Consider the following 92,265-nt stretch of genomic DNA (forward strand, 5'->3'; position numbering starts at 1 on the left):
GTTGCCTCTCGGTGCGGTGAGCGCCACCAGCCGCAGTTCGCTGTGTACCGCGACGCTGGCAGTGTAATGGCCCATTGCAGCGAGCTGTTGCTCCGCCACGGGAAACGCCTGGAATGGCTGGCCGGGACGCTTGATTGCCAGCAGCTCGGCGCTCTCGTGAGCATCGCCCATGAACTGCTGGCCCGCGACAATGGTGCCATCGCTGGCGATGCCCATGTGCCGCACGCTGTTCATGGACTGCCTGAGCATTTCCTTGCTCAGCAGGGTGCCGTCGCGCTGCATCAACACCAGGCTGGGTTCCATGGCGTTAAGGTTCATCTCGACCCGGCTTTCGGCTTCGGTGCGGATGCCGCCGTTGGCGACCACCAGCGTTTCGCCATCGGGCATCCATGACACCTGATGCGGGCCGATGCCATGGGTAGAGATTTCCCCTGCATGCACCAGACGCTCACCTTCGAAACGATACACGCCCAACAGACCACGACCTGGATCGGTGGTGTCGTTTTCGGTCGCATACAGCCATTCGCCGCCGCTGTGAATGACGGCATGCCCATAGAAATGTCGATTCGGTTGCGAGGTGATGGTCTGCAACAGACGCCCATCGCGCAGGTCGATCAAATAGCTTTCGGTGCCGGGACGACGGGCCACGAACAACGCCAGATTCAGCGTCGGGTGATTGATGATGTCGTGGCAGCGCTGGCCAACTTTGGTCGCGAAGACCTGTTTGCCATCCAGTTGATAACCCACGGCGTAATGCTGCCCATCAGCATCGTCACGGGCTGACAGCAACAGCGGGTCTTTGCCTTTTTGGCGAAACAAAGTCCAGCCGCCCAAGGTGCAAGCACTGAGCAACAGACTTCCAAGGGCCAGAGCCTGGCGTCGCAACATCATCAAAACCTCTCGTTCAATCGCCGTCGTTGGCGTTGAAGCCCAGTTGAATACCCAGCGCCTTGGCCAGCTCGCCTTCGTGCAGGCGATGAACCACGTTGAGGCTGTCGTAAAACGCGTTGAGCTGCTGACGGCCTTCTTCGCTGGCCAGCAGATCGGCCAGGGGCGGCTTCAGCGCAGTCAGCAGTTTACGACTGGCAGCGTAGGCAGCGTCGATCTTGTCGGCCAGCGGTTTCTGCTCGGCGGGCAATAGACCGCGCAGGCCGTGATTTTCAACGCCAGTCCATACCGTTTCAGCGCTGATCAAGCTGGCTTCCAGACTGCTGAGCGACGACTTGCTGCGCCATGCATCAGCCTGAAAGGGTTGCGGCAAACCTTTGGTCTGACGACCCAGCGGGGTGCCGAGTTTTTTCTTCAGGCTGTCCAGGGCAGTGACTTGAACCCGCAACAGTTCAGCGATGGCTTCATGGGAGTCGGCATAGCGCTGGTTGGGGAATTTGCTCAGCTGGGCGAGCATGCCGTCATTGCTGTTCCAGCGACTGAGGATTTCTTCCGCCAGGGCTTTTTGACGTTCGCCAATTGCCATCAATAGCGGGCAGTAACGCGCTTTCTGCTCGGCGTTGGCCATGTCGATTTCGGCGTCGAACAGAATGTATTCGTAGGCCGACAGCCCTTGCACCACAACGCTGGATTTGGATAGCGCTTCGGCGCTGATTTGCGGCTGCGCGGTCACCAGTTGCTCGACCTGACGGCCGACCAGGTTTTTCTTGTCCGGCCAGAACTGCACCTGCCAGGAGCGGTTGCCCTCGGCCAGCGGGCCGATCAGCAAAGGCTGCAATTCGGCCCAGGTCTTCTGCGCGTGCAGGAAATCGGCGCGAGCAGTGGCCAGATCAGTTTTGCCCTGACAGAAGGCGAGGGCGCTGACCGCCAGTTGCCGATCCGCATCGACCCAGCGACTGTAAGTCGGCAGGATCACTTGCTTGGCGATGGACGCCGAAGTGACAGCCTGTGGATCGGCCGGTGCGCAGGCACCCAAAGCAAGAGCGGCAAGGCTGGTGAAGAGCAACTTGGGACGGAACATGTCCGGCTCCTTATTTTTAAATGAAAGAAGTCATAACGAATTCAGGAATGCCAGCAGCGCGGCGCGTTGCTCGGCATCGAATGCCAATACTTGTCGTTGCGCCGCCTGGGCTTCGCCGCCATGCCAGAGCACGGCTTCGAGCAGATTACGGGCGCGGCCATCATGCAGAAACTGGGTATGCCCGCTGACTGTTTGTGTCAGACCAATCCCCCATAGCGGTGGGGTTCGCCACTCGCGACCTGTAGCCTGAAACTCGGTGCGATTGTCAGCCAGTTCCTCGCCCATGTCGTGCAACAGCAAATCGCTGTAAGGACGAATGACCTGATCGGCCTGTTCCGGCTCGGCGGCATCATGGGCGGTCTTGAACTGCGGCGTGTGGCATTGCTGGCAGCCAGCTTTATAGAACAGATTCTTGCCAGCCAGCACCTGCGGAGTTTCAACATCGCGGCGGGCGGGCACGGCCAGGTTTCGCGTGTAAAACAGCACCAGGCGCAAAATGTTGTCGCTGACCTCGGGCTCGCCATCCGGCCCATTGCCGTTGGGTGCCGCAAGGCAGTCAGTTTGCGCGGGTGTGCAGTCATCAAACATTCTCAGGCGGGTGGTCAGGCCCATATCACCAGAGAACGCGTGAACGTTTTGTTGATTGAGGTTGGGTTGGCCAGCTTTCCAGCCGAACTTGCCCAGCGCTACTTTCTGCGCGACGTCATCCCAGACCCAGTTCGGCCGCCCGGAAATACCATTGCCGTCTGCATCGTCCGGATCGGCGTTGGCCAGAATCGCCGCATCGGGAATCGCCTCCAGCAACCCAAGGCCAATCATCGGCGGCGCGATACGCGCCGATGCGCGGGTTTCAGGATGCATCGGGCCATAACCCAACTGAGTGATGCTCAAGGTCGGTTTGCGCAATTCGACTTGCGTACCGTCGCGGAAATGTACCGGCAGCGGCTCATACTCGACGCGCACACGGCCTTCCGGCGCAACGCCGGGAATCGACATATCCTGCAACTGCCCGCCATAAGTCGGCTCGGGCAAAATGCCAGCGGTTTTGATCAGGTCTGCATGAGCCGGATCGTCGGCAATCGACAGGCGTACCAGCATCGACACAGCATTGCTGTCGCCGTTTTCGGGCGGATGGCCGCGGCCGTCCTTGATGTGGCAATTCTGGCAAGCATTGGTATTGAACAATGGCCCCAGGCCGTCCCGGGCCGTGGTGGTCGAGGGCGCAATCACCCAAGGGCTGCGAAAGAAGCTGTTGCCAACGCTGAAATCCAGCCGCCGCACAGGCGAAAGATTGGCCGAAGGCAGCGAAAACGCGTTGCGATCAGCCTTGTTCACCGTCGCCGCCCCACCCGACAACGCTTCCCCCGGCTCCGCCTGGGTAAAACGCGGGGCGTCATCGCACCCACTCAACGCCACGGCGACGAGCAGAGCAAGGATCGGACCAAGCGACGTAATCATAAACATCCTGCAACCAGCCCAAAATCGGGGCGTGCAAGCTTAACAGCCTCGTCCTTTTCGAATAAGAGGGATTATCGTTTACCTTGACCTGTCGCAACGTGTTGTTACGAATTTGCCCGCTTCTGGATTTCGACTTGCTGGACATCCCCGCAAGTTTTGTTCATCTCACAAAAGTGCTCAAACAAGCTCTTACCCTGCCGCAAACTCTTGCGCACCGCTTTGCTCTGTTCGATCAATTCAGCGCTGGGCTTTTGCCATTGCTCGGGCGGTAGAGGTTTGGACCAGTCCAGGACGCTTTTCGGAAAGCTGGTTTTTGGCAGGCGTTCGACCCAGGCGGCGATATGGCACGGCAGGGTCCAGCCGCTGCAAAACTGGATAAGGATGAAGCCGAACAGATAGGTTACGTACCAATGGTTTTCCCGATATGCCTGACGGCACAGGTGAAAATAGGCGACGGTGCCTTCTTCATATTCCTCGTTCATCGGCGGCGGCAGCGCGCTTAACCCTTCTTCCATCGGCACGGCAGGGTCCAACCGCTGCAGAACTGGATAAGGACGAAGCCGAACAGATAGGTCACGTACCAATGGTTTTCCCGATAAGCCTGACGACACAGCTGAAAATAGGCGACGGTGCCCTCTTCATATGCCTCGCTCATTGGCGGCGGCAGCGCGCTTAACCCTTCTTCCATGTAACTGCGAATGGCCTCCCATTCACTGACCGCCAACATCAGCGATGCCGTGGGCACGGTGATCCACACTACATCGCCACTTGCCGAGTCCCGCAGGCCAATCATCAGCGAGAAACTGTTATGGCTGCCGTATTGCGTAACAACCTTGCCGCTGCTGACGCAGGCAATGACTTCTTCCCAGGGAACGAAACGCGGCGGCTGGCCGCGTTTGGCGACGTAGGCTACTTCACGGCGTTGGCGGTTGAAGCGGATTGGTGGATAGTCAATCAAGCGATGAATTGTTCGAAGAAATAATCCACCGTTAAAAGTTGCCAGGCTCGCGATAAGAGCCCAAAGGAACCAGTTAGGAAAGATAAATGAGACAGCCGTTTCAATAAAGCCTTCACCATATATAAGTTGTTCCGCAATGCCTGTTCCGATGCCTATTGTGGCACGAAACGCGGCGGCTGGCCGCGCTTGGCAACGTAGGCGACTTCGCGGCGTTGGCGGTTGAAGCGGATTGGTGGATAGTCAATCAAACGATGAATTGTTCGAAGAAATAATCCACCATTAAAAGTTGCCAGGCTCGCGATAAGAGCCCAAAGGAACCAGTTAGGAAAGATAAATGAGACAGCCGTTTCAATAAAGCCTTCACCATATATAAGTTGTTCCGCAATGCCTGTTCCGATGCCTATTGCCAAGAAGAAACCGATAATCGCTATTAATGATCCAGTCGCACAGCGTACAGAAAATTCAATAGCGCTACTTTCCATTGCAAAATCTAAATGTACGTGGTTCGACTCTCTATTCGGGGCCTGCGAGCTGAGCGCCGCTACTCCTGTAGGAACAGGACGTGGTGATAAGTAGAAAACCTCCGTGCTTGCCCGGTGTTCGAGGTCGCCCGCCTGAGGAAGAACCATTGGGTCAGCTGAAATCATTAAGCATTGCTCGTGTAACTTGGATTTCTTCCAGGCTTTTTATAATAATTGGCGATGCTGCCGATACGGTTATAGGTTTGTTGGTGACGCTGTCAGGTGGAAGTGATACCCGAAAGTGAAGGTAGCCGCTATCTTTCCTCAAGTAGTTACCGGCGATTTCCGGTCTGAAAGCGAGACGGAGGTGGAGATTGGCTTGGGCACCTTGCCATTGCTCCGGTACTTCTAGCGCAATCGTAAGCGGTCGGCCAAAAACGACGCGAATCCCCAATGAAAGTGCTTTTCCTGCATCCCATTCATCTGGAGTTTTTTGCAATAAAGCAGTCCACCGAAGAGAGTTATCATTAAATGTTTCATTGGAAACTCCAGGCAATAAGAGATATAAAACGCGCACACCTTCTCCGTCTGTAGCTCGTCTCTGTATACCTTGGTCCGTTATCGAAGGTAGAAGTGAAGATTCGGCGAGCCTTTGCGAATGCGTTGGCCAATCCCAACCGTTAGTTTTCCGGCCCCAGCAGCAACCCAGCAACCATCTTTGCTGCTCATCGAGATTGTTAAAGTTGAATATTGCTTCTCCTCCGAGCTGCAATGCAGTGAAGAATAGGCCAGAGGGCGTTAGTGCGGTAGTGAACCGGAGAAAGCGCGCGCCTCTCGTAGCCCAAGCATTGCTCAACGCAAGCTGCTTTTGAGTTGAAAGCGCTTTTACATAGTCCTGACGTAACCCCCATCCTTCCAGCAGCGCTTTAGACGTAAGTCCCGCAGCGACTGCGGTTGCTCCCAAATCACCTGTTAATGCTGCCACAGCCCCTGCTTTTTCTCCCGCGGTACCCAAGTTGATAGCATTGCTCCACTTGCTCCAATTGTTCCAAGATGTACCGGCGGCGCCAATTAAGGCAGCAGGAGCAATAAATATTCCGAGGCCGAGCCCTAGCCGGCCCAGCCGTACCGCAAACAGCATTCCTCCGGGTGAAGTCTGGGCCGAAGCAGCTTGTAGCGCTTTATCAACCATCGCTAATTGCATCGTTTGATAAACGGATACTACGGCTGCTGTCATGGATGCTATCGAGCCGGCCCATATGATTCTTTCCTTTGTTGTTCGATTCCCTCTTGTATTAGTCCAAGCCTCCCAAGCCTCCCCCAGATTCCCCAACTGCAACCCAACCGCCAACAACGGAATCCATCCACTCTTAAACCCCGCCTTCCAGGCCCCGTCAGTGTCATAACCACCTGAAAACCCCGCCCGGAATCGACGAGTTTCCTCATACAACGCGCTCGATTGTTCCGACGTGAGATTCAATCGCACGCCGATGTAGCCAGTGGAAAATTTGCTGTTGGGGGAGATTCCGTCTTCCAGACGTCGCACTACCGCCGAGCGCTGGTTTCGCGTTTCCAGCAGTTCTTCGTTGATGCGCTGTTTCTCGACCGCTGCCTGATAACGCTGGTCTTCGCTGCGCATGCGACTGCGGGCGAGTTTGTCGTAGAGCTTGCGGTCGGTCTTGAGGTTTTCTTCGCGTTCGAGCAGTGCGCTGAGGCGGGTGAAGTTGTCCTTGAATTTCTGTACATCGGCTTCGCTGGCGATGCTCAGCGTGGCGCCTTGCTGTTGCAGGGCGACCAGTGTGCCCAGGCGTTGGGCGCGGTTGGTGTATTGCTGGAAATTCTGTAGGTGCTGGCGTAGCTCCGGGGTGTCGAGTTTGGCCTGCATTTCGACCAGCCATTCTTCCATGCGCAGGGCGATGGCCGGGATGTAGGTGGCGCTCACCGCTTGATGCAGGGAATGGGCCTCGCCTTCCAGGTGCAGGCTGCGGGTCCAGTGATTGCCCATGATGCGCTCGATCTCGGAGATCCGCGCCTGAGCACCGGCCATGTCGCTGGAGAAACCACGGGTATCGTTGAGCAGCTTGATCAGGTCGCCGGATTTTTTGCGCAGGAACTCCAGGTCAAGTCGTCCGTAGAACACTGGCAGCACGTAAAACGGGTACTCATGAAAGTAATCGCCCAGTTGCTCCAGCGCTTGATCGGTTCGACACAGATCGCGGATGCAATTGTGTTCCATGGCCAGTGCGTGGTTCTGCTGCGTGGCATCCAGCGGGTCGAAATACCAGGCGCTGCGATGGAATTCGCCTTGGGTGAACAGATGAAGTCGGTCTTCGGTGATCGCATCCAGACGTTCGGTCCAGCGTTTGAGGTGCAGGCGCTCGCGTTGCAGGTAGCGTTGCATTTCTTCATGGCGAACCAGATCGAAGATCCCTCGGGAACCGAGTCCGACGCCCTCCAGCGTGCCTTTGCTGCTGTCTTGCAGGGCATCGATTTCGTCTTTGAGGTCGGCATGCAGGGGTTCGCCCAGGTCATCGACCATTTGCGCGTATTTGGCATCCATTTCGCGTTTGGCGATGATTGTTTCCGGGCGCTGGCGAAGATCCCCGCCATGCTTTCCGGCCATCCACCCGCCCTGATTGGGCGTTACCTCGAAACCCTTGCTGTTCTCCCAGCGCCACTGATTTCGGGCGTTGATGTAGTCGTAAATGCTGGTGCGTTGTTCAGGTGTGGTTTTGCTGAAGAAGTCTGAATTGGCGGGCGTCTTCGGGGCATTTTTCTCGCCAATGGTCATCAGCGTGTCGATATAGCTGCCCACGACGTAGCGCATTTCATTGTTATGTTGCTGTGTCCAATGTTCGATCCAGTCGACGACTTTGTCCTGTTCTTCAGCAAGATCACGCATGATGCCGATGCTGTCTTCCAGCACCAGATACAAATGATTGAACTGGTACTGCGCGCTCAATGAGTCCTTCAACTGGCCGATGTGCGCTTCGCGAAACAGCGGTAGATGTTCCCAGACGTAATCCTGACTTTCTTCGGGGTGGGTGTCGGGCGTCAGGCAGTGTTCGGCGGGTTGTTCGGCCAGTTCAGCGAGGGACTGCTTGATCTGGTTTTCTACCCGAAGGTGCTTGCCGCCGTTCTCGCAGTCCGACGCGGCCAGATCCACGCGCTGCATGAAGTACAAGCGGTCGGGCTTGCTGCCAATCACTTTTGAGCACTTGGCGGCGGTCCATTGCAGTTCCGAATAAGCCACGTGCAAAACGCTGTTGCGGGGGAAAACCAGCGTTGCTTCGCCCACTGAGTGGCTGCGTATATCCCGGCTGACTTCGGCACCTTGCCAGAGCAGTTTTATCGGAACGCCGTTCTCCAGCCAGTACTCGTGCAGATAGCCGTTGGCCTCGTCGATCACATACAAGTAACCATCGCGAATCAGGCGCAGACCAATGGGGCGCTGCAAGTGTTTGTAAGGGGTGGCAGCCACATCGCTGACCAGCCGTTCGACGCGCCCGTAACGTACGGGCAGCAACTGGACTTTTTTGCCCATGAGCGGGCAAGTTCCGAGGCTGTCACGGGCGTCTTTGTGGCTGCCACTGCGGGCTTCCCAATAGGCGCGGTCTTTTTCCGGCAGGCGTTTGTCGGTCATGGTCGAGCTCCTGATAATTGCTTGTCTCGTTCAAGCGCCAGCAGGTTGGCTTTTTGCACTCGCTGCGAAGGTGTCAGCGGTGAGGTGGTGTAGAGCAGCGCGATGATGTCGGGATGCCCGGCGGCAGGCTGACTGTCGAGAAACTCTATGACGTTGGCGTAGTGCAGGATGTCGCTCTCACTGTGGAAACCCTGTTCATAGGCGGTGCTGGCCATCGCATGGAAGTAGGTGAAGCGTTCATGCGCGTTGAGCTGCGCCTGAAAGTCCGGAAAGTGTCGGCTCATGTGCCGTTCGAGTTTGAGGACCGTGTTGCGAAAGTTGACTTCATTCAGCGCGTCGATCTGCGCGGCGTTCAAGCGATAGAGCATCTTGTGATCAGCGATTGCCGGTTCACCCCGGCGTTGATGGTGGCGCCAGACTTGGTCGTAGGGGTCGACGGCGTAGACGTGCTCGACAGGGCCGAACAGCGCATTGTCGGTTTGCTGCGGATAAAGCTCGAACAGGGCATTGGCAACGGGCGGATCGGAGAGGTTGAGCAGCGTGGGTTTGCCGACCGGTTCATCGACTCTGATCAGCCAGCGCAGGTGATCGACGACAGGTTGCGGTTCGTCAGCACTGAATAGCAGCAGCCCCCAGATGTGCTCGGCGTTCTGCAGGAAAGCCTGCAACACCGGGTCATGGCAGTCTGCAAGCACCACCAGCACCGGCGAGACGTCCAGCAGTTCTTTAAAACGTGTGCCAATAAACAGCGGATGGCACTGGATGCCCGGATTCCACTGGTACAGCCGGGGCAGAAGATTGCCGGTTCGTACGGCGTTGAGCAGCAAGTAGCCGTTTTGCGACCAGGGCAGGTCAGTGGGGCCGGATCGGAGCTCGGTCATCAAGGGTCGCCTTGCACGGGGCATGGGGAAAAGGCGAATACTCAAGGGCGATGCAGGCTGCTTCAATAGGGCAAAGTGCGTTTGGGAAAGGCCTTACAACAGTTGCAGATGGATCGCTGCTCCAAGGTAAATAACAGGAAATCAGTCCATAAAAAAATGCCAGTCAGCAAGCCGACTGGCATTTCAGGTCACTGCTCAAGCGCTCAAATCAAGAGCGCTCAATCAGCGCAGATCAAAACTCGTGATCGGCGTTGTCCGGGTTCAGGTCGGTGATGCCCAGTTTGCCCGCAGCCTGTTCGATGGCGCCGGTCTGCTTGACCAGCGAAGCGATGGCGTCGCGCACGACTTGATTGCCTTCGGTGTTGCCGGCGGCGATCAGTTGGTCGAAGTGCTCGCCTTTGTTGGCGTGATCGACAATGGCTTGCAGTTTCGCTTGAGTGGCGTCCAGGTCGGCGCGCAGGGTGGCGTCGGTGGCTGGGTCGGCTTTCGCCACCAGCGACGACAGGCTTGGGCCGCTGATTTTGGTGCCGTCTACGCGGGTATATTCGCCCAGGTAAACGTTGCGGATGCCTTTGCCGTTGTAGAAGTGCGAGTTGTGGGTGTTGTCACTGAAGCAGTCATGCTCGTCTTCGCTGGAGTTGGCTTCCAGTGCCACCTTCATGCGCTCGCCGGCCAGTTCGCCCAGGGACAGGCTGCCCATGCCGAACAGCATTTTGCGCAGGCCGCTTTCGCCGGACTCTGCTTCCAGGGTGGCGCGATAGTTGTCGGCAACACCGGCTTTCCAGTTGTTGGACATTTCGGTCAGGTCGCTGACCAGCAGGGTGGTGACAGCCTTCAGGTACGCGCGACGACGGTCGTTGTGGCCGCCGGTGCCGCCAGCGCCTTCGATGTAGTCGGAGGCAGGACGCTCGCCGGCACCCGGACCGTTGCCGTGCAGATCCTGGCCCCAGAGCAGGAACTCGATGGCGTGGTAACCGGTGGCGACGTTGGCCTCGGAACCGCCCAGCTCATTGAGGCTGGCGAGTTTTTCAGCAGTGATGTCCTTGACGTCAACCTTGTCCTCGCCCACTTGAACTTCAGTGTTGGCGATGATGTTGGCGGTTGCACCCGGGTTGCCCAGTGCGTGCTGGTAATCCTTGGCCACGTAATCGATCAGGCCTTCGTCCAGGGGCCAGGCGTTAACCTGTCCTTCCCAGTCGTCGATGATGGTGTTGCCGAAGCGGAAGACTTCGCTCTGCATGTAAGGCACGCGTGCTGCAACCCAGGCGTCACGCGCAGCCTTGAGGGTTTTGTCATTTGGCGTGGCGAGGAAGTCGTTGACGGCGGTTTGCAGGGTCTTGGCGGTGGATTCCGCATCGCTGAACACGGCATAAACCATGTTGGCGTAGTTGGCGACCACGGCTTTGGCCGCAGCGTCGGTAGATTGTGCAGGAGCGGCAGGCGCAGTGGTGGCCGCAGCCGGTGCAGGCGCCGCAGCCGGCGCGGGAGCTGCTGGCGTAGCAGCAGGGGCTGGCGCGGCAGCTTTATCCTTGCCTTCGCCACAACCGGCGAGGGAGATAGCGATGGCCAGCAGACTAGCGGTTGCCAAAGGCATACGAATCATGACGAAATCCTGCGTCTAGAGGGTTCAAGGCGTCCGGCGCCCAAAAAAAAGCTGCAACATAATGCGAAAGATTTGCATTCGATGTAAAGGCAAATTGCCCGGTTCGGGAAATGTGGTCGTTGAGAGCTGTAACAAAGAGTTTCGGCTGTCTCAAATCAGTTGGAGCGAGGCTTGCCCGCGAAGGCGGTACTTCAGGCATGAAATTCTCGTGGAATTCCGGGCTCTTCGCGGGCAAGCCTCTCCAACGAAGTCGCTTTGAGTGGACGCTACGACACCTCCACATTGCTGCGTTGCGCCTGTTTCAGGTAAGCCAGCAGTTCGCGGGCGGGCAGGGGTTTGCTGTACAGATAGCCCTGACCTTCGTGGCAGCCTTCGGAAATGATGTACGCCTCCTGGGCGACAGTTTCCACGCCTTCGGCAATGACCTGCATGCCCAGACTTTTACCCAGCTGGATGATGGCGCGCACGATGGTGGCGTCATCGTCGTCATCGATAAGGTCCTGCACGAAGCTCTTGTCGATCTTGATCTTGTCCAGCGGCAGGCTTTTCAGGTAACTCAGGGAAGAATACCCGGTGCCGAAGTCATCGATGGCGATCAAGGCGCCCGAGCGACGCAGGCTCAGAAGGTGTTGGGCGGCGGTGCTGATGTCTTCCATCAGGCCGGTTTCGGTGACTTCCAGCTCCAGGCTGCGTGGCGGCAAACGGTAGATCTGCAGCAGATTATTGACCACACGGGGCAATTCGGAGTGGTGCAGTTGCACCGTGGACAGATTGACCGCCATGCGCAGTTCGGTGAAGCCCTGGTCATGCCATTCGCGCAACTGGCGACAGGCCTGATCCAGAACCCATTCGCCAATGGCGATGATCGTCCCGTTCTGCTCTGCCAGTGGAATGAACTGGTCGGGCGGGACCAGACCGTGTTCCGGGTGTTGCCAGCGGATCAGTGCTTCAACCCCGACCACGCGATGGTCGCGGTAGCTGATTTGCGGTTGATAAACCAGATACAGCTGATCGCGGGGCAAGGCTTCGCGCAGGTCTTTTTCCAGTTCCCGACGGCGACGCATTTCGCTGTCGACGCTGGCGATGTAGAACTGATAACGGTTGCGTGAGCGTGACTTGGCCAGGGTCATGGTCTGTTCGGCTTTTTGCAGCAGCTTCTCGGTGCTGTCGCCGTCTTCCGGGAACAGCGTGATGCCGATGGTTGCGCGCAGGCGGATTTCCTGGTCACCCAGGGCAAACGGCGCCTCCAGGTCATCGAGGATGTTCTGTGCCAGCTCGGCCGCTTCGTAAGGTTGTTCGATGTCGGCCTGGACCAGTGCGAACTGATCGCCACCCAGTCGAGCCAGCGCCCCCAGCCGACCGCTATGGCTGCGCAGTCGGTCAGCCAGCGCCAGCAGCAATTGGTCGCCGGTCTGATAGCTGAATTGTTCGTTGATGCCTTTGAAGTCGTCCAGGCCGACACAGATTACTGCCACCCGCCGCTGCAGACGGCCTGCGTCGACGAGGATCTTGTCCAGTTGCTGCTGCAATTGCTGACGGTTGGGCAGGCCGGTGAGAAAGTCGTATTGAGCCATGCGCAGCAAGCTGTTTTCGGCTTCGTGGCGCAGGTGGGTATTGCGCTCGATCGAAGCCAGCAGCTGGTTGGCGGTGTTGACCCAGATTCCCAGTTCGTTTTTCTCGTGCCCTTTAAGAAGGGGCAGCTGATTTTCACTGGGACGATCGGGGTTGATGCTGGTCAGGTGTTCGATGATTTTCGACAGTGGCTTGGTCAGCAACCAGTGATAAACCAGATACAGCACCAGGCCCATGGTCAGCGCGCGCAGGACGCCGGAAATGAAAATGATCACTGAATTGACGATGAAACCGTCGCCGTAGGTCGCGGTATCCAGGGTGATGCGCAGGTCGCCGTAATACTCGCTATACGGGCTCCGGCCGACCAGTTGGGTGGTAAAACTGCGTTCCTGGCCGAGAATCAGGTCGGTCAGCCAGCGGGTGGAGGAGGTCTTGAGCGGGCGTTCCCTCTCGGCCAGCAATGTTTCGTTGGGATGGCCGATGGATGCCATACGCACGGCGTTGTCCTGGAACAGGCCTTCGATGACCTGCATGCCCATTTCCCGGTCCAGGCTGTAGACCGCCTGGGTCGAAGGGTCGCGGAACATGCCCAGGATACGCTCGGCGTCGTTGGCGACCGCCTGGCTGGTCTTGTACGCGTCATACACAATCTGCGCGCAACTGAGCACGACGCCCACGATCAGCGCCGATAGCAGGACCACGCGCAGCAGTTTTACCGACAGGCTGTTTTTGAGTTCCAGCTTCAAATGGTCATTCCTTAATCCGTGTCGGGAGCGTGAACCTTCCTAACCATCAAAAACACAGTCGACGAGCCCAGACGCGAGCATCACCTGCAAATGACACGGTGCCACTAACTGCTTCCGTGCTACGGCTCGACTTGGCGGGCAAGGTCGGGCCATTCCCTGTGTCGGACGAAAACCTTTGAAACTTGAGCGGAGCATTGAAAAACCCAAGGAGATGATATTAGTCCGCTATCGCTTTCTGACAATACATAACTATGTGTTACAGACGAAAAAAAACCCGGCAATGCCGGGTTTTTTTATCTGGAGCTGAAATCAGGCTTTAAATGGCCCGTTTTCAAACTGCTCAGCCACGAAATTCCAGTTGACCAGGTTCCAGAACGCTTCTACGTATTTTGGACGCAGGTTGCGGTAGTCGATGTAATAAGCGTGTTCCCAGACGTCGCAGGTCAGCAGCGGAGTGTCGCCGCTGGTGAGCGGGTTGCCGGCGCCGATGGTGCTGGCCAGGGCCAGGGAACCGTCAGCTTTCTTGACCAGCCAGCCCCAACCGGAACCGAAGGTGCCGATGGACGTTTTGCTGAACTCTTCCTTGAACTTGTCGAACGAACCGAACGCAGCATTGATTGCGTCAGCCAGTGCGCCAGTAGGTTCGCCGCCAGCGTTAGCCGCCAGGCAGTTCCAGTAAAAGGTGTGGTTCCAGACCTGGGCGGCGTTGTTGAAGATGCCACCCGAAGACGTCTTGATGATTTCTTCCAGGGTCTTGCCTTCGAACTCGGTGCCTGGCACCAGGTTGTTCAGGTTTACGACATAGGTGTTGTGGTGCTTGTCGTGGTGATATTCCAGTGTCTCTGCGGAAATGTGCGGCACCAGAGCATCTTTGGCGTAGGGCAGCGGCGGCAATTCAAAAGCCATGGTTTATCTCCTAATCAGGTCAGTTGCGGTGAGCGCAAGGCCGATCACGGGCGGCCAGACAGAACATACGCCGGGGAGTTTGTACTCTTTGCGGCGCAGGGTCTGGATCATAGCACCGGGTCCGCGCCTTAACCACGCAACAACTGTGTGGGATAGAGGTTCCAGAGGCTTTGCGTTGTGCGCCTTATAAAATGACTGACGGCTCACGCAGTCTTGATCAGCTGCGCGGCGACACTGAACATCATGACTGCGACCAGCAGATCGAGTACTCGCCAGGTCGCCGGACGAGCCAGCCACGGAGCGAGCCACGCAGCGCCGATCGCCAGGGTGCTGAACCACAGCAACGAAGCGCTTGCAGCGCCCACAACGTAGGCGCCAGGAACACTTTGCTGTGCGCCGAGAGAACCGATAAGCAGGACCGTATCGAGATAGACATGAGGATTGAGCAAGGTTACCGCCAGCGCACTCAACAACACGGCTCGTCTTGAGCGCAGGCCGACCACTTCGCTTTGTTGCAGGCTTTGCCGCGAGCAGGCGCGGCGCAATGCCAGGCTGCCATAGCAAAGCAGAAACACCACGCCGCCCCAGCGCGCGACGGCCAGCACGGTGGGATTATGCGCCAGCACATTGGCCAGCCCGAAAACTCCGGCGGCAACCAGCAACGCATCGCAGACAATACACAGCATGGCCACAGGCAAGTGATGTTCCCGGCGCAGGCTTTGCGCCAATACAAATGCATTCTGGGTACCGATGGCCATGATCAGGCCAGCAGCGACCAGCAAGCCGTTCAAATAGCTTTGCCACATGGAACACGCTCCGCAATCAGATTCAGGTGGCGATTCTGGCGTTTGAACCTGTATAAGGAAAACCAATAATCCTGATCGCTCATTAGGAAAACTGATGTTTGATTATAAATTGCTCTCGGCGCTCGCTGCGGTCATCGAGCAGGCGGGCTTTGAACGGGCGGCGCAGGTGTTGAGCCTGTCGCAGTCTGCGGTTTCGCAACGCATCAAACTGCTGGAAGCGCGTGTTGGTCAGCCGGTGCTGGTCCGGGCGACGCCGCCGCGTCCGACGGAAATCGGTCGGCGACTGCTGAACCATGTGCAGCAGGTGCGTCTGCTTGAACGGGATTTGCAAAGCCAGGTGCCGGCGCTCGACGAGGAGGGCATGCCCGAGCGACTGCGCATCGCGATCAATGCCGACAGCCTGGCGACATGGTGGGCTCCGGCGGTGGGGGATTTTTGTGCCGAGCACCATCTGCTGCTGGATCTGGTCGTCGAGGATCAGGACGTCGGCCTCAAACGCATGCGTGCCGGAGACGTGGCGGCGTGCATCTGCGGCAGCGAACGCCCGGTGGCTGGCGCGCGTAGTCAGGTGCTGGGTGCCATGCGCTATCGTGCACTGGCCAGTCCTGAGTTTATCGCTCGGCATTTCCCGGCAGGTGTCACACCCGTCGGGTTGGCGCGTGCGCCGGCGCTGGTATTCGGCCCCGACGATTTTTTGCAGCATCGCTACCTGGCAGCGCTTGGGGTCGAGGGTGGATTCGAGCATCATTTATGCCCCTCGTCCGAAGGCTTCATTCGCATGACCGAGGTGGGCATGGGCTGGGGATTGGTGCCTCAGTTGCAGGTCCAGGACCAGCTGCAACGTGACGCGCTGGTGGAACTGGTGCCGGACAAGCCGGTTGATGTGCCGTTGTATTGGCATCACTGGCGCAACGGTGGACAGTTGTTGACGAAGTTGACCGAGCATCTGGCGCAACGGGCCGGGCAATGGCTGGTGCCGCTTGGGGCTGATTGAGCGTCAGTGGGTGCCTTGGTGAAACTACCTGGTCCCGCGTTTAGAAATGTGGCGGCATACACGTAAAACGAAATTCGATGGAGCGGTAAATGAAGATTCTGATCACCGGCGCAAGCGGCTTCATTGGCGGGCGTTTTGCGCGTTTCGCCCTGGAGCAGGGTTTTGACGTACGGGTCAATGGTCGTCGCGCCGCAGGTGTCGAACATCTGGTAAGGCGTGGTGCCGAGTTTGTGCAGGGCGATTTGATCGACCCGGAGCTGGTGCGCGAGCTGTGCCGTGACGTCGATGCCGTGGTGCATTGCGCCGGGGCGGTTGGCGTCTGGGGTCGCAAGCAGGATTTCGTCCAGGGCAATGTGCAGGTCACGGAAAACGTGGTTGAGGCCTGCTTGAAGCAACGTGTGCGCCGTTTGGTGCATTTGTCGTCGCCTTCGATCTATTTCGATGGCCGCTCGCACCTGGGCATCAAGGAAGAACAGGTGCCCAGGCGCTTCAACAATCATTACGCGGCGACCAAGTACCTGGCTGAGCAAAAGGTCTTCGGCGCTGAAGAGTTCGGCCTGGAGGTCATCGCCTTGCGGCCACGATTCGTGACAGGCGCGGGCGACACCAGTATTTTCCCGAGGCTGCTGAACATGCAGCGCAAAAACCGCTTGTCGATTATTGGCAACGGGCTGAATGTCGTGGACTTCACCAGCATGCAAAACCTCAATCAGGCCATGCTCAGCAGCCTGCTGGCGGGCAGCTCGGCCTTGGGCAAGGCCTACAACATCAGCAACGGAACGCCGGTTCCGGTGTGGGATGCGGTGAATTACGTGATGCGCCGCATGCAATTGCCGCAGGTCACACGTTATCGTTCCTACGGCCTGGCTTACGCCGCAGCTGCTATAAATGAGGGCGCATGCCTGCTTTGGCCCGGACGACCTGAACCGACGCTGTCGCGTGTGGCAATGCAGGCCATGAGCAAGGATTTCACCCTTGATATCAGTCGGGCCCGGCATTATCTGGACTATGAGCCGCAGGTCAGCCTTTGGGCCGCGCTGGACGAATTCTGCGACTGGTGGAAAGCGCAACAAAACATGTGAGCGCCGTAGTTGCCAATTGCAACGGTTATACTCCCCCGACTTTCAGGCTTAAAAAGCGGATTCACACAGGGTTCCTCATGCGTAACGATCCTTACGACGACGTCGATGACGTCCCGAACCTCAGCGCCAAGGACGATGATGACGACTTCGCGCCAACCAACGGCGCGCGTAAACGCACCACTGTCTATTCCCGCGACACGCCGGTGGTCAAGGTCAAGGCACCGAGCACCGGCCCGTTGTGGGCATTGGTTGGTGCGCTGTTCATCGCCTTTTGCGGGCTGGGCTGGTGGAGTTTTCAGCAGATTTCCCTGATGGAACAGCAGTTGGTCGCGACTCAGGAAAGCTTCGCCCGAATCAGCGAGGAAGCGGCGGGGCGTCTGCAGGATATTTCCGGCAAAGTGGTCGCCACCGAGTCTGTGGTGGTCGACGGCGTTGCGCTCAAGCAGCGGATCAAATTGCTTGAAGATCAACTGGCCGATCAGGACAAGCAGCAGGAAGGCGTGACGGGCCAGCAATCTGCGCTGGAAAAACGCCTGGAACAGATGACGGCACAAACCGCCCAGCAACAGAGCGCCAATACCCAGCTGGGAGAACAACTCAAAGCCGTGACCACCGAACTGGCGTCGCTCAAGGCCGCCATGCCTGACCCGAAAGCCGGCCAGGGCGATCAGGAAAAAATCGACGCTCAGCTCAAGAGTCTGAACGCCGATGTGGCTGCGCTGAAGAAACAGGGCAATCCAGCGGCCGCCATCGAGCGCCTGGAACAGGATTTGATCGTCCTCAAGAGCGAACAGGAAAATCGTCCGGCTCCCTCGGCAGGCGGCAATACTGCTGAGTTCGACAGTTTCCGTGCCCAGGTCACTCGCAATATCAATACCCTGACGGCGCAGATTCAGACCCTGTCCCAGCAGTTGAATGCCCGCAGGTAATTGTTGATCTGATACGGGGCTGGCAGGCGATTTCGCCGTGTTGTTGACGCGGCGCTGTCTTCCAGCGAACGCCTCGCTCCAACGAGCATTTCAATTCGATGGGACGAGTCCCCTCCTGCCGGCTGACGGCTTCTGCTTTTTTCCGCCGTGAATAACTAAATATCGCGCTGCGTGGCGAACACCTTTGTAATCTGTGTTCCAGGCACTGCAACGACGGATCGACTACTTGCCATCCGTTGGCCTGTTATTAAAGGCTCACCAGAGTCACTTTCATGGATGAAAGGAAATTAAATCGTGAATACGCTTGATGAAAAAACCAGCTATACCGACGAAATCGATGCCGCTGCAGGTACAGGCTCGAAGAGTCCAGTTTCGAATCTGAAGGCACCCGCACCAAAGAATTCTGTTGTAACCGGCACCCAACCACCCAAGCCGAAGCCACCCAAGGCTAAACCGGTCCCCACCAAGCCGACCCCGCCGGCCAAACCGGTGAAGTCCGTGGTCGTACCGCCCAAGCCCGCGAAACCAATCCCTTCAAAGCCCGTGCCAGTTCCGTCCAAACCAGCGCGCCCGGCGAATGCCAGCTCGCTTCCCCCGGTCTCGCTACCAGAGAAACCGGCGCGTCGCAGCAAACTGGAGAGTTTTGAATCACTGTTCAGCATTGCCGCCAACGCTGCTTCGGCTGCGGTTTCAATTCGGGATCTGGCCAGTGGCGGGAGAACGACTCGGCTGGAAGACGGCACCGTCGTCAATCACGAGGTTTCCACTGTCACTTTGCCGGACGGTCAGGAGGTTGATATGAATGACAAGACAGTTACTCATGCAGACGGCTCAAAAGAAGCGGCTAACGGCGATATCACTTATCCCGATGGCAGGAAGTATATTGCCGCGCAAAAAGTCATGTGCCATGTAGATGGCAGCTTTGAATATGAGGACGGCACGCTGGCCGACAAGGACGGCAACTACATTGGTATGCGGTCTGAAAAATAAACAAACGTTACTTGTCTCGTTCATAAAAAAACCGGGCTGATCAAGCCCGGTTTTTTAGTTTGCGACTGAATCAGCAGCCCTTACAGCGCGGGATAGTCGATATAGCCCACTGGTCCTTTGGCGTAGAAGGTTTCCGGATGCGCCGCGTTCAGCTCTGCATCCAGCTTCAAGCGCGCCGGCAGGTCCGGGTTGGCGATGAAGGGCACACCGAAGGCAACAGCGTCGGCCGAGCCATTGGCCAGCCAGGCGTTGGCGGTTTCCTTGGTAAATTTTTCGTTGGCGATGTACGCGCCGCCGAAGGCTTTTTTCAGCTGTGGACCAATGCTGTCGCCTGCTTCGCGTTCCCGGGCACAGATGAAGGCGATGCCGCGCTTGCCCATTTCGGTGGCCACATAGCTGAAGGTTTCACTCAGGTTGTCGTCGCCCATGTCATGCAGGTCGGCACGCGGCGAAAGGTGCAGGCCGACACGACCGGCGCCCCAGATTTCGATGGCCGCATCGACCACTTCAATCATCAGCCGCGCACGGTTTTCCACGGAGCCGCCATATTGGTCGGTACGCTGGTTGGTGCTGGTCTGCAGAAACTGGTCGAGCAGGTAGCCGTTGGCGCCGTGGATTTCCACGCCGTCAAAACCGGCAGCCTTGGCGTTTTCCGCACCGACCCGATAGGCGTCCACGACGTCGGCGATTTCTTCCAGTTCAAGGGCGCGCGGTGTCACGTAATCCGCCAATGGGCGAACCAGGCTGACGTGGCCTTCAGGCTTGACGGCGCTTGGCGCGACCGGGGCTTCGTCGTTGAGGTACGAAGGGTGGGAAATCCGCCCGACGTGCCACAGTTGCAGCACGATCTTGCCGCCAGCGCCGTGCACGGCTTTGGTGATGTTGCTCCAGCCGCGAACCTGATCGTTGGACCAGATGCCCGGAGTGTCCGGATAACCGACGCCCATTGGCGTGATCGACGTCGCTTCGCTGATGATCAGGCCCGCCGAAGCGCGCTGAACGTAGTATTCGGCCATCATCGCGTTAGGCACGCGGCCTTCGTCGGCGCGGCAGCGAGTCAGCGGCGCCATGATGATGCGGTTGGACAGTTGCAGATCACCCAGGGTGATCGGGTCAAAGATAGTCGTCATGGTTCAAACCTCTTGAATGATCAAATGATTAGTTGGTAGCCGGAGCCAGATCGGGATTGGCGGTCTGGCGGAAAGTAATCAGGGTGACGATCAGCGCCAGCACGGCCAGCAACGCGGCGGCCAGTGGCACGCGGGTCAGGCCAAGGCCGTGGGCGATGACGCTGCCGCCGATCCATGCGCCCAGGGCGTTGCCGACGTTGAAGGCGCCGATGTTCAGGGTCGAGACCAGATTCGGTGCCGCCTTGCCGTAAGTCACCACGTTGATCTGCAAGGCAGGCACGGCGGCAAAGGCGGCGGTGGCCCAGAGGAACAGGGTGATTTCGGTAGGGATCAGCGCCACGCTGGTCCAGCTCAGTACGGTGGAGATCACGGCCATGGCAATGAACACACCGATCAGTGTCGCGGCCAGACGCTTGTCAGCCAGCTTGCCGCCGATGACGTTGCCGACAGTCAGGCCCAGGCCGATCAGCAGCAGGGTCCAGGTCACGCCTTTTGGCGAGATGCCGGTGACTTCGCCCAGCAGCGGCGCGATGTAGGTGAACAGGGTGAACATCGAGGCGGAGAACAGCGCCGTCATGCTCAGCGACAGCCAGATGCCGGCACCTCTCAGGGCGCCCAGCTCGGCGCGCATGTCGAGTTTTTCTTCGTCGCGTTTGGTCGGCAAGTAACGGATCAGGCCGATCAGCGCGATCACGCCGATGACAGTCACGGCCCAGAAGGTCGAGCGCCAGCCTGCGTATTGGCCCAAAGCCGTACCCAGCGGAACGCCAAGCACGTTGGCCAGGGTCAAACCGGTGAACATCAACGCCACAGCGGAGGCGCGACGGTTGGCCGGAACCAGCCCCGCAGCCACCACCGAACCGATACCAAAGAATGCACCGTGGCACAACGCTGTGATTACCCGGGCAAACATCAGCACGTTGTAGTCGCTGGCAATTGCGCAGAGCAGGTTGCCGATGATGAAGATGCCCATCAGCGTGACCAGTGCAGCCTTGCGCGGCAGCTTGGCGGTGGCCATGGCCATGAACGGCGCACCAATCGCTACGCCCAGGGCATAACCGGTTACCAGCCAACCGGCACCGGGGATCGAAACGCCCAGGTCACTCGCCACGTCAGGCAGCAGGCCCATGATGACGAACTCGGTGGTGCCGATGGCGAAAGCGCTCAAGGCCAGAATTAACAGTGAAAGAGGCACGAGGCGTCTCCTGATTGAAGAATATTGGGGCGGCGGATCAGGACGGCTTTTTCAGTTCCAGCAGCAGTGCGTCGATGAAGGCCTGGATGACCTCTTCGTTGCGTCTGAAGAAGTGCCATTGGCCGACTTTCTTGCTGCTGATCAGGCCGGCGCGTTGCAGCGTCGCCAGGTGGGCAGAAATCGTGGACTGCGAAAGGCCCGCGCGTTGGTCAATCTGACCGGCGCAGACACCGTTTTCCGTGGAGTGCTCCTGATCGGGAAAGCAGGTGAGGGGATCTTTGAGCCACACCAGGATTTCACGGCGAACAGGGTGAGCCAGGGCTTTTATTATTTCGTCGAGGTCGATAGGCATTTCGTTCTCAATATGGGTATAGCGCTATATCGCGATGGAGCGAACTTTATATTGGTATTTCGCGATATACAAATATGATTTTCTGCTGAGGAGTGCGTAAAACGCTATATCGGGTTATAACGATATTTGCCTGTCAGGCGTTTGCAGGCGTACGCTGGCGGCATGAATTACCTCGCTCATCTGCACCTCGGCGGCCAGCGCCCGCCGCAATTGCTCGGCAGCCTGTATGGCGATTTCGTCAAAGGGCCTTTGGCTGGGCGCTTTTCCGACGAGCTGGCCGACGCCATCCAGTTGCATCGCAGCATTGATGCCTTCACCGACAGCCATCCGCTGGTCAAAGACGCGATTGCGCGTTTTCCCGCCGCACGACGGCGTTATGCGGGGATCATCCTTGACGTGTTTTTCGACCATTGCCTGGCTCGGGACTGGCTGCTCTACGCCGATATGCCGCTGGAGACGTTCACGCGCAAGGTGTATGGCGTGCTCGCCGCCGAGCCGGAACTGCCCGGCAGCCTGGCGCTGATTGCGCCGCGCATGGCCGCGCAGGACTGGTTGAGTTCGTATCGGGATTTTGCCGTGGTGGAACAAGTGCTGGCGGGAATTTCCCGGCGTTTGTCACGACCGCAAGGGCTGGCGGGCGCCATGCAGGAACTGCAGGCGCTGTACCAGCCGTTGAGCGCGGACTTCGCTGAGTTTTATCCAGTGCTGCAGCGTTTCTCTCAAGCCGCTCTGGCTGGACGGGACACTTCGGTCGGTTGAGCGATCTCGCCGAATAACGCAACTTGAACGGCCTGCTGGGCTTGAAAGGCCAGCGCCGCACGTTCCTGGCCGAGCGTGGCGATTGGCTTGAGCAACTGGATATGCACGTCACCTTGTTCGTTGGCGAACAAGCGGCGCAGGTGGGAAAGCAGATCGTCATCGCCAATGAATGGCGCGATAGGGTCGGGTTTGCCATTGCGCGAATAGTGAATCGCCACCGGTTGCAACGGCACGCCCGTATCGATGGCGCTGGACATCAGGCGGCCATGAAAGGTGCGCAGGCTGCGGCCGTCGGTGGTGGTGCCTTCCGGGAAGATCATCAGTGCATTGTTCGTTTGCAGGTGATTGCTCATCTGTCGCTGGATCAAACGGCTGTCACCCGAACCCCGGCGAATGAACAGCGTGCCGGCTTTCAGCGCCAGCCAGCCGGCCACCGGCCAGGTGCGCACCTCGGCCTTGGACAGGAATGACAGCGGGGCGAGCATGCCCAGCAGCGGAATGTCGGTCCATGACACGTGGTTGCTGACCCACAACATCGGCTGACGCGGCAGCTCGCCGCTCACGGTGACGCGAAACGGCAGGGCGTTGGTCAGGCGCGCCATGAACCAGCGGCTCCAGCGTTGGCGGCGGGCCATGGAGTTGCCGATCCGCAAGCGCTCCATCAAGGAAAACGCGCCGGCAATTGTCAGGCCCAGGGCAATGACCAGCAAGACTCTGGCCACTCGCGCATACCCGCGCGTGCGGCTCATTAGACTGCTGCCTTGAAGTGACGGGCGTAGCGCGGGCAGAGTTCGTCGCGCTTGAGCAGGATGAATACGTCGGCCACCTGGAAATCTTCGTCCCAGCACGGCTCGCCGCAGATTTTTGCACCCAGGCGCATGTAGGCCTTGAGCAGCGGCGGCATTTCGCAGATCACGTTGCTCGGCAGATCCAGAGAAGGCAGCGGATTTTTCGGCTCGGCGCGCAGGTTTTCAGTACACAGGTAGCGTTCGCGCAGGCGCTGCATGATGGCGTGGGCCTGAATGCCGCCGTCCTGCATCGGGATGCTCGCGCAACCCATCAGGTAGCTGTAAGCGCCTTCGTTGAGAATCTCGGCCAGTTCGCTCCACAGCACCGCGATGGTGCCGCCGTTGCGGTAGGCAGGATCGACGCAGGTGCGACCCAGTTCCAGGATCGGGCCTTGCAGATGACTCAGGCCGTGCAGGCTGAACTCTTCTTCGCTGTAGAAACGGCCCAACGTATTGGCCGCTTTGTGATCGAGCAGGCGAGTGGTGGCGACCAGCTTGCCGGTGCTCAAGTCACGAACGCCGATGTGCGAGCAATGCACATCGTAGTCGTCCATATCCAGGCCCAATTCCGCGCCTTTGAGTTTGGCGTTGAATTCGCCGCTGAACACACTGAAACGCAGGGCCTGTGCTTCCTGCAAGGCTTTGCTGCCGATCAGGCGTTCGGCCTGAAGGCGGCGGTCGTTAGCGGTGTCGCGAATACGAGCGATCTGGGTCATGCGAAATCTCCGTGAGCCAGCCCTGCAAGTGCGGGCGATGGGCTGAAATGGCCAAGCGCTTTGCTGTACTTATGCAGGCTAGGCAGACGCCGTGTCATGACCATGACGCTTTGGTGATGGTTGTGTGACGGGGCCGGAATGCCGTATCTGTTGGCGCGCGGTTACCCGTGAATCGGTCGTAGGAGCGACTTTAGTCGCGAAGGCATCAATCGCCCTCCCGGCTAAAGCCGGTCCTACAGCAAACCTCCTACGGGGATTTGCCACCCCCGCGTTCTGTCATGAAGCGCTGCTACAGTTGCCGGACTCTGCAAAAGGTCGGTCCCATGCCTCGTCGGCTGCGCTGTTTATTCATGCTGCTGTTCGCCAGCATTCATGCTGTGTCAGCCAACGCCGAAAACTGGCCGGCGGAGCATTGGTCGGTCAATCCCGCTCCCGCAACTGCGGCGCTTGAGACGCTGGAAAACTATGCGTTCCCGGCCCGCGACGAGACCGGGCGCAACGGTGTACGCACTGACGCTCTGCTGGTTATCCGTAACGGCCAGGTGGTCTATGAACGTTACGCAGGCGAGACCACGGCGGCCACGCCGCACCTGACCTGGTCGATCAGCAAAAGCGTGATGGCAACTGTGCTGGGCGTGGCGTTCGGCGAAGGACGCTTTGCGCTGGATGATCCAGTAGCGAAGTTTTATCCGCCTATGACGGTCCATCCCGATATCAAACTGCGTGACTTGCTGCACTGGGCTTCCGGTCTGGACTGGCAGGAAGACTACGAATACGCGCCACTCAATTCATCGGTGGTCGCCATGCTCTACACCCGAGGGCGCGGTGATATGGCGCGCTTTGCCGCCGAGCATCAGCGTGGGCAAATGCCGGGGATTTCATTTCTGTATTCCAGCGGCGACAGCAATCTGCTCTCAGCTGCGCTGAAAACCATGGTCGGCGCGCAGGCTTACGCGGATTACCCCTGGTCCGCACTCTTCGAACCGCTGGGCATTCGCAGTGCTGCCTGGGAAACCGATGGCGTTGGCACTTTCGTGGGCTCGTCCTACGCCTACATGACCGCCCGAGACCTGGCGCGCATCGGCTTGCTGATGCAGCGCAAAGGTCGCTGGCATGATCGACAATTGCTGCCCGGGGCCTGGGTGAATTTCGTACTGATACCGTTCACTGGACTGAACGTAAACCCCGGCGCTGAAATCCCCGGCGGGCAATGGTGGCTCAACCGCACACTGGACGGCGCGAACGGGCCCTGGCCGGACGCGCCGCCCGATACGTTCGCAGCCTTGGGGCATTGGGGGCAGGCGTTGTATGTGATGCCCAGCGCCGGGTTGGTGATCGTGCGTTACGCCGATGATCGCGATGGCAGTTATGACCACAATCATCTGCTCAAGCTTGCCCTGGCGGCCTTCCGCAAAAAGGACGGCCAATGATGACGCGCCGACATTTCATCCGCCGCCGCCCCTTCAGCAGCCTGCTGCTGTTGATCCTGTTCGCCGTGGCCGTGCTGGTCTGGCAAAACCGCGTCGCCCTGCATGCATTCCCCGGCATCATCAGCGCCTACACCGCCAAAGAGTATTGCTCCTGTCGCTACGTCGTGCTTAATTCCGCCGACTATTGCCGCGTCTACGTCAGACAGTACGTACCCAGTACGTTGACCGACGACGCAGCCAACAAACGAGTGACCGCCAGCGGCCTCGGCCGTAGCAGCGTCGCCGCCTGGCAGGGCGAGCGCCAGGGCTGTCGGCTGGTGCCGCAGACACCTTGATGACCCGTGCTGCGAACATAGCGGTTTGCCAGCTGTCAGACAGGCGGTAAGGTTGCTTCCTCAATGCGCATCTGGAGTTTGCATGCACACCACCACCCGCCTGCTGCTGGCCTTTTTGGCCGTGCTCGCGCTTCCCGCTCAGGCGAACTGGTATCTGGATAACGAGTCGTCGCGCTTGTCGTTCACGTCCACGAAAAATGCCGACACCGCTGAAGTGCATCGCTTCCTCACTTTGCACGGCAAAGTCGATCCCAAAGGCGTGGCCGAGCTGGAAGTCGAGCTGGAGTCGGTGAGTACCGGCATTGCCCTGCGCGATGAGCGTATTCGCGACGCGCTGTTTGAAGTCGACAAATTCCCTGCCGCGCGCATCAACGCGAAGTTGAATCTGCAGCCGATCAACGACCTGGCGCCGGGCGCGCAGCTGGAATTGCGCTTGCCGTTGACCGTCCAGCTGCATGGCAAAACTCACAGTTACAACGCCGAGCTGCTCGCCACGCGCCTTGATCAACGGCGCTTTCAGGTCGTGACCCTTGAGCCGCTGGTCATGCATGCCCAGGACTTCGATCTGGTGCCCGGCCTCAAGACCTTGCGCAGCGTGGCTGGATTATCAGCCATCAGCCTGTCGGTCCCCGTTGGCGCTGTTCTGATTTTCACGGCTCGCTGATGGCCGGGGCGATCTTTCCTTGGCGCAAGGACAACCAATTCAAATTGCTGATCGACGGTCCGGCGTTCTTTCCACGCATGATTGCCGCCATCGATGGCGCGCAGCAGCAAGTGGAACTGGAGCTCTACCTCGTGGAGGCGGGCGGCTGTGCCGAAGCCGTGGTCCGCGCATTGGTGGATGCGGCCAAGCGTGGCGTTATCGTGCGCTGCCTGTTCGATGACTTTGGTGCGCAGGCTTTCACCTTGAGCCTGCGTAAACGGCTTACCGACGCCGGGGTCATCCTGCGTTTTTACAACCGCATCCATTGGCGGCGCGGCGTGCGCAATTTCTATCGCGACCATCGCAAGCTGTTGTTGGTCGACAAGGAACTGGCGGTGGTCGGCGGGACCGGCGTGACCGATGAGTTCTGGGACCCTAACAAGGACGCCAGCGACTGGCATGAAGTGATGGTGGAGATCGCCGGGCCGCTGGTCATCGACTGGCAAGCGCTGTTCGACCGCCAGTTCCACGCCAACCCACGCCGCACGGCCTGGCGTCCGGAGCAAAACTTCGGCCTGCCGCGTCTGCCCAAGGTGCCGGTTTCGGGAGAAGGGCTGGGCCGTGTGGCGTATGCCGACGCTCGCCAGCATCGGGACATCCTGCAATCCCTGGTTCGCGCGCTGAACAGCGGCCACAAACGCATCTGGCTGGCGACGCCGTATTTCCTGCCGACCTGGAAAGTCCGACGTTCGCTGCGCAAGGCGGCCGAGCGCGGCATCGATGTGCGCCTGTTGCTCACCGGCCCACGCACCGATCACCCGTCGGTGCGCTACGCCGGTCATCGCTATTACCCGCGCCTGCTGCGTGCCGGGGTGAAAATCTTCGAATACCAGCCGTGCTTTCTGCACTTGAAAATGGTCCTGATTGACGATTGGGTCAGCATCGGTTCCTGCAACTTCGATCACTGGAACCTGCGCTTCAATCTGGAAGCCAACCTTGAAGCGCTGGATTCCGGGTTGACCGATGATGTGGTCGCCAGCTTCGAAAAGGACTTTGCGGTAAGTACGCAAATCACGCTCGATGCCTGGAAAAGCCGTCCGTTGTGGAGTCGGATCAAGCAACGCATCTGGGGCTGGGTGGATCGGTTGGTGGTCAATGCGCTGGACAGGCGTAACTGAGGTCGGCCGTTGACGCCAGCGATCATCGACTTCTGCTCTTGTAGTACTAGGCTGTTACCTAGCCCTTTGTACTTCGGCCGATACTGGCTTTATTACCCAAGAGGAGAACGATGATGGCTGCCAAAAAAATCCTGATGCTCGTCGGCGATTACGTCGAAGACTACGAAGTGATGGTGCCATTCCAGGCCCTGCAAATGGTCGGGCATGTCGTGCATGCGGTCTGCCCCGGCAAGCGTTCCGGGCAGACGGTGCGCACGGCGATTCATGACTTCGAGGGCGACCAGACCTACAGCGAGAAACCGGGGCACCATTTCGCGTTGAATCACGACTTTGACAAAGTCACGCTCGAAGACTACGACGCGTTGTTGGTTCCTGGCGGGCGGGCGCCGGAATACCTGCGTCTGAATGACACCGTTCTTGAGTGGGTGCGGGCGTTCGACAAAGCGCAAAAACCTATCGCAGCGGTGTGCCACGGCGCGCAGATTCTGGCCGCGGCCGGCATTCTCAAAGGCCGCGAATGCAGCGCCTATCCGGCCTGTGCGCCTGAAGTGCGTCTGAGCGGTGGCACCTTCATGGACATCGACGTAACCGCCGCACACACCGAAGGCAACCTGGTGACCGCGCCGGCATGGCCGGCGCATCCGGCGTGGCTGGCGGGATTTCTGGTGTTGTTGGGGACTGAAATAAAGCTTTGATAAACGTGCAGGTTCGCGGGCAAGCCTCGCTTCGACGGGATTAGCGTTGATATAAAAAAACCCGCATCGCTGCGGGTTTTTTATAGGTGGCTGGCGTGCTTACTGCACTTCAACCGCCAGACTCTCACTGATCTTCTTCTGCCAGATCTGCGGGCCGGTGATGTGTACCGATTCGCCGTTGCTGTCCACGGCGACAGTGACCGGCATGTCCTTGACCTCGAACTCGTAGATCGCTTCCATGCCCAGTTCGGCGAAGGCCACGACGCGGGACTTCTTGATGGCCTGCGCCACCAGATAAGCCGCGCCGCCCACTGCCATCAGGTAGACGGCTTTGTAGTCCTTGATCGCTTCGATAGCGGTCGGGCCGCGCTCGGATTTGCCGATCATGCCCAGCAAGCCGGTCTGATCGAGGATCTGCCGGGTGAATTTGTCCATCCGCGTTGCGGTGGTCGGGCCAGCCGGGCCAACTACTTCTTCGCGTACCGGATCAACCGGGCCGACGTAATAGATGAAGCGGCCTTTGAGATCAACCGGCAGGGTTTCGCCCTTGTTGAGCATTTCGACCATGCGTTTGTGTGCCGCGTCACGACCGGTGAGCATCTTGCCGTTGAGCAAGACGGTTTCGCCCGGCTTCCAGCTCTGCACGTCTTCAGGCGTCAGTGTGTCGAGGTCGACGCGGCGCGCGGACGGGCCTGCTTCCCAGACGATTTCCGGGTAGGCGTCCAGCGGCGGCGCTTCCTGTGCGACCGGGCCGCTGCCATCCAGGACGAAGTGCGTGTGCCGGGTCGCAGCGCAGTTGGGGATCATGCACACCGGCAACGAAGCGGCGTGGGTCGGGTAATCCATGATCTTCACGTCGAGCACGGTGGTCAGGCCGCCAAGACCCTGGGCGCCGATGCCCAGTTGGTTGACCTTCTCGAACAGCTCCAGGCGCATCTCTTCGATACGGTTGGATGGGCCGCGCAGTTTCAGCTCGTGAATGTCGATGGACTCCATCAACACTTCCTTGGCCATCACCGCAGCTTTTTCGGCGGTGCCGCCGATACCGATGCCGAGCATGCCCGGCGGGCACCAGCCAGCGCCCATCGTCGGTACGGTTTTCAATACCCAGTCGACTATCGAGTCGGACGGGTTGAGCATCGCCATCTTCGATTTGTTTTCCGAACCGCCGCCCTTGGCCGCGATGTCCACTTCCACGGTGTTACCCGGGACGATGGAGTAATGGATAACGGCGGGGGTGTTGTCCTTGGTGTTGCGGCGAGCACCGGCCGGGTCGGCCAGGATCGAAGCGCGCAAGACGTTTTCCGGCAGGTTGTAAGCCTGACGCACGCCCTGGTTGATCATGTCGTCCAGGCTCATGGTGGCGCCATCCCAGCGCACGTCCATACCCACGCGAACGAACACGGTGACGATGCCGGTATCCTGGCAGATGGGGCGATGACCGGTGGCGCACATACGCGAGTTGATCAGGATCTGAGCCATGGCGTCGCGGGCAGCCGGCGACTCTTCACGCAGATACGCTTCATGCATGGCTTGAATGAAATCTACCGGGTGGTAGTAGGAAATGAACTGCAGGGCATCAGCGACACTTTGAATCAGGTCGTCTTGCTTGATCACGGTCATGGGGCGCGCTCCTCTGTTGGGACGGGAACATTCAAATGTGTGCCGAATTCTACAAAACGCGGCTGTTGTATCAGCGTTGTTACGGCAAGTTCGGCTGGCGCAAAAAGGCGCGGCAGTATAACCCGCTGGTTGCGCAGGTCCATCTATCGGTTAACAAGAGTCTATTGTCATACTGCGGGCTTGTCTTGGTAGCAGTGCGCCTGTGGGCTGCAAGCGAAATGCTTCGCAGTCGCCGGTTTTAGAGGACTTGCGCTGATTTATGCCGGTTGCAATTGAACATATTTGAACGTATTTATCTTTACAGCTGGTCAACTTTTGGATCCAAGGCTAAGGTTTGGGCCTGGTGCCGCTATGGGAAGGAATCCTTTTGAGCACGATGAGCGGGAGAGTCATCTCTCCAACCACGCAGTCCCTCTTTTTAAAACGTTTTGGGATGGCCGCAGCGACCTATTTGATCGTCATGTCGCTTACCTGGCTGGCGATCTATGCTGGAGAGCTTCATCAACCGCTTCATGTAGCGATCATCGGCAGTACTTTGGTGGTGTTGAGTCAGTTTGTGCTGCTGGGGGTCTTCCTCAGTCGATTCAATCAGCGCTTCAAGGACGCAAGTCTGACCGAGTTTCAAGTCCTGCTGGCCTTGGGTTGGCTAACCTGGCTGATTTTCTATCTGGACACCGCCCGGGGCGCGTTTTTGATTCTGTATGCCCCGATCCTGCTGTTCGGGCTGTTTCAGCTGACGCCGATTGTGTTTGCCCGCTGTTCAGCGCTGGTTCTTGCCAGCTTCTGTGGCATCAACGCCTGGGAATTCTCCCAGGCGCAGATGGCGCACCCGGCTACCGCGCTGCTGCAATTGAGTGCCTTGTTCGTCATGCTGCTCTGGCTTAGCCTTTTTGCCAGCTACGTGCACACCCAACGCATGCGCATGCGCCAGCGTCGGTATGCCTTGCAGGCGCATCAGGACACCTTGCGCGGCATGATGCTGCAACTTGAAGAACTGGCCGCGACTGATGAACTGACCAACCTGTACAATCGTCGTTACTTCTTGCGTATGGCCACTCGGGAGCTTGCTCTGCTTGATGGCTATGCTTTTCACGGGCTGGCCCTGATCGATCTTGACCACTTCAAACGCATCAATGACAGCTACGGCCATGCCGCCGGTGACCAGGTACTGCAAGCCTTCGCCGCCCATGCCGAAGATTGCCTGCGCGACACTGATGTGCTGGCGCGTTATGGCGGAGAAGAATTCGTGCTGCTGATACCTCATTGCACCGAGCAACAACTGATCGACTGCTGCGAGCGCGTGCGCGAGGCATTTGCGCGGGTTCAGCTCAATGATTTGCCCGACGCGGGCCTGAGTCTGTCTATTGGCATGACCCTGCTGCGCTGGGGCGACAACCTTGATGACGGCCTGCATCGCGCGGATCAGGCGTTGTATCTGGCCAAACGCAGTGGGCGTAACCGCTGCGTGGCGGCCTGGGAATCGGTCGATGCCTGACTTGCGCGTCGGCGACCGCCAGTGGTCGGTCGCAGCGGGCAGCAATTTGCTCGATGCGCTTAATCAGGCCGGATTGCGCGTTCCTTACAGCTGTCGGGCGGGCAGTTGCCATGCCTGCCTGGTGCGCTGCTGCGCAGGCGAGCCACTCGATGCGCTTCCCGAGGCGCTGGATGCGGGCAAGCGTCAGCAAGGCTGGCGTCTGGCGTGTCAGTGCCGGGTCGTGGAAGACCTGACGGTTCAGGCGTTCGATCCACTGCGCGACGGGGTTCCTGCTCGCGTGATGGGCTGTGACTGGCTCAGCCCGTCTGTATTGCGCTTGCGTCTGCAACCCGAGCGGCCTTTACGCTATCGCGCGGGTCAGCATCTGGTGCTCTGGACGGCCAGCGGTGTAGCCCGACCTTACTCACTGGCGAGCGTGCCGGGAGAAGACGCGTTTCTGGAATTTCACCTCGATTGCCACCAGTCTGGCGCGTTCATTGATGTCGCCCGGCAATTGGAGGCAGGCGATACTGTCGGCCTCGGCGAATTGCGCGGCGGAGCGTTGCAATACGATCCGGACTGGCAGGAACGGCCGCTTTTATTGCTGGCAGCTGGCACCGGGCTCGGGCCGTTGTGGGGTGTATTGCGCGAGGCAGTGCGCCAGGAGCACCAAGGGCCGATCCGGCTGGTGCATCTGGTCCGCAACGGCAGCGAACATTATCTGGCCGGGCCGCTTGCCGAGCTGGCGGCCCGGCATTCCAGCCTGCGCGTACAACTGACAACAACCGACGACTTGCCTGAAGCACTGGCTGACTTACGCCTGCTGTCCCGGCGGACCATGGCCTTGGTATGCGGCAGCCCGGCCAGCGTCGAAGGATTCTCCAAACGCTTGTATCTGGCCGGGTTACCGCGCAATCAGGTGTTGGCGGATGTGTTTCTGGGGCGGGAATGATTGAGTGGCTCGCTCCCACAGGTGAAATGCGGTCATCCCGTGGTGCAGACACCACATCTGCGGCGTCTGTGGGTTGCCCTCAAACATAGAATCTCTCAAAGGGGCGTCCAGAAGTAATCAGCTACAAAAAAGCCCCGACTCTCGCGAGCCGGGGCTTTGGGTGTTGCGTGTGCAGTCTTAAACCAATGGGTCGCCAACGTGCAGCAGTTTCATGCCATTGGTGCCGCCAATGGTGTGATAGCTGTCACCTTTGGTCAGGATCACCCAATCGCCTTGTTCAACCAGGCCGCGCTTGAGCAGTTCGTCGACCGCAGCCTGGCTGACCTGGCCCGGTGGCAGGGCTGCCGGGTCGAAAGGCACGGTGTAGACGCCACGGAACATGGCGGCGCGGGCCTGGGTTTCGCGGTGCGGGGAGAACGCGTAGATCGGCACCGAAGAACGGATGCGCGACATGATCAGCGGCGTGTAGCCGCTTTCGGTCAGCGCGATGATCGCTTTCACGTCCGGGAAGTGGTTGGCCGTGTACATGGCCGCCAGCGCAATGCTTTCGTCACAACGGGTGAATTTGTGCCCGATGCGGTGGCTGGAGGTCTTGCCGGTCGGGTGCTTTTCGGCGCCGACGCAGATGCGCGCCATGGCCTGTACGGCTTCGATCGGGTACGAACCAGCGGCGCTTTCCGCGGACAGCATCACGGCGTCGGTGTAGTCGAGCACGGCGTTGGCCACGTCGGACACTTCGGCGCGCGTCGGCATCGGGCTGGAGATCATCGATTCCATCATTTGCGTGGCAACGATGACCGCTTTGTTATGGCGACGTGCGTGCAAGATGATTTTCTTCTGGATGCCGACCAGTTCCGCGTCGCCGATTTCCACGCCCAGGTCGCCACGGGCAACCATGACTGCATCGCTGGCGCGGATCAGGGCATCGAGTACTTCATCGTTGGCCACGGCTTCGGCGCGTTCGATCTTCGCCACCAACCAGGCAGTACCGCCGGATTCGTCACGCAGCTGGCGAGCGTATTCCATGTCAGCGGCATCGCGCGGGAAGGAAACGGCCAGGTAATCCAGCTCCATTTCTGCCGCGAGCTTGATGTCCAGCTTGTCTTTTTCAGTCAGTGCCGGCGCCGTCAGGCCACCGCCGCGACGGTTGATGCCTTTGTGATCTGAAAGCGGACCACCGATCAGCACGGTGCAGTGCAGCTCGTTGGCGGTCTGGGTATCGACGCGCATGACCACGCGTCCGTCGTCGAGCAACAGCTCGTCGCCAACGCCGCAATCCTTGACCAGGTCGGGGTAATCGATACCGACGATTGCCTGGGTGCCGTCCGTCAGCGGGTGAGCGGTGGAGAAGGTGAACTTGTCACCGACCTTGAGCTCGATTCGCTTGTCGGTGAATTTGGCGATACGAATTTTCGGACCTTGCAGATCCCCCAGCAGTGCGACGAAGCGCCCGTGCTTGGCGGCGATTTCGCGAATCAGCTTGGCGCGAGCCTTGTGCTCATCCGGCGTGCCGTGGGAAAAGTTCAGGCGAGCAACGTCCAGACCCGAAAGGATCAGTTGTTCGATGACTTCCGGCGAGTTACTGGCAGGGCCAAGGGTGGCGACGATTTTGGTACGGCGTACGGTCATGCACAAACTCCTTAAATGAAGCGCAGCGAGAGGCTACTACTGTCTTGCTCTGTAGTCATTGTTCCTTTGCACTACCTCGTTGCCGGTGGACAGGGCAATCAGTAGACAATCGGTTGTCTCAAGGCTTGAAGAAATCCGTGATCAGGTCGATACATTGCAGAGCACAGGAGAGTCCCATGCGTATCGTGATGATTTTAGTAGTGATGGCTGCAATCAGCGGCTGTACCCGTTGGTCAATGAATTCCAATCTGAACAGCGCCTACCGTGCTTATGATCGCGGCGATTGTGAAAGCGTCATGCTCGATCTGTCCAAAGTCGAGCGCCAGAGCCGGGCCCGGCGATATGTACAGCCGGAGGTTTCCATGCTGCGCGGGCAGTGTCTGGAACGGCAAAAACTGTTTGTCGATGCGGCCCAGACCTACCGCTTCATCATCAGCCAGTACCCCAATAACGAATACGCCTTCCGCGCCCAGGCACGTCTGGATACGCTGCAACAGCTAGGGCATTATCCGGCTCGGGTGCAGGTCAAAACGTACCCTGCTTCAAGATAGATACACCCGATTGGATGGGCGGTATCGTTTTTGGGTGGCCGATCGGCATGTTTGCGCTAGGCTCTCCGTGGTGGGTGATCAAGTAGAGTGGTTAATGCTTGAGTGACGTGACTTCTGTGGCTGTTGGTCAGTCACACGCACGTTCCCTCGGATAACAACCTTGAAGCATTTGCCCGCAGTCAGGCTCAGGTCAGGGATGCAACACCATAAAGGCATTAGCGTGGCCATGCTAAATGGTCTATGACGGCGACTGACCATGTTAAAAGAACGACGAATCGAACGGCATCAATTGCCGTATTACCTGCAAGTGGTCAATCGGTACACGAAAAAGCCGATTGGTTGCCTGGGTAATGTTTCCGAGCAAGGGCTGATGTTGATCAGCGATTTGCCGGTACTGGTGGGCGCTGATTTCCATCTGCGTCTGGCGGTACCCGGTGAGCGAGGTCTTCAAAAGACTCTGGACGTTGTAGCGACTTGTCTTTGGTGTCATGAAGATGAAACCCCAGGGAGCTACGACTCGGGATTCAAGGTGCAGGACGCGCCGGACGAATACATTGAACTGATTGGTGCGCTGCGCCAGTACTTCAGTTTTTATCCGCTGGAAGCTTCAGCCTGAGAGCCACCCGCGAGCTGGCGTTTTTCGCCAGTGCAATCACAGCGTTCCGGCTTTTTTCCAGCTTAAATAACGGCTGACCAGTTCGGCCCCCAGTTGTCCCGGACGTGAATCCAGGACCTTCACGCCGTGGGCGTTCAAGCGCTCAAGCAGGCCTGCCCGGGCATTCAGAAAGTCGACGGTTCCGCAGTAGGTCAGCGCTTCTTCCAGCGTCTGGACCGGCGTCTGTCGCAAGTTATCCAGAACCTCCTCTCGCAGGCTGACCACCAGAACCCGATGACGCTGGCCAAGGTGTTTGACCGCTGTCAGCAGTTCGTCGTCGTCTTCATCACGCAGATTGGTCATCAGCACCACCAGCGCCCTGCGTTTTTGTCTGGCGAGCAACTGGCGCGCGGCAGCGCTGTAGTCGGCCGGTCGCTGGGTGCTGGCAAGGTCGTAGACCGTATTGAGCAGCACGTTCAGCTGGTCAGAGCCTTTGACCGGCGCCAGATGGCGGTTCTGCTCGCTGGCAAAGGTCGAGAAACCCACGGCATCGCCCTGGCGCAGCGCGACATAGCTGAGCAACAAAGCGGCATTGAGGGCGTGGTCGAAATGGGCAAGGTCACCGTCCTGGCTGCGCATGCGGCGTCCACAATCGAGCATGAACATGATCTGCTGATCGCGCTCGTCCTGGTATTCCCGGGCAATCGGCGTGCGTTGCCGGGCGGTGGCTTTCCAGTCGATCTGGCGCAAGCTGTCGCCTTCCCGAAACTCGCGTAGCTGATTGAATTCCAGGCCCAACCCCCGGCGCTGCCGCTGGCGCACACCGAGCTGGCTCAGCCAGTTATCCACAGCCAGCAATTGCCCGCCATACAGACGGGCGAAGTCCGGATAGACCCGAGTCGTGCCCGGCAGCGGCAGATAGCGACGGGCGGTCCACAGCCCCATCGGGCTGGGCAGGCTGATTTCGCAGCGTTCGAAGTTGAACAGCCCGCGTTGTAAAGGACGCAGGCGATAACCGATCTGGCTGTTCGTGCCGGGTTGCAGGATTACGGACTGCGGCTGATGTTCGAAGTCCAGGCCCGCAGGAGGATGATCGAACACCGCGATGGCCAAGGCTGAAGGGTAGTTGTGACTCAGGTCCAGGCGTACCTCGCCCCAACGACCCAGCGCCAGGCTGCCAGGCAGATGACGTTGCATGTCTGGCGAAGGCAGCCGTTTCAGGCGCCAGGCATCCAGCAGCGCCAGTAACAGCATGGCCGCGAGCAACGCCCAGTACAGCGTGTCGATTTCCCTGGGGACGTCGAGATTCAATGCCGAAAGAATCCCCAGCAGCACTGCACCTGCTGAGAGACCCGCCAGCCCGTACAGCAAGGTAACCGACGGTTTCAGCGTCTGTTTCACAGGCGCGGCGCCGGGACCTGATCGAGCATCTGCCGCAGTACCTGGTCCACGGAAAGGCCTTCGATATCCAGATCGGGGGAGAGCCGGACCCGGTGGCGTAATACAGCCAGGGCGCAGCCTTTGATGTCGTCGGGAATCACGAATTCGCCGCCGCGCAGCAACGCCCGGGCGCGCCCGCCGCGCACCAGTGCGATGGACGCGCGTGGACCTGCGCCCAGCGTCAGGCCGGGCCATGTACGAGTGGCGCGTGCCAGGCGCACGGCATAATCCAACACCTGTTCATCCAGTGGCAGTTCGCTGGCGATGCGTTGCAGAACCTGAACTTCCTTGGCCTGCAGGATGACCCGCAGTGGCTGCACGTCGAGCATGTCGGCGCGGGTCGACCGGGTGACCTGGCGCACCATGTTCAGCTCTTCGGCGATATCGGGGTAGTCCATGCGCAGCTTGAGCATGAAGCGGTCCAGCTCGGCTTCGGGCAGGGGGTAAGTGCCTTCCTGTTCGATCGGGTTCTGGGTCGCCAGCACCATGAATGGCTGGGCGATGGGCAGCGCCCGGCCTTCGAGGGTGATCTGACGTTCCTGCATGGCTTCGAGCAATGCGGCCTGGGTCTTGGCCGGCGCCCGGTTGATTTCGTCGGCCAGCAGCAGATTGGTGAACAGCGGCCCCTTGCGCAACTTGAACTGCTCGGTCTGCATGTCGTACACGGCATGGCCGGTGACATCGCTGGGCATCAGGTCGGGGGTGAACTGGATGCGCGCGAAGTCGGCGCCAATGCAGCGGGCCAGGGCGCGCACCAGCAAGGTCTTGCCAAGCCCCGGCACCCCTTCGATCAGCACATGACCGGCGCCAATCAAGGCAGTCAATACATCATCGACGACGGCGCTCTGGCCGATCACGGCTTTTTGCAGTTCGGTGCGCAACGCCTGGGCGAGATGGCTGGCGCGTTGCCGCTGCTGGGCCTGGTTGCTGACTGCGGCCACGGGTTCGAGCACAGGATCGAGAGTGAAATCGACAACAGGTTCGCTGTGGTTCGACGGTTGGGTCGGTTGCTCGCTCATAAGGCATTCCTGAGGATTTGCAGGTGGGCCACCTGACGGGTGAAATCTGCATTCGACATTCGCTGCACGGGCCGCGGGCGCAAGGCCTGGCTGATGGCGCTGGTCGGTTGGCGGGTGAGACGCGACAGCACTTGCCACTGATCGGTCACTCCCAGCGTTTCGAAGCCTGGATGGCGTTGCCGGGCACGGCGCAGGATATCCAGCTGCAGACTTCGCAATAGCGCTTGCTGGCCGCTGCGCCGGCGAAGGAAGTCGGCACTGGCCCGCAAGTGTTCGGTCAGCTGTCGACGCGCCCGTCCCGCCGGAACCTGCAGTGGGCCATAACGGGTGCCGGCATGCCACAACGCGAAGCCGATCAGTAGCGCCAGAGTGGTCAGCGCCAGAGGGAAATGCCGCAGCAACAGGCTGAACAGATTGTCGTGCTGGGTGCGCAACACCATGGTGACCTCGCTGCCCTGGGTCAGATACCACAGCAGCCACGCATTGTCGTACCTGGCGATGGCGCGGTTTTTCCACAGGTCGGCATCGGTGACCACGGTAACCAGCCCTTCGCCATAAACGATTTGCAGCATGTGGGTCGCGGCAGCGCTATTGGCCCAGGAGTGCGCCTGATCAAGCGGGTCTTCAAGGTGGAAGCTGGTATCGAAACTCATGTACGCCGGCGCTTCATCATTTTCGACATACAGGCGAGTGAGCTCGGGCCAAGGGACGGCGGGCGCCTTGTGGGTCGGGGCGAGCAACGGAATGACCGGTTTGAATCGCTCATCATCCTGTTGCCGTTCCTGCTCGTGCAGCTCCGTGGTCAGCAATTGATGGATGTGCAGCCGGTCGAGCAGTGCGTCGCCGCTGCGGCCTTTCTTTTCGTTCCACAGCTGTTCGGCCACAAACAGCAGCCGTCCGCCGGCGCGAACCCAGCGCAGCAGCTTGTCGACCTGGCCGGGCGTCATGTTTTCCCGGCTGTCGAGGAGCATCAGCGTCTGTGGCAGCTGAGCCGGCGCGGGCAGATTGCCGGGCGTGTCGCTGAGCTGCACGGGAATCGAGCGCTGTCGCAGGAAGTTTTCGGCAGCCAGATAAGGATTGGCGCGTACTTCAGGCGCAGGGCCCTGGTCGACGGTTTCTTCGTAGCGCTCAAGATGTTTGACGAGGTACAGGCCGACAAGCCCCAAGGCCAGCAACGCCAGCAGCGCGATCAACAGGATTCTGCCTCGGCTCATCGTTGCGCCCCGGTCTTGAACAGCTGGCGCCAGTTGTCGCAGAGCTCCTGTCCGACATGAGCGGGCGGGAGCTGATGGCCGTAAGCGAGGTTCTGCCAGTGCCGGGTCAGGCTGATACTGAAATCGTGCAGCGGCTGTTGGTTCAGCTGTGCCACACGTTCCAGCACTTCACCCTCGGTGTCGGCGCTTTTCAGCGGCAGCCGATAATCAGTGAGCAAGCGACTCAGCAGGGCCCGATACAACAGGCCGAGTGCCTCGCGGGGTTGGTTCGGCCACAGTTTTTCGGCGCTGCCCGCTACGTCATCGGGCAGGCTTTGCGCGCCCACTTTGAGCCCGAACATCTGCGCCGGAGTGTTGCGAAGCATGGGCGCTTTGGGTGCCTTGCGATTGACCAGCGTGCTGAACCAGCTTCGGTAGCGCCAGATCACCAGACCGACCAGGGCAATGACAACGCCCCACAACAACACTTTGATAATTTCGGAGGCGACGCTGGCCGCATTGAGTAACCAGCTCAGCCATTTGAGCGGCGGGTTGGATTTGTGCTCGGCTTTGGGTGCGTTGGGTGCCGACTTTTCTTCGGCGAACCGCCAGCCGGAGACAGCTTTGGGGTTCTTGAACGGCGGTTGCTCCAGCAGCGTCTTGATTTGCTGGCGCGCGGCTTCGCTGGACAAAGGCTGGTGGGTCAGCCGCGCCGTATCAGGGCCAGCTTCATGCTTTCCAAAGGCGTGTTCCGCCTGGAGTGGAACCGGGCAGCTTGAATCATCTTCCGCCGACCATGCCGGTGGCGCCAACGTGCTCAGGATGAGCCCTGCACCGATGATCAGCACATACGCGCTGCCGATCAGGCGCTGGCGCAGGCGACGCAAAACCAGCTCGATGTCCCATGCTTCCAAAGCGGTGCGGCGGTTCAGATAAAGCGTGAAGCCGCAGGCAACGTAGATTGGCCCCCAGACCACCAACACCAGCGCATAAAAGGCGTTGGTCAGGTGCTCCAGCCAATTCCAGCTGCCTTCGATATCCACCAGCGTGCGCCAGCTCCAGTCGATTTCGATCTGTGGCGGGATCAGCGCGTAAAACAGGATGCCCATTGCGATCCACAGGCTCAGCTCCAGCGCACTGCCCACCAGAGTCAGGCAGCGCGCGGCGCGCAGGTCCTTCTGGCTGAGCAGACCGACACGCAAACTGCGTTGCACGCCCGACAGGTTTTCCAGTTGTTGCACGGGCAGTGTGAAGCTGCGGGCGAGACTGAACCTGCGCCATGTGAGGCTGGCCAGCAGTTGCGGTTTCAGCAGGCGCAGCCACGCCTGAACGGCGCCTTTGAGGGTCGGTGCCGGGCCGAACAATGCCTGAGAAAGAATCAGCAGCGGCAAGGGTTCGAAGACCGGCTTCAGCCACCAGAACAGCACGATTGCCAGGGTTGGATAGTCCCAGAACACCAGACTCAATAAAGCGAAGACCGGCAGGGTCACCATGGCCCAGCTGGCCATCAGCAGACGACGGTGCTCCTGAGCCAACAGCACGCCCAGATCGATGGCTTCCCAGGGATTGCGTGGCCGAATCGCCACGCTGGCGTCAGTCAGGCGCATGGGCAGTCCGTCCGGCGAAAACCAGGTAGCTGATCACCAATGCCCAAAGCGCCGCGCCGACCGCGTATTTAACGGCGGGACCGGGCCAGACCATCGACGACCAATAGGCTTCTATGAATGCCGCGATCAGCAGGAACAGAATCACGCCATAGATCAGTTGCAGGCTTTTTTGCGCCGCACGTCGCAGCGCTTCGCCACGGGTCAGGCGGCCGGGGGCCAGCAATGACCAGCCCAGTTTCAAACCGGCAGCGCCCGCCAGGGCAATAGCCGTCAGCTCGAAGGCGCCGTGGCCGACGACGAACGACCAGAACGTCTGGCCGTAGCCGATGCCGGTCAAATGCCCGGCAACGGCACCGATCATCAGGCCGTTGAAAAACAGGAAGAACAGGCTGCCCAGCCCGAACAGCAACCCGGTCGCATAGGTCTGAAAGGCGATACCGATGTTATGCATGATGTAGTAGCCGAACATCATCCAGTCGTCGCTGGATTCACGTTCCAGTGCCTGGCCGATGCGCAGTGCCGTGGGGTCGTACATGCTTTCCATTTCGGCGACCTGCTGGGCATCGATCACGCTGTACACCAGATCGGGAAAGCCATGCACCAGCAGGCCCATGCCGATCAGGCTGCCGAAAAACAGCACCCCGGCAATCCCCACGAATCGCCACTCGGCACGCACCAGACGGGGAAAGCCGGCCACTATGAAACTCAGAACCTGCATGCCGACAGCGCTGCGATGACGATACAGCTGCTGATGGCCGCGCATGGCCAGTTGCTGCAGCGGATCGATCAGGTGGCTGCTGTAGCCGCGTTCCTGGGCAAGGGCCAGTTGATGACAGATGCGCCGGTAATCTCCGGGAAACGTCAGGCTCGTGGCGGCATTTGCCTTACCCTTTTCAAGGGCCTCCAGCTGTTCGCTGAACAGCTGCCAGTCCGGCTGATGACGGCTTTCGAAGAGGCTCTGTTTCATGTCGGACCCAGCAGGCCGCGTGCGATCCCGTTGAGGTGAGCCACCGCCTGTTCGGGGTGAACATGCAGGGGTTGGGCAACAATCGAAGCCAGTTCGCGGGCACGCTCGGGCGACAGATCCGCCTGGCGTTCCGCGAAACCGAGCAGCGCGCGCTGCTCTTCCAGGCTCAGGACGAACGGCGCGATCAGCGGTTCGGCGAAGGGCAGCTCAGGGCGCTGCAACGGCATGTCGCGATAGACCACCAGTGTTCCGGCGGCAAGGTCGCCAAGTCGCTTGAATTGCGGGTGTTGCAGGCAAGTGATGGCGCCGATGCTGTAGCCGAACGGCAGCATGTCGACGAAGCGCAGCAGGTTGCGGATCAGCGAGGATGTCCAGCCGATGGGCGTGCCGTCGTCGTGAATGACCCGCAGGCCCATGAAGTGCTTGCCGGGCGTGCGTCCCTGATTCAGCACTTCGAACAGCACCATGTACCACCAGGTGACGAGAAACATCGCCATGGCGCTCAGGCCCATGCCGAACTTGTCGAAGAAGCTGAACAGCACGAACAGGATTGCCATGACCAGGGCGCGGATACCGAAGTCGATGCTGAACGCGATAGCGCGCGGTACCAGGCCGGCAGGACGCATGATCAAATCGATGCCTTCCGGGGTTTCGATTCGGGTGCGGGTATCCAGTGGCGCGGGTGGCGGTGCGTTCCTTGGCAAAACGTGCGGGGTTGGCATTGTCGGGGGCGAGACACCTGAGAGTGATGCTGAGGGTTATTGCCGGTTCGGCGCCAGCTAGCCAGCAAGACTAGCCACGGCAGGGATGCTAAGCAACTGAACTCTGAGAGCAGCTGTTGTAAGAAATGGTTTCGATGTGCAACGAATTATCTCTAATTCGCGTTTTGCCTATGGGAAGTCCTACACTTTGCCGATCTTTAGTTCAGGATCAGCCCGTGACCTCCAGCATATTCTGGTACGACTACGAAACCACCGGTATCAACCCGCGCAATGATCGCGCACTTCAGGTGGCGGGTATCCGCACGGATGCCGATCTCAATGAAATTGCCGCGCCGGTCAATCTCTATTGTCAGCCCAGCGACGATATTCTGCCTCATCCTGCGGCGTGCATGATTACCGGAATCACACCGGCACGACTGGCTGAGAGTGGTCTGGGAGAAGCGCAGTTCATGACTCGGGTGCATGCCGAACTGTCTGCCCCCGGTACGTGCGGCGCGGGTTACAACACGCTGCGCTTCGATGACGAAATAACCCGCTACAGCCTGTATCGCAACTTCTTCGACCCTTACGCCCGTGAATGGCAGGGCGGCAACAGCCGCTGGGATCTTATTGATGTGGTGCGTGCCGCTTACGCATTGCGTCCGGACGGCATTGTCTGGCCTGAAGAAGAAGGCCGCGTGACGCTCAAACTTGAGCGTCTGACTGCCGCCAACGGCATTGACCACGGGCATGCCCACGATGCGTTATCCGATGTGCGCGCCACTATTGGTCTGGCGCGCCTGATTCGGGAAAAACAGCCCCGGCTTTATGATTATCTTTTCCAGTTGCGCAGTAAGCAGAAAGTCCAGGAGCAAATTCGTCTGCTGGAACCACTGGTTCACATTTCCGGAAGATTTTCCGCTGCCCGGCATTATTTGGGTGTGGTGCTTCCGCTGGCGTGGCATCCGCAGAATCGCAATGCACTGATCGTCTGCGATTTACATCTGGATCATTCGCCGCTACTGGAGCAAGACCCGGAAATATTGCGACAGCGGTTATATACCCGGCGCGAAGATCTGGCCGATGGCGAGCTGCCGGTACCGCTCAAATTGCTGCATATAAATCGTTGCCCGGTAATCGCACCTTTAAAGGTGTTGCGTGCTGAAGATCAGCAGCGCTTACAACTGGATATGCCGGCTTTGCATGCGCGTGCCCGCGCGCTTCAAGACGCGCAGGGTGTCTGGCAGGACAAACTCAAGGCGGTTTACGGGCGTGAGGATTTTGCTGCCAGTCAGGATCCCGAGCAGCAACTGTATGACGGTTTTATTGGTGATCGAGATCGCAGGCTCTGTGAACAAGTACGCACGGCCGAACCTGAACAGTTGGCGGCCGAGTCGTGGCCTTTCGATGACCTGCGGTTGCCTGAATTGTTATTCCGCTACCGCGCCCGTAACTTCCCGCACACGCTGAGCAACGCCGAGCAACAGCACTGGCGTAAATTTTGTCAGGATCGCTTGCAGGCCGCGGAGTACGGGGCTCCTAATACCTTACAAGGTTTTACAGCGGCACTCGCCGAATTGACCCTTAGTGCCACGCCCGAACAGCTCAAGGTATTGAGCCAATGGCAGGATTATGTCGCACAGTTACGCCAGCGCCTGGACCTTTGATAAAACGAAACACTTTATTACAGGCAATAAAAAACGCCAGATGACTGGCGTTTTTGTGGGTCGCGAAACAAGGCGACCTGCTTCGGGCTTAGCCCAGCAGGGTTGCCCAGCTCTCAACCTCGTCACCGCCCCACTTGGCTTTCCACTCTTTCAGAGTTTTGTGGTTGCCACCTTTGGTTTCAATGACTTCGCCATTGTGCGGGTTTTTATATTGCTTGACCTTGCGAGCACGCTTGGTGCCGGTAGTTTTTACCGCTGCGCCGCGTGGGGACTTGCCAACTTTGGCATCCGGATCCAGCAGAGCAATGATGTCACGCAGCGATTTTTGATATTCGCCCATCAGCGTGCGCAGTTTGCCTTCGAATTCCAGCTCGGTTTGCAGTTTGTCGTCTTGGGACAGATTCTTCAAACGGGCTTGCAGTTCTTTGATGGCTTCTTCCGTGGCGCGGTATTCGTTGATCAAGGACATGAGGGATACCTTATGTTGTCAGGTGGCAGGGAGACAGTGACGCAATAATAGTCACGCGCTTTGATCAAGTAAACATTAAAGAAAAGTTTTATTTGAATTATTTAGAAATATACACGTTTCCTACAGCGTCATAAAACTAGATGGAAGCTGCCGCCGCAGTAAAGATGCTCGCTATAACGCTGTTATAGCAGCCAATGATCAGCCGGGCAGCGTGTGGGGTTGCGGGATTGAGTAAGGTGGGGCTGAGGGACGCGAACCCGCCGCCGGGCTACGAATCAGTCAACAGGAATACTGCAGTTTTGCCGCACAGTCGCTAGAATGGCGACCTTTGCGAAGTTCTGGAGTTTTTTCAAATGCGCACTTTTCGTCTGGTGATAGCTTGCCCGGACCGCGTCGGCATCGTTGCTAAAGTCAGTAACTTTCTGGCGTCCTATAACGGCTGGATCACCGAAGCGAGCCATCACTCGGACAATCTCAATGGCTGGTTCTTCATGCGTCACGAGATTCGTGCTGATACCTTGCCGTTTGAACTGGAAGCTTTTCGCGAGGCCTTCACGCCCATCGCAGAAGAGTTTTCCATGGACTGGCGTATCACCGATTCAGCGCAGAAGAAGCGTGTGGTGCTGATGGCGAGCCGCGAGTCGCACTGTCTGGCCGATTTACTGCACCGCTGGCACAGCGATGAGCTCGATTGCGAAATATCGGCGGTGATCTCCAATCACCAGGATTTGCGCAGCATGGTCGAGTGGCACAACATTCCGTATTACCACGTGCCGGTCGATCCTGCAGACAAGGAACCGGCGTTCGCCGAGGTTTCGCGTCTGGTGGCTCATCATCAGGCTGATGTCGTAGTGCTGGCGCGTTACATGCAGATTCTGCCGCCTCAACTGTGTCGCGAATACGCGCATCAGGTGATCAACATTCACCACAGCTTCCTGCCTTCGTTCGTCGGCGCCAAGCCTTACCATCAAGCCTCGCTGCGGGGCGTGAAGTTGATTGGTGCAACTTGCCACTATGTAACTGAAGAGTTGGACGCCGGGCCAATCATCGAGCAGGACGTGGTTCGCGTCAGCCACAGCGACAGCATTGAAAACATGGTGCGTTACGGTCGTGACGTGGAAAAAATGGTTCTGGCTCGCGGCCTGCGCTTTCACCTGGAAGATCGCGTGCTGGTGCATAACAACAAGACGGTCGTCTTCGACTAATCTGTACGTCAACGGTCCGGCTGGGTGTATGCAGACAGGCAGGCAGCAGTCGGACGCTGATGTGACAGCGAGGTATGACGCGCGTGACTGATCCTCTTGATAAAGCCACTTCTACAGCGCCCCCGACCTTGGGCGAGGGTTGCCTGAGCCGTTACGACCCGGACGCTTTGTCGCCGGATGACGGCACCGAGTTCGAAGGTGCAGCCCAGCTTTGGCAGGATCTGCAAAAGAATTCGGATGAGGCTGACGAGCAAAGCTGAATTACGCCTCCCGAAGGCGCATCAGCTTGTTCAGCAACGGCCGGCCGACCATCAACAAAAAGATCGGCCCACCCACCACCAGATAGAAGTAATAGGTCACGGCGCGCCAGATCAGAATCGCGGCGGCTGCCGTGGACTTGCCCACGATGGGTGCCAGCAATGCCGCCGAGGTCAACTCGGCTGCGCCCGCGCCACCTGGCAGCAGGCTGAATTGTCCGGCGCTCAGGGAAAGCATCTGGATCAGAAAACTCCACGCCCATTCCACATCCACGCCAAGTCCGCGCAACGCCAGGTACAGCACGCTGTAGCGCAGCCCCCAATGCATGCAGGTCAGCAGGAAAACTCCCGCCAGCCTTTGGCGCGGCATTTTCAGGGTGTCGGCCAGCGCATCCCGAAAATGCAGGAGCTTGCGTGCCCATCGTCGACGAGTGGTGGCTTTGGTGTTCAGCCGCTTGAGCAAGCGGCCGTTGAACCGGATGACCTGCCGATGAAAGTGGCCAAAGCCCGCGCACAGGCTTAAGCCGCCGACAACCAGGAAGCCGCTGACCGTCAGCATCCACTCCATGCGCTCGCCCAAGTGATGAAAGACGGCGTAAAACATGATGCCGACCAATGCCAGCAGGAAGAACAGCAGGTCGCTGAGCTGGTCGGTGGCAAACACTGCGCTGCTTTTCGCCGCACCGACGCCATTGCGCGAAAGCACCGCCATCAATGTCAAAGGACCGCCACTGCCGCCGGGTGTGGCGCAATAGGCGAATTCAGCGGCCATCACCACGCCCAGGCTGCGCGGCACGCTGACGGCGCTGCTGCTTTCGCCCAACAGCAAGCGCAGGCGCATGGTGTTCAGACACCAGCACACGATGATCATGCCGAACATGCCCAGCAGCAGGGCGAAGGGGAAACTGCCCAAGCGGTGAAACATCTCTGCGCCGCCGAGCACCAACGGAATCACGATGGCTACCAGCAAACCTGCGCCCAGCCAGAGGATTCGCTTCACGCCGCCGACCTCAGAGCTTGCGCCTGTTTTTTCAACCAGTTTGCTTTGGTCATCGGTTGTCTGCCGCTTTCGATAAGTCGTTTCAATAGTTGCAGCCAATAGGTGCGTGAATAGTCGTGGCGCATGTCCACAGGGTGCAGGCCCAGGCGAATCGTCGAGGCAGTCTGCAGTCGCGTTTCACGATGATCGCTGATCAGTTTCGACAGGCCGCGTCGCCAAGGGCTACGAGCACTCCAGACGATACCCGGTGCGTCGATTCGGGAAAAGTCTGGCAGACGATACAGATGTTGCGGATCGCTCGTGTAGTCCAGGGGTAATTGCGACAGCGCCCGGCGAGTGCCGTCACTCATCAGCCAGGCCGGCGCGACAAACCCGTGCAGCGGCCAGCCGTGGCGCTGGAACAGTTCGATGCCCGACTCGATTCGGTCCATGGCCTGGGCTTGATCCAGTGCATAAAACTCGCCTTCCCAGGTGTAAATGCGCCGCATGAAATAGTCCCGGGGTGTACGCGCCGGTGGGCCGTCGTCGCAATGATAGTAACCGTGCAAGGCCAGCTCGTCGCCTCGGCTCAGTCGTTGCTGGAGTAGGTTCTGAAACTTCAGGTCATCTTCAATCGGGTTACGCTTGTGGAAATCCGGCACCACCAGCCAGGTCATGGAAATGGCGCCCAAGGCGTCCACCGCTGCGACAAAGGCTTGATAATCCGGCCAGGTTTCTGGCGCTACGTCATGCAGAACCAGTAGCACACTGCGCTCGTTTACATTGAAGTCAACCATGAGCGAGCGCCGGAGTGCGGCAGTCCAGCACCGCTTGATAGTGTTCGAGCAAGCCGCTGACGACCCTGTCCCAGCTGTAGCGCGCATTCACGTATTGTCGGGCTGCCTGACCTTTGCCTTCAGGATTGCTGGCGAACAACTCGCGCACCGCGCTGGCCATCGCCTGCGAGTTGTTCGGCGTGCAGAGCAGGCCGCATTCCCGGGGCAGAATTTCGGTAAATGCCCCGGCCGCTACGGCGACCACGGGGATTCCGCTGGCCATGGCTTCGAGGACCACCAGGCCGAAGGTTTCCTGATCGCCTGCATGGATAAGCGCGTCAGCGCTGGCCAACAGCCGCGCGACTTCTGAGGCAGCGCAGAAATGGCCGATCACGGAAACGTTATCCGGAACCTGCGTGGGCATGTGCGACCCGACCAGCAACAGGTGATAACCCGAACCCAGCCGCTTCATGCAGTCGAGCAGCACCGGCAGATTTTTCTCCTTGGAGCCCCGTCCGGCGAAGATCAGCAGGCGCGTCTCTTCGCTGAGGCCCAGTTCGGCTTTTAAAGCGGGATCGCGCAAGCCTGGATTGAAGGTGGCGAGATCGACCCCAAGCGGCTGCACGTAGACATTCTCGACGCCCAGGCTGATGAGTTTGTCGGCCATGACTTTGCTCGGCGCCAGCACCCGATCAAAATTGCCGTACAGCTTGCTGACATAGGCTTCGACGTTGGTCCCCAGCCAGCTGCCCACGCGATTGCTCACCAACAGCGGCAGGTCAGAATGATAGAAGCCGATCACCGGCACATCCAATTGGCGACGTGCGTCCAGCGCCGCCCAGGCAGTGAGATAGGGATCACCGACTTCGATCAGATCCGGCTTCAAGGCTTGCAGGACATTTCGCCAAGGTGCGACCCGCAACGGAAAACGGTAACCGTTGCCGAAGGGCAGGGCGGGCGCGGGTACTTTATAGATGCCGTCTCGCTGACTGAAACCGGGGCCGGGCACCAGCAGGCTGTGCCGAACCCCGGGCCGCAGGCCCAGGCGACGATGCTTGGCGTCAAGGTAGGTACGAACGCCACCGCTGGCTGGGGCGTAGAACATAGTCATGTCAGCGATATGCACGTGAACATTCCTCCGGTGTGTCGTCGTCCTAAACGTTGACCACTGACAAGAATAGTTGTTCGCGCAAGGTGGCGGCCGGCATGGCTGCAATAGACGTGTCAAAGCTGAAGAGAGGACGCCGCGCCTCGAGTAGACGCGGCGGTCACAGCGGGGGCTGGCTGGATTAGATGCGGAAGCTGCCGACCAGATGCTTCAGACGAGCGGCCTGTTGTTCCGGCAGTGCTGTTGCTCATTTCCTGAAGAAAATTGTTCAGGTCATCTCGAATCGCATAACGTTGAAGACAGGTCCACTAAGGTTTATTCCGTACCAGGCGCGTGTCGGGCGACTGTCTGGTCGGGAGTACCACGAAAAATGGTCAATACTTTCTCTCACTCCTTTAAGAAAAATCCGACAAATTTCCAGGTCTTTAAGTGTTATCAACCCTATCGACCACTCAGATATAAATTTAAAGACAGGTGACGAAATGCCCGAATCTCAGCAGTTTGTTATTGGTGCCAATCTGGAGGGTCAACCGGTTACTCAGGATATCCGCCTGGCGAACCGACATGGCCTGGTAGCCGGCGCGACCGGCACCGGTAAAACGGTGACGTTGCAGCGTCTGGCGGAAGCCTTCAGTGATGCGGGCATTGCGGTTTTTGCCGCGGACATAAAAGGTGATCTGTGCGGCCTGGGTGCAGCCGGAGAGCCGCAGGGCAAGATTGCCGAGCGAATCGCCGGCATGCCCTTTTTGAATCACACGCCGCAGGCTTATCCCGTCACGTTGTGGGATATCCACGGTCAGAGTGGTCATCCGTTGCGCACTACTTTGACGGAAATGGGGCCGCTGCTGCTGGGCAGTCTCCTGGAATTGACCGACAGCCAGCAGTCGGCGTTGTACGCGGCTTTCAAGGTGGCCGATCAGGAAGGGCTGTTGCTGCTCGACATCAAAGACCTCAAGGCGCTGCTCAATCATCTGCGCGACAACCCGCAGTTGCTCGGCGAAGACAGCTCGCTGCTGACTACCGGGTCGAGCCAGGCCTTGCAGCGGCGTCTGGCCATTCTGGAGCAGCAAGGCGCCGAAGCCTTGTTCGGCGAGCCTGCGCTGCAACTGGAAGACATTCTCCAACCGGCCCGCGACGGACGCGGGCGCATTCATCTGCTGGACGCCAGCCGTCTGGTGCACGAAGCGCCGAAGGTTTACGCAACGTTCCTGCTGTGGCTGCTGGCTGAACTGTTCGAGCAATTGCCGGAGCGCGGCGATGCCGACAAACCGTTGTTGGCGCTGTTCTTCGATGAGGCGCATCTGCTGTTCGCCGACACGCCCAAGGCGTTGCAGGAAAGGCTTGAACAAGTGGTGCGGCTGATTCGTTCCAAGGGTGTCGGCGTGTACTTCGTCACGCAATCGCCGGGCGACTTGCCGGATGATGTGTTGGCGCAACTGGGCCTGCGTATTCAGCACGGCTTGCGCGCGTTCACTGCCAAAGAGCAAAAGTCCCTGCGCGCAGTGGCTGATGGTTTCAGGCCCAATCCCGATATCGACACCCTGGCGGTGCTGACCGAACTGGGCATCGGTGAGGCGCTGGTCGGCACCTTGCAGGCCAAAGGCACGCCCGCCATGGTCCAGCGGGTGCTGGTCGCACCGCCCCAATCGCGCATCGGGCCGCTGAGCGAAGGCGAGCGGGCGAGTCTGATGGCTCAGTCACCCTTGGTCGGTCGTTATGACAAGCCCGTGGATCGCGAGTCCGCTTATGAGATGTTGATCGCCCGCAAGATTGCGGCGCCTGAAGCAACCGAAGTGCCTGAAAAAAGCGCCAAGGAACAGGATAGCTTCAGCGACATGGCGGGTGAGTGGCTGGGCGGCGTGGCAGGGCAGGCGATGAAAAGCGCAGTGCGACAAGCCGCCAATCAGCTGGGTCGGCAGTTGGTGCGGGGTTTGATGGGATCGTTGCTGGGCGGGGCAAAAAAACGACGTTGAGTCAGGACGTTGCGTTAGTCAGCAGCAGGACCACCGCGGATTGCCCGCGATGGTCCTGCTCACTTACTTAATGGCGATCAAGCCAGCACTTTGGACGCGAGCCAGAATAAACCGGCTGACAGTCCGACAGTCGCCGGCAGGGTCAGCACCCAGGCCAGCAGGATGGTGCGTACCGTGCCGCCTTGCAGGCCACTTTTGTTCGCGACCATGGTGCCGGCGACGCCGGACGACAGAATATGCGTCGTGGAAACCGGCAGGCTGAACACGTTAGCCAAGGCGATGGCGCTGGCGGTGGTGATCTGCGCCGACATGCCTTGCGCGTAAGTCATGCCTTGTTTGCCGATCTTCTCGCCAATGGTCAAAACCACGCGCTTCCAGCCAACCATGGTGCCGACACCCAATGCCAACGCAACCGCCAGAATCACCCAGAACGGCGCGTATTCGGTGGTAACTGTCAGGTCTTTGCGCAGTTTGTCCAGATCGGATTTTTCACGTGCGCCCAGGGTTGGCAGTTTGGCAACCTTGCGCGCAGTGTCGTCCAGGCAAAGCAGGTAACGACGCACTTCGATGCGGCGTTCGGCCGGCAACGCGTGATAATCGGAAACACCTTTCAACGTATCGAGCAGGGCGTCGATGGTCGGTTCGGTCTGATCCGGGTTGCAGCTTGAACTGGCCGGCAGATCACCTTTCTCCGCTTTACCCAGTGCGAGGAACTCGCCGAGTGTCGCGCTGTTGCGGTTATAGAACTGACTCAGGTGCAGGGTTGCATCGCGAGTCCGTTCGATCTGGTAGGTGGTGCTGCCCAAGTCCAGAACAAACTGGCTAGGCACGATACCAATCAGCACCAGCATGATCAGGCCGATGCCTTTCTGGCCATCGTTGGAACCATGCACGAAGCTCACCGCCATGGCGGAAATCACCAGTACCAGGCGATTCCAGAAGGGCGGATGCTTCTTGTCATCGAGTTTGCGACGCTGATCCGGCGTCTTGTGCATCTTCGACTGCGGACGCCACCATTTCAGCCCGATCAGCACCAGTGCGGCGACGAGGAAACCGGCCAGCGGCGAGAACACCAGCGAAGCGCCGATATCGATTGCTTTCTGCCAGTTCACGCCATCGGCCAACGGGATGTCGTTGATCAATGCGTTGGCCAGGCCCACACCGAGGATCGAACCGATCAGCGTGTGCGAACTGGACGCCGGAATACCGAAGTACCAGGTGCCGAGGTTCCACGTGATGGCCGCTGCCAGCAGTGAGAACACCATGGCAAGGCCGTGGCCGGTGTTCACGTTGATCAACAACTCGACCGGCAACAGGTGAACGATGGCATATGCCACGCCCACCCCGCCCAGCAGCACGCCGAGAAAGTTGAACACACCGGAGAAGAACACTGCCAGATGAGGCGGCATGGCTTTGGTGTAAATGACTGTCGCCACCGCGTTGGCGGTGTCATGAAAGCCGTTGATGAACTCGAAGGTGAGGACGAAAGCCAGGGCGAGCAGCAAGCTCACAAGTACCCAAGCATCTAGCCCGCTGAATAAATCGATCATGAAGGTTTTCTGACCCGGTCTGAAGGGGGCGGGATTATGACAGAAAAAATACTGATCGATGTGTCAGCCGCTCACTGGTATCGCCAGACAGTGAAAATCAGTGCGTAAATACCCCCGCCCCTGAGTTGGTCGGGGAAGCCGTAATACACTTGTTTCATGACTGCAACCCTGAGCCGCAATTGCCTTGAAGAGGTCGACCGAATCCGCCAGACGCCGTGCGCCGGGGAATAGACGGTGTCAGAGCTCTTCTTTGAGGTCGCTTTCCATCTTCTGCAGTTCTTGCTTGAACGCTTGATCCAGAAGACTGGCTTTTTTGCGCCAAGGCTTGCGCTCTGGTTCTGGTTGCGCGGCGTAGGTGGTGATTTCCCCGCCGTAAACATCCTTGAAACGTTGTTCCTTGCGCTCAAGTTCCGCGCGCAGTTCATCTTTCGTCACTTTATTACCTGATTAAGTTGAGTTAACTCTGGTGATATCGCGGGTGCCGAAGTGTTCGAACATGATCATCCCGCCGTGCGAGGCTGTAATGGCCGACTGGCCAGACAGATGCCCTTGGACATGGAACATGAAGCTGAACGTCTTCTTGCGCTCGCGGCTACGGACACCAGAAGCAGCGCTGTCGTAGCGACAAGGTCAAGTTGCAAACGTGATAGCTGTACTGGCGGCAGTTTTCAATTCGTATGAAATTCGCATAATGAGAAGCGATGCACCGCTGCAGTGCAGTGATTCAGGTATGAGAACCTAGCACGGCGGTGGGCCTTGCATTCACTGCGAATCGTTATTGCCAGCCAAGTGACTGACACTATCTCCAAGAACTTCAGTCTCGTCAACTATATGTGAGGGCTGAGTAGCTGACGACTTCATTAAAGACGAATTTTCTGTACGACAGTTCCGAAGTTCAGGTGGGCGATAAATATGACGAAACTTTCATACGCGTGATATTGACGCGCCCGGCCAAAATTCTGACGTTTTCTTCTTTGCGAAGGTATGAACTGTAATGGCTGTTTTGCGTTGTGCAGGAAGGGTGTGACGAAGTGGAATGGCTTTGGGCTATCAGCGCACAGAAATAAAAACGGCCTTGCTTGGTGGGCAAGGCCGCGCCTAGGACTTCTCAGTGGGTACCTGACCAGTATTTCCAAGAAGCCACTTATTGGCAGGTGAAAGGTATAAGTATCTTCGCAGCGGGTCAATTGCGATTATCGGCCAGTTGTTCGATAATCGCCCAAAGTGAAAGGGGGCTGCGGGTTCCAAAACCCTTGAAAGTGGCGGTATATAAGGCCTGAAAGGGTATGGGTGAAGGTAACGACGATGAACGACGAACTGCGTAATTCTTTTGCCTCGCTGGCGCCGCCCATCGTGGCATCGCCCGCCAAGCGCATTCAGGCTTTTACCGGCGACCCGGATTTCATGACTTCGCTGGCGCGCGGGTTGGCCGTGATCCATGCATTCCAGGAACGTAAACGGCATCTGACCATTGCCCAGATCAGCCACCGCACGGAAATTCCCCGTGCCGCTGTGCGCCGCTGTTTATTAACCCTGATCAAACTTGGCTACGCGACAACGGACGGGCGCACCTACTCGTTATTGCCCAAAGTGCTGACCCTGGGTCACGCTTATTTATCGTCGACGCCGTTGGCGGTTTCCTCTCAACCTTATCTGGATCGCATGAGTGATCTGCTGCACGAGGCGTGCAACATGGCGACCCTCGAAGGCGATGACATTCTCTACATCGCGCGCTCGGCGACCACCCAGCGCTTGATTTCCGTGGACCTGGCGGTGGGCGGTAGGTTACCGGCCTATTGCACTTCCATGGGCCGGATTCTGCTGGCAGCGCTGGATGATGTTTCCCTGCACGAATACCTGGATCACGTGGATTTGCAGCCCAAGACCAGCCGCACCATTCGCACGCAACAGGAATTGCTCGAATGCCTGCAACTGGTTCGCCAACAAGGTTGGTGCATTGTCGATCAGGAGCTGGAACAAGGCCTGCGTTCCATTGCCGTGCCGGTTTACGACGCATCAGGTCAGGTATTGGCCGCGCTCAATGTCAGCACCAGCGCCGGGCGGGTCGCGCGCAGCGATCTGGAACAGCGCTTCCTGCCAATCATGCTGGACGCCAGCCGGGATCTGAGCACGCAGCTGTTCACCTGAACCGAATATGATTTTGGGCGATTAACGAACACTTAGTCGATTATCGGATTGTTTGCCTGGGTGCCCCGGCATAACCTCACTTCCATTCCAGCGCAGAAGTCTTGCGCTGTCCAATGACAAGATCTGAGTTCGGGAGCACCCTCATGGCTGAAATACTTTCTCTGCGCGACGCCGTGAAGCAATTCGTCAACGATGGCGACACCGTTGCGCTGGAAGGCTTCACCCATCTGATCCCAACCGCTGCCGGTCACGAAATCATCCGTCAGGGCAAAAAAGACCTGACCCTGGTGCGCATGACGCCGGACCTGATCTACGACCAGTTGATCGGTGCCGGTTGTGCCAAGCGCCTGATTTTTTCCTGGGGCGGCAATCCTGGTGTTGGTTCGCTGCACCGCCTGCGTGATGCCGTCGAAAAGCAGTGGCCGCATTCGATCGAGATTGAAGAACACAGCCACGCCGACCTGGCCAATGCTTACGTGGCCGGCGCTTCCGGGTTGCCGTTTGCCGTGCTGCGCGCCTACGCCGGTTCCGATCTGCCCAAGGTCAACCCGCTGATCAAGACCGTCACCTGTCCATTCACCGGCGAAGTGCTCGCTGCGGTGCCGGCGGTGCGCCCTGATGTCACTGTGATTCACGCGCAGAAAGCCGACCGCAAAGGCAACGTGCTGCTGTGGGGCATTCTCGGCGTGCAGAAAGAAGCCGCGTTGGCTGCCAAGCGTTGCATCGTGACCGTCGAAGAAATCGTTGATGACTTACAAGCACCGATGAACGCCTGCGTCCTGCCGACCTGGGCCTTGAGCGCGGTTTGCCTGGTGCCGGGCGGCGCGCACCCTTCTTATGCCCACGGTTACTACGAGCGCGACAACCGTTTCTACCAGGCCTGGGACGCGATTGCCCGTGACCGGACAAGCTTCAGCGCCTGGATCGACGAATACATCCTGGGCACCGCTGATTTCAGCGAATTTCAGCAAAAGCTGGCCGCACCGGAGGCAAAATAATGAACTACTCCACCAATGAAATGATGACCATTGCCGCCGCGCGCCGCTTGCGCAACGGCGCGGTCTGCTTCGTCGGCATCGGCCTGCCTTCCAAGGCGGCCAACCTGGCGCGTCTGACGTCGTCGCCGGACGTGGTGCTGATTTACGAATCCGGCCCGATTGGCGCCAAGCCTTCGGTATTGCCGCTGTCGATTGGCGACGGCGAGCTGGCCGAAACCGCCGACACTGTAGTTTCCACCAGCGAAATCTTCCGCTACTGGCTGCAAGGCGGTCGGGTCGACGTCGGCTTTCTCGGCGCCGCGCAAGTCGACCGTTTCGGCAATATCAACACCACGGTGGTCGGCGATTATCACCATCCCAAAGTGCGTTTGCCGGGTGCCGGTGGTGCGCCGGAAATCGCCGGTTCCGCCAAACAGGTGTTGATCATCCTCAAGCAGTCGGCCCGGGCGTTCGTCAACAAGCTCGACTTTATGACCTCGGTCGGCCATGGCGAAGGCGGCGACTCGCGCAAACGCCTGGGCCTGCCGGGCGCCGGGCCGGTGGGGATCATCACCGACCTGTGCATCATGGAACCTGAAGCGGATACCAACGAATTTGTCGTGACCACACTGCATCCGGGCGTGACCCGCGAACAGGTGATTGCCGCCACGGGTTGGGACGTGCGCTTTGCCGAGAACGTCGAGTTTTCCGCCGACCCGACTGATATTGAATTGACTGCCCTGCGTGATCTGGAAGCGCGAACCGCTGCCGCTCACGGCCAGGCACCGGGAGAAGCGTGATGCGTGACGTCTTTATCTGCGATGCGATTCGCACCCCGATTGGCCGCTTCGGCGGCGGATTGGCCAGCGTGCGCGCCGACGATCTGGCCGCCGTGCCGATCAAGGCGCTGATGGAGCGCAACCCTTCGGTGAACTGGAACGAAGTCGACGAAGTGTTCTTCGGCTGCGCCAACCAGGCCGGCGAAGACAACCGCAACGTTGCGCGTATGGCGGCGTTGTTGGCGGGCTTGCCGGAGAGCATTCCCGGCGTGACCCTAAACCGGCTCTGCGCTTCGGGGATGGACGCCATCGGTACGGCGTTTCGCGCCATTGCTGCTGGCGAGATGGAGCTGGCGATTGCCGGCGGCGTCGAGTCCATGTCCCGTGCGCCATTTGTCATGGGCAAGGCCGATGCGGCGTATTCGCGCAACATGAAGCTGGAAGACACCACCATTGGCTGGCGCTTCGTCAATCCGCTGATGAAGGCGCAGTACGGTGTCGATTCGATGCCACAGACCGGCGATAACGTCGCCGATGATTTCAGGATTTCTCGAGCCGATCAGGACGCTTTCGCCCTGCGCAGCCAGCAGCGCACTGCCGCTGCCCAGGCTGCGGGCTTTTTCAAAGAGGAAATCGTTGCGGTACGCGTGGCGCACAAGAAGGGCGAAACGGTGGTCGAGCAGGATGAACATCCGCGCGCCGATACCAGTCTGGAAACCCTGAGCAAGCTCAAGCCGGTCAATGGTCCTGACAAGACCGTCACCGCTGGCAATGCGTCGGGCGTCAACGATGGTGCCGCAGCGCTGATTCTGGCTTCGGCCGAAGCGGTAAAAAAACATGGGCTGACCCCGCGCGCACGGATTCTTGGCATGGCCAGCGCCGGTGTAGCGCCACGCGTCATGGGCATCGGCCCGGTTCCTGCGGTGCGCAAACTGGTGGAACGCCTGGGTTTGGCCGTTTCAGATTTCGATGTGATCGAACTCAACGAAGCCTTCGCCAGCCAGGGTCTGGCGGTGTTGCGCGAATTGGGTCTGGCCGACGATGCGCCGCAGGTCAATCCTAACGGCGGCGCCATTGCCTTGGGTCATCCGCTGGGCATGAGCGGCGCGCGCCTGGTGCTGACCGCCTTGCACCAACTGGAAAAAAGCGGTGGCCGCCGAGGCTTGGCGACCATGTGTGTCGGAGTAGGGCAGGGCCTGGCACTGGCGATAGAGCGCTAACGCTACACCCGCAACGTGCACTCACCCGAGTCGTCGACTGCCTCCACGAAAAGGCAAATCGACGGCTTGGGTGAGTGTTTTTGTGCTGCGGCTACCACATCCGTAGGCGCGAATTCATTCGCGAGGGCGTCAGGCCTGATATCGAATTGTGCCCGATGGACACTGGACGACAAGTCTGGCCCCTCCCGGATATATCCGGTCCTGCAGGTCGTCAGGCAATCCGCTAATTCTTTTCAAATTGTTGCGCGCGCTTCGGCGACAATGTTACAGGTTATGTCTTGAATGCTGTTTAACACTTATGGGGAAAAATAATGACAACGACGCATTACACAGGTGAAGAACGCAGCAAGAGGATATTCGCAATTGTCGGTGCTTCGTCCGGCAACCTCGTCGAATGGTTCGACTTTTATGTCTATGCCTTCTGCGCAATCTATTTCGCGCCTGCCTTTTTTCCGTCAGACGATCCAACCGTGCAATTGCTCAACACCGCTGGCGTGTTTGCCGCCGGGTTTTTGATGCGGCCTATCGGTGGCTGGTTGTTCGGTCGGGTGGCCGACAAACATGGCCGCAAGAACTCGATGATGATTGCGGTGCTGATGATGTGCGGCGGCTCGCTGATCATCGCTTGTCTGCCGACGTATGCGTCGATTGGTGCCTGGGCACCGGCGCTGCTGTTGCTGGCGCGTCTGATTCAGGGCTTGTCGGTCGGCGGCGAGTACGGCACGACCGCGACCTACATGAGCGAAGTTGCCTTGCGCGGGCAGCGCGGTTTTTTCGCCTCGTTCCAGTACGTGACACTGATCGGCGGCCAGTTACTGGCGGTGCTGACGGTGGTCATCATGCAGCAGTTCCTCAGCACTGAAGAATTGCGCGACTACGGCTGGCGGATCCCGTTCGTCATTGGCGCCGTTGCGGCGGTGATTTCCCTGTTTCTGCGGCGCAGTCTGGAAGAAACCACCACCGCTGAAAGTCGCAAGGACAAAGATGCCGGCAGCATCAGCGCGTTGTTCCGCGATCACAAGGCAGCCTTTATTACAGTGTTGGGCTACACCGCTGGCGGCTCGCTGATTTTCTACACCTTTACCACTTACATGCAGAAATACCTGGTGAACACTGGCGGCATGCATCCCAAGACCGCCAGTTACATCATGACCGGCGCGCTGTTCCTTTATATGTGCATGCAACCGTTGTTCGGCATGCTGGCGGACAAGATCGGTCGTCGTAACTCGATGCTGTGGTTCGGCGCGCTGGGCACGCTGTGCACCGTGCCGATTCTGATGACCCTGAAAACCACCACCAACCCGTTCATGGCGTTTGTGTTGATCACCCTGGCGCTGGCGATTGTCAGTTTCTACACCTCGATCAGTGGTCTGGTCAAAGCCGAGATGTTCCCGCCTCAGGTGCGCGCTTTGGGTGTCGGCCTGGCGTATGCGGTGGCCAACGCGGTGTTCGGCGGTTCCGCCGAGTACGTGGCGCTGAACCTGAAGAACATGGGCATGGAGAGCAACTTCTACTGGTACGTGACGGTCATGATGGCCATCGCGTTCCTGTTCAGCCTGCGTCTGCCGAAACAGCCGGCGTACCTGCACGAAGATCATTGATGAGTCGCGCGGCTGCTTGAAGCGTACTTTTGAAGATCAAAAAAAACCCACCTGAATTGGTGGGTTTTTTTATGACGCGGCGATCAGAACAACTGAACGCTCGGCTTCTCTTGCGAGACTGGCTTGGCCTGTCCGGTCTGCTCGTACCAGCCACCGCCCAAGGCTTTGTACAGATTGACCTCGCTGGTGAGCTGGGACAAACGGTCGGTGATCAACGACTGCTGCGCGCTGAACAACGAGCGCTGGGCGTCGAGGAAGGTCAGGTTGCTGTCGATACCAATGCGATAGCGACGTTCGGCCAGACGGTAGTAGTCCTGGTTGGCGGCAACGAAATCACTCTGCGCCTGCAACTGCTCGTTGAAGGTTTTACGTGCGGTGAGACCGTCGGAGACTTCCTGGAACGCCGTCTGAATCGCCTTCTCGTAGTTGGCGACGCTGATTTCTTTCTGGATTTTCGAGTAATCCAGGCTGGCGCGCAGGCTGCCGGCGTTGAAGATCGGGATGTTGATGCTCGGCTGGAACAGCCAGGTACCCGAACCGCCATTGAACAGGCCGGACAAGTCCGGGCTGATCGTACCGGCATTGGCCGTCAGGCTGATGCTCGGGAAGAACGCCGCACGTGCCGCGCCGATATTGGCGTTGGCCGCCTTGAGTTCATGCTCGGCTTGCAGGATGTCCGGACGACGCTGCAACAGCTCCGAAGGCATGCCGGCCGGTACCAGACTCAACAGATCCGCGCTCAGCGGCTGGGCTTGTGGCAGGTTGTTCGGCAGGCCGGAACCGAGCAACAGCGTCAGGCTGTTGAGGTCCTGGGCAACCTGGCGCTGGTAGCGCGCCAGGGAAACCCGGGCACTTTCAACCGAGGTCCGCGACTGGCTCAGGTCCAGTGCCGACGACACACCGACTTCATTGCTGCGCGAGGTCAGGCGGTAGCTTTCTTCGAACGCCTTGAGGGTGTTCTGGGTCAGCTTGAGCAGTTCCTGGTCGGCTTGCCACGTCAGATAAGCATTGGCGACGTTGGCCACCAGGCTGATCTGGGTGCTGCGGCGCGCTTCTTCGCTGGAGAAGTAAGTCTCCAGCGCTTGCTCGCTAAGGCTGCGTATGCGACCGAACAGGTCCAGCTCGTAAGCGCTGACGCCCAGTGTGGCCGAGTACTGGCTGGTAATGCCCGACTCGCCGCTGGTGGACAGATTCGCCGGAACCCGCTGACGGCTGCCGCTGCCCGTGGCGGAAACCGCCGGGAACAGATCGGCACGCTGGATGCGGTATTGCGCACGGTAGGCATCGATGTTCAGCGCCGCGACACGCAGGTCACGGTTGTTGACCAGTGCCGTCTGGATCAACTGTTGCAGGGCCGGGTCATGGAAAAACTGACGCCAGCCTTGTTCCGCCGCTGCAACGTTCGCCGCTTCGGCCGGCGAATATGCCGGACCTTGCGGATACTGCGCCGCGACCGGCGCTGCAGGTTGCTTGTACTCAGGGATCAACGAGCAGCCGCCGAGAATGAACGCGGTGACCGCCAGAGAGATCAGGGACTTGCTCATTGGCCAGCCTCATCATGTGAAGTTTCTTTCTGTTTGCCCTTGAACAACGAGGATACCGAGACGAAGAACAAAGGTACCCAGAAGATCGCCAGGACAACGGCCGTGATCATACCGCCGATTACGCCGGTACCGATCGAATGTTGACTGCCCGAACCTGCGCCGGTGGAAATCGCCAGCGGCACAACGCCGAGGATGAACGCCATGGACGTCATCACAATCGGTCGCAGGCGCATCCGGCAGGCTTCGATCGCTGCATCCACAAGGCTCTTGCCCTGTTCATGCAGTTCTTTGGCGAACTCCACGATCAGAATCGCGTTCTTCGCCGCCAGACCCACCGTCACCAGCAAGCCCACCTGGAAGAACACGTCGTTGGACAAACCACGCAGGCTCGTTGCCATCAACGCACCGATTACCCCGAGCGGGACCACCAGCAATACCGCGATAGGAATCGACCAGCTTTCATACAAGGCCGCCAGACAGAGGAACACCACCAGCAGCGACAGCGCATACAACGCAGGCGCTTGCGAGCCGGACAGACGTTCTTCGTACGACAGACCGGTCCATGCATAGCCGATACCCGCTGGCAGTTTCTTGGCCAGGGCTTCGACTTCAGCCATCGCTTCACCCGAGCTGTAGCCCGGCGCCGGCGTACCGAGGATCTCTTCAGCGGTCACGCCGTTATAGCGCGATAGCTTCGGCGAACCATAGACCCATTCGCCCGAGGCAAACGACGCGAAGGGCACCATTTCACCGCTGGCGTTGCGCACGTACCACTTCTTCAGGTCTTCAGGGCTCATGCGGGCACTTGCTTCACCCTGCACATACACCTTCTTGACTCGACCACGGTCGATGAAGTCGTTGACGTAGTTACCGCCCAGCGCGATGGACAGCGTGGTGTTGATGTCCGACAGCGTCACGCCCAAGGCACTGGCGCGTTCGTCGTCGATGGTCAGCTGATACTGCGGCTCGTCATTCAGGCCGTTGGGACGTACGCCCGCCAGAATCTTGCTTTGCGCCGCCATGCCGAGGAACTGGTTGCGAGCTTCCATCAACTTGGCATGGCCGACACCGCCCTGATCCTGCAGGAAGACGTCAAAGCCCGTGGCGTTACCCAGTTCCAGAACCGCTGGCGGAACCACGGCGAACACCATGGCATCGCGGAAGCCGAAGAAGTGCGCCTGCGCCCGCTTGGCCAGCGCAAACACGCTGTTTTCCGCGGAACGATCGCCCCATGGCTTGAGCATGATGAAGGCCAGGCCCGAGCTTTGACCGCGACCGGCGAAGTTGAAGCCGTTTACGGTGAATACCGAAGCAACCGCGCCGCCTTCCTCTTCAAGCAGGTATTTGCGCATGTTGTCGATCACGCCCTGAGTACGCTCGGACGAGGAACCCGCCGGCGTCTGCACCTGGGCAAAGATCACGCCCTGGTCTTCTTCGGGCAGGAACGCCGCTGGAATGCGGGTAAACATCCAGATCATGCCGGCAAAAATCAGCAGGTAGACCAGGAACGCCGGGATGCGGTGCTTGAGCATATTGCCCACGCCGCGCTCGTAGCTCTGCACGCTGCGGTCGAAGGTCCGGTTGAACCAGCCGAAGAAGCCGCGTTTTGGCTGACCGTGTTTCTCGTGATCGATGGGCTTGAGCATGGTGGCGCACAAGGCCGGGGTGAAGATCAGCGCGACGACCACCGAGAGGGCCATGGCCGAAACGATCGTGATCGAGAACTGCTTGTAAATCACACCGGTGGAGCCGCCGAAGAACGCCATTGGCAGCAGAACCGCCGACAGCACCAGAGCGATACCGATCAGCGCGCCCTGGATCTGCTCCATGGACTTGATCGTGGCATCTCGAGGCGAAAGTTTCTCCTCTGCCATCACCCGCTCGACGTTCTCCACCACCACAATCGCATCGTCCACCAGCAAGCCGATGGCCAGAATCATGCCGAACATGGTCAAGGTGTTGATGGTAAAGCCGAAGGCCGCGAGGATGCCGAACGTTCCCAGCAATACCACGGGCACGGTCATCGTGGTGATGATCGTGGCGCGGAAGTTTTGCAGGAACAGGTACATCACCAGGAACACCAGCACAATCGCTTCGCCCAGCGTGTGAACCACGCCGGAAATCGATTCACTGACCACTGGCGTGGTGTCGTACGGATAAACGACTTTCATGCCCGGCGGGAAAAACGGTTCAAGCTGGGCAACCGTGGCGCGAATCGCCTTGGCGGTGTCCAGTGCGTTGGCACCGGTCGCCAGCTTGATCGCCAGACCGGAAGCGGCCTTGCCGTTGAACTGCGCGTCGATGCTGTAGTTTTCGCCACCCAGACCCACACGGGCAACGTCACGCAAGCGAACCTGCGAGCCGTCCTGATTCACTTTCAGGAAGATGTTGCCGAACTGCTCGGCGGTCTGCAGACGCGTCTTGCCGATGATGGTTGCGTTGAGCTGCTGGCCCGGCATCGCGGGCAAACCGCCCAACTGACCGGAAGATATCTGCACGTTCTGCGCAGCAACGGCGGTTTTCACGTCCACCGGCGTCAGCTGGAAGTTGTTCAGCTTGGCCGGATCGAGCCAGATACGCATGGCGTACTGGGCACCGAACACCTGGAAGTCGCCCACACCGGAAGTACGGGAGATCGGATCCTGCATGTTCGAGACGATGTAGTTGGCCAGGTCTTCCTTGCCCATGTTGCCGTCTTCAGACACCAGGCCGATCACCATCAGGAAGTTTTTCACTGCCTTGGTTACCCGGATGCCCTGCTGCTGAACTTCCTGCGGCAGGAGTGGCGTCGCCAGGTTCAGTTTGTTCTGGACCTGAACCTGCGCGGTATCCGGGTTGGTGCCCTGGTTGAACGTGGCCGTGATGGTCATGCTGCCGTCGGAGTTACTTTCCGAGCCGACATAACGCAGGTTATCGATACCGTTGAGCTGCTGCTCGATCACCTGCACCACGGTGTCCTGCACGGTCTGTGCAGAAGCGCCAGGGTAAGTAACCTGAATCGCAATGGCCGGTGGCGCAATGCTCGGGTACTGGTTGATTGGCAACTTGAGGATCGATAGTGCCCCGACCAGCATAATCACGAGGGCAATTACCCACGCGAAAATCGGGCGGTCGATAAAAAATTTCGACATGAATTACTCCCCTTTACTGCCTGCGGCTTTTTCAGTTGCCGGGGCAGGTGCCGGGTTTGCCGACTTGACGTTGGTGGCTTCTGCGACCTTCACTTCTGCGCCTGGTTTAACGTACTGCAGACCTTCAGTGATGATCCGGTCCCCGGCTTGCAGGCCACTTTCGATCAACCAGTCGCTACCCACGGTGCGATTAGCCACCAAGGTGCGCAATTCGACCTTGTTGTCCTTGTTGACGATCAATGCGGTCGGCGTGCCTTTCAGGTCACGCGTAACGCCTTGCTGTGGTGCCAGAATCGCGGTGGCATTGACGCCGCTCTGCAAGCGGGCGTGAACGAACATGCCTGGCAGCAAACGGTGGTCCGGGTTCGGGAACACGGCGCGCAGGGTCACGGAACCGGTGGTTTGGTCCACGGAGACTTCAGAGAACTCCAGCTTGCCTTCCAGCGGGTACTTGCTGTTGTCTTCCAGCGTCAGGTTGACCTTGGCCGCGTTATCGCCGGCTTTCTGCAACTTGCCGCTGTCGAGCTCGGCGCGCAGCTTGAGCATGTCGACCGAAGACTGCACCACATCGACGTAGATCGGGTCGAGTTGCTGAATCGTCGCCATGGCATCGGCCTGATTACTGCTGACCAGTGCGCCTTCCGTTACTGACGAGCGACCGATACGGCCGGAAATCGGCGACAGCACTTTGGTGTAGCGCAGATTGATCTGAGCGGTCTGGTACGTGGCCTGGGCGGTCAGGCTGTCGGCCAGGGCAGTGTCGTACTCCTGACGGCTGACGGCTTGCTCGCTGACCAATTGCTTATAACGATCGGCCAACGACTTGGCTGATTGCAAGGCGGCCTTGGCGCTGTTGGCAGTGGCTTCGTAAAGGGCCGGATCAATCTGATAGAGCTGCTGGCCGACCTTGACGTCTGCACCTTCGGTGAACAGGCGCTTGAGGATGATGCCGTTGACCTGCGGACGAACTTCCGCGATGCGGAACGCCGTGGTTCTGCCAGGCAGATCCGAGGTCAGCGTGTATGGCTGGGTTTTCAGAGTGACCACACCAACCTGAGGTGGCGGCGGAGCAGGGGCCGCCTCTTCTTTTTTACTGCAACCGCCGAGCAGGGTGGCCAGGGCGACGGCAGTGACCAGAACGGTAACAGCTGGCTTGAATTGCATGAAGATCCTCGGGTCAGGAGCCTGAGTGCTCAAGAAGGTTAAAGGTTAAAAATGTATTCCGGCTGGATAAGTAGGAAGCTAATGAATATACTTACATTCACGGTTGTTTGTAAATACCCAGCCCTGCATCAATACGCCGCAGGAATCGGGAATTGTAGGTTCGGGACAAGGCAATACAAATGCCGCCCGGTTCTGCTTGGGAGCTGTCAATTCGCAGTTCCAGGCAATTTGATGAGGTTTTACTGCCATGGTCCGTCGTACCAAAGAAGAAGCTCAGGTTACCCGCAGCCAGATTCTGGAGGCTGCCGAGCAGGCGTTCTATGAGCGAGGCGTGGCGCGTACGACCTTGGCGGACATTGCCTCGATCGCTGGCGTGACTCGCGGCGCGATCTATTGGCACTTCAGCAATAAGGCTGATCTGGTGCAAGCGATGCTCGACAGCCTGCAGGAGCCGCTTGAAGAAATGGCCAGGGCCAGCGAAAGCGAGGACGAAGAAGACCCGCTGGGCTGCATGAAAAAACTGCTGATTCATTTGTTTCATCAAGTTGCACTGGACCCGAAAACCCGTCGCATCAATGAGATTCTGTTTCATAAATGCGAGTTTACCGATGAAATGTGTGACTTTCGTCGTCAGCGCCAGGCGAGCGCCCTGGAATGCAACGATCGAATCGGCATTGCCTTGAATAACGCGGTTCGCAAAGGGCAGCTTCCCGTCAACCTGGACAGCGTGCGCGCGTCGATCACGTTGCATGCCTATATAGATGGGATGCTCGGCCAGTGGTTGCTGATTCCTGACAGCTATTCCCTCGAAAAACATGCTGAGCAGTGGGTTGAAGCAGGCCTGGACATGTTACGCCTGAGTCCCGCGTTGCGAAACTGAGCGGCTGTCGCAAGGTTTACCACCGAACAGGCAGCGCATTGCTCACCCACTCCACGCGCATGGACAGAGAGTCTACGCTTCGTTCGCCAATTTTTGGCGCATTGCCAGTATGAAACTTCATGACATTTATGAGTGACGTAGTCCCGTCTTGTAGGACGTCAGTAGGACATTTCTTGAAACGTGTGGCTGATTTCCCAAACTAATTCCTACGTATTGCTCCTGCGTAAAACTCTCGTCATTCTTTGCTGCAAGCAAACATGAACGGGAAGAAATTGCATGTTTTCGGGCCCCCTTGCGCCTATATGCCCTGTCGTTGGCGACACATTCCTCGCAACCGCTCAACGTTTCAAAGTCGCCCCTGACACCCGAAGTCCTGCACTCGCGTTGCGGGAAAATTCCTATGACGGCCTTTCACGCCGCAGCGTCGGGATAATGAGGAGGATCGTGCGTGTCGGAAACTCTTTCTGAGGCTGTGCGTTTGTTGGGGCGGCTCAGGGACGGGGCCGGTCGCGTGACAATTGACTCTGCACGAGCCGTGCCCATCCTCCGTATGGGTCTGATCACCACCCTTTATTTCAAGCAGGGTCATACGCTGGATGCCAGGTTCCGGATTGACGCCTGCTTCGCGCGTTTCTATGAGGCGTTCCGGCCTTTACTCAAATGGCAGCATTACCAGCACCCGCGCAAGCTGGCGCCGAGCAGCTTCGCCAGATGTCGACAGCAGATTCTCGACAGCTCGCCTCACGAGCCATTGCTGTGGTCCTTATCCAGCGCAGACGCTTCGCAAGTGGCCAACTATCAGCTGTTCCTGACCTGCACGCCCCAGGAACAGGCGGAAACCGATCTTTGCTGTTTGAAAATGGTCTTGCCCTGGGCGTACCTGACCGAAAACGGTGGCGTTGGTCTTTACGAGGGCTGGATCAAATTCCTGTGCAGCCAGCTCCATGCCGAACACGGCTATGGAGGCCTGGGGTGTATTGTTCCGTCAGCCGGTCATCGGCATCTGTCGCTGGAATACCGACTGGCGCTCAGCAATAACGGGCTGATGGTCGACTCGGGGCCGCATATGGAAAGCCTGCGCCTGCTCAACCGCATCAAGGGCGTCAGTTGGTACACGGTGCTTGGGCAGCGCTTTGTGCGGCAGTTGGGCGGCAACGACCGTTTGCGAGGCACGCTGAGTTCCCACAGCGATATCACCTTTCACGCCTACGACGGCGGGTTGTTGATCCGCACCGGGATCCTCCCGGATCTGCTCCCGGCGACCGAAACGATACCGTTGGCCTACAGGGCGCTAAACAAAGTGCTCAAACCGATCCGTCTACAAGACACCGGTTGCCTGCATCCTTATCCGATCCCCGGTCCCTGTTTCACCAGGGAAACGACCGCGCAGTGGTATGCGCGTTTTGACGACAAGCCCAAGCCCGCCGTCAACGCAGGTCAGCCATGTCCCGAAACGGGTAACTGGTTCAGCAACGCCAAGGCGCGCTCGCGACGATTTTTCCACCAGGGCGAAGTCATGCCGACCTTCGAACACCTCAAGCCTGAGCGCACCCAATGGTTCTGGACTGACTGACCGTCCAGCCCGGCCGGGCTGCGTTCTGTGAATAGTTCGTCATCGTCCGGTTATTGGCTAAGCTCTGTCCAAACCAATAAAAGAGGGATCGGCAATGCCGTCGTCGCCACGCAGTATCGGGCTCGGAAAAGCGCTCTTGGGGTGGGTATGTCTAATATGGCTGGGGCAAGCCTGGGCCGGGGCAGAAAGCCCCGATCAAGGGCCTGCGGCCAAAGCGCTGCTGGAAAAAGCCGTGCAGCGTTACCAGCAGGAGGGTGACAAAGCCTTCGCCGAATTCAGCCGCCAGGGTGAGTTCGTCGACGGCGAGCGTTACGTGTTCGTGGTCGACACCAAGGGCGTGATGCTCGCCAGTGGCGGGCCATCCGTGGTACTGATCGGTCGCGACGTTTCCCAGGTGCTGGAACCGGACCTGCAAAAGGCTTTCAAGGACGTGCTGCAAACGCCCGAAACCAAGGGTGTGCAGCAGGCGGAATATCGCTGGAATAACTGGGCTGACGGCAAGGTAGAACGCAAACGCGTGTACTTTCAGCGGATCGGCGAGCGCATTCTGGCGGTGGGTTATTACGTACCGCGCGCTTCACCCGAGCAGGCAAGGGCGTTGCTGGACAAGGCCGTCAGCGAACTGGCCCGCGACCAAAAAGGCACGCTGACGGCGATAAACAGCCTTCAGGGCGGATTCCTCCAGGACGATCTGTATGTGTTCGTGGTCGATCTGAGCAATGACCGCTACGTCGCCCATGGCACCAATCTGCGCCTGATCAATACCGACTTCAGAAAGGTCAAGGACCCCGAAGGCAAGCCCGTGGGCGAACCGATCCTGACGCTGATCGCCAGGCAGGACGCAGGCGAATACGAGTACCGCTGGCGTAACCCGGTCACCAATAAAGTGGAAAACAAGCACGCCTATGTGCGCAAAGCGGGTAACTATCTGGTGGCGGTGGGTTACTACAGCAAGTGACGTAGATGAACGGACATCTACATCACCGTAGGACCGGATTCATCCGGGAAGGCGTCGGTCCAGTCGGTGAGATAGTCGAAGCCTGTCCCGGCCTCTTCGCGAATAAATTCGCTCCTACAGGGCGGGCGTTCAAAGCCTTACGACGCGTCCGAATGCTCTCTACCGCGCAATAAATTATTGGGCATCGACAGCGCGGCGGCCAGGCCGAACAGGGATACCGCCGCGCTGATCATCATCAGGTGTTCGAACGTCAGCGCCAGTTCACTGCGCAGGTTTTGCAACGCGGGGCCGCTGGCGGCGTTGAGGCTGTCCATCAGCACATTGCCGGAACCGCCTTCAACACCTGCCACCGCGCCACCGACATGAGCCAGGTCTGTGCCTTGCAACATGGCCAGTAACAGCGCGGACATCACCGCCACGCCCACGGCGCCACCCAATGAGCGAAACAGATTGGTGGTGCTGGTGGCGACGCCCATGTCTCGTACCGCGACGGAGTTCTGCGTGCCGACCAGCGACGTCGGAAACTGCATACCGCTGGCAAAACCGGTCAGCACCATGAACACACTGGTCAGCAGCACCGACTGCGGCGAAGTGAACGCCATGCCGAGGATCGCCAGTGGCATCAACAGCGCGCCGGTCAGGATCAAGGGTTTGTAGCGTCCGGTCAGGGACGTGCGGCGGCCAGCGAAATACGCGCCCATCGGCATACCAATCGCCAGCGGCAGCAGATGCAGGGCGGCGCTGTCGGCACCGCCCCCGGTGACTGTCTGGAAACGCAGCGGCACCAGCACGATCAGCGAGATCGCTTGGAAACTGGTGAAGAAAACCGTGCACCAGCACAGCACTGCGCTGCGATTGGCGAACAGGTGCATGGGCAGCAACGGCTCTTGCGCGCGCCGTTCGTAGAGCACGAACACCACCAGTGCCAACAGCGCAATGCCCAACAGGGCGACCACTTGATCATCGCGCCAGCTGCGACCCTGGCCAATTTCGGTGATGCCCAGCAACAAGGAACTGAGGCCGACGATCATCAGGACCGTGCCGAGGTAATCAATGATGGGTTTGCGCTGCGGGACGGGCAGGCCGATCAGCGTGCGTTTGGCGACCCACCAGGCGATCAGGCCCAGCGGCAGATTGATCAGGAACACCCAGCGCCATGACAAATACTCCGTCATGAACCCGCCCAGCACCGGTCCGGCTACGCTGGCGGCGGCATACATCCCGCTGAAATAACCCTGATAGCGCCCGCGTTCCCGGGGCGGGACGATGTCACCGATGATCGCCTGACTCACCGAAACCATGCCGCCCGCGCCAATGCCCTGAATGATCCGCGCGAGCACCAGTTGTTCCATGCTCTGCGCCATGCCGCAAAACAGCGAAGCCAGGGTAAACAGCCCCAGCCCGAACAGCATCAGATTGCGCCGCCCATACAAGTCGCCGAGCTTGCCGTAGATCGGCACCGCGACGGTCAGCGCCACCATGTAGCCTGAAATCACCCAGGCCAGCAGGTCGAATTCCATGAATTGCGCAGAGATGGCCGGCATAGAGACGGCGACGATGGTCTGATCCAGCGCACTGAGAAATACCGCCATCATCAACGCAAACAGAACGCTGCGGATGGACGGCGTGGTTTGATTAAGGTTGGTCAAGGCAGGACCTGATCGACAGTGTTGACCCGCCGCAATGGCGGCAGGAGAAGACCGTCAGTCTAATCCGATAGCTTGCTAATCGATAGCTGCCTTATGCATGGTTTATGTACAACTCTGAGCTCCAACAGCTTTGCTATCGCAATGCGCTGAAGGTGGCATCCGTGGGCACGCAATGACCGAAGCTGCAACTGGCCACCCGGGGTGCTTCGCGGATCAGCTCGATCCGGTAGGCGCCCGCTGCGTAAAGGGCAACAATGGCGCTAACACCCACTACAGCCAGGCACTTTCTTGTTGTTATGTTCATGACGCTTTCCTCATTCCGACCACAGAGCAGTTCTGAAAGGGACTGAGGAAATTGTAGGACACGATCTGCGGTGGCGTAGGAAAGAAATGGTCTAGCAAATCGCCCGTTCGCTGCCAACAGTTATAGGTCCGCCCGCTGTGCCGCTTGCGCCAGGAGCCAGTCAATCAGCTCGCGCAACTGTGGCGAAGCGCCGGGTCGCGTAGGAAACACAAAGTAATAGGCCGCGCCGGTACGAACTTTCAGGTCGAAGGGCATCACCAGTCGGCCGGCGCTGAGGTCTTCGTCAATCAGCGCCCAATCACCAATCGCTACGCCAGTGCCTTGCGAGGCAACCGACATCGCCAGATCCAGCGTGTCGAAATGCTGCCCTTTGCTGATATTGCTGACGGTTGCGCCTGCCGCTTTCAGCCATTGCTCCCAGTCGCGCTGGTCGCGGGTGGGATGCAGCAGCATGTGCTGTTCCAAGTCCGCATAGGTGTTGAGCGGCACCGGCCCCGCCAGCAATTGTTGGGAGCAAACCGGCGTCAGTTGCTCGTCGAAAATGTGATGGACCTGCATCGAGCTGTCCGGGCGGGCGCCGTAGACCACGGCGGCATCGAATTCCTCCCGGCGAAAATCCACCGCGTGCTGCACCGTTGTGGTCAGTTCCACCGGCACATCCGGTCGTTCCTTCTGCCATTGCAGCAGGCGGGGCAGCAGCCAGCGCATCAGACAAGTCGGCGCCTTGAGTTGCAATGCATCGCGCTTTACGCCCACTTGTTCCACCGCTTCGTCGATCAGCGCGAAGACCTGCTGAATACGCGGAAACAATTCCCGGCCCTGGGCCGTGAGGCTCAAGCCGCGTGCCTGGCGCTGAAACAACGAATAACCCAGATGGCTTTCCAGCCCGGAAATCTGCCGACTGACCGCGCCCTGGGTAATGTGCAACAGTTCCGCAGCGCGCGTGAAGTTGCAGCACTGGGCCGTGATCAGGAAGGTGTGAAGCGCAGGAAGGGGCGGCAAACGTTTCATGGGATTTCAGGCATGCATGGGGAACATGCCTAAGCATGACATTTTATGCGTTGTCACAACCATGCCCGGCAGTTCCAATTACGCTCACAAACTGTGCCCACTCGCGTCTGACCTGATGCGCGAACGTCGGACAGTTCTCGAACCGATGAAGGATAAATGGCAAATGGCGACTTGCGGCGAAGTGTTGGTGAAGTTACTGGAAGGTTATGGCGTCGAGCAGGTGTTTGGTATTCCGGGGGTGCACACCGTCGAGTTGTACCGCGGCCTGGCGGGTTCGACGATCAACCACGTCACGCCTCGTCATGAGCAGGGCGCGGGTTTCATGGCTGACGGCTATGCCCGCACCAGCGGCAAGCCCGGCGTGTGTTTCATCATCACTGGCCCCGGCATGACCAACATCACCACGGCGATGGGCCAGGCGTATGCCGACTCGATCCCGATGCTGGTCATTTCCAGCGTGCAGTCGCGCAATCAACTGGGCGGCGGGCGCGGCAAGCTGCATGAGCTGCCGTCACAAAGTGCGCTGGTGGCTGGCGTCGCGGCGTTTTCCCATACCTTGATGTCGGCGAGTGAATTGCCGGGCGTGCTGGCGCGCGCGTTTGCCTTGTTCCAGGCAGGTCGCCCGCGCCCGGTGCACATTGAAATCCCGCTGGATGTGCTGGTCGAGGAGGCCGATGAGTTGCTGCAAAGCAAACCGGTCAAGGTTCATCGTTCCGGCGCGGCACCTGCGGCCGTGACGCAAATGGCCAGTCTGCTGGCCAAAGCCAGACGCCCGTTGATCCTTGCCGGTGGCGGGGCTATTGATGCGGCACAAGCGTTGGTGAGACTGGCGGAGCAACTGGACGCACCGGTGGCGCTGACCATCAACGCCAAAGGCATGCTGCCATCGCGCCATCCGCTGCTGATCGGCTCGACACAATCCCTGGCGCCGACCCGGGCGCTGGTCATGGATGCCGACGTGGTCCTGGCCATCGGCACCGAGCTGGCGGAAACCGATTACGACATCACTTTCACCGACAGCTTCAAGATTCCCGGCACGCTGCTGCGCATCGATATCGATCCGGATCAGACCGTGCGCAATTTTCCGCCTGCGGTCGCGCTGGTTTCTGACGCTGAAATTGCGGTTGAAGCGTTGCTCACCGAGCTGGTCGGTCAGCATCGGGAAGAACGTCTTGAAGACTGGGGCCGCAGCCGCGCCGCAGCGTTGCGGGAAACCCTCGAAGCCTCCTGGGACAGCGCGACTCGCGGGCAAACCCGATTCCTGCAAACCGTGCTCGACGTGCTGCCTGACGTGGTGCTGGTCGGCGACTCCACTCAGCCGGTGTATACCGGCAACCTGACGTTGAATCTGGAGCACCCGCGTCGCTGGTTCAATTCGTCCACCGGCTACGGCACGCTGGGTTATGCCTTGCCTGCCGCCATCGGTGCCTGGCTGGGCTGCGCCGATTCCGGGGCGCGTAATCCGGTCGTCTGCCTGATTGGCGATGGCGGGTTGCAATTCACCCTCGCGGAACTGGCCAGCGCAGTGGAAGCGCGCACGCCGGTCATCGTCCTGCTGTGGAATAACCAGGGCTACGAAGAGATCAAGAAATACATGCTCAACCGTGCCATCGAACCGGTTGGCGTTGACATCTACACGCCGGATTTCGTCGGCGTGGCCAAGGCCCTGGGTTGCTCGGCACAGGCGGTGTCCGGTGTTGAAGAATTGAAGGTCGCGTTGCAGGCCGCCCATGAGCGTCCGGGACCGACCTTGATTGAAATCGACCAGCGGGTCTGGATGAACGGGATGCAAGATTGATGAGCATGATGACTGTGCAACACGGCCTTTATATCAACGGACAATGGCGTTCGGGCAGCGAATTGCTGACCGTGATCAACCCCGCAACCGAAGCGCAACTGGCGACCGTTGCCGGCGGCGATGCGTTAGCGGTGGATCAAGCGGTGCAGGCTGCCAGCGTGGCATTTGTTTCGTGGTCACAGACTTGCGGTGCGGCGCGGGGCGGGATTCTGCGGGCTATCGCTGCGGGTGTTGCCGAACAGCGGGCGACCTTGATGCAGCTGCAATCGAGCAACAATGGCAAGCCTGAGTTCGAAGCGGCCATCGACGTCGATGATGTGATCGCCACGTTTGACTATTACGCGAGCCTCGCCGAGGCGCTGGATGAGCAGCAGGATCGGCCCGTCGCGTTGCCCAGTGAAGCGTTCACTGCGCGTTTGCGGCGTGAGCCGTGTGGCGTGGTCGGGCTGATCGTGCCGTGGAATTTCCCCATGGTGACCACCGCCTGGAAACTCGCCCCGGCGTTGGCGGCCGGTTGCTGCGTGGTCCTCAAACCTTCCGAAGTCACGCCGTTGGCCGAACTGCAACTGGCGAAGATCATTGCCGCCAGCGGCCTGCCGGACGGCGTGTTCAATCTGGTCTGCGGGACCGGCCTTGCGGTTGGCGCACCCATGGCGGCCGATCCGCGCATCGCGAAAATCTCTTTCACCGGCAGCAATGCCGTCGGCGCGCAGGTCATGCAGCGCGCCGCCGAAACCGTCAAGGGTGTGAGCCTGGAGCTGGGCGGCAAGTCTTCATTGTTGGTGTTGGCCGATGCCGATCTGGATCTGGCGGTCGAGCTGGCCAGTGGCGGTGGTTTTTTCAATGCCGGGCAAATGTGTTCGGCCACCAGCCGCGTATTGGTCGCCGAGGCGTTGTTGCCGGAGTTCCTGCAACGCCTGACGGCTCGGGCCGAGGCCATTGAAGTGGGCGAGCCGTCGGACGAGGGCGTGGAAATGGGCCCGCTGGTCAATCAGGCGCAATACCAGCGCGTGCTTGCCCATATCGAAGCCGGGAAACAGGCCGGCGCACGGCTGTTATGCGGTGGCGAACGCCCGGCTGATCGTCCGTTGGGCTATTTTTTGCGGCCCACGGTGTTCACTGACGTGCCCCTGGACAGTGCACTGTGGCGCGCGGAGATTTTCGGTCCGGTGCTGTGTGTGCGGGGTTATGCCTCTGAAACAGAAGCCATCGCCCTGGCCAACGACAGCGAATACGGGCTGGTGGCCAGCGTGATCGGTGCCGATCCGCACGCCACCGAGCGGGTCGCCAATGCCCTGCAAGCCGGACTGGTGTGGATCAACGCGCCGCAGGTGATTTTCCCGCAGGCGGCCTGGGGCGGCTACAAACAAAGCAGTCTGGGGCGCGAGTTGGGCCCTTGGGGCATGCAGGCTTTTCAGGAAATAAAACACGTCATCCGCGCCGCCTGATCGGGCACGAACGGCTCACGCATGCCTCTTGGCGAGGCATGCGTTGGACACATGGCTTCAATGACAAATTTTCGATTGTTGAGGGTTCGACGGGCACTCAGGATGACCTCGCCGACTCAGCCGATGCGCCCGGAACACGGGCCTTTGGTGAGAGCTTCGGGAACGCGGTTCGCCTGTCGCGACGATGCGTCACCTTCAACATGCAGCAACGAAAATGGAGTCCAGAATGGGCCAGCATGATCTGAACAGAAGACAGTTCATCAAGACAGTGGGCGTCGCATCGGTCGCCGCAGCAGCCATGTCGATGCCGTTCATCCGCGCCAATGCCAGCGACACCCGCTTCCAGGGCAAGACCCTGCGTCTGCTGACCTGGTCCGATGACACTGGCCTCGCGGCGTTGCGCAACATCGCGGCAACCTTCGAAGCCAAGACCGGCGCCAAGGTCATTGCCGACCGCACCGGCAGCACCTCGGAAATGGTCGCCAAGCTCAAGGCTGGCGGTGATCGCCCGCAATACGACGTCATTACCCTGGCCGGTGTCGGCGCTGAAGGCCTGGCGGCGGCCGGTCTGCTGGAAAAGCCCGACCTCAATCGCATCCCCAACATTGTCGACGTCCCGGAGAAATACCGCACCGGCGCCAACGGCCACGGCATCGGTTACCTGTTGTGGTGCAACAGCCTGATCTACAGCACGCGCACCGTGAAGGAAGCACCGGACAGCTACGCCGCCTTGTGGGACAAGGACCTGGCGCCGAGCATCTTCCTGCCGCCGCCGAACTGGACCGAGGCCATGGACCTGATCATCATCGCCGCGAAACTGGCCGGCGGTGACGAACACAATATCGAGCCGGGCTTCAAGAAGCTCGCCGAGCTCAAGGATCGCGTGGTGACGCTGGGCGAAAACCCGAACCAGATCGCCGAACTGTTCCGCACCGGCTCGCTAGACATGGGCGGCCTGTACGCTCCCGCGTTTTTTCCGAATCAGATTCGCGACCCGGCCTACGGTTTGGGCGCCACGTTCGGCATGAAAGAAGGCTTCTATACCGACTTGATGCAGTCGGTCCTGCCGAAAAATCGTCCGGGCGATACCGATCTGGCCTACGCCTTCATCAACCACTCTCTGGACCCGCTGGTGCAGGGCAAGATGGCAGAAGACATCTACAACGGCCCGGTCAACTCCAAGGCGATCATCTCCGCCGAAGCGCGCAAGAGCCCGTACATCCTCACCCCCGAGCAAATCGCCGACAAAGCGATCATGCACGACAACGCTTTCCTGGCCTCGGTGCATGACCAGTGGATTCGCCGCTACACCGAGATTTTTTCTTCCTGAGGTGACGCCGCGCTTTGATTTTTTGTAGGAGCCAACTTGTTGGCGAAGCAATGGTATTGCGATCACCGGTCTGGTGCCTCGCGAACAAGGTCGCTCCTACACGAGTCGCGCCTCACAGCGAACCAGGTGATCCCTCGGTTACTAATAAAGAGAACACCACCATGGAACACCCATCCTTGATCCGCCCGGTCGCCGTGGCTGTTGCACGCAAACCGAGGACATTTTCTCCCACCGCCCGCGCCTGGCTGTTTCTTACGCCATCAATGCTGTTCATGGCGGTGTTGATTGCCGCCAGCCTGCTGGTCCTGCGCATGAGCGTCGGCACCAAGGGCGCGGAGTGGACCGGTTTCAGCCTGGACAGTTATGCCCAGCTGCTGGAACCCTACTACTTGAAGTCACTGCTGCTTACCTTGCGCCTGGCGCTGATCAGCGCCGTGATTGCCGTGATCCTGGCGATCCCGGTCGGCTACACCATGTCGCGCCTGCAATCGCCTTTCATCCGGCGGATATTTCTCGCTGCGGTATTGCTGCCGTTGCTGGTCAACCTGCTGCTGCAAAGCTATGGCTGGCTGGTGATTCTCGGTCCGGGCGGGATGCTTAATCAGGCGCTCAAAGGCATGGGCCTGATCACGCGGCCGATCATGATGTTGTACAACCAGAACGGCGTGCTGATGGGCCTGGTGCAGACCGCATTCCCCCTCGCGGTGCTGCCGATTGCCAGCGCCATGCGCGGCGTTTCCCGCAGTTACGAAGAAGCGGCCGCGACCCTTGGCGCCAGTCGCTTTCAAGTGTTTCGTCAGGTGGTCCTGCCCATGAGCCTGCCGGGGATTATTACCGGTGCCACTTTGGTGTTTGCCTACAACGCCAGCAGCTTTGTCGTACCGCTGCTGTTGGGCGGCAGGCGTGTGCCGATGCTGGCGGTGATGGTTCACGACCAGATCGCGCCGTTGATGAACTGGCCAGCGGCCTCGGCGGCGGGGGTGGTGCTGATTGTAACGACGCTGGCGATCATGACCCTTTCGGAATACATCACCGGGCGACGTCGTCGCATGCTGGAGGCTTCGCAATGAGTCTTTCGACAAAAAAACGCTTGCGCCTGCAACCGGTTTTGCCTGGCGATACCGGCCGTTTCGCGGCAATCCTTTCCGGTTTCATCCTGCTGCTGGCGGTCATGCCGATCCTGACCATGATCGTCATGTCGTTCAGCGGCGCATCGAACCTGGATTTCCCGCCTTCCAGCTACAGCCTCAAATGGTATGAAGCGGCCTGGCGCACCTTTGTTTCGCCGGATTCCAGCGATGTTCTGAGCCTGGGCAAAGCCATGACCACCAGCCTGTTGGTGGCCTGCCTGACCATGGTGTTTGCAACGCTTATCGCCGTACCGGCTTCCTACGCGCTGACCCGCTGCGAATTTCGCGGCAAGGCCGTGGCCATGCAATTGATGTCGCTGCCGCTGGTGTTTCCCATGGTGGTGTTGGGCCTGGCGCTGCTGCTGATCTTCGACAACCTGCCGTTTCACATGGATACCTCGCGACTGGTGATTGCCCACGTCATCCTGGCGCTGCCCTTCGTGGTGAAAAACTGCACGGCGGCAATGATGTCCATCGGCAGCGAAGTGGAGGAGGCCGCGCAGATGCTCGGCGCCTCGCCGCTGCGGGCGATTGTCGACGTGGTGGTGCCGCTGATGAAGTCGGGGATTCTCGCTGGCATGCTGCTGGCGTTCATCGTTTCGTTCAACGAGTTCACCGTGACCTACTTCCTCTACAACATCGACGTGATGACCGTGCCGATCTGGATGTACAGCCGCACCGTGTCGTCGCTGGATCCGACTGTTTTTTCCTTCGCCGTGCTGATCGTGCTGATCGACTTCGTCCTGATCTGGGCGCTGGAGAAGCTGGTTGGCGAAGGTGGCGTCTCGTTCTGATTGCCCATTGAGGTTTACAAAAAATGACCGGATTGATTCTGGAAAACGTAGAGAAATACTACGGCTCGGCGTGTGCGGTAACCGACGTCAATCTGCACCTGCCGGAAGGCAAACTGGTGTGTTTTCTCGGCCCGTCGGGCTGCGGCAAGACCACCTTGCTGCGCATGATTGCCGGGCTGGAAACCCTGACCAGCGGCGAAATTCGCCTGGACGGTGAAGACATCAGCCATACGCCGGCGCATCAGCGCAATTTCGGCATGGTGTTCCAGTCGCTGGCGCTGTTCCCGCACATGACCGTCGGCGAAAACATCGCTTATCCGCTCAAATTGCGCGGCGTCGGCAAGCCAGAGCAAAAGGCCCGGGTCAGCGAGTTGCTGGAGTTGATCCAGCTGCAACAAATGGTTGATCGCCCGGTGGCGAAATTGTCTGGCGGCCAGCGGCAGCGAGTCGCGATTGCCCGGGCCATCGCCTCGCATCCCAAGCTGCTGTTGCTCGACGAGCCTTTGTCGGCGCTGGACGCCAAGTTGCGCGAATCCATGCAAGTGGAGATCCGCCAGCTGCAGAAGCGCCTGAATATCACCACGATTCTGGTCACCCACGACCAACGCGAAGCCATGACCATGGCCGATATCGTCGTGGTGCTGGGCGAACATCGGATACAGCAGGTGGGCACGCCCATCGAGATCTACCGCAATCCGGCCAACGAATTTGTCGCGGACTTTATCGGCTCGGGCAATATCTTCGCGGCGACGGCGCTGGGTAACGGCAAGGTCGGCATGCCGGGCGGGGAGGCGTTGAATGTGCCGATCAGCAATAACATCGTTGTCGGCTCCAACATCAAAATGCTGGTCCGCCCGGAAGACTTGCAGCTGTCACTGCCGCAAGCTGCGGCGGCCAATCAGCTGGCGGGCACCGTGACCTTCATTCGTGACATCGGCGCGACCATTGAAACCACGGTCGATTGCTCGGGCGTGTCGCTGACGGCACTCAGCACGCCGAATCAGTGTGTGGGGCTGAGCATCGGCAATCTGGTGTCGGTGACCATTCCCGCCGAAGCCTGCCGTGTGTTGAGCGGCTGACTGCGCAAACCGGTCAAACGATCTTGCGCAGGCGCGCCAAATCCCGAAGCGGCGGCGCGCCAAACTGTCGGCTGTATTCGCGGCTGAACTGCGATGCGCTTTCATAGCCCACTTTATAACCGGCGGCGGACGCATCCAGTCCGTCGGCCAGCATCAAGCGTCGGGCTTCCTGCAGGCGCAGCTGCTTCTGGTATTGCAGCGGGCTCATGGCCGTTACCGCCTTGAAACGGTGGTGCAGGGTCGAGACACTCAAATTGACTTCCCGGGCCAGCTCTTCGATGCGCAACGGCTCGCCGAAGTGTGCGTTCAGCCAAGTGATTGCCTGGGTTACCCGATGCGTCTGGCAGTTGGCGATGGCAATTTCGTACAAGCGATGCCCTTGTTGACTACGCAGCAGGCGATAAAGGATTTCGCGTTTGATCAGCGGCGCGAGCATGGCGATGTCTTTCGGGCTGTCCAGCAAACGCGACAGACGCAGTACGGCATCGAGCAATTGCGTGTCGATGCGCTCGATATACAGGCCGCGCCCGCTTGGGCGGGTCGGCACGCTCATGGGGCCGGCTTCGGCAATCAGCGCATTGATTTCAACGGGATCGATATCCAGGCGCAACGCCAGGTTGGGGTTATCCACCGTTGCGTTGAGGATCTTGCCGCTCAATGGCATCGCCACTGACACCACCAGATAATTCAGCGGGTCATACGTGTAGGTCTCGTCGCCAAGACGCACCTGCTTGCTGCCGTGGGCGAAGATGCATAAAGCCGGTTGCGCCACGGCGGGCAGGCTTTCCGACGGATTTTCATAGCGGGCCATGAACAGCGGCGCGATAGCAGTCTGGAAAGAGCCTTCCTTCGGCGCATAGCGGCGAATCAGGTCAGCCAGCTCGGCGCGCTGCTTTTCCATGTCTTCGCTTAGCGTTTCAACGTGGCGTTCGAGCTGCGACATGTATCGAGTCCTTTGATCCTTGGTGAATGCCCAGCTTATTTTTGTGCAAGCCAAAGCGCTACGCGATTCCTGCCGGATGATTGCCTGATCCTGCCGTGCGCTGTGGCGCGAGGCGATGCAGCGGCCGGTTTGCCAGCATCCACGGTCATGCAGTGGTTGCCTGACAGGCCGACGATTCAGGGCAGAAAACCGCCCCCGTGCAGAATCAGGCAAGAACCTGGCAGGAACTGTCTACCGGGTAGTTGCCAGCAGCCTTTAATCTCAGCTCCTGTCGCAGCACTGCGATTTTTTCACGCGGCACGTCAAACAAGGAGCCAGGACCATGCCTCAATCAACTTCGGTGAGCCATCTCGTTTTCGCCCGTGCCCGGATCGGTCAGAGCGACCAGCTCGGCGCGCGTCTGGACAATCTGATCGCGCCTTCGCTGAACGCTCCCGGCTGTCTGGAGTTTGCCTTGCGGCATTCAGCGCGGGATCCCGATCTGTGGCTGGTTTCCGGTTCATGGACGGATGAACAGGCCATGAACGCCTGGTTCAATACGCCGCATCTGCAAGTGTTTTCCGAGATCGTTCAGGAACTCATCGTCAGCAGCCTGGATTTTCACACCTTCGCGACCGACGACGGTGCCGATGCCAATGTGCAGCAGATGTTGCGCGCGATCTAGGTAACCCACCGCAGCCCCGACCGTTTAGAATCCCCTGCTTTCCATGCACATCAGGATCGCATTCATGGCCCGTAGAGAATTTCAGGATTTCGAAGCTGTTACCGCAATGGTTCCAGGCGAAGGGGGTTACGACGCGGCAATTGCCGTCAAAGCCCTTCACGCGGGTGGTGCGCCGGTGTTTCATCGGGTGCTGGACGGGCAGAAGTTCAAGACCGCTCACGACGCCGACCTCGCCGCCACTGCAGAACTGGCACGGCTGACCGACATCGACGCCGAGGGCGATCTGGTTTTTGCTGCGCAGTGAGCCACCTGCCGCATCAGGCTTTGGGGCGGAACATCTGGAACAGCGCTTGGGGCCCGAGCTGGAAATAATCCGCCGGACCGCCGCCACGCAGGATCGGCTCGCCCGCCGCTGTGTCGTAAATACCGTCCTTGAGCAACCGCTTGGCGATGTGTACCGCCACCACTTCGCCAAGAATCAGCCAGCTGGGCACCAATTCCTTATCCGCGCGTTGCAGCTGGATGATCTGGGTAACCTTGCACTCGAACGACACCGGCGTTTCCTTGACCCGAGGCACCGCAACAATCTGCGATGCCAGTGGCGTCAGGTTGGCCAGTTCAAACTCGTTCACGTCCGGCGATACCGGTGCGCAGCTCTGGTTCATGGCTTCGGCCAGCGGGCGCGTTGCCAGGTTCCAGACGAACTCGCCGGTCTGCTCGATGTTATTCAGGCTGTCTTTGCGGCCGACACTGCAAAAGCCGATGATCGGCGGAATGTAGTTGAAGGCATTGAAGAAACTGTACGGCGCCAGGTTCAATTTGCCGTTGGCGTCCTGCGACGAAATCCAGCCGATAGGGCGGGGACCAACGATGGCATTGAACGGGTCGTGGGGCAGGCGATGGCCTTGGGAAGGTTCGTACGAATGGATGTCATCTGACATTGGCGCAATTCCTGTTACCGCGATGAGAGGGCAGAGTTGCGTCATAGTGCAAGGCCGGCGCTGGACATTCCAGAGTTGCCGACAGATTTCAGGGCCCGGAAACGATTAAGCCCGGCACTAAGCCGGGCTGGGTGTAGCCGTTGAGTGATTAGCTCAGACGGTTTGCACCCACATGGTCGGCGCCGTCAGCAGCCAGACGATTGGCACCTACGTGATCAGCACCGTCAGCAGCCTGGCGATTTTGACCCACTCGGTCAGCACCATCAGCAGCCAGACGATTTGCACCCACATGGTCAGCGCCGTCAGCAGCCAGACGATTGGCACCTACGTGATCAGCGCCATCAGCAGCTTGAGGGTTGTGGGTGGCGTTGGTGTGGGACGAACCGCCTTCAGCGACAACGGTGGAATTGAGCAGGTTGCTTGTCTCTACGGCAGGAAGGGCAAAAGCGCTTGATGCCAGAACAGAGAATGCCAGGCCAAAAATCAGTTTGTTGGTTTTCATGATCAGTTACTCCACATCGAATTTGTTTGCGACTCGGTATGGAGCTAATGCTACGCGCCTGACTTTTATTAAGAAGTTAATAGGGTTGCTAGCCATCATCGTCAAAAATGATAGTACGCCACAGGGCTCGGTTTTCGGGCGTGCCAGGGGTTATTGCGCAGTGGTGGTGCATTTCTCTGAAAAGTCTTGCAACAAGCTGGCTTGACAAATTGAATACTTATCTCTGGTTGCGGTATTTACCGATTTATCAGTGAAAAATTGCACCAGAATATCTGCGTCCTTGCCAAAGCTTCTCCCAGAAAAAAGGGCAGCCCCATCAAATGAGGCTGCCCTTGATCACTCAGGCTGATATGACTCAGTCGGTTTCAATGCGCGAATGCTTGCGCGTGTCCTTCATGAATACATAAACCAGCAGTGAAACGGCGATGCAGGCGGTGACATACCAGTAGTACCCCGTCTCCATGCCGATGCTCTTGAACCACAGCGCGATGTATTCAGCGGTGCCGCCAAAGATCGATACCGTCAGTGCGTAAGGCAGGCCAACACCCAGGGCGCGGATTTCGGTCGGGAACAACTCGGCCTTGACCACTGCGTTAATCGACGTGTAGCCACTGACGATGATCAGTGCCGCCATGATCAGGAAGAACGCGCCCCACCAGCTTTGCACGGTATGCAGCGTGGTCAGGATCGGCACGGTACAGAGCGTGCCCATTACCCCGAAGGCGATCAGGATGGGACGCCGACCGATCTTGTCAGACAGCGCGCCGACAAAGGGTTGCAGGCACATGAACAGAAACAGTGTTGCCGCCGAGATGGTCGTCGAGTCGGTGATGCTCATGCCGACCGTGTTCACCAGGTATTTCTGCATGTACGTGGTGTAGGTATAGAACGCCAGGGTGCCGCCCATGGTCAGGCCGACCACGGTCATCAGTTCCTTGGGATGGCGCATCAACGTGCGCATCAGGCTTTCTTTTGGCTTCTCTTTCTTCTTGCGGGTGAACGACTCGGTTTCTTCCATGCCACGACGCAGGAACAACGCAACCACTGCGCACAGTGCGCCGATCACGAACGGCACACGCCAGCCCCACGCGTACAACTGTTCGGTGGTCAGGGTTTGCTGCAGCACGATCAACACGCCCAAAGCGATGAGCTGCCCGGAAATCAGCGTCACGTACTGGAAGCTGGAAAAGAAGCCGCGACGTTCTTTGGTGGCCATCTCGCTGAGATAGGTTGCCGAGGTGCCGTATTCGCCACCCACCGACAAACCCTGCAACAGACGGGCAAAAACCAGCAGGATCGGGGCACCGACGCCGATCATTTCATAGCTCGGTGTCAGGGCGATGATCAGCGAACCGAAGCACATCAACAGTACCGAAGCCATCAAGGCGGCCTTGCGGCCCTTGCGGTCGGCGTACAAACCCATCAGCCAGCCACCAATCGGGCGCATCAGGAAGCCCACGGCGAAAATGGCTGCGGTGTTGAGCAGTTGCGCAGTGGTGTCGCCCTTGGGGAAGAAGGATTTGGCGAAATACAACGAGAAGGCGGCGTAGACGTACCAGTCATACCACTCGACCATGTTGCCGACCGAACCGCTGAAGATTGATTTGAGACGACTTGAGGTGGTCTTCACAGCGGCAGGCGCGCTGTCCGACCCTTGCGACAGGGAGGTAGGGATTTCCATCTTATTCCTTACATTCATTGTTTTTAGAAGGGCACGTCAAAATGCGGCCGTGTCTTCCTATAGCAGGAGCTGTGCCAGCGGGCAGAGGCCCGGTTTAGAAGGGTTTGCGAGCATTTATAAGCGGGAATCCGCTTATGGCGTGGATGGCAATGAGCGGAAAGTTGCCGATGAAGGCGCCGTTCACTCCGTGGGAGCGAGCTTGCTCGCGAAGGCTTCTTATCGGGCGCGGAAAAATGTGCGGATGTACTGGCCCCTGCGCGGGCAAGCCTTGCTACAGATCCGGCGTTTCTCCTACACAAACATCTCGCGCAGTAAGCCGTGGCGCTGCATTTTCTCGTTCAACGTGCGGCGTGGCAGTTGCAGTTCGTGGAGCACCGCCTTGATGTCGCCTTTGTGTCGGCTGAGGGCGGCGCGCAGGCAGTGGGCTTCGAACGCTTCCTGCTGAGCTGCCAGCGATGGCCCTGCGTCCAGTGCGACCGGTTCCGGCGCGCTGAGGCCTAGTGTCTGGCGCTCAGCGGCGTTGGCTAATTCGCGCACGTTGCCGGGCCAGTCATGGGTCAGCAACTGGCTCAACTGCGCAGCGCTGAGTTCCGGCGCCTTGCGGCCCAGGCGTTGTGCAGCCGCCTGCGCAAAGTGGTTAAACAGCTGCGGAATATCTTCGCGACGCTCGCGTAAGGGCGGCAGGCGCAGTTCAGCGACATTCAGCCTGTAGGCCAGATCCTCGCGAAAACGTCCGGCGCGGGCTTCTTCGAGCAAATCGGGCTTGGTCGCCGCGATGATCCGCAGGTCCACGTTGATCGGCTTGTTGGAGCCCAGGCGCTCCAGCTGTTTGTCCTGCAAGACGCGCAGCAACTTGACCTGTTGCGCCAGCGGCATGCTTTCGATTTCATCGAGAAACAAGGTGCCGCCATCGGCGTATTCCAGCTTGCCGATGCGCTTGCCCTGGGCGCCGGTAAACGCTCCGGGTTCATGGCCGAACAATTCGGCTTCGAACAGCTGTTCGGGGATCGCCGCGCAATTAAGGGCGACGAAGGGCTTGTTGGCGCGCGGACCAAAATCATGCAGGCAGCGCGCAACCAACTCTTTGCCGCTGCCCGTTTCACCCCGGATGATCACGTTGACCGGCAGTTGCGACAGATCCAGCACCTGGCGGCGCAAGGTCTGCAAACCGGGCGAAACACCGAGCAGCGTCGCGTCCAGTTGCGAGCGCGCATCGGCCTGTTCGTGCAGGCGACGGTTTTCCAGGACCAACTGGCGCTTTTCCAGTGCCCGACGCAGATTGCTCAGCAGGGTTTCCGGGCTGAAGGGTTTCTCCAGAAAGTCATAGGCTCCGTCGCGCATGGCATCCACAGCCATTGGCACATCGCCATGCCCAGTCAGCAGGATAACCGGCAGGTCGGCGTCCAGCGCCTGCAACCTGGCCAGCAACGCCAGGCCACCCATGCCCGGCATCCGCACGTCGCTGAGGATGACTCCCGGAAAATGTTCCGGCAGGTTCGCCAGACAATCTTCGGCGCGACTATGAACCTGTACCTGGAATCCGGACAGCGTCAGCCATTGCTCCACGGCCTCACGAATCGGCGCTTCGTCGTCGACGACAATGACGGAATTCAGCATGAGGGTTCAACCTCCAGGAAGTCGTTGGGCAGGCTGAACGAGAAACGTACGCCATGGCCATGATTTTGCGCTGCAAGCCGTCCGCCCAGTTCATGCACGATGGCGAAGGACACCGCCAGGCCCAGTCCAAGGCCGTCGCCGACCGGTTTGGTGGTAAAGAACGGGTCGAACAGACTGACCATATGTTCAGCGGCGATGCCGCCGCCGCTGTCGATAACGCTCAGGCACCAGCGATTTTCCTCGGCGCTGATCACGATTTCCAGACGTTTGAGCGGTTTGTCGCTCATGGCATCCAGGGCATTGCGCAGCAGGTTGATCAGCACCTGTTCCAGGCGAATGGCATCGCCGCGAACCCATGCGGGCCGGGTCAGGTGCAGCACGCACTGGATGTATTCATCCCGAATGCGCGAATCCAGCAGCAGCAACGCTTGATCGACCACTGCCGCCAGATCCAGTCGCTCGCGCAGGCCTCCGGGGCTTTTGCGGGCGAAGGTTTTCAAGTGCCCGGTGAGCGCGGCCATGCGCGTCAGTTGCTGGTCCAGCGGGCCCAGCGCCTTATAAGCATCATCTATGCGCCCATGATCAAGCAGCAGGCGCAAGGTGGCCAGTTGCATGCGCTGGGCCGTCAGCGGTTGATTGATCTCATGGGCCAGCGCTGCGGACATTTGCCCCAACGCGGCGAGTTTGGTCGATTGCACCAGGCCTTCCTGAGCCGTGCGCAGTTCCACAGTGCGCTCCAGAACCAGACGCTCCAGCTCGTCGCGGCTGCGTTCGCGCATGCGCGCCAGGCGCCAGCGCTGATACAGAAACAGCCCAAGGAACACCAGCGTCAGCCAGGCACCGGCGGCAGCAATGCCTGCGTTGCGGATGTCTTCGCTGGCCATCTGCGGCTTGCGCAGCAGATGCAGGGTCCAGTCTTCGGCAGGCAACGGCATTGATTGCCAGAGGTAATCCGCCGTTTCGTCAGGGCCATCAACCCGGGTCAAATGACTGTTTTCGCCAAATTCGCGCAGTTCGCGGCGGCGCAATGGCGAAAGCGGTTGCCGGTCGTACTGCCGGGTGCTGAGCAATTGCGCGCGGTCTTCAACCGAAATCGGCTGCAACTCGCGATAACGCCAGCCAGGCTGGTTGGCGATGAACACGATGCCCTTGGCGTCGCTGATCAACAACAGGTCGTCGCCCTGCGCCCATTGATGTTCAAGGTCGGGAAACTCCAGCTTGACCACCATGGCACCAAGAAACCCGCCTTTGTCGTCCACCACCGCATTGGACAAAAAATAACCAGGAATGCCGCTGGTCACGCCGACCGCGTAAAAGCGGCCAATGCCCTTGGCTTTGGTTTGCTGAAAGTAAGGACGAAAGCCGTAGTTATGGCCGACGTAACTGCTGGGCAGACGCCAGTTGCTGGCGCCGACGGCCAGGCCATGGCGATCCAGCAGCTCAAGGGTCGAGGATTGCGCCGCGCCGTTGATACGCTCCAGCTTGCGATTCAGCGCATCCTGGGACTGCGCCGTGATCGGACCGTTGAGTGCCGCGCGTATTTCCGGGTCCAGCGCCAGCACCGCAGGCAGCGCCCGATAGCGTTCAATCAAGGTGTGCAGCGTGTTGGCGTAAAGGGACAGCTGAACACCGGCCCTTGCGGCATCGTCCGACAGCGCATGGCGCTGAGCCTGACGCATTGCCAAACCCGCCGACACGGCTGCGCCCGCGAGAATCAGCAGTGCATAAAGGACGATGCGTAAGGTGCGGGCGGTGAATGGCATAGGAGGCTTGCCTGATTTAGGGCGGGTTGCAGCGCGTTACTCCGTAGGACCGGCTTTAGCCGGGAGGGCGTTCTCCCGGCTGAAGCCGGTCCTACGGACCCTGCGTTGCAGGTGCGGCTTTACAACAAATTGAAATTCGCCTGCTTCACCGCTTCTGAATCTAGGCCGATCATGACCTTGAATTCACCGGCTTCGGCTGCGTATTTCAGGCTCGGATCATAGAACTTCAGATCGTCTTCGCTGAGGGTGAAGCTCACGACTTTTTCTTCACCGGGCTGCAGCATGACTTTCTCGAAGTTCTTCAGCTCCTTGACCGGACGACTGATGGACGCGGCAACGTCGTGCAGATACAGCTGAACCACGGTTGCGCCGGCAACCTTGCCGGTGTTCTTGACGGTCACGCTGGCGGTCAACTTGCCTTTGCGGGGCATGTCTTTAGCCGACAGGATGATGTCCGAAACATCGAATTGGGTGTAGCTCAAGCCGTAACCGAACGGGAACAGCGGGCCGTTGGTTTCTTCGAAGTAATGGGACGTGTAGTTGCCGACCTTGTCCGGGGAATACGGGCGACCGGTGTTCAGGTGCGCGTAATAAGTAGGAAGCTGGCCGATCGAGCGTGGGAACGACATTGCCAGCTTGCCGGACGGGTTGTAGTCGCCGAACAGCACGTCTGCCACGGCGTTGCCGCCTTCGGTGCCGGGGAACCAGGTCTCCAGCATCGCGTCGGCCTGGGCCAGTTCGTCGACCAGCACCAGCGGGCGGCCGTTCATCAATACCAGGACCAGTGGTTTACCGGTTGCCTTCAGCGCCTTGATCAGGTCGCGCTGCTTGCCGGGAATGTTCAGGCTGCTGCGGCTGGCCGCTTCATGCGACATGCCACGGGACTCGCCCACCACGGCAACAATCACATCAGCCTGCTCGGCGGCCTTGACCGCTTCGTCGATCATTTCCTGGGCCGGACGTGGATCAACGTCGACTTCGTGCTCGATGAAGTTCAGGTATTCATTGATATGGTCATTGTCGCTGACGTTGGCGCCACGTGCGTAGACCAGTTTGGCCTTGTCGCCGACGGCATTGGCCAGACCGTCATACACGGTGACCGACTGATTTGGCCGACCGGCGGCAGACCAGCTGCCGAGCATGTCCAGCTGACTCTTGGCCAGGCTGCCGATCACAGCGATGGTGCCCTGTTTTTTCAGCGGCAGGGTTTCGTTCTGGTTTTTCAGCAGTACCAGGGTCTTGCGCGCCACATCCCGTGCTTCGCTGCGATGCAGGCGGTCGTCGGAATAGGTGTCGGCCGGGTCTTGCGCTGCTTTGCCGATGCGCAGGTACGGGTCAGCGAACAAGCCCATGTCGTACTTGGCGCCAAGCACTTCACGTACGGCGTTGTCGATTTCCTTGACGGAAACTTCGCCATCTTTGACCAGACCTGGCAGCTCTTCACCGTAGGCCTTGTCGTTCATGCTCAAGTCGACGCCAGCCTTGATGGCCAGCTTGGCGGCCTGGCGGAAGTCTTTCGCCACGCCATGGTCGATCAGTTCCTTGATCGCGCCGTGATCGCTGATGGTCACGCCCTTGAAGCCCCAATCCTTGCGCAACAGGTCTTGCAGCAACCAAGTGTTGGAGGTTGCGGGCACGCCGTTGATCGAGTTGAGGGCGATCATCACGCCGCCCGCGCCTGCATTAACTGCCGCGCGGTAAGGCGGTAGGTAATCCTGGTACATACGCGTAGGACTCATGTCCACGGTGTTGTAATCCCGGCCACCTTCAACTGCGCCGTACAAGGCGAAGTGCTTGACGCTGGCCATGATGTTGTCCGAGGCGGCGGTGCTTTTGCCCTGGAAGGCCTTGACCATCACGTCGGAGATGCGCGACACCAGATAGGTGTCTTCACCGAAACCTTCGGAAGACCGGCCCCAGCGTGGATCGCGGGAAATATCCACCATTGGCGCGAAGGTCATGTCCAGGCTGTCGGTACTGGCCTCGATGGCTGAAATGCGACCGCTCAAGGCGATGGCGTCCATGTCCCAGCTGGCGGCAAGGCCCAGGCTGATCGGGAAAATCGTGCGATGGCCGTGGACCACGTCGTAGGCGAAGAACATCGGAATCTTCAGACGACTCTTGGCGACAGCAGCTTCCTGCAGCGGGCGGTTTTCCGAGCGTGTGATGGAATTGAACGTGCCGCCAATCCGGCCTGCGGCGATCTCCTTGAGAATCATCGGCTGTGGCATTTCCGAACTGATGCTGATCAGCCGCAATTGGCCGATTTTTTCATCAAGCGTCATTTGCTTGAGCAGATTGGAAATGAACGCGTTTTTCGCCTGCAACGTGGCCTGATTAGTGGCGACCGGGGCACTGACATTGCTTGCAGCCAACACTGGCTGGCTGGCCAGACTGACCAGAAGACCGAGTAAACACAGCTTATTCATGAATGATTTCTCAAGGCTTTTGCCTGCAACTTACGTTTAATCTCAGGCAGCCATATTTTGGGTTTTAGACCTTTGGCGCTTAATTGTCGGTCAGGGCGATGGGCTGCCGCTGAACTCTTTGTCATTACCGGCATCTTTGTAGCGCAGACACTTTTTATCCGATGATCCGGCGTTGGCGACGGATTATGCCGGGGAACTTCTGTTTTGGCTAAAATCACTTGAGCCATACGGAATAAATAGCCATTACAGGAGTTACACAATGATTCACATACAGCGTTGCCAGTCCCACAACGGACGTCGCTATACCTGGGCAACCGGCGTTCTACTGCTGCTCAGCACGTTGTTGAGCGGCTGCGGCATCAATAACATTCCCACCTACGACGAACAGGTGAAAGCGGCCTGGGCTCAGGTGCAGAACCAGTATCAGCGTCGCGCCGATCTGATCCCCAACCTGGTTGAAACCGTCAAAGGCTATGCCAGGCACGAGCAAGACACGCTGACGGCGGTCATTGAGGCCCGGGCCAAGGCGACGTCGATTCAGGTCGATGCCAATACCTTGAACGATCCGGCCAAACTCAAGCAGTTCCAGGACGCCCAAGGCCAACTGAGTGGCGCATTGAGCCGCTTGATGGTGGTTTCCGAGCGTTATCCGGACCTCAAGGCCAACCAGAACTTCCTGTCTTTGCAGTCGCAACTGGAAGGTACAGAGAACCGCATCGCCGTTGCGCGTCGTGACTTCATTGCCTCGGTTGAACGCTATAACACCGAGATTCGCACCTTTCCCGGTCGTCTCTGGCACACCGTGATGTACAGCGACTTGCCGATTCGCCCGAACTTCGAAGCGACAACCCCAGGTTCCGAAAAAGCCCCGGAAGTGAAGTTCTGATGAAGGCCTTGCGGCTCGCGCTGCCGGTCCTTGTGCTGTGGGCCTGCGCCTTGTCGGCGCAGGCCGCACTGGTCTTTCCGCCGCTGACCGGACGCGTGGTCGATAACGCGCAGTTGCTCGACGCGCAGAGTTCTGCGCAGTTGACGCAGATGCTTGAGGCTCACGAACAGGCGTCCGGCGAGCAAGTGGTGGTGGTCACGCTGCCGGACCTGCAAGGCACCAGCATCGAGGATTTCGGCTATCAACTGGGCCGCGCGTGGGGGATTGGCGAAAAGGGCAAGGACAGCGGCGCGCTGCTGATCGTCGCCCGTGATGATCGCAAGGTGCGCATCGAAGTGGGCTACGGCCTCGAAGAGCGGCTGACCGATGCGCAATCGTCGGTGATCATCAATCAGATCATCACGCCCGCATTCAAAACCGGCAACTTCGCTGGCGGCATCACTCAGGGCGCGCAGGCGATCATCCAGGTGCTGGGCGGCAATCCACTGGCGCAACCGCAAGCGGCGGGTGGCGCTGAGCAGCAGGGGACCGGTTTCGACAATGTTCCGGTGCTGATTATCGTGGTGGTTTTCCTGATCCTGATTTTCCTGAGATCCGGACGCGGCGGCGGTGGTCGCGGCGGCCGAGGCGGCTTTATTACTGCCGGTGGGTTGGGTGGGCTGGGCGGCCTTGGTTCCGGTGGCTCGGGTGGCGGTGGCGGTGGATTCAGTGGCGGCGGTGGCAGCTTCGGCGGCGGCGGTGCTTCGGGCAGTTGGTAATCGACGGATCAATGAGTGACGCAACCATGGCTTTACTGAATCAAGACCAACAGCGCCAGGTCGGCGAGGCAATCGCGCGCGTCGAACGGCGCACCGATGCCGAACTGGTGACAGTGCTGGCACGCCAGGCCGACGATTACACCTATGTCCCGCTGATCTGGTCCGGGCTGGTGGCTTTGCTGGTGCCCGGCCTGCTCAATTACTTTTCCGGCTGGTTGAGCGCCAATGAACTGTTATTGACACAAATCGCGACCTTTATCGTCGTCGCGCTCATCTGCCGCTTCAGCCCTCTGACCATGTATCTGGTTCCCGCCTCGGTTCGCCATTGGCGCGCGGGCAACCTTGCGCGTCGGCAGTTCCTGGAGCAAAACCTGCATCACACGGCAAAAGGTACTGGCATCCTGATCTTCGTCTGCGAAGCCGAGCGCTACGTGGAAATCCTCGTTGATCACGGCATTTCCAGCCGTTTGCATGACGACACCTGGCAAGCGCTGATCGACGTCTTCACCCAACACGTGCGCAACGGTCAGACCTTGCAGGGCTTTCTCGAATGCATTGAAGGCTGCGGGGAAGTGCTGGCCGATCATGTTCCGGTGACCCAGGCCAGGAATGAATTGCCGAATCGGTTGGTGGTGTTGGACTGATTGACGCGATTTTCCCTTTGGAGCCCGTCCTGACGGAGAAGTGTCTACATAGCTGCAATTAACGTAAAAAAAATCAGAAATATCCCACAGCTTCAGCGGTCCCTCGCTGACTGACTCTTTAGCCATCAAGATGCAAAGTCCTGTGCTTTTACAGTCAGGACTTGACCATGCCTCCCGCATTTCGCTGCCCGTACTTCGTGACAGGACAGGAGTCCTGACATGCCCAAACCCGTTGGCGTCCTGAGCCGTGGCCCGTGCTGCGAAATCAACAAACTCATCGTCCAGGTGGTCGGCCAGTACCATCCGCCGACCCAACGATTGGCGTTCTACGAGAAAGACGCCAACACCCGGCTGGACGCACTCACCGCGCAGGATTGCACCGAAAACATCACCGCCTACATGTGCGCGCCCAGCCAGTTGCATGTCTGGGACTGGTCCGGCGAGCCCGCGCATCGGCTGATGCTGGAGATCGAAACCGAACGCGGCAAGCCGATCCTGCTGCCGCTCCCTGCAACCCGAATCACGCTAAGGCAAGTGGATCAGCAGTGGAATCAGATCGTTCCGGTGCTGCCGTTCGTGGCGTTGCCGGGTGTCAACAGCGCCTACGATCACGGCACGCCGGTGTTGTGCCGCGCCGGGTTTATCTATGTCTTTATCGACGGCAAGTTGTGGCGGGAACTGGAGGTCCGGGTCAGCGACGAGCGGACCACTTATCACGATATTGAACTGAAGAAGTTCCGCGTGGGCGAGGGCTACGTTGATGACGCGCGCCTTGCCACCGGCAAGGCGCTGGACGACATCTGGCTGCCCGCCAACTGGAATGATCGACCGCTAGATACGCAGTTGTGCTTTAGCGAAGTTCAGCTGAGCGCGCTGCGGCTGCAGCGTCTGGAAAGCGATTCGGCGTTGCGCCGCCTGCGCTGTCAAAGCCCCGATTTGCGGGTCTCGAAAGAACGCTCGAAAAC

The 92,265-nt window shown here is 59.2% G+C and carries 81 protein-coding genes and 1 pseudogene (1 of these 82 only partly in view); 38 read left to right on the forward strand and 44 right to left on the reverse strand.

The window, feature by feature from the left end:
• The 12 genes from CFII64_RS21715 to CFII64_RS21765 form a co-directional block, all read right to left on the reverse strand.
• Nucleotides 1-888, reverse strand: partial view of a DUF1513 domain-containing protein gene (locus CFII64_RS21715; RefSeq protein ID WP_020292998.1) — the 5' portion only. The gene continues 210 nt to the left of window position 1, outside the view; the window shows 888 of its 1,098 coding nt (coding positions 1-888); the start codon lies at nucleotides 886-888; its stop codon lies beyond the left edge, outside the window.
• Nucleotides 889-904: 16 nt separating this feature from the next.
• Nucleotides 905-1,969, reverse strand: a complete 1,065-nt coding sequence (locus CFII64_RS21720) for an imelysin family protein (protein WP_020292999.1) — start codon at nucleotides 1,967-1,969, stop codon at nucleotides 905-907.
• Nucleotides 1,970-1,999: 30 nt separating this feature from the next.
• Nucleotides 2,000-3,427 (reverse strand): di-heme oxidoredictase family protein, encoded by a 1,428-nt coding sequence (locus CFII64_RS21725; protein WP_020293000.1) that lies wholly within the window; start codon nucleotides 3,425-3,427, stop codon nucleotides 2,000-2,002.
• 104 nt (nucleotides 3,428-3,531) lie between these two features.
• On the reverse strand, nucleotides 3,532-4,011 hold the full coding sequence (locus CFII64_RS30330; protein WP_256208147.1) for a hypothetical protein: 480 nt from the start codon (nucleotides 4,009-4,011) through the stop codon (nucleotides 3,532-3,534).
• Entirely contained in the window at nucleotides 3,927-4,385 is a 459-nt protein-coding gene (locus tag CFII64_RS21735; protein ID WP_020293002.1) for a hypothetical protein, read from the reverse strand. The genes CFII64_RS30330 and CFII64_RS21735 overlap by 85 nt, the downstream gene beginning before the upstream one ends.
• A gap of 152 nt (nucleotides 4,386-4,537) precedes the next feature.
• On the reverse strand, nucleotides 4,538-5,032 hold the full coding sequence (locus CFII64_RS29865) for a hypothetical protein (RefSeq protein WP_156883244.1): 495 nt from the start codon (nucleotides 5,030-5,032) through the stop codon (nucleotides 4,538-4,540).
• Entirely contained in the window at nucleotides 5,019-8,489 is a 3,471-nt protein-coding gene (locus CFII64_RS21740) for a toxin VasX (protein WP_020293003.1), read from the reverse strand. The genes CFII64_RS29865 and CFII64_RS21740 overlap by 14 nt, the downstream gene beginning before the upstream one ends.
• Nucleotides 8,486-9,370 carry a DUF4123 domain-containing protein gene (locus CFII64_RS21745; RefSeq protein WP_020293004.1) on the reverse strand — a complete coding sequence of 295 codons (885 nt, stop codon included), beginning with the start codon at nucleotides 9,368-9,370 and terminating at the stop codon, nucleotides 8,486-8,488. The genes CFII64_RS21740 and CFII64_RS21745 overlap by 4 nt, the downstream gene beginning before the upstream one ends.
• Before the next feature lie 232 nt (nucleotides 9,371-9,602).
• Complete coding sequence (locus tag CFII64_RS21750) at nucleotides 9,603-10,973, reverse strand: imelysin family protein (protein WP_020293005.1); 1,371 nt, start codon at nucleotides 10,971-10,973, stop codon at nucleotides 9,603-9,605.
• A gap of 266 nt (nucleotides 10,974-11,239) precedes the next feature.
• A complete protein-coding gene (locus tag CFII64_RS21755; protein WP_020293006.1) occupies nucleotides 11,240-13,291 on the reverse strand; it encodes a bifunctional diguanylate cyclase/phosphodiesterase in 2,052 nt (683 codons plus the stop codon).
• 309 nt (nucleotides 13,292-13,600) lie between these two features.
• Nucleotides 13,601-14,197 carry a superoxide dismutase gene (locus CFII64_RS21760; RefSeq protein WP_020293007.1) on the reverse strand — a complete coding sequence of 199 codons (597 nt, stop codon included), beginning with the start codon at nucleotides 14,195-14,197 and terminating at the stop codon, nucleotides 13,601-13,603.
• Between the two features lie 203 nt (nucleotides 14,198-14,400).
• Nucleotides 14,401-15,003 carry a LysE/ArgO family amino acid transporter gene (locus tag CFII64_RS21765; RefSeq protein ID WP_020293008.1) on the reverse strand — a complete coding sequence of 201 codons (603 nt, stop codon included), beginning with the start codon at nucleotides 15,001-15,003 and terminating at the stop codon, nucleotides 14,401-14,403.
• 94 nt (nucleotides 15,004-15,097) lie between these two features.
• Here CFII64_RS21765 and CFII64_RS21770 point away from each other — a divergent pair, with 94 nt between their 5' ends.
• The 4 genes from CFII64_RS21770 (at nucleotide 15,098) to CFII64_RS21785 (ending at nucleotide 18,998) form a co-directional block, all read left to right on the forward strand.
• Nucleotides 15,098-15,997: a LysR family transcriptional regulator ArgP gene (locus CFII64_RS21770; protein WP_020293009.1), complete on the forward strand. Its 900-nt coding sequence runs from the start codon at nucleotides 15,098-15,100 to the stop codon at nucleotides 15,995-15,997.
• A gap of 89 nt (nucleotides 15,998-16,086) precedes the next feature.
• Nucleotides 16,087-17,079 (forward strand): NAD(P)-dependent oxidoreductase, encoded by a 993-nt coding sequence (locus tag CFII64_RS21775; protein ID WP_020293010.1) that lies wholly within the window; start codon nucleotides 16,087-16,089, stop codon nucleotides 17,077-17,079.
• Nucleotides 17,080-17,156: 77 nt separating this feature from the next.
• Nucleotides 17,157-18,008 carry a hypothetical protein gene (locus CFII64_RS21780; protein WP_020293011.1) on the forward strand — a complete coding sequence of 284 codons (852 nt, stop codon included), beginning with the start codon at nucleotides 17,157-17,159 and terminating at the stop codon, nucleotides 18,006-18,008.
• 294 nt (nucleotides 18,009-18,302) lie between these two features.
• On the forward strand, nucleotides 18,303-18,998 hold the full coding sequence (locus tag CFII64_RS21785) for a hypothetical protein (RefSeq protein ID WP_020293012.1): 696 nt from the start codon (nucleotides 18,303-18,305) through the stop codon (nucleotides 18,996-18,998).
• A gap of 80 nt (nucleotides 18,999-19,078) precedes the next feature.
• On the opposite strand, the gene CFII64_RS21790 is transcribed toward CFII64_RS21785, so the two are convergent.
• From CFII64_RS21790 to CFII64_RS21800, 3 genes are read right to left on the reverse strand one after another with little or no spacing between them, the layout of a single operon-like run.
• A complete protein-coding gene (locus CFII64_RS21790) occupies nucleotides 19,079-20,128 on the reverse strand; it encodes an alkene reductase (protein WP_020293013.1) in 1,050 nt (349 codons plus the stop codon).
• Between the two features lie 28 nt (nucleotides 20,129-20,156).
• Nucleotides 20,157-21,323, reverse strand: a complete 1,167-nt coding sequence (locus CFII64_RS21795; protein ID WP_020293014.1) for an MFS transporter — start codon at nucleotides 21,321-21,323, stop codon at nucleotides 20,157-20,159.
• 37 nt (nucleotides 21,324-21,360) lie between these two features.
• A complete protein-coding gene (locus CFII64_RS21800) occupies nucleotides 21,361-21,675 on the reverse strand; it encodes a helix-turn-helix transcriptional regulator (protein WP_020293015.1) in 315 nt (104 codons plus the stop codon).
• A 162-nt stretch (nucleotides 21,676-21,837) separates the two neighbouring features.
• On the opposite strand from CFII64_RS21800, the gene CFII64_RS21805 reads away from it, so the two are divergent.
• A complete protein-coding gene (locus CFII64_RS21805) occupies nucleotides 21,838-22,434 on the forward strand; it encodes an ACP phosphodiesterase (protein WP_020293016.1) in 597 nt (198 codons plus the stop codon).
• On the opposite strand, the gene CFII64_RS21810 is transcribed toward CFII64_RS21805, so the two are convergent.
• Both CFII64_RS21810 and olsB read right to left on the reverse strand, forming a co-directional pair.
• Nucleotides 22,395-23,183 (reverse strand): lysophospholipid acyltransferase family protein, encoded by a 789-nt coding sequence (locus tag CFII64_RS21810; protein ID WP_020293017.1) that lies wholly within the window; start codon nucleotides 23,181-23,183, stop codon nucleotides 22,395-22,397. The genes CFII64_RS21805 and CFII64_RS21810 overlap by 40 nt on opposite strands.
• Nucleotides 23,183-23,938, reverse strand: a complete 756-nt coding sequence (gene olsB, locus CFII64_RS21815; protein ID WP_020293018.1) for an L-ornithine N(alpha)-acyltransferase — start codon at nucleotides 23,936-23,938, stop codon at nucleotides 23,183-23,185. The genes CFII64_RS21810 and olsB overlap by 1 nt, the downstream gene beginning before the upstream one ends.
• Before the next feature lie 323 nt (nucleotides 23,939-24,261).
• Between olsB and CFII64_RS21820 the strand changes: the two genes are divergently transcribed.
• The 5 genes from CFII64_RS21820 (at nucleotide 24,262) to CFII64_RS21840 (ending at nucleotide 28,219) form a co-directional block, all read left to right on the forward strand.
• A complete protein-coding gene (locus CFII64_RS21820; RefSeq protein ID WP_020293019.1) occupies nucleotides 24,262-25,368 on the forward strand; it encodes a serine hydrolase in 1,107 nt (368 codons plus the stop codon).
• Nucleotides 25,365-25,703, forward strand: coding sequence for a hypothetical protein (locus CFII64_RS21825; protein ID WP_044901609.1), 339 nt, complete (start codon nucleotides 25,365-25,367; stop codon nucleotides 25,701-25,703). Before CFII64_RS21820 ends, CFII64_RS21825 begins: the two co-directional genes overlap by 4 nt.
• Nucleotides 25,704-25,785: 82 nt before the next feature.
• The gene (locus CFII64_RS21830) at nucleotides 25,786-26,367 is read left to right on the forward strand and encodes a YceI family protein (protein WP_020293021.1); all 582 of its coding nucleotides are present in this window, start codon (nucleotides 25,786-25,788) and stop codon (nucleotides 26,365-26,367) included.
• Nucleotides 26,367-27,524, forward strand: a complete 1,158-nt coding sequence (locus tag CFII64_RS21835) for a phosphatidylserine/phosphatidylglycerophosphate/cardiolipin synthase family protein (protein ID WP_020293022.1) — start codon at nucleotides 26,367-26,369, stop codon at nucleotides 27,522-27,524. The genes CFII64_RS21830 and CFII64_RS21835 overlap by 1 nt, the downstream gene beginning before the upstream one ends.
• Before the next feature lie 110 nt (nucleotides 27,525-27,634).
• Entirely contained in the window at nucleotides 27,635-28,219 is a 585-nt protein-coding gene (locus tag CFII64_RS21840; protein ID WP_177325434.1) for a DJ-1/PfpI family protein, read from the forward strand.
• 99 nt (nucleotides 28,220-28,318) lie between these two features.
• On the opposite strand, the gene CFII64_RS21845 is transcribed toward CFII64_RS21840, so the two are convergent.
• A complete protein-coding gene (locus CFII64_RS21845; RefSeq protein WP_020293024.1) occupies nucleotides 28,319-29,842 on the reverse strand; it encodes a fumarate hydratase in 1,524 nt (507 codons plus the stop codon).
• Between the two features lie 433 nt (nucleotides 29,843-30,275).
• On the opposite strand from CFII64_RS21845, the gene CFII64_RS21855 reads away from it, so the two are divergent.
• Both CFII64_RS21855 and CFII64_RS21860 read left to right on the forward strand, forming a co-directional pair.
• Nucleotides 30,276-31,337 carry a diguanylate cyclase gene (locus tag CFII64_RS21855; protein ID WP_020293026.1) on the forward strand — a complete coding sequence of 354 codons (1,062 nt, stop codon included), beginning with the start codon at nucleotides 30,276-30,278 and terminating at the stop codon, nucleotides 31,335-31,337.
• Nucleotides 31,330-32,268: an iron-sulfur-binding ferredoxin reductase gene (locus CFII64_RS21860; RefSeq protein WP_020293027.1), complete on the forward strand. Its 939-nt coding sequence runs from the start codon at nucleotides 31,330-31,332 to the stop codon at nucleotides 32,266-32,268. The genes CFII64_RS21855 and CFII64_RS21860 overlap by 8 nt, the downstream gene beginning before the upstream one ends.
• Nucleotides 32,269-32,445: 177 nt before the next feature.
• Here CFII64_RS21860 and pyk read toward each other — a convergent pair whose 3' ends face one another.
• Complete coding sequence (pyk, locus tag CFII64_RS21865; RefSeq protein WP_020293028.1) at nucleotides 32,446-33,897, reverse strand: pyruvate kinase; 1,452 nt, start codon at nucleotides 33,895-33,897, stop codon at nucleotides 32,446-32,448.
• Between the two features lie 176 nt (nucleotides 33,898-34,073).
• Between pyk and CFII64_RS21870 the strand changes: the two genes are divergently transcribed.
• On the forward strand, nucleotides 34,074-34,448 hold the full coding sequence (locus CFII64_RS21870) for a tol-pal system YbgF family protein (protein ID WP_020293029.1): 375 nt from the start codon (nucleotides 34,074-34,076) through the stop codon (nucleotides 34,446-34,448).
• A gap of 256 nt (nucleotides 34,449-34,704) precedes the next feature.
• On the forward strand, nucleotides 34,705-35,064 hold the full coding sequence (locus CFII64_RS21875; RefSeq protein WP_020293030.1) for a PilZ domain-containing protein: 360 nt from the start codon (nucleotides 34,705-34,707) through the stop codon (nucleotides 35,062-35,064).
• 36 nt (nucleotides 35,065-35,100) lie between these two features.
• Here the strand turns inward: CFII64_RS21875 and CFII64_RS21880 are convergent, their stop codons facing one another.
• From CFII64_RS21880 to CFII64_RS21905, 6 genes are read right to left on the reverse strand one after another with little or no spacing between them, the layout of a single operon-like run.
• Nucleotides 35,101-36,432, reverse strand: a complete 1,332-nt coding sequence (locus CFII64_RS21880; RefSeq protein WP_084488300.1) for a DUF58 domain-containing protein — start codon at nucleotides 36,430-36,432, stop codon at nucleotides 35,101-35,103.
• A gap of 8 nt (nucleotides 36,433-36,440) precedes the next feature.
• Nucleotides 36,441-37,502, reverse strand: coding sequence for a MoxR family ATPase (locus CFII64_RS21885; protein ID WP_020293032.1), 1,062 nt, complete (start codon nucleotides 37,500-37,502; stop codon nucleotides 36,441-36,443).
• Nucleotides 37,499-38,716 (reverse strand): DUF4350 domain-containing protein, encoded by a 1,218-nt coding sequence (locus CFII64_RS21890; RefSeq protein WP_020293033.1) that lies wholly within the window; start codon nucleotides 38,714-38,716, stop codon nucleotides 37,499-37,501. The genes CFII64_RS21885 and CFII64_RS21890 overlap by 4 nt, the downstream gene beginning before the upstream one ends.
• Nucleotides 38,713-40,302 carry a DUF4129 domain-containing protein gene (locus CFII64_RS21895; protein ID WP_020293034.1) on the reverse strand — a complete coding sequence of 530 codons (1,590 nt, stop codon included), beginning with the start codon at nucleotides 40,300-40,302 and terminating at the stop codon, nucleotides 38,713-38,715. The genes CFII64_RS21890 and CFII64_RS21895 overlap by 4 nt, the downstream gene beginning before the upstream one ends.
• A complete protein-coding gene (locus CFII64_RS21900) occupies nucleotides 40,289-41,269 on the reverse strand; it encodes a stage II sporulation protein M (protein WP_020293035.1) in 981 nt (326 codons plus the stop codon). The genes CFII64_RS21895 and CFII64_RS21900 overlap by 14 nt, the downstream gene beginning before the upstream one ends.
• Nucleotides 41,266-41,991, reverse strand: coding sequence for an RDD family protein (locus tag CFII64_RS21905; protein ID WP_020293036.1), 726 nt, complete (start codon nucleotides 41,989-41,991; stop codon nucleotides 41,266-41,268). The genes CFII64_RS21900 and CFII64_RS21905 overlap by 4 nt, the downstream gene beginning before the upstream one ends.
• 215 nt (nucleotides 41,992-42,206) lie before the next feature.
• Here CFII64_RS21905 and sbcB point away from each other — a divergent pair, with 215 nt between their 5' ends.
• Complete coding sequence (sbcB, locus tag CFII64_RS21910) at nucleotides 42,207-43,637, forward strand: exodeoxyribonuclease I (RefSeq protein WP_020293037.1); 1,431 nt, start codon at nucleotides 42,207-42,209, stop codon at nucleotides 43,635-43,637.
• 88 nt (nucleotides 43,638-43,725) lie between these two features.
• Here the strand turns inward: sbcB and mvaT are convergent, their stop codons facing one another.
• Complete coding sequence (gene mvaT, locus CFII64_RS21915; protein ID WP_020293038.1) at nucleotides 43,726-44,106, reverse strand: histone-like nucleoid-structuring protein MvaT; 381 nt, start codon at nucleotides 44,104-44,106, stop codon at nucleotides 43,726-43,728.
• A 353-nt stretch (nucleotides 44,107-44,459) separates the two neighbouring features.
• Between mvaT and purU the strand changes: the two genes are divergently transcribed.
• The gene (gene purU, locus CFII64_RS21920; protein ID WP_020293039.1) at nucleotides 44,460-45,311 is read left to right on the forward strand and encodes a formyltetrahydrofolate deformylase; all 852 of its coding nucleotides are present in this window, start codon (nucleotides 44,460-44,462) and stop codon (nucleotides 45,309-45,311) included.
• A gap of 83 nt (nucleotides 45,312-45,394) precedes the next feature.
• A complete protein-coding gene (locus tag CFII64_RS30080; protein WP_177325435.1) occupies nucleotides 45,395-45,571 on the forward strand; it encodes a hypothetical protein in 177 nt (58 codons plus the stop codon).
• Between the two features lies 1 nt (nucleotide 45,572).
• On the opposite strand, the gene CFII64_RS21930 is transcribed toward CFII64_RS30080, so the two are convergent.
• Genes CFII64_RS21930 through CFII64_RS21940 form a run of 3 tightly spaced genes read right to left on the reverse strand, consistent with a single transcriptional unit; the run spans nucleotide 45,573 to nucleotide 48,428 of the window.
• Entirely contained in the window at nucleotides 45,573-46,568 is a 996-nt protein-coding gene (locus tag CFII64_RS21930; RefSeq protein WP_020293041.1) for a lysylphosphatidylglycerol synthase transmembrane domain-containing protein, read from the reverse strand.
• Nucleotides 46,565-47,344, reverse strand: coding sequence for a DUF2334 domain-containing protein (locus tag CFII64_RS21935; protein WP_020293042.1), 780 nt, complete (start codon nucleotides 47,342-47,344; stop codon nucleotides 46,565-46,567). Before CFII64_RS21935 ends, CFII64_RS21930 begins: the two co-directional genes overlap by 4 nt.
• Complete coding sequence (locus CFII64_RS21940; protein ID WP_044901611.1) at nucleotides 47,337-48,428, reverse strand: glycosyltransferase family 1 protein; 1,092 nt, start codon at nucleotides 48,426-48,428, stop codon at nucleotides 47,337-47,339. Before CFII64_RS21940 ends, CFII64_RS21935 begins: the two co-directional genes overlap by 8 nt.
• Nucleotides 48,429-48,913: 485 nt before the next feature.
• On the opposite strand from CFII64_RS21940, the gene CFII64_RS21945 reads away from it, so the two are divergent.
• Nucleotides 48,914-50,404, forward strand: coding sequence for a helicase HerA-like domain-containing protein (locus tag CFII64_RS21945; RefSeq protein WP_020293044.1), 1,491 nt, complete (start codon nucleotides 48,914-48,916; stop codon nucleotides 50,402-50,404).
• Nucleotides 50,405-50,481: 77 nt separating this feature from the next.
• Here CFII64_RS21945 and CFII64_RS21950 read toward each other — a convergent pair whose 3' ends face one another.
• Nucleotides 50,482-51,954 (reverse strand): inorganic phosphate transporter, encoded by a 1,473-nt coding sequence (locus CFII64_RS21950; protein WP_020293045.1) that lies wholly within the window; start codon nucleotides 51,952-51,954, stop codon nucleotides 50,482-50,484.
• 237 nt (nucleotides 51,955-52,191) lie between these two features.
• Nucleotides 52,192-52,389: a hypothetical protein gene (locus CFII64_RS21955; protein WP_020293046.1), complete on the reverse strand. Its 198-nt coding sequence runs from the start codon at nucleotides 52,387-52,389 to the stop codon at nucleotides 52,192-52,194.
• A gap of 870 nt (nucleotides 52,390-53,259) precedes the next feature.
• On the opposite strand from CFII64_RS21955, the gene pcaR reads away from it, so the two are divergent.
• The 5 genes from pcaR (at nucleotide 53,260) to CFII64_RS21980 (ending at nucleotide 58,679) form a co-directional block, all read left to right on the forward strand.
• Nucleotides 53,260-54,102 carry a pca regulon transcriptional regulator PcaR gene (gene pcaR, locus CFII64_RS21960; protein ID WP_020293047.1) on the forward strand — a complete coding sequence of 281 codons (843 nt, stop codon included), beginning with the start codon at nucleotides 53,260-53,262 and terminating at the stop codon, nucleotides 54,100-54,102.
• A 143-nt stretch (nucleotides 54,103-54,245) separates the two neighbouring features.
• Nucleotides 54,246-55,100 (forward strand): CoA transferase subunit A, encoded by an 855-nt coding sequence (locus CFII64_RS21965; RefSeq protein WP_020293048.1) that lies wholly within the window; start codon nucleotides 54,246-54,248, stop codon nucleotides 55,098-55,100.
• Nucleotides 55,097-55,879, forward strand: a complete 783-nt coding sequence (locus CFII64_RS21970) for a CoA-transferase subunit beta (protein ID WP_177325440.1) — start codon at nucleotides 55,097-55,099, stop codon at nucleotides 55,877-55,879. The genes CFII64_RS21965 and CFII64_RS21970 overlap by 4 nt, the downstream gene beginning before the upstream one ends.
• A complete protein-coding gene (pcaF, locus tag CFII64_RS21975) occupies nucleotides 55,876-57,078 on the forward strand; it encodes a 3-oxoadipyl-CoA thiolase (RefSeq protein WP_177325436.1) in 1,203 nt (400 codons plus the stop codon). The genes CFII64_RS21970 and pcaF overlap by 4 nt, the downstream gene beginning before the upstream one ends.
• 311 nt (nucleotides 57,079-57,389) lie before the next feature.
• Nucleotides 57,390-58,679 carry an MFS family transporter gene (locus CFII64_RS21980; protein ID WP_020293051.1) on the forward strand — a complete coding sequence of 430 codons (1,290 nt, stop codon included), beginning with the start codon at nucleotides 57,390-57,392 and terminating at the stop codon, nucleotides 58,677-58,679.
• Nucleotides 58,680-58,762: 83 nt separating this feature from the next.
• Here the strand turns inward: CFII64_RS21980 and adeC are convergent, their stop codons facing one another.
• From adeC to CFII64_RS21995, 3 genes are read right to left on the reverse strand one after another with little or no spacing between them, the layout of a single operon-like run.
• Entirely contained in the window at nucleotides 58,763-60,223 is a 1,461-nt protein-coding gene (gene adeC, locus CFII64_RS21985) for an AdeC/AdeK/OprM family multidrug efflux complex outer membrane factor (protein WP_020293052.1), read from the reverse strand.
• Nucleotides 60,220-63,354: an efflux RND transporter permease subunit gene (locus CFII64_RS21990; protein WP_020293053.1), complete on the reverse strand. Its 3,135-nt coding sequence runs from the start codon at nucleotides 63,352-63,354 to the stop codon at nucleotides 60,220-60,222. Before CFII64_RS21990 ends, adeC begins: the two co-directional genes overlap by 4 nt.
• A gap of 3 nt (nucleotides 63,355-63,357) precedes the next feature.
• Nucleotides 63,358-64,518, reverse strand: coding sequence for an efflux RND transporter periplasmic adaptor subunit (locus CFII64_RS21995; protein ID WP_020293054.1), 1,161 nt, complete (start codon nucleotides 64,516-64,518; stop codon nucleotides 63,358-63,360).
• A gap of 247 nt (nucleotides 64,519-64,765) precedes the next feature.
• On the opposite strand from CFII64_RS21995, the gene CFII64_RS22000 reads away from it, so the two are divergent.
• The 3 genes from CFII64_RS22000 to CFII64_RS22010 all read left to right on the forward strand — a co-directional run bounded on the left by CFII64_RS22000 (nucleotide 64,766) and on the right by CFII64_RS22010 (nucleotide 67,929).
• Nucleotides 64,766-65,398, forward strand: a complete 633-nt coding sequence (locus CFII64_RS22000; protein WP_020293055.1) for a TetR family transcriptional regulator — start codon at nucleotides 64,766-64,768, stop codon at nucleotides 65,396-65,398.
• A 448-nt stretch (nucleotides 65,399-65,846) separates the two neighbouring features.
• On the forward strand, nucleotides 65,847-66,971 hold the full coding sequence (locus tag CFII64_RS22005) for a type VI immunity family protein (RefSeq protein ID WP_044901612.1): 1,125 nt from the start codon (nucleotides 65,847-65,849) through the stop codon (nucleotides 66,969-66,971).
• A gap of 94 nt (nucleotides 66,972-67,065) precedes the next feature.
• Nucleotides 67,066-67,929, forward strand: a complete 864-nt coding sequence (locus CFII64_RS22010) for a cache domain-containing protein (protein WP_020293057.1) — start codon at nucleotides 67,066-67,068, stop codon at nucleotides 67,927-67,929.
• Between the two features lie 137 nt (nucleotides 67,930-68,066).
• Here CFII64_RS22010 and CFII64_RS22015 read toward each other — a convergent pair whose 3' ends face one another.
• From CFII64_RS22015 to CFII64_RS22020, 3 genes are all read right to left on the reverse strand, one after another.
• Entirely contained in the window at nucleotides 68,067-69,578 is a 1,512-nt protein-coding gene (locus CFII64_RS22015; RefSeq protein ID WP_020293058.1) for an MDR family MFS transporter, read from the reverse strand.
• Between the two features lie 133 nt (nucleotides 69,579-69,711).
• On the reverse strand, nucleotides 69,712-69,882 hold the full coding sequence (locus CFII64_RS30085) for a hypothetical protein (protein WP_177325437.1): 171 nt from the start codon (nucleotides 69,880-69,882) through the stop codon (nucleotides 69,712-69,714).
• Between the two features lie 120 nt (nucleotides 69,883-70,002).
• The gene (locus CFII64_RS22020; RefSeq protein ID WP_020293059.1) at nucleotides 70,003-70,893 is read right to left on the reverse strand and encodes a LysR substrate-binding domain-containing protein; all 891 of its coding nucleotides are present in this window, start codon (nucleotides 70,891-70,893) and stop codon (nucleotides 70,003-70,005) included.
• 163 nt (nucleotides 70,894-71,056) lie between these two features.
• On the opposite strand from CFII64_RS22020, the gene CFII64_RS22025 reads away from it, so the two are divergent.
• The 6 genes from CFII64_RS22025 (at nucleotide 71,057) to CFII64_RS22050 (ending at nucleotide 78,472) form a co-directional block, all read left to right on the forward strand.
• Nucleotides 71,057-72,691: a 5-guanidino-2-oxopentanoate decarboxylase gene (locus CFII64_RS22025; protein ID WP_020293060.1), complete on the forward strand. Its 1,635-nt coding sequence runs from the start codon at nucleotides 71,057-71,059 to the stop codon at nucleotides 72,689-72,691.
• Nucleotides 72,692-72,696: 5 nt separating this feature from the next.
• Entirely contained in the window at nucleotides 72,697-74,139 is a 1,443-nt protein-coding gene (locus CFII64_RS22030; RefSeq protein ID WP_371106462.1) for an aldehyde dehydrogenase family protein, read from the forward strand.
• Between the two features lie 226 nt (nucleotides 74,140-74,365).
• Nucleotides 74,366-75,469, forward strand: coding sequence for an ABC transporter substrate-binding protein (locus tag CFII64_RS22035; RefSeq protein ID WP_020293062.1), 1,104 nt, complete (start codon nucleotides 74,366-74,368; stop codon nucleotides 75,467-75,469).
• Nucleotides 75,470-75,630: 161 nt separating this feature from the next.
• Nucleotides 75,631-76,539: an ABC transporter permease gene (locus tag CFII64_RS22040; protein ID WP_020293063.1), complete on the forward strand. Its 909-nt coding sequence runs from the start codon at nucleotides 75,631-75,633 to the stop codon at nucleotides 76,537-76,539.
• Entirely contained in the window at nucleotides 76,536-77,393 is an 858-nt protein-coding gene (locus CFII64_RS22045) for an ABC transporter permease (protein WP_020293064.1), read from the forward strand. The genes CFII64_RS22040 and CFII64_RS22045 overlap by 4 nt, the downstream gene beginning before the upstream one ends.
• Before the next feature lie 23 nt (nucleotides 77,394-77,416).
• Nucleotides 77,417-78,472: an ABC transporter ATP-binding protein gene (locus CFII64_RS22050; RefSeq protein ID WP_020293065.1), complete on the forward strand. Its 1,056-nt coding sequence runs from the start codon at nucleotides 77,417-77,419 to the stop codon at nucleotides 78,470-78,472.
• 13 nt (nucleotides 78,473-78,485) lie between these two features.
• On the opposite strand, the gene CFII64_RS22055 is transcribed toward CFII64_RS22050, so the two are convergent.
• A complete protein-coding gene (locus CFII64_RS22055; RefSeq protein ID WP_020293066.1) occupies nucleotides 78,486-79,415 on the reverse strand; it encodes an AraC family transcriptional regulator in 930 nt (309 codons plus the stop codon).
• A gap of 322 nt (nucleotides 79,416-79,737) precedes the next feature.
• Here CFII64_RS22055 and CFII64_RS22060 point away from each other — a divergent pair, with 322 nt between their 5' ends.
• Together CFII64_RS22060 and CFII64_RS22065 are read left to right on the forward strand one after the other, a co-directional pair.
• A complete protein-coding gene (locus CFII64_RS22060; protein WP_020293067.1) occupies nucleotides 79,738-80,079 on the forward strand; it encodes a putative quinol monooxygenase in 342 nt (113 codons plus the stop codon).
• Between the two features lie 64 nt (nucleotides 80,080-80,143).
• Nucleotides 80,144-80,383 carry a hypothetical protein gene (locus CFII64_RS22065; RefSeq protein ID WP_020293068.1) on the forward strand — a complete coding sequence of 80 codons (240 nt, stop codon included), beginning with the start codon at nucleotides 80,144-80,146 and terminating at the stop codon, nucleotides 80,381-80,383.
• A 13-nt stretch (nucleotides 80,384-80,396) separates the two neighbouring features.
• On the opposite strand, the gene CFII64_RS22070 is transcribed toward CFII64_RS22065, so the two are convergent.
• The 6 genes from CFII64_RS22070 to bglX all read right to left on the reverse strand — a co-directional run bounded on the left by CFII64_RS22070 (nucleotide 80,397) and on the right by bglX (nucleotide 89,012).
• Nucleotides 80,397-81,020, reverse strand: coding sequence for a flavin reductase family protein (locus CFII64_RS22070; RefSeq protein WP_020293069.1), 624 nt, complete (start codon nucleotides 81,018-81,020; stop codon nucleotides 80,397-80,399).
• A gap of 148 nt (nucleotides 81,021-81,168) precedes the next feature.
• The gene (locus CFII64_RS29465) at nucleotides 81,169-81,522 is read right to left on the reverse strand and encodes a hypothetical protein (RefSeq protein WP_084488299.1); all 354 of its coding nucleotides are present in this window, start codon (nucleotides 81,520-81,522) and stop codon (nucleotides 81,169-81,171) included.
• A gap of 355 nt (nucleotides 81,523-81,877) precedes the next feature.
• Nucleotides 81,878-83,203 carry an MFS transporter gene (locus CFII64_RS22080; RefSeq protein ID WP_020293071.1) on the reverse strand — a complete coding sequence of 442 codons (1,326 nt, stop codon included), beginning with the start codon at nucleotides 83,201-83,203 and terminating at the stop codon, nucleotides 81,878-81,880.
• Between the two features lie 291 nt (nucleotides 83,204-83,494).
• A complete protein-coding gene (locus tag CFII64_RS22085) occupies nucleotides 83,495-84,820 on the reverse strand; it encodes a sigma-54 dependent transcriptional regulator (RefSeq protein ID WP_020293072.1) in 1,326 nt (441 codons plus the stop codon).
• Complete coding sequence (locus CFII64_RS22090) at nucleotides 84,814-86,583, reverse strand: ATP-binding protein (RefSeq protein WP_020293073.1); 1,770 nt, start codon at nucleotides 86,581-86,583, stop codon at nucleotides 84,814-84,816. Before CFII64_RS22090 ends, CFII64_RS22085 begins: the two co-directional genes overlap by 7 nt.
• 119 nt (nucleotides 86,584-86,702) lie before the next feature.
• Nucleotides 86,703-89,012: a beta-glucosidase BglX gene (bglX, locus tag CFII64_RS22095; protein WP_020293074.1), complete on the reverse strand. Its 2,310-nt coding sequence runs from the start codon at nucleotides 89,010-89,012 to the stop codon at nucleotides 86,703-86,705.
• Between the two features lie 259 nt (nucleotides 89,013-89,271).
• Between bglX and CFII64_RS22100 the strand changes: the two genes are divergently transcribed.
• The 4 genes and pseudogenes from CFII64_RS22100 to CFII64_RS22115 all read left to right on the forward strand — a co-directional run.
• The gene (locus tag CFII64_RS22100; protein ID WP_020293075.1) at nucleotides 89,272-89,898 is read left to right on the forward strand and encodes a LemA family protein; all 627 of its coding nucleotides are present in this window, start codon (nucleotides 89,272-89,274) and stop codon (nucleotides 89,896-89,898) included.
• Complete coding sequence (locus CFII64_RS22105) at nucleotides 89,898-90,656, forward strand: YgcG family protein (protein ID WP_020293076.1); 759 nt, start codon at nucleotides 89,898-89,900, stop codon at nucleotides 90,654-90,656. The genes CFII64_RS22100 and CFII64_RS22105 overlap by 1 nt, the downstream gene beginning before the upstream one ends.
• 26 nt (nucleotides 90,657-90,682) lie before the next feature.
• Nucleotides 90,683-91,300, forward strand: a complete 618-nt coding sequence (locus CFII64_RS22110) for a TPM domain-containing protein (protein WP_020293077.1) — start codon at nucleotides 90,683-90,685, stop codon at nucleotides 91,298-91,300.
• Between the two features lie 219 nt (nucleotides 91,301-91,519).
• A pseudogene (locus CFII64_RS22115) lies at nucleotides 91,520-92,265 on the forward strand (hypothetical protein); the annotation flags it as partial.

This window comes from Pseudomonas sp. CFII64, assembly GCF_000416235.1.
Lineage (GTDB): Bacteria > Pseudomonadota > Gammaproteobacteria > Pseudomonadales > Pseudomonadaceae > Aquipseudomonas.

Coding starts and splice junctions, on each gene's coding strand:
- CFII64_RS21885 (WP_020293032.1), bottom strand. CDS start 37,502: ATGAGCGAGCAACCGACCCAACCGTCGAACCACAGCGAACCTGTTGTC.
- CFII64_RS21845 (WP_020293024.1), bottom strand. CDS start 29,842: ATGACCGTGATCAAGCAAGACGACCTGATTCAAAGTGTCGCTGATGCC.
- CFII64_RS21780 (WP_020293011.1), top strand. CDS start 17,157: ATGCGTAACGATCCTTACGACGACGTCGATGACGTCCCGAACCTCAGC.
- CFII64_RS21950 (WP_020293045.1), bottom strand. CDS start 51,954: ATGATCGATTTATTCAGCGGGCTAGATGCTTGGGTACTTGTGAGCTTG.
- olsB (WP_020293018.1), bottom strand. CDS start 23,938: ATGACCCAGATCGCTCGTATTCGCGACACCGCTAACGACCGCCGCCTT.
- CFII64_RS21805 (WP_020293016.1), top strand. CDS start 21,838: ATGAATTACCTCGCTCATCTGCACCTCGGCGGCCAGCGCCCGCCGCAA.
- CFII64_RS22105 (WP_020293076.1), top strand. CDS start 89,898: ATGAAGGCCTTGCGGCTCGCGCTGCCGGTCCTTGTGCTGTGGGCCTGC.
- CFII64_RS21890 (WP_020293033.1), bottom strand. CDS start 38,716: ATGAGCCGAGGCAGAATCCTGTTGATCGCGCTGCTGGCGTTGCTGGCC.
- CFII64_RS21745 (WP_020293004.1), bottom strand. CDS start 9,370: ATGACCGAGCTCCGATCCGGCCCCACTGACCTGCCCTGGTCGCAAAAC.
- pyk (WP_020293028.1), bottom strand. CDS start 33,897: ATGACCGTACGCCGTACCAAAATCGTCGCCACCCTTGGCCCTGCCAGT.
- mvaT (WP_020293038.1), bottom strand. CDS start 44,106: ATGTCCTTGATCAACGAATACCGCGCCACGGAAGAAGCCATCAAAGAA.
- CFII64_RS21840 (WP_177325434.1), top strand. CDS start 27,635: ATGATGGCTGCCAAAAAAATCCTGATGCTCGTCGGCGATTACGTCGAA.
- CFII64_RS21990 (WP_020293053.1), bottom strand. CDS start 63,354: ATGTCGAAATTTTTTATCGACCGCCCGATTTTCGCGTGGGTAATTGCC.
- CFII64_RS22065 (WP_020293068.1), top strand. CDS start 80,144: ATGGCCCGTAGAGAATTTCAGGATTTCGAAGCTGTTACCGCAATGGTT.
- CFII64_RS21860 (WP_020293027.1), top strand. CDS start 31,330: ATGCCTGACTTGCGCGTCGGCGACCGCCAGTGGTCGGTCGCAGCGGGC.
- CFII64_RS22025 (WP_020293060.1), top strand. CDS start 71,057: ATGGCGACTTGCGGCGAAGTGTTGGTGAAGTTACTGGAAGGTTATGGC.
- pcaR (WP_020293047.1), top strand. CDS start 53,260: ATGAACGACGAACTGCGTAATTCTTTTGCCTCGCTGGCGCCGCCCATC.
- CFII64_RS22100 (WP_020293075.1), top strand. CDS start 89,272: ATGATTCACATACAGCGTTGCCAGTCCCACAACGGACGTCGCTATACC.
- CFII64_RS21895 (WP_020293034.1), bottom strand. CDS start 40,302: ATGCGCCTGACTGACGCCAGCGTGGCGATTCGGCCACGCAATCCCTGG.
- CFII64_RS21740 (WP_020293003.1), bottom strand. CDS start 8,489: ATGACCGACAAACGCCTGCCGGAAAAAGACCGCGCCTATTGGGAAGCC.
- CFII64_RS21760 (WP_020293007.1), bottom strand. CDS start 14,197: ATGGCTTTTGAATTGCCGCCGCTGCCCTACGCCAAAGATGCTCTGGTG.
- CFII64_RS21825 (WP_044901609.1), top strand. CDS start 25,365: ATGATGACGCGCCGACATTTCATCCGCCGCCGCCCCTTCAGCAGCCTG.
- bglX (WP_020293074.1), bottom strand. CDS start 89,012: ATGAATAAGCTGTGTTTACTCGGTCTTCTGGTCAGTCTGGCCAGCCAG.
- CFII64_RS21750 (WP_020293005.1), bottom strand. CDS start 10,973: ATGATTCGTATGCCTTTGGCAACCGCTAGTCTGCTGGCCATCGCTATC.
- CFII64_RS21905 (WP_020293036.1), bottom strand. CDS start 41,991: ATGCCAACCCCGCACGTTTTGCCAAGGAACGCACCGCCACCCGCGCCA.
- CFII64_RS22085 (WP_020293072.1), bottom strand. CDS start 84,820: ATGCTGAATTCCGTCATTGTCGTCGACGACGAAGCGCCGATTCGTGAG.
- CFII64_RS22035 (WP_020293062.1), top strand. CDS start 74,366: ATGGGCCAGCATGATCTGAACAGAAGACAGTTCATCAAGACAGTGGGC.
- CFII64_RS21810 (WP_020293017.1), bottom strand. CDS start 23,183: ATGAGCCGCACGCGCGGGTATGCGCGAGTGGCCAGAGTCTTGCTGGTC.
- purU (WP_020293039.1), top strand. CDS start 44,460: ATGCGCACTTTTCGTCTGGTGATAGCTTGCCCGGACCGCGTCGGCATC.
- CFII64_RS22040 (WP_020293063.1), top strand. CDS start 75,631: ATGGAACACCCATCCTTGATCCGCCCGGTCGCCGTGGCTGTTGCACGC.
- CFII64_RS21790 (WP_020293013.1), bottom strand. CDS start 20,128: ATGACGACTATCTTTGACCCGATCACCCTGGGTGATCTGCAACTGTCC.
- CFII64_RS22000 (WP_020293055.1), top strand. CDS start 64,766: ATGGTCCGTCGTACCAAAGAAGAAGCTCAGGTTACCCGCAGCCAGATT.
- CFII64_RS21770 (WP_020293009.1), top strand. CDS start 15,098: ATGTTTGATTATAAATTGCTCTCGGCGCTCGCTGCGGTCATCGAGCAG.
- CFII64_RS22060 (WP_020293067.1), top strand. CDS start 79,738: ATGCCTCAATCAACTTCGGTGAGCCATCTCGTTTTCGCCCGTGCCCGG.
- CFII64_RS21720 (WP_020292999.1), bottom strand. CDS start 1,969: ATGTTCCGTCCCAAGTTGCTCTTCACCAGCCTTGCCGCTCTTGCTTTG.
- CFII64_RS21820 (WP_020293019.1), top strand. CDS start 24,262: ATGCCTCGTCGGCTGCGCTGTTTATTCATGCTGCTGTTCGCCAGCATT.
- CFII64_RS29865 (WP_156883244.1), bottom strand. CDS start 5,032: ATGATTTCAGCTGACCCAATGGTTCTTCCTCAGGCGGGCGACCTCGAA.
- CFII64_RS21875 (WP_020293030.1), top strand. CDS start 34,705: ATGTTAAAAGAACGACGAATCGAACGGCATCAATTGCCGTATTACCTG.
- CFII64_RS21855 (WP_020293026.1), top strand. CDS start 30,276: ATGGCCGCAGCGACCTATTTGATCGTCATGTCGCTTACCTGGCTGGCG.
- CFII64_RS21775 (WP_020293010.1), top strand. CDS start 16,087: ATGAAGATTCTGATCACCGGCGCAAGCGGCTTCATTGGCGGGCGTTTT.
- CFII64_RS21945 (WP_020293044.1), top strand. CDS start 48,914: ATGCCCGAATCTCAGCAGTTTGTTATTGGTGCCAATCTGGAGGGTCAA.
- CFII64_RS21830 (WP_020293021.1), top strand. CDS start 25,786: ATGCACACCACCACCCGCCTGCTGCTGGCCTTTTTGGCCGTGCTCGCG.
- CFII64_RS22020 (WP_020293059.1), bottom strand. CDS start 70,893: ATGAAACGTTTGCCGCCCCTTCCTGCGCTTCACACCTTCCTGATCACG.
- CFII64_RS21995 (WP_020293054.1), bottom strand. CDS start 64,518: ATGCAATTCAAGCCAGCTGTTACCGTTCTGGTCACTGCCGTCGCCCTG.
- CFII64_RS22030 (WP_371106462.1), top strand. CDS start 72,697: ATGATGACTGTGCAACACGGCCTTTATATCAACGGACAATGGCGTTCG.
- CFII64_RS22110 (WP_020293077.1), top strand. CDS start 90,683: ATGGCTTTACTGAATCAAGACCAACAGCGCCAGGTCGGCGAGGCAATC.
- CFII64_RS21940 (WP_044901611.1), bottom strand. CDS start 48,428: ATGTTCTACGCCCCAGCCAGCGGTGGCGTTCGTACCTACCTTGACGCC.
- CFII64_RS21725 (WP_020293000.1), bottom strand. CDS start 3,427: ATGATTACGTCGCTTGGTCCGATCCTTGCTCTGCTCGTCGCCGTGGCG.
- CFII64_RS21870 (WP_020293029.1), top strand. CDS start 34,074: ATGCGTATCGTGATGATTTTAGTAGTGATGGCTGCAATCAGCGGCTGT.
- CFII64_RS21800 (WP_020293015.1), bottom strand. CDS start 21,675: ATGCCTATCGACCTCGACGAAATAATAAAAGCCCTGGCTCACCCTGTT.
- CFII64_RS21935 (WP_020293042.1), bottom strand. CDS start 47,344: ATGGTTGACTTCAATGTAAACGAGCGCAGTGTGCTACTGGTTCTGCAT.
- CFII64_RS22055 (WP_020293066.1), bottom strand. CDS start 79,415: ATGTCGCAGCTCGAACGCCACGTTGAAACGCTAAGCGAAGACATGGAA.
- CFII64_RS21765 (WP_020293008.1), bottom strand. CDS start 15,003: ATGTGGCAAAGCTATTTGAACGGCTTGCTGGTCGCTGCTGGCCTGATC.
- CFII64_RS29465 (WP_084488299.1), bottom strand. CDS start 81,522: ATGAAAACCAACAAACTGATTTTTGGCCTGGCATTCTCTGTTCTGGCA.
- CFII64_RS22010 (WP_020293057.1), top strand. CDS start 67,066: ATGCCGTCGTCGCCACGCAGTATCGGGCTCGGAAAAGCGCTCTTGGGG.
- CFII64_RS21965 (WP_020293048.1), top strand. CDS start 54,246: ATGGCTGAAATACTTTCTCTGCGCGACGCCGTGAAGCAATTCGTCAAC.
- CFII64_RS22080 (WP_020293071.1), bottom strand. CDS start 83,203: ATGGAAATCCCTACCTCCCTGTCGCAAGGGTCGGACAGCGCGCCTGCC.
- adeC (WP_020293052.1), bottom strand. CDS start 60,223: ATGAGCAAGTCCCTGATCTCTCTGGCGGTCACCGCGTTCATTCTCGGC.
- CFII64_RS21980 (WP_020293051.1), top strand. CDS start 57,390: ATGACAACGACGCATTACACAGGTGAAGAACGCAGCAAGAGGATATTC.
- CFII64_RS21835 (WP_020293022.1), top strand. CDS start 26,367: ATGGCCGGGGCGATCTTTCCTTGGCGCAAGGACAACCAATTCAAATTG.
- CFII64_RS21900 (WP_020293035.1), bottom strand. CDS start 41,269: ATGAAACAGAGCCTCTTCGAAAGCCGTCATCAGCCGGACTGGCAGCTG.
- CFII64_RS22050 (WP_020293065.1), top strand. CDS start 77,417: ATGACCGGATTGATTCTGGAAAACGTAGAGAAATACTACGGCTCGGCG.
- CFII64_RS22090 (WP_020293073.1), bottom strand. CDS start 86,583: ATGCCATTCACCGCCCGCACCTTACGCATCGTCCTTTATGCACTGCTG.
- CFII64_RS30085 (WP_177325437.1), bottom strand. CDS start 69,882: ATGAACATAACAACAAGAAAGTGCCTGGCTGTAGTGGGTGTTAGCGCC.
- CFII64_RS22045 (WP_020293064.1), top strand. CDS start 76,536: ATGAGTCTTTCGACAAAAAAACGCTTGCGCCTGCAACCGGTTTTGCCT.
- CFII64_RS22070 (WP_020293069.1), bottom strand. CDS start 81,020: ATGTCAGATGACATCCATTCGTACGAACCTTCCCAAGGCCATCGCCTG.